This is a genomic window from Bremerella volcania, assembly GCF_007748115.1.
GTDB classification, from domain to species: domain Bacteria; phylum Planctomycetota; class Planctomycetia; order Pirellulales; family Pirellulaceae; genus Bremerella; species Bremerella volcania.
The window spans coordinates 2,823,987-2,939,329 of the sequence record NZ_CP036289.1 but is presented as its reverse complement, the minus strand read 5'-3'; the positions used below and the strand labels follow the sequence as shown (position 1 = coordinate 2,939,329).

At 56.8% G+C, this 115,343-nt stretch carries 92 protein-coding genes and 1 other RNA gene (1 of these 93 only partly in view); 62 read left to right on the top strand and 31 right to left on the bottom strand.

Annotated features, from left to right (window positions below; genetic code table 11):
• Positions 1-341: 341 nt before the first annotated feature.
• From Pan97_RS12045 to Pan97_RS26250, 10 genes are all read left to right on the top strand, one after another.
• A complete protein-coding gene (locus Pan97_RS12045) occupies positions 342-689 on the top strand; it encodes a hypothetical protein (protein ID WP_144972847.1) in 348 nt (115 codons plus the stop codon).
• A gap of 2 nt (positions 690-691) precedes the next feature.
• Positions 692-958, top strand: a complete 267-nt coding sequence (locus Pan97_RS12040) for a hypothetical protein (RefSeq protein ID WP_144972845.1) — start codon at positions 692-694, stop codon at positions 956-958.
• Entirely contained in the window at positions 946-1,347 is a 402-nt protein-coding gene (locus Pan97_RS12035) for a hypothetical protein (protein ID WP_144972843.1), read from the top strand. Before Pan97_RS12040 ends, Pan97_RS12035 begins: the two co-directional genes overlap by 13 nt.
• 1 nt (position 1,348) lies before the next feature.
• Positions 1,349-2,107 carry a C1 family peptidase gene (locus Pan97_RS26260; RefSeq protein WP_165698720.1) on the top strand — a complete coding sequence of 253 codons (759 nt, stop codon included), beginning with the start codon at positions 1,349-1,351 and terminating at the stop codon, positions 2,105-2,107.
• A gap of 35 nt (positions 2,108-2,142) precedes the next feature.
• The gene (locus Pan97_RS26255) at positions 2,143-2,523 is read left to right on the top strand and encodes a thioredoxin family protein (RefSeq protein ID WP_165698719.1); all 381 of its coding nucleotides are present in this window, start codon (positions 2,143-2,145) and stop codon (positions 2,521-2,523) included.
• The gene (locus tag Pan97_RS12025; protein ID WP_144972838.1) at positions 2,510-2,866 is read left to right on the top strand and encodes a hypothetical protein; all 357 of its coding nucleotides are present in this window, start codon (positions 2,510-2,512) and stop codon (positions 2,864-2,866) included. Before Pan97_RS26255 ends, Pan97_RS12025 begins: the two co-directional genes overlap by 14 nt.
• Positions 2,863-3,267, top strand: a complete 405-nt coding sequence (locus tag Pan97_RS12020; protein ID WP_144972836.1) for a hypothetical protein — start codon at positions 2,863-2,865, stop codon at positions 3,265-3,267. The genes Pan97_RS12025 and Pan97_RS12020 overlap by 4 nt, the downstream gene beginning before the upstream one ends.
• A 203-nt stretch (positions 3,268-3,470) precedes the next feature.
• Complete coding sequence (locus Pan97_RS12015) at positions 3,471-3,827, top strand: hypothetical protein (RefSeq protein ID WP_144972834.1); 357 nt, start codon at positions 3,471-3,473, stop codon at positions 3,825-3,827.
• Positions 3,754-5,052, top strand: coding sequence for a terminase large subunit domain-containing protein (locus Pan97_RS12010; protein ID WP_165698718.1), 1,299 nt, complete (start codon positions 3,754-3,756; stop codon positions 5,050-5,052). The genes Pan97_RS12015 and Pan97_RS12010 overlap by 74 nt, the downstream gene beginning before the upstream one ends.
• Positions 5,049-5,204, top strand: coding sequence for a helix-turn-helix domain-containing protein (locus Pan97_RS26250; RefSeq protein WP_165698717.1), 156 nt, complete (start codon positions 5,049-5,051; stop codon positions 5,202-5,204). Before Pan97_RS12010 ends, Pan97_RS26250 begins: the two co-directional genes overlap by 4 nt.
• On the opposite strand, the gene Pan97_RS12000 is transcribed toward Pan97_RS26250, so the two are convergent.
• Positions 5,201-9,022, bottom strand: a complete 3,822-nt coding sequence (locus tag Pan97_RS12000; protein WP_144972828.1) for a CHAT domain-containing tetratricopeptide repeat protein — start codon at positions 9,020-9,022, stop codon at positions 5,201-5,203. The two genes, Pan97_RS26250 and Pan97_RS12000, sit on opposite strands and share 4 nt — an antisense overlap.
• 342 nt (positions 9,023-9,364) lie before the next feature.
• Between Pan97_RS12000 and Pan97_RS11995 the strand changes: the two genes are divergently transcribed.
• From Pan97_RS11995 to Pan97_RS11945, 11 genes are all read left to right on the top strand, one after another.
• Entirely contained in the window at positions 9,365-10,951 is a 1,587-nt protein-coding gene (locus Pan97_RS11995; protein ID WP_144972826.1) for a phage portal protein, read from the top strand.
• Between the two features lie 215 nt (positions 10,952-11,166).
• Positions 11,167-12,249, top strand: coding sequence for a hypothetical protein (locus tag Pan97_RS11990; RefSeq protein WP_144972824.1), 1,083 nt, complete (start codon positions 11,167-11,169; stop codon positions 12,247-12,249).
• Positions 12,250-12,362: 113 nt separating this feature from the next.
• Positions 12,363-13,106: a hypothetical protein gene (locus tag Pan97_RS11985; protein WP_144972822.1), complete on the top strand. Its 744-nt coding sequence runs from the start codon at positions 12,363-12,365 to the stop codon at positions 13,104-13,106.
• Between the two features lie 122 nt (positions 13,107-13,228).
• Entirely contained in the window at positions 13,229-14,464 is a 1,236-nt protein-coding gene (locus tag Pan97_RS11980) for a phage major capsid protein (protein ID WP_144972820.1), read from the top strand.
• 106 nt (positions 14,465-14,570) lie between these two features.
• Positions 14,571-15,023: a hypothetical protein gene (locus Pan97_RS11975; protein WP_144972818.1), complete on the top strand. Its 453-nt coding sequence runs from the start codon at positions 14,571-14,573 to the stop codon at positions 15,021-15,023.
• A gap of 103 nt (positions 15,024-15,126) precedes the next feature.
• Entirely contained in the window at positions 15,127-15,369 is a 243-nt protein-coding gene (locus Pan97_RS11970) for a hypothetical protein (protein WP_144972816.1), read from the top strand.
• Positions 15,366-15,701 carry a hypothetical protein gene (locus Pan97_RS11965; RefSeq protein ID WP_144972814.1) on the top strand — a complete coding sequence of 112 codons (336 nt, stop codon included), beginning with the start codon at positions 15,366-15,368 and terminating at the stop codon, positions 15,699-15,701. Before Pan97_RS11970 ends, Pan97_RS11965 begins: the two co-directional genes overlap by 4 nt.
• Before the next feature lie 9 nt (positions 15,702-15,710).
• Positions 15,711-16,151, top strand: a complete 441-nt coding sequence (locus tag Pan97_RS11960; protein ID WP_144972812.1) for a hypothetical protein — start codon at positions 15,711-15,713, stop codon at positions 16,149-16,151.
• Between the two features lie 12 nt (positions 16,152-16,163).
• Positions 16,164-17,063 carry a phage tail tube protein gene (locus tag Pan97_RS11955; protein ID WP_144972810.1) on the top strand — a complete coding sequence of 300 codons (900 nt, stop codon included), beginning with the start codon at positions 16,164-16,166 and terminating at the stop codon, positions 17,061-17,063.
• A gap of 68 nt (positions 17,064-17,131) precedes the next feature.
• Positions 17,132-17,899 carry a hypothetical protein gene (locus Pan97_RS11950; protein ID WP_144972808.1) on the top strand — a complete coding sequence of 256 codons (768 nt, stop codon included), beginning with the start codon at positions 17,132-17,134 and terminating at the stop codon, positions 17,897-17,899.
• Positions 17,896-18,405, top strand: a complete 510-nt coding sequence (locus tag Pan97_RS11945; RefSeq protein ID WP_144972806.1) for a hypothetical protein — start codon at positions 17,896-17,898, stop codon at positions 18,403-18,405. Before Pan97_RS11950 ends, Pan97_RS11945 begins: the two co-directional genes overlap by 4 nt.
• 22 nt (positions 18,406-18,427) lie before the next feature.
• On the opposite strand, the gene Pan97_RS11940 is transcribed toward Pan97_RS11945, so the two are convergent.
• On the bottom strand, positions 18,428-18,808 hold the full coding sequence (locus Pan97_RS11940; RefSeq protein ID WP_144972804.1) for a hypothetical protein: 381 nt from the start codon (positions 18,806-18,808) through the stop codon (positions 18,428-18,430).
• Positions 18,809-18,847: 39 nt separating this feature from the next.
• Here Pan97_RS11940 and Pan97_RS11935 point away from each other — a divergent pair, with 39 nt between their 5' ends.
• The 5 genes from Pan97_RS11935 (at position 18,848) to Pan97_RS11915 (ending at position 27,667) form a co-directional block, all read left to right on the top strand.
• Positions 18,848-19,570, top strand: a complete 723-nt coding sequence (locus tag Pan97_RS11935) for a hypothetical protein (protein WP_144972802.1) — start codon at positions 18,848-18,850, stop codon at positions 19,568-19,570.
• A 136-nt stretch (positions 19,571-19,706) separates the two neighbouring features.
• Positions 19,707-22,259 carry a beta strand repeat-containing protein gene (locus Pan97_RS11930; protein ID WP_144972800.1) on the top strand — a complete coding sequence of 851 codons (2,553 nt, stop codon included), beginning with the start codon at positions 19,707-19,709 and terminating at the stop codon, positions 22,257-22,259.
• Between the two features lies 1 nt (position 22,260).
• Positions 22,261-23,907: a hypothetical protein gene (locus tag Pan97_RS11925; protein WP_144972798.1), complete on the top strand. Its 1,647-nt coding sequence runs from the start codon at positions 22,261-22,263 to the stop codon at positions 23,905-23,907.
• 1 nt (position 23,908) lies between these two features.
• Entirely contained in the window at positions 23,909-27,064 is a 3,156-nt protein-coding gene (locus Pan97_RS11920) for an autotransporter outer membrane beta-barrel domain-containing protein (protein ID WP_144972796.1), read from the top strand.
• Between the two features lie 3 nt (positions 27,065-27,067).
• Positions 27,068-27,667, top strand: coding sequence for a hypothetical protein (locus Pan97_RS11915; protein WP_144972794.1), 600 nt, complete (start codon positions 27,068-27,070; stop codon positions 27,665-27,667).
• A 227-nt stretch (positions 27,668-27,894) separates the two neighbouring features.
• Here the strand turns inward: Pan97_RS11915 and Pan97_RS11910 are convergent, their stop codons facing one another.
• The 5 genes from Pan97_RS11910 to Pan97_RS11890 form a co-directional block, all read right to left on the bottom strand.
• The gene (locus Pan97_RS11910; protein WP_144972792.1) at positions 27,895-28,713 is read right to left on the bottom strand and encodes a TVP38/TMEM64 family protein; all 819 of its coding nucleotides are present in this window, start codon (positions 28,711-28,713) and stop codon (positions 27,895-27,897) included.
• 240 nt (positions 28,714-28,953) lie between these two features.
• Positions 28,954-29,880 carry an orotidine-5'-phosphate decarboxylase gene (pyrF, locus tag Pan97_RS11905; RefSeq protein ID WP_144972790.1) on the bottom strand — a complete coding sequence of 309 codons (927 nt, stop codon included), beginning with the start codon at positions 29,878-29,880 and terminating at the stop codon, positions 28,954-28,956.
• Between the two features lie 95 nt (positions 29,881-29,975).
• The gene (locus tag Pan97_RS11900; protein ID WP_144972788.1) at positions 29,976-30,188 is read right to left on the bottom strand and encodes a hypothetical protein; all 213 of its coding nucleotides are present in this window, start codon (positions 30,186-30,188) and stop codon (positions 29,976-29,978) included.
• 448 nt (positions 30,189-30,636) lie between these two features.
• Positions 30,637-32,127, bottom strand: a complete 1,491-nt coding sequence (locus Pan97_RS11895) for a sodium:solute symporter family protein (RefSeq protein WP_144972786.1) — start codon at positions 32,125-32,127, stop codon at positions 30,637-30,639.
• A 160-nt stretch (positions 32,128-32,287) separates the two neighbouring features.
• Positions 32,288-32,533 carry a hypothetical protein gene (locus Pan97_RS11890; RefSeq protein ID WP_144972784.1) on the bottom strand — a complete coding sequence of 82 codons (246 nt, stop codon included), beginning with the start codon at positions 32,531-32,533 and terminating at the stop codon, positions 32,288-32,290.
• Positions 32,534-32,776: 243 nt separating this feature from the next.
• Here Pan97_RS11890 and Pan97_RS11885 point away from each other — a divergent pair, with 243 nt between their 5' ends.
• Entirely contained in the window at positions 32,777-35,509 is a 2,733-nt protein-coding gene (locus Pan97_RS11885; protein ID WP_144972782.1) for a WD40 repeat domain-containing protein, read from the top strand.
• Positions 35,510-35,584: 75 nt separating this feature from the next.
• Here the strand turns inward: Pan97_RS11885 and Pan97_RS11880 are convergent, their stop codons facing one another.
• Positions 35,585-37,843 carry a HEAT repeat domain-containing protein gene (locus tag Pan97_RS11880; RefSeq protein WP_144972780.1) on the bottom strand — a complete coding sequence of 753 codons (2,259 nt, stop codon included), beginning with the start codon at positions 37,841-37,843 and terminating at the stop codon, positions 35,585-35,587.
• A gap of 376 nt (positions 37,844-38,219) precedes the next feature.
• On the opposite strand from Pan97_RS11880, the gene Pan97_RS11875 reads away from it, so the two are divergent.
• From Pan97_RS11875 to Pan97_RS11850, 6 genes are all read left to right on the top strand, one after another.
• Positions 38,220-39,137 carry a DUF1559 domain-containing protein gene (locus Pan97_RS11875; RefSeq protein WP_165698716.1) on the top strand — a complete coding sequence of 306 codons (918 nt, stop codon included), beginning with the start codon at positions 38,220-38,222 and terminating at the stop codon, positions 39,135-39,137.
• Positions 39,138-39,212: 75 nt separating this feature from the next.
• Positions 39,213-39,638 carry a transthyretin-like family protein gene (locus Pan97_RS11870; RefSeq protein ID WP_144972776.1) on the top strand — a complete coding sequence of 142 codons (426 nt, stop codon included), beginning with the start codon at positions 39,213-39,215 and terminating at the stop codon, positions 39,636-39,638.
• Between the two features lie 759 nt (positions 39,639-40,397).
• Positions 40,398-41,327 carry a DUF1559 domain-containing protein gene (locus Pan97_RS26825; protein WP_144972774.1) on the top strand — a complete coding sequence of 310 codons (930 nt, stop codon included), beginning with the start codon at positions 40,398-40,400 and terminating at the stop codon, positions 41,325-41,327.
• Positions 41,272-41,409, top strand: a complete 138-nt coding sequence (locus Pan97_RS27155) for an H-X9-DG-CTERM domain-containing protein (RefSeq protein ID WP_391529988.1) — start codon at positions 41,272-41,274, stop codon at positions 41,407-41,409. Before Pan97_RS26825 ends, Pan97_RS27155 begins: the two co-directional genes overlap by 56 nt.
• A gap of 119 nt (positions 41,410-41,528) precedes the next feature.
• A complete protein-coding gene (locus Pan97_RS11855) occupies positions 41,529-42,542 on the top strand; it encodes a DUF1559 domain-containing protein (RefSeq protein ID WP_144972769.1) in 1,014 nt (337 codons plus the stop codon).
• Between the two features lie 71 nt (positions 42,543-42,613).
• Positions 42,614-43,036 (top strand): DUF4198 domain-containing protein, encoded by a 423-nt coding sequence (locus Pan97_RS11850; protein ID WP_144972767.1) that lies wholly within the window; start codon positions 42,614-42,616, stop codon positions 43,034-43,036.
• A 140-nt stretch (positions 43,037-43,176) separates the two neighbouring features.
• On the opposite strand, the gene Pan97_RS11845 is transcribed toward Pan97_RS11850, so the two are convergent.
• The 5 genes from Pan97_RS11845 to rffA form a co-directional block, all read right to left on the bottom strand.
• Entirely contained in the window at positions 43,177-44,640 is a 1,464-nt protein-coding gene (locus Pan97_RS11845) for a DUF1501 domain-containing protein (RefSeq protein WP_144972765.1), read from the bottom strand.
• A gap of 10 nt (positions 44,641-44,650) precedes the next feature.
• A complete protein-coding gene (locus Pan97_RS11840; protein ID WP_196782369.1) occupies positions 44,651-47,425 on the bottom strand; it encodes a PSD1 and planctomycete cytochrome C domain-containing protein in 2,775 nt (924 codons plus the stop codon).
• A gap of 216 nt (positions 47,426-47,641) precedes the next feature.
• Positions 47,642-49,180 (bottom strand): LamG-like jellyroll fold domain-containing protein, encoded by a 1,539-nt coding sequence (locus tag Pan97_RS11835; RefSeq protein WP_165698715.1) that lies wholly within the window; start codon positions 49,178-49,180, stop codon positions 47,642-47,644.
• Complete coding sequence (locus Pan97_RS11830) at positions 49,177-49,728, bottom strand: sigma-70 family RNA polymerase sigma factor (protein WP_241676389.1); 552 nt, start codon at positions 49,726-49,728, stop codon at positions 49,177-49,179. The genes Pan97_RS11835 and Pan97_RS11830 overlap by 4 nt, the downstream gene beginning before the upstream one ends.
• Positions 49,729-49,996: 268 nt before the next feature.
• Complete coding sequence (gene rffA, locus Pan97_RS11825) at positions 49,997-51,172, bottom strand: dTDP-4-amino-4,6-dideoxygalactose transaminase (protein WP_144972761.1); 1,176 nt, start codon at positions 51,170-51,172, stop codon at positions 49,997-49,999.
• A gap of 293 nt (positions 51,173-51,465) precedes the next feature.
• Here rffA and rfbB point away from each other — a divergent pair, with 293 nt between their 5' ends.
• The 3 genes from rfbB (at position 51,466) to Pan97_RS11810 (ending at position 55,441) form a co-directional block, all read left to right on the top strand.
• The gene (gene rfbB / locus Pan97_RS11820; protein WP_315861156.1) at positions 51,466-52,527 is read left to right on the top strand and encodes a dTDP-glucose 4,6-dehydratase; all 1,062 of its coding nucleotides are present in this window, start codon (positions 51,466-51,468) and stop codon (positions 52,525-52,527) included.
• Positions 52,528-52,572: 45 nt separating this feature from the next.
• Positions 52,573-53,454, top strand: coding sequence for a glucose-1-phosphate thymidylyltransferase RfbA (rfbA, locus tag Pan97_RS11815; RefSeq protein WP_144972757.1), 882 nt, complete (start codon positions 52,573-52,575; stop codon positions 53,452-53,454).
• Between the two features lie 178 nt (positions 53,455-53,632).
• Positions 53,633-55,441, top strand: coding sequence for a DUF6044 family protein (locus Pan97_RS11810; protein WP_144972755.1), 1,809 nt, complete (start codon positions 53,633-53,635; stop codon positions 55,439-55,441).
• 52 nt (positions 55,442-55,493) lie between these two features.
• Here the strand turns inward: Pan97_RS11810 and Pan97_RS11805 are convergent, their stop codons facing one another.
• The 6 genes from Pan97_RS11805 to Pan97_RS11780 form a co-directional block, all read right to left on the bottom strand.
• On the bottom strand, positions 55,494-57,029 hold the full coding sequence (locus tag Pan97_RS11805) for an HTTM domain-containing protein (RefSeq protein ID WP_144972753.1): 1,536 nt from the start codon (positions 57,027-57,029) through the stop codon (positions 55,494-55,496).
• Complete coding sequence (locus Pan97_RS11800) at positions 57,019-57,729, bottom strand: WbqC family protein (RefSeq protein ID WP_144972750.1); 711 nt, start codon at positions 57,727-57,729, stop codon at positions 57,019-57,021. The genes Pan97_RS11805 and Pan97_RS11800 overlap by 11 nt, the downstream gene beginning before the upstream one ends.
• The gene (locus tag Pan97_RS11795) at positions 57,726-58,280 is read right to left on the bottom strand and encodes a GNAT family N-acetyltransferase (RefSeq protein WP_165698714.1); all 555 of its coding nucleotides are present in this window, start codon (positions 58,278-58,280) and stop codon (positions 57,726-57,728) included. The genes Pan97_RS11800 and Pan97_RS11795 overlap by 4 nt, the downstream gene beginning before the upstream one ends.
• Positions 58,264-59,277 (bottom strand): glycosyltransferase family 2 protein, encoded by a 1,014-nt coding sequence (locus tag Pan97_RS11790; RefSeq protein WP_144972746.1) that lies wholly within the window; start codon positions 59,275-59,277, stop codon positions 58,264-58,266. The genes Pan97_RS11795 and Pan97_RS11790 overlap by 17 nt, the downstream gene beginning before the upstream one ends.
• 314 nt (positions 59,278-59,591) lie before the next feature.
• Positions 59,592-60,905 (bottom strand): Gfo/Idh/MocA family protein, encoded by a 1,314-nt coding sequence (locus Pan97_RS11785; protein WP_144972744.1) that lies wholly within the window; start codon positions 60,903-60,905, stop codon positions 59,592-59,594.
• Positions 60,906-60,921: 16 nt separating this feature from the next.
• Complete coding sequence (locus Pan97_RS11780) at positions 60,922-61,992, bottom strand: Gfo/Idh/MocA family protein (RefSeq protein ID WP_144972742.1); 1,071 nt, start codon at positions 61,990-61,992, stop codon at positions 60,922-60,924.
• Positions 61,993-62,212: 220 nt separating this feature from the next.
• Between Pan97_RS11780 and Pan97_RS11775 the strand changes: the two genes are divergently transcribed.
• The 12 genes from Pan97_RS11775 (at position 62,213) to Pan97_RS11720 (ending at position 75,565) form a co-directional block, all read left to right on the top strand.
• Complete coding sequence (locus tag Pan97_RS11775; protein WP_144972740.1) at positions 62,213-63,367, top strand: ROK family transcriptional regulator; 1,155 nt, start codon at positions 62,213-62,215, stop codon at positions 63,365-63,367.
• A gap of 36 nt (positions 63,368-63,403) precedes the next feature.
• On the top strand, positions 63,404-64,555 hold the full coding sequence (locus Pan97_RS11770; protein WP_144972738.1) for an LLM class flavin-dependent oxidoreductase: 1,152 nt from the start codon (positions 63,404-63,406) through the stop codon (positions 64,553-64,555).
• Between the two features lie 65 nt (positions 64,556-64,620).
• Positions 64,621-65,898 carry an MFS transporter gene (locus Pan97_RS11765; RefSeq protein WP_144972736.1) on the top strand — a complete coding sequence of 426 codons (1,278 nt, stop codon included), beginning with the start codon at positions 64,621-64,623 and terminating at the stop codon, positions 65,896-65,898.
• 602 nt (positions 65,899-66,500) lie between these two features.
• Positions 66,501-67,229 (top strand): RNA polymerase sigma factor, encoded by a 729-nt coding sequence (locus tag Pan97_RS26815; protein ID WP_144972734.1) that lies wholly within the window; start codon positions 66,501-66,503, stop codon positions 67,227-67,229.
• Between the two features lie 156 nt (positions 67,230-67,385).
• On the top strand, positions 67,386-68,822 hold the full coding sequence (locus tag Pan97_RS11755) for a serine/threonine protein kinase (protein WP_144972732.1): 1,437 nt from the start codon (positions 67,386-67,388) through the stop codon (positions 68,820-68,822).
• A 268-nt stretch (positions 68,823-69,090) separates the two neighbouring features.
• Positions 69,091-69,528: a hypothetical protein gene (locus Pan97_RS11750; protein ID WP_144972730.1), complete on the top strand. Its 438-nt coding sequence runs from the start codon at positions 69,091-69,093 to the stop codon at positions 69,526-69,528.
• Between the two features lie 420 nt (positions 69,529-69,948).
• An RNA gene (gene ffs, locus Pan97_RS11745) (signal recognition particle sRNA small type) lies at positions 69,949-70,044 on the top strand.
• Between the two features lie 418 nt (positions 70,045-70,462).
• The gene (gene dnaX / locus Pan97_RS11740) at positions 70,463-72,235 is read left to right on the top strand and encodes a DNA polymerase III subunit gamma/tau (protein WP_196782368.1); all 1,773 of its coding nucleotides are present in this window, start codon (positions 70,463-70,465) and stop codon (positions 72,233-72,235) included.
• A gap of 130 nt (positions 72,236-72,365) precedes the next feature.
• The gene (locus Pan97_RS11735) at positions 72,366-72,713 is read left to right on the top strand and encodes a YbaB/EbfC family nucleoid-associated protein (protein WP_196782367.1); all 348 of its coding nucleotides are present in this window, start codon (positions 72,366-72,368) and stop codon (positions 72,711-72,713) included.
• A gap of 51 nt (positions 72,714-72,764) precedes the next feature.
• Complete coding sequence (gene recR / locus Pan97_RS11730) at positions 72,765-73,364, top strand: recombination mediator RecR (protein WP_144972726.1); 600 nt, start codon at positions 72,765-72,767, stop codon at positions 73,362-73,364.
• Between the two features lie 113 nt (positions 73,365-73,477).
• A complete protein-coding gene (gene rpoN, locus Pan97_RS11725) occupies positions 73,478-74,956 on the top strand; it encodes an RNA polymerase factor sigma-54 (protein WP_144972724.1) in 1,479 nt (492 codons plus the stop codon).
• A 39-nt stretch (positions 74,957-74,995) separates the two neighbouring features.
• Positions 74,996-75,565 carry a hypothetical protein gene (locus Pan97_RS11720; RefSeq protein ID WP_144972722.1) on the top strand — a complete coding sequence of 190 codons (570 nt, stop codon included), beginning with the start codon at positions 74,996-74,998 and terminating at the stop codon, positions 75,563-75,565.
• A 178-nt stretch (positions 75,566-75,743) separates the two neighbouring features.
• On the opposite strand, the gene Pan97_RS11715 is transcribed toward Pan97_RS11720, so the two are convergent.
• A complete protein-coding gene (locus Pan97_RS11715) occupies positions 75,744-76,643 on the bottom strand; it encodes a hypothetical protein (protein WP_144972720.1) in 900 nt (299 codons plus the stop codon).
• Positions 76,644-77,506: 863 nt separating this feature from the next.
• Here Pan97_RS11715 and Pan97_RS11710 point away from each other — a divergent pair.
• The 3 genes from Pan97_RS11710 (at position 77,507) to Pan97_RS11700 (ending at position 80,653) form a co-directional block, all read left to right on the top strand.
• Positions 77,507-78,646: a hypothetical protein gene (locus Pan97_RS11710; RefSeq protein WP_144972718.1), complete on the top strand. Its 1,140-nt coding sequence runs from the start codon at positions 77,507-77,509 to the stop codon at positions 78,644-78,646.
• Positions 78,647-78,728: 82 nt separating this feature from the next.
• A complete protein-coding gene (locus tag Pan97_RS11705) occupies positions 78,729-79,901 on the top strand; it encodes a transporter (protein WP_144972715.1) in 1,173 nt (390 codons plus the stop codon).
• Between the two features lie 20 nt (positions 79,902-79,921).
• Positions 79,922-80,653, top strand: a complete 732-nt coding sequence (locus tag Pan97_RS11700) for a C39 family peptidase (protein ID WP_144972713.1) — start codon at positions 79,922-79,924, stop codon at positions 80,651-80,653.
• Positions 80,654-80,739: 86 nt separating this feature from the next.
• Here the strand turns inward: Pan97_RS11700 and Pan97_RS11695 are convergent, their stop codons facing one another.
• The gene (locus Pan97_RS11695; RefSeq protein WP_144972711.1) at positions 80,740-81,147 is read right to left on the bottom strand and encodes a hypothetical protein; all 408 of its coding nucleotides are present in this window, start codon (positions 81,145-81,147) and stop codon (positions 80,740-80,742) included.
• Between the two features lie 810 nt (positions 81,148-81,957).
• Here Pan97_RS11695 and Pan97_RS11690 point away from each other — a divergent pair.
• Positions 81,958-83,016 carry a trypsin-like peptidase domain-containing protein gene (locus Pan97_RS11690; RefSeq protein ID WP_144972709.1) on the top strand — a complete coding sequence of 353 codons (1,059 nt, stop codon included), beginning with the start codon at positions 81,958-81,960 and terminating at the stop codon, positions 83,014-83,016.
• A 49-nt stretch (positions 83,017-83,065) separates the two neighbouring features.
• Positions 83,066-85,432, top strand: a complete 2,367-nt coding sequence (locus Pan97_RS11685) for a protein kinase domain-containing protein (RefSeq protein ID WP_144972706.1) — start codon at positions 83,066-83,068, stop codon at positions 85,430-85,432.
• Positions 85,433-85,600: 168 nt separating this feature from the next.
• On the opposite strand, the gene Pan97_RS11680 is transcribed toward Pan97_RS11685, so the two are convergent.
• Complete coding sequence (locus Pan97_RS11680) at positions 85,601-86,434, bottom strand: hypothetical protein (RefSeq protein WP_144972704.1); 834 nt, start codon at positions 86,432-86,434, stop codon at positions 85,601-85,603.
• A gap of 252 nt (positions 86,435-86,686) precedes the next feature.
• Here Pan97_RS11680 and Pan97_RS11675 point away from each other — a divergent pair, with 252 nt between their 5' ends.
• The gene (locus Pan97_RS11675; protein WP_144972702.1) at positions 86,687-87,103 is read left to right on the top strand and encodes a L,D-transpeptidase family protein; all 417 of its coding nucleotides are present in this window, start codon (positions 86,687-86,689) and stop codon (positions 87,101-87,103) included.
• 470 nt (positions 87,104-87,573) lie between these two features.
• On the opposite strand, the gene Pan97_RS11670 is transcribed toward Pan97_RS11675, so the two are convergent.
• The 3 genes from Pan97_RS11670 to Pan97_RS11660 all read right to left on the bottom strand — a co-directional run bounded on the left by Pan97_RS11670 (position 87,574) and on the right by Pan97_RS11660 (position 92,097).
• Positions 87,574-90,381 (bottom strand): heparinase II/III family protein, encoded by a 2,808-nt coding sequence (locus tag Pan97_RS11670; RefSeq protein WP_144972700.1) that lies wholly within the window; start codon positions 90,379-90,381, stop codon positions 87,574-87,576.
• Between the two features lie 136 nt (positions 90,382-90,517).
• A complete protein-coding gene (locus Pan97_RS11665; RefSeq protein ID WP_196782366.1) occupies positions 90,518-91,612 on the bottom strand; it encodes a serine hydrolase domain-containing protein in 1,095 nt (364 codons plus the stop codon).
• A 224-nt stretch (positions 91,613-91,836) separates the two neighbouring features.
• Complete coding sequence (locus Pan97_RS11660; RefSeq protein WP_144972696.1) at positions 91,837-92,097, bottom strand: hypothetical protein; 261 nt, start codon at positions 92,095-92,097, stop codon at positions 91,837-91,839.
• A 152-nt stretch (positions 92,098-92,249) separates the two neighbouring features.
• Here Pan97_RS11660 and Pan97_RS11655 point away from each other — a divergent pair, with 152 nt between their 5' ends.
• Complete coding sequence (locus Pan97_RS11655; RefSeq protein ID WP_144972694.1) at positions 92,250-93,149, top strand: transposase; 900 nt, start codon at positions 92,250-92,252, stop codon at positions 93,147-93,149.
• Positions 93,150-93,291: 142 nt separating this feature from the next.
• Here Pan97_RS11655 and Pan97_RS11650 read toward each other — a convergent pair whose 3' ends face one another.
• Together Pan97_RS11650 and Pan97_RS11645 are read right to left on the bottom strand one after the other, a co-directional pair.
• On the bottom strand, positions 93,292-95,262 hold the full coding sequence (locus tag Pan97_RS11650; RefSeq protein WP_144972692.1) for a SpoIIE family protein phosphatase: 1,971 nt from the start codon (positions 95,260-95,262) through the stop codon (positions 93,292-93,294).
• Between the two features lie 261 nt (positions 95,263-95,523).
• Positions 95,524-97,050 (bottom strand): ATP-binding protein, encoded by a 1,527-nt coding sequence (locus Pan97_RS11645; protein WP_196782365.1) that lies wholly within the window; start codon positions 97,048-97,050, stop codon positions 95,524-95,526.
• 277 nt (positions 97,051-97,327) lie between these two features.
• Between Pan97_RS11645 and acnA the strand changes: the two genes are divergently transcribed.
• From acnA to Pan97_RS11615, 6 genes are all read left to right on the top strand, one after another.
• On the top strand, positions 97,328-100,039 hold the full coding sequence (acnA, locus tag Pan97_RS11640) for an aconitate hydratase AcnA (protein ID WP_144972690.1): 2,712 nt from the start codon (positions 97,328-97,330) through the stop codon (positions 100,037-100,039).
• 499 nt (positions 100,040-100,538) lie between these two features.
• On the top strand, positions 100,539-102,434 hold the full coding sequence (locus Pan97_RS11635) for an FAD-dependent oxidoreductase (RefSeq protein ID WP_144972688.1): 1,896 nt from the start codon (positions 100,539-100,541) through the stop codon (positions 102,432-102,434).
• A gap of 385 nt (positions 102,435-102,819) precedes the next feature.
• Entirely contained in the window at positions 102,820-103,947 is a 1,128-nt protein-coding gene (locus tag Pan97_RS11630; RefSeq protein ID WP_144970136.1) for an ISAs1 family transposase, read from the top strand.
• A gap of 3 nt (positions 103,948-103,950) precedes the next feature.
• Entirely contained in the window at positions 103,951-104,724 is a 774-nt protein-coding gene (locus Pan97_RS11625; RefSeq protein WP_144972685.1) for a hypothetical protein, read from the top strand.
• A gap of 365 nt (positions 104,725-105,089) precedes the next feature.
• Entirely contained in the window at positions 105,090-106,424 is a 1,335-nt protein-coding gene (locus Pan97_RS11620) for a glutamine synthetase family protein (RefSeq protein WP_144972683.1), read from the top strand.
• Positions 106,361-107,548, top strand: coding sequence for an amidohydrolase family protein (locus Pan97_RS11615; protein WP_196782364.1), 1,188 nt, complete (start codon positions 106,361-106,363; stop codon positions 107,546-107,548). The genes Pan97_RS11620 and Pan97_RS11615 overlap by 64 nt, the downstream gene beginning before the upstream one ends.
• Positions 107,549-107,609: 61 nt before the next feature.
• Here Pan97_RS11615 and Pan97_RS11610 read toward each other — a convergent pair whose 3' ends face one another.
• On the bottom strand, positions 107,610-109,484 hold the full coding sequence (locus Pan97_RS11610) for a hypothetical protein (protein WP_144972681.1): 1,875 nt from the start codon (positions 109,482-109,484) through the stop codon (positions 107,610-107,612).
• Positions 109,485-109,714: 230 nt separating this feature from the next.
• The gene (locus Pan97_RS11605) at positions 109,715-111,088 is read right to left on the bottom strand and encodes a sigma-54-dependent transcriptional regulator (protein WP_144972679.1); all 1,374 of its coding nucleotides are present in this window, start codon (positions 111,086-111,088) and stop codon (positions 109,715-109,717) included.
• A 185-nt stretch (positions 111,089-111,273) separates the two neighbouring features.
• On the opposite strand from Pan97_RS11605, the gene Pan97_RS11600 reads away from it, so the two are divergent.
• Positions 111,274-112,641 (top strand): SPFH domain-containing protein, encoded by a 1,368-nt coding sequence (locus Pan97_RS11600; protein WP_144972678.1) that lies wholly within the window; start codon positions 111,274-111,276, stop codon positions 112,639-112,641.
• A 14-nt stretch (positions 112,642-112,655) separates the two neighbouring features.
• Here the strand turns inward: Pan97_RS11600 and Pan97_RS11595 are convergent, their stop codons facing one another.
• Together Pan97_RS11595 and Pan97_RS11590 are read right to left on the bottom strand one after the other, a co-directional pair.
• Positions 112,656-114,074 (bottom strand): DUF1501 domain-containing protein, encoded by a 1,419-nt coding sequence (locus tag Pan97_RS11595; protein ID WP_144972676.1) that lies wholly within the window; start codon positions 114,072-114,074, stop codon positions 112,656-112,658.
• 24 nt (positions 114,075-114,098) lie between these two features.
• Positions 114,099-115,343, bottom strand: the 3' portion of a protein-coding gene (locus Pan97_RS11590; protein WP_144972674.1) for a DUF1553 domain-containing protein. The gene runs 1,188 nt beyond the window's last position; the window shows 1,245 of its 2,433 coding nt (coding positions 1,189-2,433); its start codon lies off the right edge, out of view; its stop codon occupies positions 114,099-114,101.

Here is a 115,343-nt window from a genome sequence, read left to right as displayed (position 1 = left end):
AATCGCCTGTCGATCACGGCCCACAGGCGTTTCGAAGTCTAGTTACAAAATCGATTCTACCCTTGTTTTTCCGCAGTTTTTCAGCCTGACAACAAAACTTGCGCGCGCACTATCCTAACGCACCATCAGGCTGGTATACCTATATCTCACGCGGGGACGCTTCCCCGAAAACGTAACTCTGACGGCCGAATCATGGGCCACCATTTCTACCAAACGCGGCTGCGTTTGTCTTGCTGGTGAGCCTCACGTTCCCTGTTCTGTCACTTCCCCAAATGCAGGGCAGGGGACTTTCTCGGCGGCGTCTTCTTCTTTCCCGAACCACTCGATTTTAGGAGCGAGTCATGGCGCATTTAGCCCAACATGTCGAAGCAATTCGAGAGTCCTACCACAAGGCGATTTCCGACGGCGAATTCACGGCCGTCGAAGGGATGATCCTCGTCGGCAAAATCGGTCAGGCCGTCGAGCACCTGGCCGAAACGTTCGTCGGCGACGACCAGCACTTTGAAATGGAACTGGCCGCAGGCCGCGCGGCCTACGCGCAGTACATCGCCCCGATCGATATCCCCAACGTCCCCAACTTCCTCGAAGGTTGGCTCGACCAAGGAATCCTCGGCGGCCTTGAAGAAGGCGCACGCGCGCTTCGCCAGCGAGCCATCGCCAACAACCCACACCTGGCACCGGAGGCTTAGTCGTGGATTATCAATCCATCATCACCCTTGGCGGCCTTGGCACGTGTAGCGTGCTGCTGCTGGCCGCCAACTGGTCGACGGTGAAGAGTTGGCTACCGCGCGTGTCGCTATTGGCTTCGCGCGCTTCCGCCGACGACGATCCGGCTGCGCTGATCGAAGCGTACCACGTTGCCCGCGACGCGTGCGGCGACAACGCTCAGCTCGCCGAACTTACCAACGAGGTTTTTAAGGATCTCATCTGTCAAAAGGTACTGCGATGCGCGAAGTAATCAACCGCGTGGTGCCGCTGGTGATGGTCGCGCTGATCGTGTGGCACGTCGCCACACGCGGCTTTCCCGCGTTCGACTTGAACGTGTTCGGCCCCGTCGACGGCCCCCGAGCGGTGGTCACTATCACTGAAAGCAGCACGGCCACGCCCCAGCGCGATGCGCTGCTTGCCCAACTGCAAAATGATACCGATTGGGGCACGTCGATCTATCGCGCCTACGAAGCCAACCACGCCGCGGCTGCCACGTTCACCGAAGCTTACCCAGGCGACGGCTTGCACATCGGCACGCTCACCGGCGACGGCAAGCTAGGCGAGATCCTATTCAGCGGCCCACTTCCCCCAACCAAACAGGAAGTCCTTCAACAGTGGAACAAGCACGGCGGCAAGTAACATGAACGTGAAATTCCTCAACCAACCAGGCCGCGGCGATGCGATGGTGCGTGGCAACACGTTTGGCTCGACCTTCGAGCTCTTCGCCAACGAGCAAAACGTCATCCCCCGCAGCCAGTGGGACCAACTACTGGCCGAGCACGACTACGCACTGGCCGAGCGCTACGTGGCCCGCATCAAGCGGCAAACGATCGGTTCGTGCGCATCGCATTCGTCAACCAGCTGTTTGGAGTACCTGCGCAACAAAGCGGTCGGGGCAGGCAACTGTGTACTCCTTTCACCGCTGAGCGTGTTCAAGTTCGTGGGCTCGCGTAGTGGCGGCTCGACGTTGGACGCGAACATGCGGCAGATCAGCCAGGTAGGCGTTCTTCCCCTGGATACCCCAGAGAACCGCGCGGCGTACGGCGATCATGTCTGGCCCGAGAACCAATGGAGCGGCACGTTGCCCAGCGGCTGGGAAGAAACGGCCGCCAGGTTTCGCTTCACTGAATGGAACGAGATCGGTTCATTCGACGAACTTTTCTCGGCACTGCTGCAGTGGAAACCGGTCTATTACGGCCGGGCAGGGCACGCGATCTATGCCGTGCGTCCCATGAAACGAAACGGCCAGTACGTCTTGAAGTATGCCAACAGCTGGGGCACCTGGGGAGACGACGGCTACGGCTACGACACCGAGCGTTACGTCAGCGGCTCGATTCGCTCGTACGGCTGCTACGCCCCGCGCGCGAGTCTACTTCTACCCGAAGACGCGCTTGTTTGAAGCGTAAAACAATCTCATACAAGGATAACCAACGCATGCATCGCATCGCTTTCAATACGTTACTACTGACGTGCATTCTCTCGGGAAGCACCTGGCTCTGCGTCAACCGGACCGATGCCAATCGACCAATCCCATTGCCGGAAACAAACGCACCCGTTTCCATACCGGCTAAACGGCAACCGATCATTTACTTCTTCACGCGTTCCGACTGCGTCTACTGTCGGCCGATGCGCCAGCTAGCCAATCAACTGCATCGGGAAGGGCACACGGTCTACGTGGTGGATGAGTCACGACAAGATCTCGTCCGCCAGTACGGCGTAACAGCCTACCCGACGTTTCTCGTCGTGAACGATCGCACCATCGTTCGCCGCGTGATTGGCTTAACGACGAAGGAGCGTGTCCTTGGCCAGCGATAACACCATGCACAAAACCAGGCATTGGCACACGTTTTCAACCGGTGCCAAATCGCACATCGCCCGGCGCTACTGGCAGTACCGCGCGGACTTTCGCGACCAGGTCGTCAAGGCGGCTCTCAAACATTGGCCCGAAACATTCGCGTCGACCCGGCAGACGGAAATCGTGGAACACATCTTTCGCGATGCCAACTTTCGCAGCGAACTGCGCCTCGGTCCCATTACCTGGTGGCTACTGGGCCTGGCGATCAAGGCGATCCTCAGCGCGCTGGTCGACTACTGGTTTCAAACCGCCAAATCGACCTTGCCTAACCCATTCAAGCGACCCACGGAACCAAGCTCATGAGTATCCAATCCCTCGGCGATCATCTCGCAGGCTACCTGGTAACCACGCTCGTTTACCTGGTGACTCCGATCTTCTCGGCGGCTCTGGCCGTCTTGGCCGTTACCGACAACACCGTGCTGGGAACATTGATCTCGTCGCTCGGTTCCAGCGGCTTGATGGCGTGGCTGATCTACTATTACGTTAAAGTCGAACGTCCTCGGCTCGATAAGCGGCAAGACGTCAAAGACCTCGCGACCCAGCAACACTACGAAGGCATCATCGACCGCATTGAAGCCAACGACAAGGAAAAGAACGACAAGCTCTGCCGTTCACTCAACGAGGTCTCCCTCGCATTGAAGACGCAAGGCCAACAGTTCCAAGAACTGTCCTCCGCCTGCCAACAGCGTACGCCGCGTAGCTAAGAGGATCTTAGCCACAGAGCGCACCGAGGGAAGAGGAAGACACCTGGGCAAAACATAGAATGGCTACCTTCGTCTTTGGCAGATTGCCATCTTGAATCAGCACCGACCCTATTTTTTCTCGGTGCTCTCTGTGTCCTTTGTGACAAATTCCTTTCCCATCCGCGAAACCCGCGGTCCAACGTTACCTCCTGAGGGGCTGCGCCATGATTTGTATCACGAAACCAACTTCACCAAAAAACACGATGCCCAGCTACCAGATTCCTCAAAAGGCTTACGACATGGCGATCAATGTCCCGACGGAAATCGCCAACGATGATGATATCGATCCGAAAGTTCGACTCATGGCCGTCAAGGAAATCCGCGCAACCATCGACCATTCCCACGAGATTGAGCTGATCAACCTCCAACGCAAGGCCCTGGAAAACAGTGGCAAAACCTCCCCGGTGATTGTCGTCGAAGACGAAGCTTTCTTTGAAAACGATGCCCATGCCCAAGCTGACCGAGCGAATGAAGAAGATTCAGGACAACGCCATCCGGGACCGGGAGATCCGTCTGCCTAAACCGCTGCCCCATCAGCGGCAGCTGTTGCTCGATCCGCATCGCCACAAAACGGCCGTCTGCGGACGCCGCTGGGGGAAGACCGGCGCGGGGCTGCCGGCCTGTGTCCGGGGGCACGGCCATCCCCACCCCAAGCACCCACAGCACCTTAAAGGAGCACTCAACGGAGGCAACATCTGGTGGGTCGCCCCGACGTTTGTCATCACGCAGAAGATCGAACGCGACCTGGTCAAGTGCTTCCAGAACTCCGGCTTCGATTACTACAAAACCGATCGCCGCATTGAACTGTGCACCGGTGGCAGCATCACGTTGAAAACGGCCGCCTCGCCGGCCAGCCTGCGCGGCGACGGACTCGACGGCATCGTCTATGACGAAGCCGCGTTCGGCACGGAAAGCTCCTGGAAGGAAGCCCTCCGTCCAGCGATCGCCGACAAAAAAGGTTGGTCACTCTTTCTCACTTCTCCCAACGGACCGAACTGGGTAAAAGACCGCTTCGACCTGGCGCTGGCCGACCCGGCCAACTATCGCTCGTGGCAGTGTCCCTCGTCGCAAAATCCATTGATGACGCCCGAGGAGATGGAAGCCACGCGGCTCGACATCGGCGACCGGGCCTACCAGCAGGAAATCCTCGCGCAGTTCCTTGATACCGAAGGGGCGGAGTTCGCCGGGTATTACTTCCAGATGCCAGGCTTCTGGTTTGATGAGTGGCCGGCCGAAGACGAAATGCTCCTCCGCGTGCTGGCCCTCGATCCCTCGAAGGGAAAGAGCGATAAGTCGGACTACACCGCGCTTGTCGATTGCCGCCTGACCCGCACGGGACATGTCTTTGTCGACGCATGGCTCGAACGTCTCGACCTCAGCCGGATTGCCCAGCGCACGGTCGAAGTCGCGGCCGCCGCCGGGCCGCAAGGGCTGGTGATTGAATCGAACCAGTTTCAAGAGCTGCTCGTGATCATGATTCAGCCGCTGGCCCGCGCACGTGGGATCGACCTGAGGATCTATCCGTGTAACAACGCGGAAAACAAAACGGCTCGCATTCGCAGCGGTCTGACGCCGTACCTATCGCGCGGCGAACTTCACTTCCGAAACCACAGCCGCGGCGCCAAATTGCTGGTCCAGCAGTTGCAACAGTTCCCATGTGGCCAGCACGACGACGGCCCGGACGCTTTAGAACTTGGCTTGCGGCTACTGTCTCACATCGTCAACGGAGGAGGTCCCACGCTTTGAATACACGCACACTCGAACACGCCAAAGTCATGCGCATCGAGCGGCTGCTCCGCGAAGGCTTTTCGATGCGGAAAGTTGCCCGGGTCGTGGGAGCCAGCTTCAATACAATCGCGCGTTACAAACGTTTGCTGCTCGACGAAGAAAAGCACTAGCTCCCCGTCAGCGTCCACGCGGCCCAGTAGAATGGGTGCGCCGTGCCGTAACGTTCGCGACGGCTTTCGATTCGTTTCAGCTGGGCGCTGCGGAGGGCTTCCGCTTTGCTCTTTCCCTCGGCCAGGCCGGCGAAGAAATCGTTCATGATGATCGCCGAGTCGCGGTCGGGGACGCTCCATAAGGTCGAGACAACCCCCTGGGCGCCGGCTAGTTGAAACGCCTGGCGAAGGCCGGCGACCCCTTCGCCGTTACGCACGTCACCAACCCCCGTTTCACAGGCACTCAGCACGACGAGCTCGGTGCCACGCAGATCCATACCGACGATCTCCATCCCGGTAAGCACGCCATCGTCCGCACCGGCGGCCGGTTGATTGCAGCCGGCAAACAGCATCCCGCAGCGGAGCAGGGGGTTCTCGACCGGTTTGCCATCGACCGTTAACAGCGCGGAAGAACGCGAACCATCGGCCAGCATCGCTTGGCGATCGTCCGGTTTCACCTGTTGATCAGGCAAGAAGAAACCATGCGTGCTGAGGACCAGCATGCGCGGCCGTTCGACCCGCTTCACGACGGTTTCCAGGGCGTACTGTCCGAGGTACGAAACCGGTTCGTGCGCCGTGATCGTTTCGAGACTCGGCGAGATGAGTGCGGCTTCGACGCGCGTGTTGGGAAGTGGACGCACCTTTCCAAGAGCCGTCTGCGAAACCACTCCGCGATGGGCATCCCAGTCGAAAGATTCATCACGAAAGAGCGCCTCAACCGCGTCACGTGTCTTATCCGGTGCCAGATCGAACGTAGGATCGGCGAATACAATTGGCTTGGATTGGCTATACTCCGTAGGGCCTTGCACCAACTCACGACCACTGACAACGAATCGCAGTGAATAGTCTTCAATAAGAAAACGATCGTCCTCAGTGGGCAGTGCGTTCCAAGGCAATAACCACAATGCTCCGTCGGGGCTCAGGATGATCCCTTGGGTGTGGGCAGATAGCTTCTCCGCGATCGGCTTCCAGATTTGCTGAGCTATTCGATCAAGCATTTCTGTCAGTTGTTGCTCATTATCAGAACGGTTAACCAGGCTGCGAAGCTGTTCGACCTGCGAGTCAATTTCGACGGCCGGTCCAAGATCGACTAGTTGAACCTCTCCTTCGCCAGACGCCGGGATTAGCCACGCAAGATATCGTTCTACACTCCACCGAGACTCGTCTCGAATTGCTTTAAAGTCGAGGATGGGTATTCTGGCAATGTTGACAAACGTTTGTCCTTTCGGTAAATCGTTGCGGACGTGTTCTAATTCAACCCACTCGGTCGTTCTCATCGAGCCGCCAACGATCTGAGCAACCTGTTGACTTAGCTCGCGTTCGCTCCGAGTAAGAGTGGCCATTGCCCTATGGCGAGCGTCATCTTGATTCAAGCTAGGAGTCGCCATCGTGAGCGTTGCCAGTTCTCGACGCGTCTTGCTAAGCTTCTCAACGGCATTTTTTACCCTCGGATCGTTCGAGTCTCGCTCTAGCAGTTGACGAGCTGCGATTGAATCCGTCGAAAGCCCCTTCCCATTGATTAGCCAGCCTGCTGAGTATTCTACCGCCAACGGTTCATTTCGGTTGACATAGCCCAAAGACAGCGCGCCATGAAATTCGCCGGTCTGCGTGAATATAAACTTCGATTGTGACTCCGAACCTAACGAGGCAAGAACCCCCGTAACAAACTTCAACGAGTCATGCCGTGCTTTGTCTACCGTCGTCAAGGCTTCTTGCCATTCACCTTGGGCCTGTAGCACCATACTCAAGTTGCTTCGCAACGAAGAAGTGTATGGGTGCCCTGTCCCATAAGCATTTTCATGAATTTTCAAAGCTTCGTCATAGTAGGGACGTGCAGCGTCACAATCACCGTACTTGTATATCAGAGCACCTAAATTGCAAAGGGTTGGTGCCGTTGCAAAATGGCCTTCACCGAGCACCTTCTTCTGAATTCTCAAGGCCTGTTCAAGATAGAGCCTCGCGGCAACATACTCACCTTGATGGCTGTAAACAGTGCCGATATTGCTGAACAATACGGCAACGGCAGGGTGCTCGTTTCCCAAGGCCGACAATTGAATTTTCAACACCTTTTCGTAGAAGGACAGTGCGGATGCAAAGTCCCCTTCAGTCTCGCTCAAAAAACCAAGATTATGGAGCGACTCTGCCGTCAAGGTGTGCTGTTCACCGTATACCGATGTCCGAATTGCCAGCGCTTCCTCCAAATGGAGGCGAGCGGCGTCATAATCGCCATGACTAATCCCAAGCATTCCCAAGCTATTGAGCGATAGCGCGACGTCAGGGTGATTTCGCCCGAGTACTTTTTCTCGAATCTCAAGGGCTTTCTTATGAAATGACAATGCGGTGGCAAAGTCGCCGTGGCTGCTATGAAATGCACCTAGTCCATGAAGAGAAAACGCCGTATCAGGATGGTTTTCACCAAGCGACTTTCTTCTTATCGCCAAAGCTCTTACGAGACAATCGCGAGCAGCCGAAAACTCGCCCAGATCGTGATACACAGTGCCCAGATTATTGAGTGATAAAGCCGTATTCGGATGTTCCTCGCCATGAACCTTGATACGTATCTCTAAAGCTTGCTCGAAATAACCCCGAGCAGTCTGCAAGTCCCCCATTAAGCTATGCAGATTGCCAAGATTGTTAATCGAAAATACCGTCTCAGCATGTTCTTCACCTAATATTCTTGACTTAATTGACAATGCTTTTTCATAACAGCGTTCCGCAGCCGCGAAGTCACGCTGAGTGCTATACAAGGTACCCAAGTCGTTCAGCGTAGACGCTGTGACGAGATGTTCTTCACCAAACACTTCACTTTGAATCTTCAATGCTCGCTGATAATACCCTAATGCTTCCTCGTATTTCCCCTGATCTTGGTGAACAGAACCGAGATTTCTTAATGACTTCGCGGTCTCAGCGTGGTTCTCACCCCAAAGCTTTTCACGTATTTTCAATGCCCGCTGATGATATTGCAGTGCTTCCTCGTATTTCCCCTGTTCTTGCAGAGTTATACCAAGATTACTTATCGACATCGCGGTCTCGGCGTGATTCTCGCCAAGGACTTTTTCACGAATTTCCAACGCTTGCTCATGATACATTCGCGAGGCGGCATAATCTCCCTGAGCACTAAGCAGCACTCCTAACTTGCTCAGAAGTGCTATCGTGTCCGGGTGTTCTTCTCCGAGCACTTTTTTTCGTATCTGGAGCGCCCTTTCATAGTTGGATCGGGCGGCCGGCAGGTTGCCTTGCCTCTTGAAACAAAGTCCTAACTGATCCAGGGTTTCCGCGGTATCCGCATGATTGTCTCCATGAACTTTTTCCCGGATTCTGAGTGCCTTCTCGAAGTGAAATTGTGCGGCGGAAAGCTCACCGACGTCCTTTAGCAAACGGCCTAATGAGTTGTGAGACCTGGCCACAACGACATGATCTTCGCCCAGCACATCTCCCATAATGCTTAGGCCTTCTTCCGCATAGCAACGCGCCTCCAGATAGTCGCCTTGACGGTAGGAGATTGCACCTAGAAGGCTGTATGACTTGGCGGTTTCGAGATCTTTTTCGCCAAGTACCGTTTTTCGGATAGCCAATGCCTCCTGCGCAAGCTTACTCGCTTCCTGCAATTCTCCCGCCGAAATCAACTCTTTAACGCGACTATCTAGTCTCGCGGCCCCTTCAAGGTGATGTTCGTCACTACTCTTTTCTTCTTTCGAAGCGTTAGGGGCCTGGGCCACCACCGATGCCTGAAATGACGCCAAGAAGACCACCAAGCAAGTCAAAGTTAATCCACGCACACGAAAATCCTTAATTCTAAGCTACGTGTTCTTATTGCCAGGGTTCTACTAACAAGATGAAAGCGAATCCCGATCATATAACGAACCAATCGAAAACATCTTCCATAAATTCTTCGAAAGCGTGAATTTCGACATCAGAAACTGTGCAAATCGACCTAAATGACGTTCCTTAACCATACTGGTGGCAAACCAATGTCATGGTCAACTGCGGCCAAATGCATACTATTTGCCTGGAACCTGCTTTCACACGATTATCTGTCTTTTCTCTTCACTGTCACTATTTCCTAAATTTTTTCCAGCGCGCACTATCTCACTGAAGCGCTTTGGTGGGAAATTGCTCGCATGACACACGCAAGCAATCATTCAACCGACTACGTGCACGAGGCCAATCAGCTTCGGGCACGTCTGGAGACGCATTTTTTGCGTCAGGAATTAGCGCTGGTCGAGAACGCTTCGCAGTCTCCGCCGCGCGTCATCCAGGAATCGTTTCCTGACCCTGCACCGGTGCGGCAAGGGTTTGCCGAGCTTCCCTTCGGAAGCGCCGGCCCGGTGATGCCGGACATTGCGTCCGACCGCGCCGATGGCGATTTGCGGCCGGTCTTTGGTACCGAGTGGCAACTGGCCGAACTGCGTGGGGCGGCTCGCTGGCTGGCCCACAGTTCGTATGGCACCGGCATTGTCGACGGGCTGACCAGCTACATCGTGCGGACCGGTTTCGACTACCAGACCACGGCCATTCGCGGCCAGAACACGCCGCGGCAATTGGTGGCCGAGGTGCAACGGATCGTCCGCGCCCTGCTGGACGACAACCAGTGGCAGCTCGATTTCGAGCAGCAACTGTGCGCGGCTCAGCATGTCGACGGCGAGATCATTCTGGCACTCGAAGAAGACGCCGGCCAGGTGCGCGTCCGCCGGGCCGAACCGGCCTGGCTCACCGAACCGGCCGACAAAGCATACCTCGAGCGCCGTATCGAAGCCGCCTCGCCACTCAACTGGAAGTACGGCATCGCGACCGACATGCATGACGCAACACGCGTGCGTGGCTACTTCATTCAGTGGAATGCAGACTCGAATGCGTGGCGGTTCTACTCGTCGGGCCGGGTAGTGCATATCAAAAGCAACACCCCGCGGCACGTGAAGCGAGGGCTGACCGACTTTTACCCGGTCGTGTCTGAACTGGCCGATGCCGTCGCGCTCAACCACCGCATGAGCAAAGGAGCCGCGATCCAGGCCTCGATCGCCATGATCATCGAAGCCGCACACGGCTCCGGCGTTGGCCTGGGCATTGGAGATCCGACGCACATTGGCGCAAGTTTGGCACGCCCCAACGGCAGCGGTCAGCAGCTTTCTGCCAGCGGCCGCTATGCCAGCGAACGCCGCAGCGATTGGCACGAAGGGATGGTGATCGACACCAAGGGCAAAAAGTTCCAGGCCGGGCCGATGGGTGGTGCTCAGTCGGATGGCTTCGTCAAAGTGCTGCAAGCCGGGCTTCGCTCGGTGGGAGTTCGCTGGAACATGCCGGAGCATTTGATTTCGGGCGACGCGTCGAACAACAACTACGCGTCGATCCTCGAAGCAGGCAGTCCGTTCGTGTGCCGCATAGAAGCCGAACAGGAAAAGCTGTGCAAAGCGTACGAGCGGATGCTGTGGAGCGTGCTGCGAATCCACTTCGAGACGGGCCGCTTGAACCTGCGTCGATACGGCCTGACGTGGAGTGACCTGCGCAGGTGCGTGAACCTGATCGTCACCGGCACCAGCCCCGTGATCGGCCAGCGCCGCGATTCGTTTGAGGTCGACGCCCAACTCTATGACCGAGGACTCATGTCCGCCGACACGCTCGCCGCGAAGTACGACCTTGATCCCGAAGAGGAACGCGAGAAACGGGAGCGAGCACATCCTGTCCCCTCGCCCCTCGGGGGAGAGAGTTAGGGTGAGGGGCCACGACCAGGTGCGAATCGCCAGGTCAGCATAGGTTCCCAACCGACAGAAAAACGCAAACCCAGACGCGAAACCACACGTCTTACGAAATCCCTCACCCTAGCCCTCTCCCTTCGAGGGAGAGGGGACAGGATTTGGGTTCTCTTCCTGTGAGGGAGAGGGCAACCAACACACATTCATATTCCATACGAAGGAGTTCACACCGCATGAATCATGCGACCACCACCAAGCCGCCGGTGCTTCACGTTGATACTGAAAGAGGCATCATTCACGACGTGAAGATCTGCGGCAATCGATCGAAGAACGGGCGAGTCTATCCGCCGGAAGTCCTGGCCGAGGCCGCTTCGCTGTACGAAGGGGTCACCGTCTATTTGAACCACGGACTCGTCCCTGGCGACGAGCGTGAGATCGACGTTCACTTCGGCAACCTGCAAAACGTTCGCACGCAGAACGGCGAGTTGTTCGCCGACCTGCACTACGTCACCACGCATCCCTTGGCGGCTTCGATCGTCGAGCGTGCCCAGAAGTTCCCCCGCAACTTCGGCCTCTCGCACGATGCTGAAGTCGAAGCGGTGCCAAGTGGCGATGGGCAGCAAGTGCAGCGGATCACAGCGGTCAACAGCGTCGACCTGGTCACGCGACCAGCGACGAGCGACGGACTGTTCGAACAGCAGCAGCTCGGTTCCCCCAAGCGAAAACAGACCTATCGTCACATGCTGAGCGAGTTGCCACTGGCGCACTTCCCCGGCAAGTTTCGCGTGCTGGAAGCCGCCGAATGTGCCGGCGATCCGCTGCTGGATCAACAGGTCGAAATAGCCGAAGAAGCCACCGCGGACGAAGCTTCACTGAAGGATGCTCTGCGACAAATGGTGCTCGCCGCGATGGACGACCCGGAGCTTGATCTGCGAGCGGGCCTGGCCGAATTGGAACGCATCGTCAAACAGCAGCAGCAACTGCTCGACCTCCCTCAGGAAGAGTCGCAAGGGGTCGACCTGGAAGACGAAGTCGTGTCCGAATCGTGGAACAGACACAGCCGCTCGATGCACGATCAACTGATCGACTCGGTCTGCCAAGAACTGCACATCACGCCCAACGATTCCCTTCGTCGTATGCTTCGTCCCTTGAAGCGGCGCGAAGCGATGCTTGAGTACCTCGACGGAGGCGAAGTCACCGGCGTGCTCGAAAGCAGCACCCACCCCATCCACGCCGCCGTGTGCGACGAAGTGGACGAGTACGAACCGCCCCAGGACGACCGCGACTTCCTGGCCCGGCTGAAATTGCCAAGCTAACCATTTCCTGTCCCCTCTCCACCGTCCTCGGGGGAGAGGGGACAGGACTTGGGGTCTCCCTTCGGGGGCTGGATTCAACTAACACAATTACCTTCACACGAAACGAGAAACCCATGACCAAGTACACAACTCCCGCTAACTCCGCGATGAACTCCTGGCGTCACGTTGCCGAGTTCTTCACGCACTTTGTTGGTCTGCCCAACGAACTGGACGTGACCAAAACCAACGCCAGCGGCGCGCTGACCATCGCCGATGCGGCGGGTGGCGGCTACGGCCGGTTGACCACCGGAGCCACCACGCCGGCCGATAACAACGGCGTGTTCCTCGCCACGCAAGGCGAAATCTTCAAGTTCGACGCCCGGCATGGCTTCGTCCTACGATCGCAGCTCAAGTTCACGCCCACCGGCGGCAACACCGACAACGTGTTGGCGATCGGCGTGCAGAACGCTCCGACCGAAGACAACTTCCTGGCCGATGACGGTGCCGGACCGCGTGCCGACTACTGGGGCGCCAGCATCTACAAGGTCGACGGCGGAACGACCTGGATCTGTGAAGTCTCGGCCGGTACGACGCAGCAGGCGCTCGATACCGAGATTACCGTCGACGGCAGCGAAACCACCTTCGAGATCGAGTACATCCCCGCCGAAGGAGACGCCAGCTACGGCCAGGTCGTCTTCCGCATCCATGGCGAAATTGTTCGTCGGCCTGACACGTTTGCCCGCGAGCCGTTCACTCCGGAAGTCAGCCTGGCTGGGGCCACCGAAATGAAAGGTTTGGTCGGTCACAAGACAGGCGCGGCCTCCGAGCTGATCGTCGACATCAACGCCTTGGGCTGGGCAATCAGCCTATCGAACTAACGGATTCACGCACCATCACATCCTCGTCCCCTCTCCACCCTCTTCGGGGGAGAGGGGCAGGAGATTCGTGAACCACGAACCTATTCAAACAATTCACCACAACACGTTTAGAAAGAAAACACATGCTATCACTCAACGGACTTTTAAACTGGCAGACCTTCGGCCGCGAGTACGCCGCTGCCGAGCGCGACCGCAGGCGGAACGCGCGGCGACAAGGCGTCCACGAATCCCACACAACCAACCGTGCCGAACGCGACCTCTGCACGGCGATCATCAAGGGGGAGGTCACCGAGTCGCAGTATTCGATTCGCCGCGCCTTCTGTGCGTTGGTATCCAATGGACACGAGATCGTCCATAGTTGGGACGGCTCGATGCCCGGACGTCCAACCGGCGTAAACCTGGTTCGCGAAAGCATCAACACCAGCGCGTTCGCTAACATCAACCAGACCTTCATGCACAAGAAGCTGATGGATCACTTCACGCGGCCAGAGATGATCGCGCGGCACCTGGTGACCATCGAGCCGACCGGCGACAAGTGGGAACGCCTGCCAGGCGTCGGCCAGTTGGGTGACGGTGCTCAGCAAGTTCACGAAGGGGACAGCTACCCCCGCGTGAGCTTGAGTGAAGACTGGATCGAAACGCAACCGACCGAGAAGCGCGGCTTCATCGTTGAGGTCACCAAAGAGGCGATCTACTTCGACAAGACCGGCGAAGTCCTACGCATGGCCGACCACGGCAGCGAGTGGCTGGCGGTCAACTGGGAGAAACGCATTCTCGATACGGTCTTCGGCCTGGTCGATCGCTATCACCGCAAGGGACGCGGCATTCAAGCGACCTACGGCAACAACAGCGGCGATCACAACTGGAACAATCTGCAGGTCAACCCGCTAGTCGATTACGAGTCGATCGAGGCCGCCGATCTGTTGTTCGAGGACATGGTCGATCCCGACACGGGTGAACCGATCATCGTCGGCACGCGGCAACTGGTCGTGCCAGGGGCGCTGTATCACACGGCGTTGTCGATCGTCAACGCGACTCAGGTGCAGCAGCACAGCCAGCCAATCACCGACGTTGGCTACCAGGCCAGCCGCAGCTACGACAACCCATACCGCGGCATGCTCGCGCCGATCACCAGCCCGTACGTGAGGGCCCGCACGTCATCCAGCAGCAGTTGGTTCTACGGCGACTTCCAGAAAGCGTTCAAGTACATGCAGAACTGGGCCCCCGAAACGGTCACCGCTCCGGCTGGCAACGAAGATGACTTCGAGCGTGACGTCGCCTTCAAAGCCAAGAGCAGCGAAATGGGCCAGGTCGCCGTCGTCGAGCCCCGCTGCGTGCAGAAGAACACGGCTGCGTAATCGCCCTAACGAAACGTGTACCACCCATTCCTAGTTCCCTCTCCACCGTCCTCGGGGGAGAGGGGACAACAGTTTTGATTACTCCGTATCAACGCAAGATATCACCATGACCCAAAACGAAATCCAAGATACGAATGACAATGACCTCGAAGTTCTGTACGCCGAGCTTACGGCCCGCGAAGCCGAGATCATGCAGCGTGAAAAGGCGCTGCAAGAAAAGGAAGCCGCATTACTGGCTTTCCCAGCGCCGACCATGCCTGCAATCGGACTGAACGAAACCGACCTCGATCTTTCCACAGCGCCAGAAGAAGCCAAGCGCGGCATCGATCCCCAAGCCAGTCCAGCCCAACGCAAGGCCTACGGCAAGTGGCTCCGCGAAAGCCATCCTGGCCGCACGCCGCTGAAGAGCTTTCACGTCACGCTGAAAAAGAAGAACACGGACGAGCGGACATTCACCCTGGCGGCCGTGGACGAATCGGACGCCCGCCGGCAAGCTTACCAACAAGCAGGCATCGCGCAGCGAACCGAAGGTTACAACGCGCTCGTTCAACGAGCCTAATCATTTCTGGTCCCCTCGCCCCTTTGGCGAGAAGGGACCAGAGTTGAATGCTCTCCCTTCGAAGCATAGCTGACAAGATTTGCTTACACACAAAGGAACTCTTATGACTAAATCGCAACAGGAAGTCATTGCCGACCTGCTCGCGCGGCGCGATGCCGTGCTGGCTCAGTTGGCCGGGCTGAGTTCAACCAGCGTTGGGGCATTACCCAACACAACCGGCACCGGTGACCATGTCGACCACACCGGTTTGCGGCAAAGTCTTTACCGCGAGTTGGCCGAGATCGATCAGTTGCTTGAGCGAATCGCCGGCCCGCACGAAGCCATTTCGCGGGGGAGACTCACATGACCCTCGTGCAAATGTATGAACTCTACAAGAACGGCTACGCCGCGCATGCCGACATCGGCGAAGTAACCTATCAGGACTCAACTGAGACGATCGCCAACGTAAAAGCGCGCAAGTGCGCGCCGCGCGACGACGAACTTGCCAGCGTCGGCGCGCACGTCGGCCTGCAAACTACGCTGGCCACGTTCGTGCTGTGGGACGTTTCGCTCGACGATACTGAGCCCAAACCAGGTGGCAAGATCACCTGGCCAGGCAGCGGCACTTGGACGATCGTTAGCCTCCGGCGAGAACACTTCGACACCCAGTGGCGCTGCCTGTGCCGCCAAGACAAATAAGGAGCCCACATGCCAGCCACTTGGGAAACCCTTTGGGACGCCGTGGTCAGCCAGATCGATGGATTAGAGCTGGATGGCCTGAGCGCTGCCAACATCCGCCAGCAGCCGCTTGCCTTCAATCCGGCCGACAACGAACTGACCGCCGGGGCGATCGTTTGCCCGGTCACCGAGACCGAAGGAAACAACGGCACCAATCAAAGCAGCGACATCGGCTACGGCTTTCAAGTCACGCTGCTGAAGGTCAGCAATTCGGCGCTCAACAAAACGGCACAGCAGACGCTGCTGCCGTGGCGAGAAGCGATTCGCCAGCACTTTCATCATCAATCCCCAATGACCGCGCACGGCTGCTACCTGTGCACGGTCGAACCCGCTCCGGTCGTCTTGCCGGATGCCTGGAAACATCAACTCGACGCCTCGGCCCTGATTGTTCGGTGCTGGGTTTTGGAATAAGGAAGCAAGCACATGCAAGCGATGGGACATGCCACTCAGCTAGGTCTGGGACCGCAACATGCAACCAGCCTCGCCACGCGGCAATTTGAATTTCAATCGTGCACACTCAACCGCCATCAGAACCTCATCCGCGCCAGTGGCATCCGCGGGCAGCGCGCGCCGTTGGGTGACTACACGCAGCAGGGAACCTCCTCGGTCAGCGGCAGCATTCTTCTTTTGCCACGCCCCGACGATCTCGACTTCCTTTTGCCGTACATCCTGGGCGGAGCGGAAGCGGCCGACGTGTTCGACCTGGCCGAGTCGCTTCCAGAGCTGCTTGCCACGGTCGACAAAGACGTGCTCGTCGAGACGTACCGAGGGCTCAAAGTCGCCCAGGCCGTCTTTCGCAGCAAGCAGGGCCAGCCCCTTACCTTGGAACTGCAGCTCGAAGGGAAAACGAAAGACAGTTCAGCCGCCGCCGGGACGTTTCCTTCGATCGGCACCACCCTCTCGGAGAAGCTGCCCTACGTGCACCATCACGCGACTTGGACGTTCGATGAAACGGATATCGAAATCAACGACCTGGTGCTGACGATCGATAACGGCCTGGAACTCGACCACTACAACAACAGCCAATCGCGAACGCGTATTCCCGAAGGGGAACAAACGATCACGCTGGCCTTCACTACGCCGCACAACGCCGACTTCGATGATCACCTCCGCGAGATCGCCGCCGCTGGGGTGAGCGCCGCGGAGCTTGTTTTCGACAACGGTACCGACAGCCTGACGATCGACTTTGGCCTGCTGCTCAAGCCAGAAACCCCGGTCGATATTCGCGGCAAAAAATCGATCCGCCCGCAAGTGACGCTGCAAGCGTACGGGGACAAGGCGAATGCCCGCCCAATGATCAAGTTCACCAACACGAACGCGTAATCTTGTCCCCTCTCCCCGGCAGACGGTCGAGAGGGGACCAAGGCTATCACATAACCAAAGTCGAACCCATGAACCACCTCCTTTTCAACGACGACGGCTACACGCACGAGGCCTGTATCACTGCGGAACCTGGTATTCACGACGCGTTGACATTCACCTACCGGCCCATGACCCAGGAGGAGTGTGACCTGGTCTCCCAGGCAATCGCTCGACAGACCAGCGGTGCATCAGCAACCCGACTGCTTGCTCAGACCATCGCCGTGCACGTGACTTCGTGGAGCATGCCACGCGAGATCTCTACAGACGAGATCAAGCAGCTTGTACCGAGCCTGTTCGACAAGTTGTACGCCACGATCGCCGGCAAACGTCCTTCCGATCCGCTACCCGATACGGGCCAAGTGCCGGAAGCATACCGCGAAGGGGTCGACCTCACCAATCTGATCGAAGGCGTAGCACTTCTGCTGCTGCACCCAGGCCCCGCTTCGATTGACTGCGACCAATGCGCCGCGTGGATCTACGATCTCGAAACCGGTCAACGGCAAACCGTCCGCACCGGACCCGACCGACGTGAAGTCCCCCAGCCACGACCGGCCGGCGTACCCACCCCGTGCGCTTCGTGCCCCAAACAGAATCCCACCAACGCGCGGAGACTTAAGCTGTCTACCAAGAACCGGCAGACTTACGAACTATGGCGACGTGCCAAAGCGACACACTTCCACTGCGTCCCGAATCACCTAAAGCGCGACCCGATCGTGGCCCGCAATTTCGCCCACCTGGATGACGTTGCCAAGCAGGTCCAGCGGTTGCAGCGATCCACGGCAGGAGAACCATCATGACCAATCCCGACCAGCAGCGTCTGAAAGAGTTGCAAGCATTAACCCAAACGTCGCACCAGCCTACGCCGCTGATCAACCAAGTGCTAAGCAGCACGCAAGGGCGTTTCACACCGGATCACGCAGTTGACGAACCTAGCGACGATTTCTCTAGCGTCTTGCCAGAAAGTGATCAACCGACGATGCAACAAGAAGTCAGCGCGATGCCTAGGAATCGAACAGGCACCAGGCTACTGCCGACTTTCCCGACGGTATCGCCACCGAGTAGTAAGCAATCAGATGAAATTGCGAGTCGAGTGCAGCAGTCAGTCAGCACCACCCTACAACTTCGCGACCAGCGCGAGTTCAAGCTCACCCTCGAAGAAGACACTTCACGCGATGATGCCCTAGTAGAGCGCCTGGCCGAGCAAACGGTTTCGATCGTTCAGCAGCGCGACGAAATGCTCTACCAACGCGTGATGCAAGCGATCGAGCAGCGTTTGGCGCAGGGGAGACACTTTTTCACCTAAGCAGGAGTGATGCCGCAGGCAATCAGTCTTCCTGCAAAGTCTTGATCCAAAGAGCCTTTTCAGCGTCGCTCATTTTAGAACCGTCTTGGTTGCCACGCTGCTTATTCGATGACGAATTGATGTTGGCTAGTATCACCCAGAAAACCATCACTACAAAGAACACAGTCATTGCAATACCGAAGAGCAGTGCATTACTACTTGCCTTCTTAGACGACTCCAATTCACGGTGCGACTGCTGATGATAGTGCTCGTAAAGCTCCGACTTGGCTTGTTTGATTTCATCGGGCGGAATGATTCTTACGTCGAACATTGAGGGATCAAATCGCTCGATCACCTCCTCCTCCGACGACGCTTCGACATCGATGTGCTGAACGATGCCCGTCGCGCGGCCAATGATACGCACGAAATATTTCACCACAACCCTCTCACCCAAGGTAAGACGATGTACTTAAGAAAAGGGGAGTATACGCACCCCATTGGCGAGCCGCAAATTGCCATCAGCAAGCGGCCCATTTTCAGTGGCGGCGGCGTGCCGGTCGCGCACGCGGTGACGTGGGCGATTCAAGGGATGCTATTGGGGAGCGGCCAGGCCGATTTGGATGCCCAGATCGAAGCGTTGACGGCCGCCTACGCGCGGCAGAACGAAGACGTCGTGCTGCTGCTTTCCGACGGCGTGACCGAGTCGCAGCATACGCTCAAAGTGCGTGATACTCGCGGCGGAGTTTACGTGACCGGGGGACCTGACTTCCCGAAAGGAGATGGGGCTGAATACGCCACGCGGCGCTCGTTCGCCGTGCAGATCTCGGCGGAAGTACCGGTGGAAGGAGCCCTCGCCGCGGTGATGAACTTTGCCGAAACGCTCAGCACCTCTGGCGGCGGTCCTCGCTACACCCACGTCGAAACGGCCCTGGGCTTTCCGATCAAACAGAAGTTACGTCAGGCAACTACCTACATGGCCACGCAGTCAGGCACAGCCACCGGCTACGCAATGTACCCCAGCGTACCGCCACCACTGTTTGGTGAATGGAACCTGGCCCAGGCTCCACGCATCACCCGCCGTTCTCCCCAGTGGATCGGCAACAGCACCCGCAACTTCACCGTCAGCTGGCAGTACCAATTCGAATCAGCCGGCCCACTTCTGGGCCTACCGCACGTTGCCCCGTGATCACTCCCTTCTTCAAAAAATCTCTGCGCGCGCACTATCTCACTGAAGCGCTTTCGTGGGAAAGTCAGTTCATCATCGAACGAACGCTTCGGTCTGATTCGCCTCACGATCACTAACACCAATTCAGGAATACCTTATGGCTATTTGTATCTGGCGCGGCGACGCGCAGGGCGTGGCCCAGGTCGACAAGGTTACCGTCGACAACGTCGAAGTCGGCGACATCTTTACGCTCACGATCAATCGCAAGACGGTCTCGTACACCGCAACCGCCGGCACACCGGCAAACGTCTACCAGGGATTATCCGCGGCGATCGCCACGGCGGCGATTGCCGAGTTCCCGACAGCCGCCTCCATCGCGGCTACCGACAGCCTGGCGGCGCACCTGCGTCTGACCGGGCCGACCGATGGCACGCCTTTCACCATCACCGGCTCGACCACCAACGGCGGTAACGCCGAAGTAGACGTGGATGTGGTGCAATCTGGAGGCAACGGCGTGAACATGATTCAGCAGGTCAACTTGCCGGCAGGCCTGACCGGTGGAACGTTCACCCTCAGCTTCGAAGGGCAAACAACCGGCAATCTTACGTTCAACGAATCGGCTGTCGACATCGAGTCAGCGCTCGAAGCCTTGTCCAACGTCGGCAGCGGGGACGTCGCCGTGAGCGGCCCCGACGGCGGGCCGTGGCTGATTGAGTTCACCGGTACGCTGGCCGCAAGCACGCAAACGTTACTAACTGGTAGCGGTGCGAACCTGGCAGGTCAATCGGTCAGCGTTACGACCACCACCGCGGGACAGCCTGGGGACAACCATCGGCTGACGATCACCGGCACCCAGGCCCTCAGCGAAAGCGTTCCAATCGGGTTCTATCTTATTCCCAACGAGCCCGACGCCACGGCTTCGGGAACGGTCTCGTCCAATCATACCGATGCCCAGTGGCTGAGCCTGCTGGCACACGTTTATGGGCTTTCCAACAGCGCTTCGCTGTCGATGGTTCGTACCACTTCCACCACCGCGACGACGCGCACCTTTACGATTGAAGTAGAGATCGTCGCCGAGAAAGGGGGCCAAGTCGTACTTGCCCCGACGGTAACCCGTTCGTCCTCGTCGTCGTACGATCTTGCTGCCGTAGTCAGCAGAACCATCGTCAGTACCGGCGGCAACTCGGCCAACGAAGTGCAGGTCGTCGCGCTGCCTGGCAATCCCTCCGGCGGGACCTTCACGCTGAGCTTTCAAGGACAAACGACCAGCAACCTCACCCATGACGAGTCGGCAGCGGACGTTGAAGCGGCGCTCGAAGCGCTGTCGAACATTGGCAGCGGGAATGTCTCGGTCACCGGCGACGACGGAGGACCATGGACGATCGTGTTCACTGGTGGCCTGGCCAGCACCGACGTTGCGCAGATAACTGCCAGTGGTGCGAATCTGACCGGCGGCACGGTGACCATCAGCACCATTCAAACCGCTGTCCCCAATCAAAACGAGCAAGTCCTACTGACCATGTCGGCCAGCGTCACCAGCGGCACCTTCACGATCAACTACGACAGCAGCGATTCGACCGACGTTGCCTACAACGCGACTTCTGCCGCAGTCAAAGCGGCTCTCGAGTCGACAGGCAGCATCGACAGCGGCGACATGAACGTCAGCGGTCCGGCCGGTGGCCCGTGGCTGATCGAGTTCACCGGAAATCTCGCCGGACAGAACGTCACCACGATCACGACCAACGGCACGAACCTCGTCGGCGCCGGTACGCAGTCCCTCACGATCACGTCCCTTACGACACCAACCGGCTCGGGCTACTGGAACAACGCCAGCAACTGGTCGACCAGCAGCGTCCCGGTTAACGGCGACACGGCGATCCTGGAAGCGAGCAACCGTGCGGTGCTTTACGGTTTGGATCAATCTTCGGTGACGCTGGCCGAGCTGATCGTTCGCGCAAGCTTCGTCGGCACGATCGGTCTTCCGCGCGTGAATCAGGCCGGCTACCTCGAATACCGCGACACTCATCTGAAAATCGGGGCAAGCAGCGTTCGCATCGGCGAAGGGGTCGGCAACGGCAGCGAGCGAATTCATCTCGATCTGGGAAGCGTGCAAACCGACGTGACCGTGGCCGATAGCGCGACGCCCACCGGGCTGGGTGAGCACGCGGTGAATCTGCTCGGCACGCATGCCGCGAATGTTCTTCGAGTGTATCGTGGTAGCGTTTCATCGGCACCGTATGCCGGGCAGTCGGCGGTGTGGGCAACGCTGCAAGTCGGTTTCGCCGATGACCCGACCGGCGACGTCGAACTGCTGCTGGGAGACGACGTAACGCTGGGCAGTGTGGCCATTCATGGCGGCCTGGCCACATGTCTGGGCAAAAGCGGCAGCGCCATCACGTCGCTGTTGGTAACCGCCGGAAACGTCACGCTGGGCGGCACCGATGGTCTTTCTCAGCTCAACGTCGAAGGGGGAAACGTCTTCTACCGCACGACCGGCACGCTCGGCGGCAACACGGTTGTCGGCGGAAGTGGCACGCTCAGCTTCGAAGGCGATCTCCGCGGCAAGACGGTCATCAATGCGATTACCTGTCGAGGAGACACTGCCAATGTGCTCGATCCGCAAGGGGTGGTCGCCGACTTGACCGTGCAGTATCAATCGACGTCTCGCTTCCCGGAACTGGGCGCCAACTTCACCGCAGCGAGGTCCTAACATGGCGAGTCAACCGATTTTCACCTACCCCGGAATCAACGATTACCTCTCGGCCAGTTATACGCTGTCGCACGGCACGCAGCCGGGCAAATTGCACGTGCGCTGCGTCGCGGGTACCGTAAGTCCCGCGACGCAGGGAACGGCCCGTTTCGTCGATCCAGGCACCGGCGTCACCGTCCAGTTGCCGGACTGTCGAATTGATTCCGCCCACATCGAGCTGACCTCCGGTGGCGACCAGATAGTGCGATTTGAAATCCTCGATCAGCGGTGGCAGTGGCGGCTGGGGAGGATCTCCGGCCAGTACAATCTGCGAACCGAAGACCCCACGCAGATCGTGCCGGGCACCGAGAAGTCTCCGCGCACGCTGGCACAGCTGTGCCTGGCGGCGATGGGCGTTCAGCACGCCGACCTTTCCCGCATGCCGAACGAGGCCAGGCCGTTCATTGATTGGGACATTGATAGCCCGGCGTCGGCCTTGGCGGCGCTTGCCGAAACGGTCGGCTGCACCGTGGTGCTGAAGACCAACGGCCGCGTCTCGATCGAGCCGGTCGGCCAAGGCAAAACACTGCCGATCAATCCCTTCCTGCTACAGGCAGGCAGCGGTTACGATCCGCCGGAACTGCCGATGGGTATCGAACTGGTCGCGGGACCGACGAAGTACCAGGTCGACTTCGAGCTGGAAGCAGTCGGCGAAGACATCGACGGCGAGATCAAACCGATCGACCAGCTCAGCTACAAACCGAAGCAAGGCTGGGCGTTTGAAAACCCCTGGACCGACAACGTCGATCCGCGTTACCAAGAACTTTCGCAGCAGTCGATCTTCAAGATGTACCGCATCAAGGTGCCGGACTATCTGCCAGGCGTGCTGAAGAAACACGGCAACCGCCTGAAGAGCATCGATGAAGTCTTGCCGCTGCTGCCGCACCAGATCGACGACGACCTGCTGCCGGATAACACCCGCAAACGTCGCACGCCGTGGGTCTACGGAACGTTTGCCAAGGGAGAGCTTGCCGCCCTGCGCCGATCGACGCAGCCTCCCGACGCCAATCTGGACAAGCATCCCGAGCAGCGCTACGAGCGATCGTTCACCGTGGATCATCGTCGCGGCATCGTTCGCTTCGCCGAACCAGTGTTCGACTACATCGACCACCCAGCTATGCAACTGCGTAAACCAGCTGAGCTGCGGTTGCGGATCGCCGTTCATTGGCGCCGTGATCAAACCCGGGCACTCGAGCACTGGAGCACGCTGCGAGGCCGGATGTCTTCTCGAGACTATCCGCTGGTCGTTCACCGCAGCGACATCGCGCTCGAGGTGAAGCACGACGAGAAGACGTCGCGCGTGTGTAACAATCACGACCAGGTCGCGAAGCAGGCCCGCTTCTATCTCGATCAAACGATCGCACAGCTGCGCCCCGCGCCGATTGCCAGCGCCCAATACGTTGGTCTGCAGCCGATCGAGCCGGACGGAGCGATTCGGCAGGTTTCGTGGCGGATTGAAACGGACGGGCCGATGGCCTCGAAGACGACCGCCTCGCTCAACTCCGAGCAGCTTCTGCTCGACGCCAGTTACGAAGAGAAGCGATTGCTCGAAAGGGTACGCCAGAACCTGCATTGGCAGCAACAAAACCAACAGGCAAGGGGAGTATGACATGGAGAGCCCTAGTCGGCCCACCGACGCCCAGCGCTGGCTGCGGTTTACAAACGTAGGCGCCGAAACCATTCCGCCGTTTGCCATCGTCGGTCCGCAGCACGATCAAAACGAAACGTACGACGCAATCGAGAGTAACAACGACGTCGACTTCGCGCTGCGTCTGGGAAGACCGCACGCCACGCAGCATGGCCACGATGCTTCGTTGTTTTACATCAACGGCTACCAAGATATTCGCCCCAGCAGCCGGGGACGCTGCACGCAAACCGGCATGATGCAGGCCCTCATCGGCTATCCAAACAACAGCCCACCGGCCTGGGGCGACGGATTGTCGATCGACGCTTCGCAAACGAAAACACCCTTTTACCTGGTGCCTGGCAGCGGCGGGTACAAGTTCATCGACTTCGACGGCTGCCCGAAAACGACGTTCCGAGATTCGACGCGAACGGACTATCAGTTCCAAATCGGATGGATCGTTCCGGCTTCCCAAAGCATGGTGCTAGACGGTGCGATCATCAAAGACAGCTCGACGCTGACGACGCTTCCTGCAGGAGGCATTCTCACCTTCAGTGGTCGCGATAATCCCGAGCTTGTCTCGTTCGGGCTCAGTCGAAGTCGATCCTATTCGAGCGAGGTCGAAAGCCTGCAAGCCCGCGGTTTCCATTGCATCCACACCACCGGCCATTACTTGCTGAGCTTCACGGCCCGCGTTCGGTCGACCGATTCGGACATCAACACGAACATTGCCAGTAACTTATTGTTGACCTGTCGTACTAACCGCGTTGGCAATACGCAAGAGTTCAAGACGGCCGACCAGGTCGAAGCGTTGGCGGCGGCCGGCGATCTGGATGAAGAGAGTGCCGACTACATCTTCCATAAGCTACGAGTTGCGGCGGAAGACCAGCCAGCGGATACAAATCTGGTCGAAGGGGAAACGGTCGAAGTCCATCGGCACTGGCAGACCGTCAGCGGTTCAACCGTGCTGGAGTTGACCGAAGGGGAACTGCTGTTCATCTATAACCCGACCGGCTACGAGATCGAAGTGTCGAGCATGTCTGGGACGCTGGTACTGTTATCGGGCGCTGGCCATGGTTCGATTTCGTCGTCTTCTGCATCTTCCAGCAGCAGTGATGAGGCCGGCAATACCAACGCCACGCAGCTAGGGGGCAGAATATCAACGGTTGAAGTCGCCGTCGGAACGTTGGAATCCGATCTGGGAACGCTCGAAGCAACGGCAACGAGTCAGGCAGCCACTATCACTTCGCACACGGCAACACTGGCTTCGCACACAACCAGCATCGCGACGAACGCGTCCGGAATCACCACCAACGCGTCGGCCATTGCGGACCATGAAACGCGAGTCTCCGATCTTGAAACGTTCGAGACTTCGGCCACGACTGCTATTGCGGGGAACGCTTCGAACATCTCGACCAACACCACCGACATCGCCACCAACGCGAGTGTCATTGGCAATCTCGAAGCTTTCCAGGCAACCGCGACGACAAGCATTGCAGCCAATGCCAGTGACATCGCTAGTCTTCAAACCTTTCAAACCACGACGGAAGCGATTTTTGCCGCCGCCATCGCGGATGACACGTACACGACGGCCGCGGGCGACGAGATCACCACGGCGAATGGAGTCGTGACGGGCTTCACCCAAGGGGCGGTTACGCTTCCGGGAACGGCCGGAACGAACACTTACTTCCTGCAAACCAATGGTGCCGGTGGAACGGCCTGGGCGAAGGTGGTCCACCAGAATTGGAGCGAGAACGATTCCGGGCATCTTGTCCCCGATACCAGCAACATTCGCGACATCGGTACGACGTCGCTCAAGCCCCACAGTCTGCACCTGGCCGGCGATGCCCATATTGACGGCCTGGTCGAAGCGACCGGCCTGACCCTAAGCGCGACTACGAGTCTGGGCGACGTCATCGCCGAACTGAAGGGGTGGGGACTGATCGTTCGCATCGACTCTGGCGATACCGAGCATGATGTGAATGTTTCGTCCGGGTATGGATTCTCGGGCGGAAGCACGCAGCGCAAACTGCTGGCACTGTTCACGGCTAGCACCAACAGCGGCATGACCAAGCGGTTGGATGCGTCGTGGTCGGCAGGTCACGGCAATGGGGGCATGGCGACCGGCACTGTTGCAGCCAACGCCACGTACTACATTCACCTGATTGAGAACGATTCAACGGGCGTCTGCGACGTGATGTTCGACACGAGCGGGGCGGCTACGAATATTCCCTCGGGCTATACGCGATACTGCCCCGTCGGTCGCGTGCGAACCGATGCCAGTTCCCATATCCGCTATGTGCAAAGCCATGAATCAGCCCTCGGGGGGGCGTACGTCGATACCCAACCAACCGACGGCGAATATTTGAAGTACGATGCCGCAACGGGCCGCTATGTCACAGATATACCCAGCGGCGGCAGCTCGCTGACGACGGTCGAAATCGACCAGACTAACAGTCCCTACGCGTCATCGGCAGGCGAGCGGGTGAACTGCACGATTACGTCCAACACCGAAGTCGACCTGCCTGCTTCCCCTGGCGATGGCGACACGGTGCTGGTACGGCTGCATTCCACTTCCAGCGGGGCGACCGTCACGATTGATCCTGGGGCGGAAGCATTGATCGGGGAAGACACGCTGTACATTGGCAATATAACCAAGCAGCTGCACGACGAGATCGAGTTCCAATTCGACGGCACGCGCTGGCTGGCCACGGCCAGAACATATGGCCACTTCGACCGCATGACCCTTTCCGCCGACATGACGGCCAACACGGCCGGCACGCCAACACTCATTCCGCATGATCAATCGGACCCCGATCAATTGGGCGATCTGCGAGTCGGTTCGAAGGACGTCATCAAGCGGGCCAACTTCTATGAAATCACGGTGCAGTCGAGTCCACGCAACAACCTGAGCGATCAGACCTACTACGAAACGTTCGGTTACGTGAACGGCACCAAACAAGTCGTCGGCGGCGATACCAGCAGCGGCATGACCAATAGCTTGAACGCGTTCGGCACGCGGCGGATGTGGTTGGAAGTGGGGGACGAAGTCACTCAGTACATGATGTGCGGTCAGGCCAACAAAGGAGCCTGGGCTGGCAGTGCAGGGTACACATCGATCACCGTGAGGGAGGTTAAGTAAGGAATGGGAATTCTTATCATTCGCAACAGTAGCCCGTCGTTCGTCCTGTCGGCACCAGACCCACTACCTGACTATTGGGAGTCGGCCACAATTCTGGACGACATGCTTGATAACTTCCTGGATGCCTTGGACGTGTACGACATTTCAGGTGCATTGCGCTCGTATATCGAGACGTACGGCCAGATGCGAGCCGACGCACTGATCACGGCACGCGTGAAAGACATCGAAGCTGGCAGCGGCACCGCGAACGTCGACAAAGCAGTGAAACGGCAAGAGGTGGAGACCAAGTACGCTGAGGCCATCGCGGCGGGGTACGGCACAGGCCTGGGGTTCTCGCTCAAGCTTGGGGAACAAGATCAGCGGGTACTGTTCGATTACCAGCAACGACTTCTGCGGCAACTCAGCCAACCCTCTCCGCAAGTTGCGCTGGCCGACGTCAAAGTAGTCAAAGGAACCGACGACACCTGGCACTTGGCCACCGTCGAGCAAATCATCGTCGCCATCGACGGCGGAGCAGGGCACGTCGAAAGTCTGAATGGAGCGTATGCCGGTTACGAAGCAATGTTGGCGGCGGGGGTGGTGGATTTTGTGGTGGCGTTTTAGCAGCGGTGAACACCGGATGAGACAATCCAGGCGTCATGCCGAGCACTGCTCGTTGCATTCTCCTTAGAGCCTGTTTCAAAGCCTTATTTCGGCTGCGATTGTCATCTCGAACGCTGCTGCTTTGTCGGCCTGCATCGACGAATCTAGTGGATTCGCCTGCTTCGGCCTCCTTGCATCAGGCATTCGACCTAACAATCTCGCACTAGAAAACGGTTTTGAAACCGGCTCTAGTCACACCAGGCCCTCTGGCCGGAATGTTCCGAATCAGACTCGTCACGCGTTTTGTAATAATTCAATCCCAGGCGAATCAAAAGCGGTACGATCCCCATCGCGGCGATGCCCAGCATCAGTTGCCATGAGAGGACCGAAGAGATCCCTTCGTCCGCGATCGTGTGTAGGCTCGGCAGGGCACCACCAATCCAGACGAAGATGATCAGTACGGGGAGCATGCTGAGTTGGCTAACCCAGAAGAACGTCCGCAGGCTGATCGGCGAGAGCCCCATCACCAGGTTCACCAGGACAAAGGGGATTTGTGGTATCAATCGCGAAATGAAGAGATAGAACGCGGCACTGTCTTCCAACTGCGTTTGAAACTTTTCCATCGTGCTTCCCAGCCATTGTTCCATACGCTCGCGGAAGAAATAGCGGCTGGTCATGAAAGTCAGCGAGGCCCCCAGACTCGAACCCACGCTGGACAAAATCAGCGCAGGGATGAAGTCGAAGAACCAGCCCACGACAATCGTCATTAACGCGGCCAGTGGTAGACCGATGGCGAAACCGATCGTGTACAGCACGAACACGATACCATACAGCAGGTAAGGGTGATTCGACTGAAACGCCCGTAGTTCCCCTTCCTGGCTGGCCAGATAATCGAGCGAAAAACAATCGGAACATTGCCAGATGGCAATGAATGCCAGCAGCGCGACGCCAGCGATCCAAGCCGCGCGTAGCGCCCAGGTCTTGAGCCACGGATTGGAATCAATTTGTCGCGGCGATGGTAGTTGTTCGCGTGCTTCTGCGTCGAGTTGGTTGGAGACCGTATCCATGCGTTTGCCTTGAGGGTTAGGGCCTTTTGCCCGGGAATAACCCCTATACAGCAATCGCCATGCCGGTTTTTTAGAAAGAGGATTCCGCTACTGTTGGATGACCCCATTCGGCGGCGCACGTCGCGGAAACCATAACGTCGCCGTGGCTGACCTCGTCGAATCCTCGTCTGTAGACTACTTGAAACGAATAATCCTTGGTCAGTGCGTCTTCGTAGCGTGCCAGGGCGAAAAAATAGGCTCCTACCCTTTCAGCTTCCCAGCCGAAGTCTCGGCCTGGAGGTCGGCGATCATCTCGAGCGTGGCGTCCTCCACGGCTCGTTGCCATTGGGTTGGCTCGTACTTCGAGGCGAACGGTTCGCGCGAGTAGGCGAAGATGATGCCGCGGCTGTTGTTCACGATCGCCCCGAGGCCTACGTCATTGAACCCGCCGGCGACGTCTTTCGCTCCGCCCCCCTGACTGCCGTAACCGGGGACCAGGAACCAGGTGCTGGGCATCGCTTCACGCAGTTCGGTTAGCTGATCGGGATAGGTAGCTCCGACGACCGCGCCCACGGCGCCCAGGCCGCACGCGCCGATCGTTTGCTTGGCCAGCGATTCGACATACGCGCCGACGTGGCGATAGATCGGCTGGCCGTCGACGACCAGGTCTTGCAGCATCTTGCCGCCGGGGTTGGAGGTTTTCACCAGGCAGAAGAGGCCGGCATCATTCGCCGTGGCGGTTTCGACAAACGGAGTCAGGCTGTCGTCACCCAGGTAAGGGCTGATCGTCAAGCAGTCGGCTTGCCACGGGCTGCTGGCGCCGAGCATCCCCTTCGCGTAGGCCGTCGCGGTCGAGCCGATGTCGTTTCGCTTGGCATCGAGAATGACCAGCAGGCCTTTCTCGCGGGCGTACTGAATCACTTCGGCCAGTACGATCATGCCGGCCGGGCCCAGCTCTTCGAAGAAGGCGGACTGCGGTTTGACGGCCGGGACGTGCTCGCACACGGCGTCGATCACATCGCGACAGAAGACCAGGTACAGACCAGCTCTGACCTTCGGATCGTGCGTGCCGCGATGTTCGCCCAACAGGTTCTGCGGCAACGATTCAAAGCGAGGGTCCAAGCCTACCACCACTGGGGCTGCCGTGCGAACGATCCCATCGCGAAGACGATCCGAGAAATTGGCCATTTCCTACACCCTTTCGTTTTCAAAACCAATCCAGAATTAAGAGGTTAAACCGGATAGCCGAATCACGAAAGGGACCCTCCGCAGGCTTTGTCACGTCAGGCCATCTCGGTCTGGGGCGTACAGTTGCAAATGATGGCCCGGACAGGCGGACTTTTTTCCTTTTCATTGGGCTGATTAAACCCCTGGGCGTAGCTTTTGGCGACACGCTCGGAAATCCCTGAGATAAGAACATGTGCGCTTTCCTGGCCTGGTTTTCCTTCCACGACAATCACCATCCACCGATCTGGTGACGCTTGAGTGCTGATCATTACGAGTGCCTTCACTAGCGGTTTCGCAAGTTGCATCAAAACGAGTGGGCATCCATGCCCCGCGCGGCATCCCCGCCGCGGTCCTTCGAGTCGCCGCTAGAAAAAGCACGACTCTGTGAACGAGCGCGCAGCTTTCCCCCACTTCGACGTTAAACCGTCACGAAGCAAGCCACGCTTTGCCTATTTAAGAGAGAACTAGGCACCGTCCACGGTCTCGATGCAAACCGGCCGACCCCCAGATCGGACTTGGAAAACTTTTCGTTTCACGTAAGACCTAGTGTACAAGAATAGTGTACATACGTCCACCATCCAGGCTATCTTGTGCCAGCATTTTTAGCCGGGCACAACGCGGACACGGTTGGTCGAAACGAGGGACACTGGCAACCACACTTGGCGCGAATAGACAACGATTTTTAGGTCTTCGAGTTCATTGACTTAACCAGACACCTTATCCGTGTTCATCCGTGGTTGCTCCCTCTTCTCGCGCCTCAGAGCCGGCGGATTGAAAACGCGTTCGCCACGGCCACTGCACGCAGAAGTAGGCGACCAGCGCACAGGCCGTCGCACTCAACGAGATCGGCAACTGCATGGCTGCAAGCGGTCGAGTCAACGGCAAAAACGTTTCCCACCCCAAGGCGAAGTGCACCGCCCAGATGCCGGTGCCCACCAGCATGCTGACTATGGCTGCCGTGCTATTACATGGCGAAGTGTACAGGCCCACGATCAGCGGGACGAACAGCCCGACCATCGTCAGCAGATAGGCTTCTTCCAACAATGCGTAGGCACTCTCGCCGGCATACGAAAGCAGCAGGCTGCATACGGCCACCATGAGGATCGCGATGCGATTGCTCCTGAGCGTGTCGGCCCAACCCAGCCGTGGAAAGACGTTCTGCGCCATCACGCTCGCTGGCGAAAGGATGGCGCTATCGATCGTAGAGAGAATCGCCGAAAGCAGCGCGACGAGAAAGATCACCGCCACCACCGGATGCAGAAACGCGTGAGCGAGTGCCGGCAGGATCTTCGTCTCCATATCCTCAGGAAACAAGATGTTGCCGGCCAGTGCCAAGAGAAGCGGGATCGCTCCGAAGAGGAGATACAAAACGCCAGCGACCAGGCAGGCCCACTTCGCCGTGCGCTCGGAGTTGGCGGCGAATACCCGCTGCATCAAGTCCTGCCCCGGCAAGTTTCCCAGCGCACCGATCGCGAACACGCCGATCCAACCAGCCAGGCTGGCCGCGCTATCTGCGGGAATGATGGTCCACATTTCAGGATCGGTCTCTTCACGAACGCGGGTGAGCCCTACGAGCATATTGCCTTGGCCCAGCTCGAACAGGACGACGCCTCCCAGCACCAGCAAGCCCACCAGCACGAGCGAGATCTGTACCGCATCGGTAAGCGTCACCGACCACATGCCCCCCATCAACGTGTAGCCGGTGCCCACGATCGCCACGATCAAAATGCCCCAGATTAGTGGGATGCCAAAGAACAACAGCAGTACTTCCGCCAAGGCCGTAAACTGCGCGGCAATCCAACCGAAGTAGCTCGGAATGAGGATCAGCGACGAGATCATTTCCGCCGAAGAGCCAAACTTGCGGCGAAAGAAGTCGGGCACCGTGAGCAATTGCATTCGCCACATCGGGCCAGCAACGAACAGCCCGGCGATCAAAAGACAAAAGCCGGCCCCAAAGGGATCGAGCGCGGCGCGCGTGAGGCCGTCGCTTCGTACTTCGTCGGCCGCCGTCAGCATGGTGCCTGCCCCGAACCACGTTGCCAGCAGCGTCATCCAGGCAAACGACAGCGGCAGCTTACGGCCGGCCACGAGGAAGTCTTCGGCATTATGCACCTTCCTTTGGGCAATCACGCCAATCACGTACATGCCCACCAGATAAAGAACCATCGTAACGGCCAGCAGCCACCTAAGCGACGACTCAATTTCCATCGACGGAAAGCCCTTATTGCGGCGAAGAACGACTTTCCTGCGACCGGCAGGATCGGCGGACGAGCTTTCAATGTATCGAAGTTAGGCCGCGTGCAAATATGGCCGCGGTTTCTTCCCGGAAGATTTGCCACAGTGGACACAGAGAACGCCGAGACTTCCCTTAACGCATCACCTGCATGGCAACGAACACCACGGTAAACAAAGCGAAGAAAGTCAGGCCCATGCATACTTTCTGCGGAAGCAGAAACTTCTGGCCTTGGTTGTGCAGGAAGAGCCCAACGCCTCCAATAGCACCACAAGCAAGCGCGATGGCGAGTAGAAATACGTTAAGCAGGAAAGTGGCCATGGGTTCAGCGTCAAGAATCTGAAGATAGAAGGAGAGGCTCTCAAACCACATCGGGCCCATGGTAATTATCCCGTGCGCGTTACTCAATGGCTAAACTTGGTTTTTCCATATACGTTTTATGCTTACTATCCCGTGATCATAACGTCATAGACAAAAATAATAGGCATTCAAATCATTGACTTACCCTAACACGCCGGGTTAAATACACGCGCGTTTCTTCCCTCGCAAGCGACAACGGCAGCGAGAACACTCCTTCCTCCATCGCAAACCTCTATTCTGGCGGCGCTGACGTCAGTCTTTCTCATGGATTCCTTCATTCGCTTTGCCTGTGGTCAATGCGGTAAGAAGCTAAAAGCTCCTATCCAATCGGCCGGTGTTTCGACCAAATGCCCCAAGTGCGGAACTCCCTGCAAGGTGCCTGACGCAGCAGAAATTCCGCCGAGCCCGGAGCCTCAGGCTCCGCCTCCGGTGCCTCCGCCAGCGGATCCGATCAACAGCGAATCGCCTTCTTCCAATCTGCCGTTGTGGATTGGCGGAGGTGTCGTCGCTGCTGTGTTGGCGCTCGCGACAGTTGTTCTCGTAGCCATGAACATGGGATCAGGCGAAGGGGAAAATCCGCCGGGCCAGCAGATTTCCAACTTGGCGGGTACCGATACCCCAGCAAATCCTCAAGCCCTCAATCAGAGTTCGAGCGATTCACCATCGGCGCAGCAATCGAATATAACGCGGCCGCCGCGTTATGGTGGAAGCTACGCGCTGACGGCCGGCGGCTTGCCGATGCAACCAATCCCATTGGAAGCGGGACAGGCTCCACCCAAGAATCTTATTGGTGTTCTCGGCGATGGCAGGTTTCGCCATGGGAACGTCGTGCGGAAGGTCGTGGCAAGTCCCGATGGAACGCAGGTGCTCACAGTAGCTGGCAATCCCGAGACCTTACACATGTGGGACGCGAAGTCTGGTCATATTCAATATATTCTGCCGGGAATCAGGTCAGGCAATCGTTTCCGCTCCGCCGCGTTCTCGCCTGATGGCACGAAGTTGGCAACTTATGGTGACTATCAAGACATCTCCGATTCGGCGGTGCGAGTTCACGACTCGTCTACCGGAGAATTGCTCGCCGAAAGATCCGGCTTAGGGCGAATCGGAAGTGGTATCAAATCGGTCTCATTCTCGCCTGACGGCAACTTTGTCCTGGTCGATGAAAAACATCTATTTGACACTGCGACATTGAAAGACAGTACACTCACAACGACGTACCTACCTGAACGCTCTTCTTCAAGATCCACGACTCCATTTTATCACGTCCAGTTTTCGCCCGATGGCAAGACGGCCTTTCTCAAGATCGGCAGCGACAAAGTGGTGTGGGTTGAAGTCGGTAGCGGCAGCGAGATTCTTCGTTTTGAAGACAGAAGCTGCAGGCTTTCGATCGACGGTAACTTCCTCAGCGTTGAAAAGGGTGACGAGCTTCACATTTTTGACTCAAACGGAAAACTACACGGCAAGACCGAGCGCCGTTCGAACCAAACCGTCATCGACGATGCCTGGATCTATAACGAGGAAACCGGTTTAGTTGCCGGCGTGGAACTCATCAACTACGAAACCGGGGCAAAGCAGTACATCATTGAGCCTCGGCGCGTTGGCACTCTCCACTCACTGCATCTTCAACGCTTCAACCAACTTTTGCTATTCCCCAGCGCTGAACTCGATCAGATGAGTGTATACGATTTGCGAAATCGCAAGCTGATCGCCTCCTTCCCGAGCACGATGGTTTGGCGGGATCCGGTTGTATCCGCCGACCATCAATGGTTTGGCCACTTTCTGGCTAAGGAAGGAATCGTCAACTTAGACAACGCGGAAAACAGTGGCGGAGGCTATCAGCTATCGATCAATCACGGGACCGAGACTCGGGTCCCTGTTTTTGCATTGGATATCAGCACTAACGCGAATGCCGCATTCGCAGCCATCGGAACGGAACTGGTCAAGTGGGATCTCTCCTCGGGTTCAAAACTGATTCGCGAGGATGACTTCATTCGAGAGCCAGGCGCATTGTCGATTGCACCCAACCTGAGGTATCTCGCCTGTGCCATGGAAACTTATGATAAGACGAACGGAACGTTCGTCGTTTGGGACTTGGCAGATGCTACCTCACGCAACATTGCCATCGACCGGACCGAGAAGGTTTCGGGAATCGCGTTCTCGCCAGACGGACAGAACTTTTTTGCCTCTGAGCAAGATGCAAGTCGCTTGATCGAAGTGGCCGGCGAGCGCGAACGGTATCAGGCGACCAGGTCTGGTAACCGCATGTCGTACTTCTCGATGAATGGAACGCATATTTTCACGCCTGATCGGACTTTGGATGCTACCAATGGCGATGTGATTCATGATTTGGATCAGCCACGTCTGAAGTCTCTCTGGGCGTATTCTCCCGAACATGAGGTTGCCGTCCTGTCGGGCGAAGTCGGGTGTTGCGTCATCTATGACCCTAAAACGAACCGTGTCCTTTCGGCGTTTAAAGCCCACTACGGTCCGATGGGCTTCTTAACGGGTCCTGATCAACTCGCGATCTGGAATCGAAAGGAGGGCGCGGTCGAACTGATTTCACTCGTCGATTCGCGAAATGGCCTTGTCGTTAAAGGTGCCGAAATCAATGACAATACGATGACCCCACTGATCGCTTACGGTGATCATTTCCGTCCAGGCAATAATAGCGGCAGCGGATTTTCTGGCCAAAGCCCTCAGGAAATTCTTGAGCGTCAAAAGAAGATGAAATTCCCCGAAGCGCAGTCGCAGAAGGTCATGCTCCAGGGGATGGATGAAGGCTATACCGGGTCGGCACCTCACTTCATCGGCGGCAACCGAGTCGCCGTCGGAAGTGGCAATTCGCTTAAAGTATGGAATGCCCGAACGGGAGAAGTCCTACTCGAAACGCAAATCGGTTCCGATATTACGGCCATGGCCAGTTCCATGGACGGGCGTTATATCGCGGTCTCAACGCCAGTAGGCCAAATACTCATCTTCGACGTCGATGCCAACTAAGCGAGTAACGACGGCCAATCCTACAAAGCCAAGGAATGCCTCGCTCATGCAGGCATCACGATGGCATCGGCAAAATTACCCCAGTTCGTCCGGCAGACCTTCCTTCGCCAGTTCCTCTTCTCCATCAGAAAACAGACGCAGATAAGTCGCGCGGTGTCCCTGGTAGCTTTCGGCGAACATCTGTCGGTCGGAAAGATACTCGCTTTCCTGGAAGTCGGTGCGGTTTTGCTTCAGGCAATCGATCAGCAGGTCGCTGGCGGCTTTCGTTTCGCCGCGCTGGTGCCAGATTTCGGCCAGCATGCTCATCGTTTCGCTGCGGTAGTAACTATCCATGCCGTCGCGAATGTTCAGGAAGAACGGTTCGGCGACATCATATTGGCCGGCCAGGTAGGCGGCACTGCCAAGTCTTCCGTAACCAAGGTTGTGCTGCCAGTGGGGTTCGAAGACCTCGATCGTAGCCGCGATCTCCGCTTCGTGGTTCTGCGATTTCAAGGCATCGACGTACGCGTCGAAACTTACCCCCAGAATGCCGAACGAATCGAACGCTTCCTCTTGCACCGTTTCGCTGGCGTGCTGGGCAGCGGTAAGCAGGCGCTGGTACGCTTGGATAATGGCCTCGTGGCGATCGACCTTTTTGGTTTCGACCAACAAATCGATGTAGCGCTCGAAATGGCTGGCGAGCAGGCTGTGGTTGCCGAGCAGCTTCTTTTGATGGGGGCAGCCAGCATCGACCGCGTCGTCGAGCAACTTCTCGTAGGCGGCCAGGTACTCCTCCGGCGATCGACTCGGCGTCTCTTCCACCAGGAAGCTCTTTCGATCAGGCTGATCGTTGAAGCCCAATAATTGCCGGCCGACGTGGATCTTCAAGATCACACTTTCGTGAACATCGCTTGGCTGCTCGGCCTGCGGGAACCAGGTACTGCGCGCGCCATCGAGCACCACCCATCCTTCCGCGCCGGCCAGCCTAGCTGTTGCCAACGCGACAAACCGGGCAGGGATGTTGAGCTTCGGTGAGATCTCGGCGACCTGCGTGATGGTCGGGGACTCAAGCGGATCACCGGTCCACTGGGCGAGCATCCCGGCGTACTCGTTCGGATCGGTCACTTCCTGTTCGTCAATCAGTTCGGCGTGTTCCATTTCCCAATAGCAGTGGATCGCGTAGACGTCCTCCGGCGGCCGTTGATTCATCTTGTACAAGAAGAAACACCATGTCACGCTGCCGACCAGACCACAGTCGATGTCGTCTTCTTCGAGACCGGTATCATCGCGCAAGACGTAACGAATCAACCACATCGGCCGGCGTTTCCCCTCAGGCGGCCAGTTGAGTTGCCGGTGATCGACGATCTCGAGTGAATCAGGGGCCTGACCGAGTTCGTTCGGATGCGATAACCAACTTGAGAACTCCGCTTTGGCCTGAAACGATTCCTCCTGGGCTTCGCTCGGAATCAAGTCGGCGCGCTCGAGTTCTTCCAGGTAGCGCTGGGCGGTGTCGCTGTGGTTAACGTCCAGGCAGAACCTGGCTAGTACTTCCAACCCGCTTTCGCGCCCCAGTTCTCCGGCAGCCCAGCCAGCCTCCATCTGCACGCCAGGGTCGGGGTGATCCATGGCCAACGCCAATAGCTCGTCGCGGGGCGGATTGCTGATAAACGGCAGTGCGGCCGTCGCACTGTGGGCGTAGCTAAACTTTTCGGGATCGGGATCCTCCAACCACTGCCTGAGCATCCGCGTACCGGCCGACGAATCAAACGGATGCTGGTCGAATGCACCATTGATAGCGGCGCCGTTAGCACTATCCAGCAGGCCGATCGCCACAAATCCGGTTGGCAGCGGGTCGCTGAGGGCCTGCAACACAAACTCGCGCTGCGGGTGTTCTTCGGAAAACGTCGACAGGATGACATGCCACATGAAGGCTTCCGGCTTGAGCGACATCCGCGCCGCCTCGACCACCTTCTGGGCACCCTCGAAGGAGCCGTACATGGCCAGGATTTTCAGAACGTACAGCAGGTCGTCGACCTCCTCGTTGCTGGCGTCATCGACCATCGCGTCGAAGATGCGGATCAACTCTGGCAGGCCTTCTTCATAAAGCTGCTCGAAGGCGGGGCACTGCCGTCCGTCAACGTCCTGAAACAGCCCAGTCAGTTCGTGCAGCGGGGTAGAAAAGTGCTTGGTGCTGTAGGAGCGATCGCCCGGCAGCGTGCTGAGCGCCTCGCAGATGGCCTCGGCGTCCCTTTTGGAACTAATCACATAGTCATCGAGGCCGCGGAGCTCTTCCACCAAATCTCCGCCTGGTTTGAGGCCTCGTTTGAGGGCGCGTCGCAAAGGACTACTGAACACGGGGGCTTGCTCCTGAGATGTCTATCGTGCCTATCTTCGCAGGGAGAGTTGTCGCCGTTCGGCTACAGGCTTCCGCCCTGATTGGCGGCATTTTGCCAGAATAGAAGGAAGTTCGCCATCGCGGGTAGGGTAGCCGACCGGGGCGTTTTTCCTGCCGGATAATGTTGTCCCGGCAAACGTGCATGAATTCGGTAGAGGTCGCTCTTCTCTAACCTGCGTAGCAGAAGAGGCCCCTTCGATGAATGCCCTGAAACCCCGCGCAAAATGATAAGGATTCTATTGCAGATTGAATGATATCCCGATATTATCGTAACCTGAGGGGGTTACCCTTTTTTCTCTTCTAATATTAATTCTTTTCTTCATGCGAGGTTTTCCCATGCGAAAACAAGGCTTTACGCTGGTCGAATTGCTCGTCGTCATCGCAATTATTGGGGTGCTGATCGCCCTGCTGCTGCCTGCGGTGCAGCAAGCTCGCGAGGCTGCCCGGCGGATGCAGTGTACCAACAACATGAAACAAATTGCGATTGGCATGCACAACTATCACGACACATTCAAGTCGTTTCCGTGCGGCGCTTTGGCATTGTCCAGCCATCAGAGCAACGCCGAGAACGATGGCGTCTGGTACCGAGGAATGCACGGCTGGCCGGCGCTGATTTTAGACTTCGTGGAAGCGGCAAATCTGTCGACAAGGATCGACACCAGCAAGTTGGCGTGGACAAGCGAAAGAGCGGACAATTGGTTCGACGAATATGGCTCTCACGGAAATACGGACAATCAGTACGCGGCTCAAAACATGCCGGCAACGTTCGTCTGTCCAAGCGCGGCCCGGCGCGGTCCCGAGAATGAGTTCAAGGACTACGCGATGAATGCGGGGAACTCTGGTAGCAGTTGCTGTCCCGAACGCGCTCTGCGATTCAACGGTATCGGGTATAAGAACAGCCACGTCAGCTTTAAGGATATCACCGACGGCTCGACCAATACGTTCCTGCTACTGGAGCAGAAACACAACAACGATGTCCAAGAACTCAAAGACCAAGGGGCTTCTTCGAATCCATTCTTCTGGGTGAACCATAACTCCGAAGGCCTCGCCATAGCCAATCAAGGCGGCACCAGCTTTCCTCCCAATGTCATCATTGACAACCTGTCGTGTCGTACATCTCGTAGCGATCACCCAGGGGGTCTCTTGGCGGCCATGTGTGACGGCAGCGTGACCTTCATTCCAGAGACGATTGCCCGTGATCCTTGGCGAGCACTGCACACGCGCAACGGTGACGAGGTGGTAACGCTTCCTTAATCGTCCGCTTCACGAGTCTTGGGCATTTGCCCAAGAGCTTATCGTTGGCATCTGCTATTGGAGTTCGCATCCGATATGAAGTCTACCTACGCGCATTCGTTGACGTTACTGCTGATCGCCGTGCCCATGGCTCTCGCTTTCACGGCCTGCGGCGGCAACGATTCGGGCTTGTATCAAGTCAAAGGTCGGCTCACCCACGATGGTGAGCCGATCCCGCAGATGAAGATCATTTTCGTCCCTGAAGATACCGGCATCCATCCAGAAAGCTACGCCACCACCGACACCGAAGGGCGGTTTGAAATGAAGGTGGTCAGTACACCCGGCGTGGCGCCCGGTAAGCATACCGTTTTCGTTCAAGATCCTGCAGCCGTTCAAGGGGGCAAGACCAGCACCGACAAAGCCTATCTGGCCGTGCTGAAGAAATACGGGGACGAAGAATCTTCCCCGTTCACCATAACCATTGAAGAAGACCTGCCCGATTTGGAGTTAAAGCTCGACTGATCACCTCAGTCTAGAAACCTGGAAAAGCGACTTAGGCAGGGCTTTGTCCCAGCCTAAATTCGTTAGGGCAGAGGCTGAATCACAAATCAAGCAGGGGACGGGCATAGCGTCTCAGTCGTTCCACAGAGCCCACGAATGAGTACCCACTCGATTCCTCTTCCGCTTGTTCGGGTGCTCTGCTGCGCGGTGGTGGGCTTCTGCCGTTGGATTGGCATCGATCTGGCAAAGTTCCATGGCCGCGATCGTTAGTTTTGAGGCTGTAAAGTAGCCCCTAGAAATGACTTTTCAGGGAGCCGCCTCAAGAAAATTGTTTTTTTTCTCGTTTACTGCGTAAAAACGAGTGCTTTTCTTGGAAATCATTCTGGGGCTTCGTGAAGTCCCACACCAAGGATCTTTTGGCGAGTCGTTTTCTCAATGAAACAGACCCAATCTGGGAGAGTTTCATTTGATGGCAGCTTTGCCCTTTGACGCTTATCCAAGCACTCATCCAAATATTTGAACGATTAATGCGAAGTTCCCACATAGGCAAACGTCGCAATTCATCACGCTAGATGGAGATATCCCAGGCAATATAGGGAAATATCGGCCTTCTTGGATCTGTTGTTGATGTCGGATCGCGCACAAAACTCGACTGATTTCACATAGACATTAGAAAAATAACTAATAAATTCGTGGCATACGGTTTACCCGGGAAATCATTTTCGATTTTCCGAGATTCCGCGGTCTTATCCATTTCCTTTTCTAATCGGGAGACATCTCATGCGCATTCGGAATGACCGAACTCGCGGGTTCACGCTCGTCGAATTGTTGGTGGTCATCGCCATCATTGGCGTGTTGATTGCCTTATTATTGCCTGCTGTACAGCAAGCACGTGAAGCAGCGCGACGCATGTCGTGCTCGAACAATCTGAAACAAGTCGGGATTGGCTTGCACAACTATCACGATACGTTTGGAGCTTTTCCCTACGGAGTTCGGATAGGTCCATCCAATACGTTTGGGCCTTCTTTTTGGGGAGGCATGTTGCCATTCATCGAACAGGGACCACTTTTTGACCAATTGGATTTCACCATTTCCAATTGCGGGTGGAGTGGCAACAGCGGCGTACTCACCGGCCATGCCCCAGAAACGCTTGTGTGTCCCTCTTTTGCTGGAGATGTCGATACGATTCCACAGAATCCATCCTGGGATTCGGCGACCACTTACATTGGTATCGCCGGGGCGGTCATCAACAACTCAAACTACACTGAATCGCGTACTGCCACCGGGTTCGACTGTTGTTCACACTCCGGCGGACACAACAACGGCGCGACTGCGGCAGGCGGAATGCTGATTGCCAATAAGGTCTTGCGATTCCGCGATGCGACCGATGGTACCAGTAACACGCTTGTGATTGGTGAATTGGGAGGCCGAATGTATACGGCCAATTCCAGCTCGTACGCTAACATTCCTGGCTCCAATGTCTTGATGACCGCCAGCGGCATTTACCATGGCTGGCTGATGGGAACCAATGGAGGCGGAACACCAACCACGCAGCGCGCGTTTAATCTCACGACCATTCGCTATTCGCTACGCCCCCAACACGAAAAACTTCGATCTCGATGGGATCAATGGCAACTACGGTCCCAACAATCCGCTGCTTTCCGATCATCCGGGAGGGGTAATGAGCGTGTTTGCCGATGGCCATGTTGATTTCATCTCAGAAACCATCGACCTCGACATCTTGAAGTATCAAGCAACTCGCGACGATGGCCAGGTGATTCCTGGCGCATAGTCCTTTTCTTTTTGGAACAACGACTCTGATCGTCGCCGGCCAGCTTGCCTGCCGCCGGCGATCGCCATTTGTGCTTCGTTTCCTTATTGCTCATTCATGCTTTCTTCAAGGAACGTGGTATGTCTACCCAAAAGACCGATGGCGGTTTCACGCTCGTGGAGCTTTTGGTCGTCATCGCGATTATTGGCGTGTTGATCGCCCTTTTGCTGCCGGCCGTGCAACAAGCACGGGAAGCTGCACGCAGGATGTCATGCTCCAATAATCTCAAACAGATTGGTATCGCACTTCATAACTATCACGATACGCATAGGAAGTTTCCGCTTGGCGGATGGCGATCGACGGCAGCAACCTCAAGTCCGTTTGGTACATCATGGTGGGGAGGACTACTGCCGTTCATCGAACAAGCAGCTCTCTACGATCAAATCAACTTCGAGGCTGATCGAGCTGGCTGGACCGGAAACTCTTCCGTCCTGGTGGGAACTGCCTCGGACGTGATGGTCTGCCCCTCGTTTCCTGGCGAGACTTCAGGATGGAACAATCGAAGTTGGGATTCGGCGGCGACCTATATCGGGATCGCCGGGGCGGTGATCAACAACACGAATTTCACCGAATCGCGCACGAATACCGGTTTCGGGTGTTGTTCCCATTCCGGAGGTACCAACGATGGCATCATTGCCGCAGGGGGAATGATCTTTCCCAATCAATCGGTTGGCTTTCGCGATGTAACCGACGGTTCCAGCAACACACTGGCTGTCGGCGAGTGTGGCGGTCGGATGTTTACCGGGAACTCCGCTTCCCTGGCGAATATTTCAGGACCAACGGTTTTGGTAACTGCCGGGGGACAGCATGGTTGGTTAATGGGCTCGGAGGGAACGGGAACTCCTCCTGGGTATTCGAATCATCGCGCATTCAACATCACGACCGTTCGCTACGCCCCGAACGAGAAGAACTATGACTTGAATGGCATCAGCACCAACTATGGCGCCAACAATCCGTTGATCTCCGAGCACCCGGGCGGCGTCATGGCCGTCTTCGTCGATGGACATGTCGAGTTCATCGCGGAAACGATTGAACTCGACATTCTCAAATATCAAGCAACGCGAGATGACAGCCAAGTGATTTCGCGGAATTAACGTTCATGGTCTTATCCATTATTATCTCAACTCCCGTGCATCAGCGGGAGCAATTAAGAGGGAACAACAACGTGAAACGAATCAGCGCAACCATCCTATTGCTGGTACTCGTAGTTATGGGATGTGAAGAAGCCAAGCCAGGCTTGAAGGGAGTGCAGGGCAAAGTCACCGTCGACGGTCAGCCTGCTCCTGAAGGTACTCAGGTTAGTTTCAACCTGGTGGGTGGGAGCTACACGTTTACGACGCGTACCGATGCCGCCGGTGGCTATGCGTATCTGCCACCCCCTCAGGCACCTCTCGAACAAGGTGAATATGAGGTAGCCATCTTACCGCCCCCAAGCCAGACAACCGTGGACGAGACAGGCCTATCGGTTGAAGTGAAAACCAAAGGTGCTTCTAAGAGTTACGGGAAGTTCTCTGATCCCAAAATGAGCGGTATCAAGACGACACTCGGTGGTGACGTCATCACGCTTGATATTTCCGTCGAAACGTAGTCGCTTGAATCACAGCAATAACAAAACAAGATCCGGCCAGCGCTTTCTGGTCGGATCTTGTTTTGGAGTTATCGTGCAAGCTTCCGCGAGGCCGCACGACTGGCGTCGGTTTTAAATGATCACGGCCTTGCGCAACCGATCTATCCCAGGATCTCCCGAATGACGTGTCCCTCGACATTCGTTAGACGCCGATCGATCCCATTGTGGCGGATGGTAAGCCGCTCGTGATCCAATCCGAGCAAGTGCAAGATCGTGGCATTCAGGTCGTAGAGAGGGTGCACGTTCTCGACCGCCACTTTTCCAAGCTCATCCGTGGCCCCATGGCTAATGCCTGGCTTGACCCCGGCTCCCGTCATCCAGGATGTAAATCCGTCAGGATTATGATCACGCCCTTGTGATCCCTTTTGGAACATGGGCATCCGGCCGAACTCGGTACACCAGACGACCAGCGTGTCCTCGAGCAACCCGCGTTGCTTCAAGTCACGAATGAGTCCCGCCGCTGGTTGATCGAGAATATGGGCATGCTTGTCGTATTGCTGCTTTAATTTGTTGTGCCCGTCCCAGTTCAACTCGCCTCCACTTGCATAGGCACCGTTGAATAGCTGCACGAATCTTACGCCTCGCTCGACGAGGCGCCGGGCCAGAATGCAGTTTCTGGCAAACGCGGCTTTGGTCTTATCGGGCGAGTCGGCTCCGTACAGCTTCAAGACGTGCTCTGGCTCGCTTTCCAGGTTCATCACGTTGGGCACGCTCAGTTGCATCCGTGCGGCCAACTCGTAGCTGGCGATTCGCGCGGCCAGTTTGGAATCGTGGGGGTTCTCCTCCAAGTGACGTTGATTCATCCGAGAGAGAAACTGGCGCGTCGCGTCATCTTCTTCCGGGGAAATGTCGTAAGGCTTTAAGTGACGAATCGGCCTGGTAGCGCTGATTGTGGTGCCTTGAAACGCGGCGGGAAGAAAACCGGGACCCCAGTTATTGGAACCGTTCTGAGGAACTCCGCGAGGATCTGGAATGGCGACGTAGGCCGGCAACTCTTGCGTTTCGCAGCCCAGAGCATAGGTAACCCAGGCACCCAAGCTTGGAAAACCGTCCAGCACGGATCCCGTCGACAGGAAGTTCTCAGCCGGTCCATGGGTGTTGCTCTTACTCGTCAACGAGTGAACGAAGGCAATGTCGTCCGTTAATTCCGCCAAGTGGGGCAACATGTCCGAGACCATCTTGCCAGTTTCCCCGCGGGGGCGAAATTTGTATTGTGGCCGGGCCAGGTTTCCGGCCGGGCCTTGAAAGGTGACCGCTGGACCATTCTCCATCGGCTTGCCATCCCTCTTTTCGAGTTCAGGCTTGTAGTCCCATGTATCCAGATGGCTCACGCCACCGGCACAGAAGATGACGATCACATTTTTAGCGGCCCCGGGAAAGTGCGATGATCGAGCCTGATACGGACGCGAGGGATCGATCGATTGGGTATCCGCCGCGAGCAGGCCATCTTGTCCCAGCAAACTGGACACCGCGATGGCTCCCAGGCCGCTGGCGGCATCCATAAGGAATCGGCGTCGATCGAACCAATGGATCTTAGGCTCGTCTTGAGGGTGTGGTCGTAACATTCCAAGTCTTTCAGCGGACATACAAGAATTCGTTGCTGTTGAACAAGACGCGACAAAGCGAGGCAAGTCCATGTTGATTAACCAGCAAGCTCGCTTCCTCGCGCTCTTGCGGCGTGGGGGGACGCAGTAACACAAGCTGGTAGACCGCCTCGATCTGTTGAGCCGTCTCGGCGTGTTGAGCTTTTAGGCGGCCGGCCAGGGTGCGTGACTGCTCGATCATGAATCGGCTATTGAACAAGTTCAGTGCCTGAATCGACGTGGTCGATTCCCGGCGGTAAGGTGTGCTTTGACCGTAATCGGGGCAGTCAAACGCTCCGAAGACAGGGTCACGCTCGCGACGTACGCGATGCGAATAGATCATTCGACGAAGACCATCCTTGTCGAACGATTCAATGGGCGAGAATCCCGATAGCCCGCCACGTTTGTCGAAGAGGCTAAAACCAGGCCCCCCCATTTCTAGATTGAGATTCCCGTTCAGCGCCAGAATCGAATCACGAATCACTTCCCCCATCAATCGCTGGGGCGGATACCGCCAGAGCAATCGGTTGTCGGTATCGACCTCGGCCGCCGCCGGATTGAACGAACTGGACTGCCGATACGTCGAGGACAGGACGATTAATCGGTGCATGTGCTTCAGCGACCAGCCACTGCGAATAAATTCCGCACTGAGCCAGTCCAGCAATTCGGGATGCGAAGGGGGTACACCGTTATGCCCGAAGTCATTGGATGTTTCGACCAGCCCCAACCCGAAGTGCCCTTGCCAGATTCGATTGACCATCACACGCGCCGTCAAGGGATTGGTTGGAGAAACAATCCAATCGGCCAGGGCGATGCGGCGTTGTTTTTCAGTTGCATCTTGCGGGAGCGTCGTATTGCCCAAAAAGTTGGGCACGGCCGGTGATACCCGCTGTTTGGGCATTTCCGGACTTCCTCGCCCTAAGACACGGATCTCATCCGGTTCACGAAACGTACCAGCGAAGACGGAACGAGTATCTTCCAGTTGGCTCAGTTTCTGCACCAACATGGTTCTTTCTTGAAGGAGTTCGCGTACTTGAGCCTGCTCACTCTCGACGACCGAATCCACATCAAGCGGAGAGTGACTGTTCTTGTTCGGATCGAAAGGAATTCGATTGGCCGAGTTGGCAACGCTCTTCCAAGCCCCATTCTCGTCCCGAACTTCAATGACGTACTCCATGGCAAGCCGATCGGAAAACTTCCCGAGACGATCACGTCCCCAGACGACCTGTTCGATCAACTGAGGTTGCTCGAACTCTACCGTGACCCAACCTCCTCCGACTTCGTTCGACATCCAGCTGCTGGAATTACCATATTGCCCGTCATTGATCAGGCGCAGTTCATGGCGATTGGGCGAGACGTTGTTACCCGACGAAGAGAGTTTTGCGCCATGTTCGGCCAAGGCGACGTTAACCCCCTCGACGTTGAAGACCTCCAATTCGTCGATACAGGGTTCGTAGCGATTGGTCGCTTTCACTTGAAAGCGGACTTGCTGCGTACGAACCGGCGTAAAGCGATCGATATTCTCGTACGAGTTGACCATTGGACGGGACGACGCAGAATCGGCCAGCGGGGCCGCGCGAGCCAACAGCAATGACAGCTCGCTTCGACGTTGGTTCCAACGTTTGCGTTGATCGAGCTGCATGTCTCCCAGGGGAATTTCAAACTCTCGGTCCCGGTATTCAACCCCGGATACGAATGCCTGCATCTCGTAGTAGTCCTGCTGCGAGATAGGATCGAATTTATGATTGTGGCACCGGGCGCAGTGAATCGTCATCCCCAGAAAGGACGTCCCGATGTTGGTCACGATTTCATCGATAGAGTCCTGCCGAGCCAATCGCATGGAAGCTTCGTCCTTACCGATTTGTCCCGGCAAGAGAACCGACGCGGTGACGAGAAACCCGGTTGCCGCGTCGGCGTTTAGCGCATCGCCGGCAAGTTGTTCGCGAATGAACTGGTCGTAGGGGACGTCTTGATTGAGAGCTTCGATCACATAGTCGCGATACGGCCACGCGTTGGGGCGTTCCGTGTTGACCTCAAAGCCATGCGTGTCGGCGTATCGCACGACGTCCAGCCAGTGCTGCGCCCACCGTTCACCATAACGTGGCGAATCGAGCAAACGCTCGACCACACGTTGATAGGCTTGGGCACTATCGTCGTTCTGGAATGCTTCCCACTGCTGCTGCGTCGGGGGAAGACCAGTCAGGTCGAAAGTAACCCGCCGCAGCCAATCGGCGCGTGAGGCGGCCTCGGAGGGGGCAAGATCCTGGGCTTCCAGCTCAGCGAGAATAAAGTGATCGATGGCATTGAATGGCCAATCGGTACGTGTTACCTGGGGAAGTGCCGCACGCTCGATGGAGCGAAAGGACCAGTGGTCGCTTGGATCTGCCAACTTGACTTGGTCGACCCCTTCCGGCCATACGGCACCTTGCTGGATCCAGCGGTGAAGCGTGGCGACCTCTTCCGAGGTGGGCAATGGCCCCTCGGGAGGCATCTGCAAATCCGCATTCTCGTCGGCGATGAACTGCCACAAAGGGCTCTCCTCCGGCTTGCCAGCCTGAATGGATTCGCCGTAGAGTTCACCCCCTTTCATCGCTTCCGAACGAACGTCCAGTCGCAGGCCGCTCTTACGAACGTCGCCTGAGTGACACTCGTAACAGTACTTCTGCAGAATTGGGCGGACGTCGCGAACGAAGTCGACTTCTTCGCCCAAAGTGGAATCGCTTCCCAAGCAGGTAAGGATGATTGCCAGGACAAACCAACGCATCATGAAATCTCGCAGGGGTAATCCAAAAACATGTTCGCTCACCTTAGAGTTTCCGTACCAGCGTCGATTTTAACGCTGATGACGACAGGTATCATCGGGTGAAAGCAACCCAAGGGATGACGCAGGGGCATGCTTAAGCGCCTTAGTGGACATCGAATACCCAAACCAAGATGTTTCGACATGACACTCAAACTGGCGTATTCAGATTGGCAAGAGCCCCTAGCGATAGGGATTGCCAGCGGCGAACAGATGTTCCATTTCGGCATCGGACATCGTACGACCAAGAATCAACATTTCGTCAATGCGGCCGCTTAGGGTCCGGTCGTTTGTATTCCAATTGCCGATCTGGGCCGGGCCCAACCGGGCAGGAAATGCCTGAGAAAGCCGGGATTCGCTGTCGAATTGGCCATTGAAATAAAAACGGACCGTCTTTTTATCGGCATCGTATACGGCGGCCAGGTGAACCCAGCGACCTTGTTCCGGCAGAACGCTTGTTTGCGAATCGGGAAAACCCTCATTTGGGCGTTCGTCCGGAGCAAGCTTGTTATCGCGGAGGGCTAATCGCATGGTCGTCAATCTCGTAACCATCCAGTGAACCTGCCCCTTCTTGGTGTCTTCCCAGCCATCGGTATGAAGCAGTGAGTGATACGGTTCGCCCAGGTGATCTAAACGAACCCACGCGGCCAGCGTCAACTGCGACCATAAGCGTTCTCCACCCACATCCAGTTTCATGTGATCGCCCACGTTGACGAACTCAGCTGCCTGCGATCCTGGCCAACGTCCTTGCACGCTACGATATTTCCCCGGCTGCTTTTGCCCGTCCTCGAAATCAAGCAGCGCGATGAGATTGGGGTCGTCCCGCAACTCTTGCAAGGCCAACTGGGAACGCTTGGGCTGACCGGCTTGAAGGGCCGCACTGAGCGAATCCACTTCGCCTGGCTGAATAAAAGCGCCCGACCGAAAACTACTGGGGGTTCCTACGGCAGATTGAAGCCGAAAAGCCTGACTATCGCGAAGATTCTGCAAATTGCCTCCTTCGATCGATTGGGCGACGACTTCCCCTTGAAAAACATGGATCTCGGCCTCGCCCGCCTCCGGCATATCGACGCCAAACTTGGTTCCCAGGTCGATCGCCTGGCCGGTGGGAGTAATCACCGTAAAACCATGGGCCTCCAGAGGAACATCGGCAGCCAAGCGGCCATGTTTGAGTTGCAGTCGCTGAGCGGATTCAAAGTAAAACAAAGCGGGCGCTTCAATGACGATCCGCGTGCCACGCCGGGTGACCAATTGAACTGTCCCAGTCTGGATGAAATGAGATTCCGCGCCTAACGTCATTCCGGCGGACAGCCCTTGGGCACCCGCGGCATATTCCACGATCGCAAACTCGGGGCTCTCGGCAAACCACGTCAGCATCCCGACGACCACCAACAAGCTGGCCGCGATCAGGAGAATCAAACTCCCCCAAGCGCGGTTACCACTCTTGGCTATCGTGGATGCACTGACTTGTTGCTGCTGTGGCTCAAGCTCAGTCCGCGGACAGCTTTCCTCATGATAAGCAGCTTCGGCCTCGACCGTTTCCCGCGGTATTTCTTTGGTCGTTTCCATCAGCGCTGAGTCGAGATTCAACATCTCTCGAAAAGCACGCCGAGCCGCGGGATCGCTCCGAAGTTGCTCGTTTAGCTGGAGGAACTGCTCGGGAGTCGCCCGACCTTCCAGGTAGTCTTGAACGTTTTGTTGAAATTTCTGATCGTTGCTCATGGGTTCGCCTCGCTGGCGAGTTGACGTTGCACGCATTCCAACAGCATCTGCCGCATCCGGTAAAGCCATTGGTAAAACCCGGCTGTCGAGCGCCCGCTTTCGGCCGCTACTTCTTGGATTTTCATGTCTGGACGATATGCATTCGCCATTAACGAGCGTTGGTGGCTGGGAAGTTTTTCAAAACAAGACCGAAAAGCCAGTCGTTGCATTTCGAGATAGGAGTCTTCCTCGACCGACTCATCGGCGATCAGGGCAACGACGTCACTGTCAAGCACCAAGCGACTGCGACCATTGTCGCGTATCCAGGAGAGCACCTTGTACCGGGCGAAACCAAAGGCCCAAGACCGAAAATTGCCCCCTTCGTGAAACTCGTCGAACTTCTCCCACAGGACCATCGCGACTTCCTGCAGGATGTCGTCGCAATCGCTGCGCGAAGGAATCAATCGGCGCACGTAAGCCCGAATCGCCTCTTCATGGCAAGCAAATTCGGAGACAAAGCGTGCATTTCGACTGGTTTCGCTCATCAGCATGTCGGAGGCTCTCCACATGTTATTTCCAGAGCGGACAACGATTTAACGGACTTTTCGTGCCCGATTCAGAAAAACGGATAAAAGCACGGATTGCAATCATCGCGTCCAAGTTTTTTTGAGAGAAAACGTTCGGTAGATACCGCCAAATGCGGTTGCAGCGTGTAAAGAAGATCCTTGCAACACCCAGTGCAAACGCATGGGAATGGATGCACCCTGAGCATTTGAACCCCGACTCGTGAGGGTGCCGTGACAGCCCCGATTCGACGAGAATGCTACTTATCGTGGGTCAGATTGAGGATGATAGGGGGGGACCGGCTGTTTCCGCCGGTTCTCTTTGCAAACACGCGGCAAGGTGGTCGACCACGTATTGCTGTTCGTCTTCGGTCAGCTCAACGAACATGGGCAAGCGGAGTAGCCGTCCACTTGCGTCTTCGGTAATCGGAAGATCGGCAACTATCGGCTGCACCTGCATGCCCATGGGGGAATTATGCAGCGGTATGTAATGAAACGCAGCCCCGATTCCTACGTTCTTCAGACGCTTCAGCAGATCGTCCCGAATCGAACGGCTGGGCAGAAGGATGTAAAACAAATGATGGTTGCTTTCGCAATCCTCGGGAACTTGTCCAACTTCAATCAGCCCTCGCTCGACGTACGGAGCAAGCATGCGGCGATAGTTGCAGGCTATCTCGTAACGCCGTTCGGCAATGAAATCCAACGACTGAAACTGACCATACAGAAACGCCGAAGACAACTCGCTTGGGACATAGGAAGACCCCACATCCACCCAAGTATATTTGTCGACCTGACCTTGAAAGAACTTCTGTCGGTTAGTTCCCTTGTCTCGCAGGATCTCGGCGCGATCCTCAAACCGCAGGTCATTGATGCAAAGGGCTCCACCTTCACCGCAAACGTAATTCTTCGTGTCGTGGAAGCTGTAACACCCCAGGTGCCCGATCGACCCCAGAGCCCGCCCCTTGTAATAGGCATGAACGGCCTGGGCCGCGTCCTCAATTACAATCAATTGATGCCGTTGAGCGATCTCCATCAGCTGATCCATTTCACAGCTCACGCCCCCATAGTGAACGGCCACGATCGCTTTGGTTCTGTCCGTGACGAGCGCCTCGACCTTGGTCTCGTCCAAGTTCAGCGTGTCAGGCCGGATATCGGCAAAGACAGGTATCGCACCTTCGCGTACGAAAGCGTTCGCGGTCGATACGAACGTAAACGAGGGCATAATCACCTCGTCCCCTGGCTCAAATTCGCAAAGGATCGCCGCCATCTCCAGGGCAGCCGTACACGAAGGGGTCAGCAACACGCGCGGGATACCAAACCGCTCTTGCAGAAACTGGCAGCACAGTCGGGTGTACTTACCGTCTCCCGAGATCTCACCAGAGGTCAAAAGCTCTGTCAGGTTGGCTTGCTCGCTGCCGGAAACGTACGGTTTGTTAAGAGGAATATTCATAAACACGAACCAGGGGGTTCCAGGCGGAGCCAAGTTCCCGGCGCATCAATTCAAGGAAGAATTATACCGGCGAATAGGGAGCACACACTAAACTAATTAGCTTATCAGCCCAGGGGCGAAGCCACGTTAAGACTGACTTAAGAATCTCAAAAACGACCAAATTGACGCCCTAAATCGGCCAGTCACTCCCGGCAGCCTCACGAAAGCTTCATAAATGTCTCATCAAAACCATTTAACAGTTTGCCTAGCGTAGACGATTCTCGATGTACTTGCGTAGGTGTCCATAAGAGGTGATGTCGGTGCAGACCTATCTCGTGACAGGCGGAGCCGGCTTCATCGGCAGCTGTTTCGTTCGGATGTTGCTTTCCCAGCATGATGTGTTCGTGGTCAATCTAGACCGCTTAACCTATGCTGGCAACTTGGACTCCCTGGGGCCATTTCTGGACAGCGAACGCCACGAGTTCGTACGCGGTGACATTCGCGACGCGGAACTCATTACCGCGCTACTCGAGGAACACCAGCCCGATGCGGTCGTCAATTTTGCCGCGGAATCCCACGTCGATCGCTCTATCGACGGCCCCGCCGAATTCGTGTCGACCAACGTCGTGGGGACCTTTCAATTGTTGGATGCCGTAAGAGGCCACTGGGCAAAACGGTCTCCTCAATCGCGCGATCCATTCCGCTTTCTGCACGTGTCGACCGATGAGGTGTATGGGTCGCTGGGGGATACCGGGCAATTCACCGAGTCGTCTCCGTACGCTCCCAACTCACCGTATGCTGCCTCCAAAGCCGCATCCGACCACTTTGTGCGGGCTTACTATCATACGTATGGATTGCCGGTTCTCACGACGAACTGCTCGAACAATTATGGTCCGTATCAGTTTCCCGAGAAGCTGATCCCTCTCATGATTCTCAACGCGAAGGAGGGGAAACCGCTACCGGTGTATGGCAGTGGGCAGAACGTCCGAGATTGGCTCTTTGTCGAAGACCATTGCCAGGCCATTCAAACGGTGCTCGATCGGGGAACGCCTGGCGAGGTATACAACATCGGCGGCAATGCCGAGCGTACCAATCTGCAAGTGGTTGAAACGATTTGCGATATCGTCGGGCGGTTGTGTCCCGACCTGCCATATAACCCGCGCGACCTGATCACCTTCGTTCAAGATCGCCCTGGCCACGATCTCCGCTACGCCATCGACGCTGGCAAGATTCGTCAAGAGCTGGGATGGCAACCGACCCAAGACTTCGCCTCGGGATTAGAGAACACCGTCCGCTGGTATTTGGAAAACTGCGAGTGGGTGGATCGCGTCACGAGCGGCAAGTATCAGCGCGAAAGATTAGGCACCACAGGTTAGTCTCGCAACTCTGCCCAAGATACTGGTCAACGAAAGCAGCGAATCATGCAAAGCACGCAACACTTTCGCAAAGGCATCATTCTGGCCGGAGGAGTTGGCACTCGGCTGTACCCAATCACGCGCGCCGTCAGCAAGCAGCTGCTGCCTGTGTACGACAAGCCGATGATTTACTATCCCCTGTCAACGCTCATGCTGGCGGGAATTCGTGAAATCCTGCTCATCTCGACGCCGCAAGATATTGGCCAGTTCGAGCGGCTACTGGGAGACGGCAATGAATTCGGAATCCATATCCAGTACCGCGTGCAGCCTGAGCCGGGTGGACTTGCCCAAGCGTTCCTCATTGGACGCGAATTCATCAGAGACGATAATGTCGCTCTGGTTCTGGGAGACAATATTTTCTACGGGCAAGGTTTCCACCAAATGCTGATGCAGGCCGCCACCTACGAGACCGGGGCCACCATCTTCGGCTATCCGGTGCGCGACCCCGAGCGATTCGGCATCGTCGAGTTCGACGAGGCAGGCAAAGCCATTTCCATTGAAGAGAAGCCGGCCAAGCCCAAATCCAAGTTCGCCGTGCCTGGTCTCTATTTTTATGACAACGATGTGGTCGAAATCGCCCACCAACTGAAGCCCTCGCCACGGGGTGAACTGGAAATTACCGACGTCAACATGGAATATCTGCGACGCGAGAAGCTGCGTGTCATCCAGTTCTCGCGAGGGTTTGCCTGGCTCGATACCGGCACGCATGACTCACTGATCCAGGCAGGGCATTTCGTCGAAACGATTGAAAAGCGGCAAGGTCTGAAGATCTCGTGTCTTGAGGAGATCGCGTTCCGAAAAGGATTCATTTCCGAGCAGCAACTCACCGAACTCGCATCGAAAGTCAACAACGAGTACGGTGAGTACCTGTTGAGCCTGCTGTCGTAAAACACCAGACCTTGAACTTGACCTGACCATTCACTTGATCAAGTTACCTCTCGGAAGTTAAGTCGCTTCTGCACATGCCAACCCAACACTCTCCCGATTCGCATGCAAGACAACTGGCTTTAGTTCCTATCGGCAACCGAAGCAATGCTATGTGGGCGATGGTAAGCGAAAGCGTGTCATGAAGTCTCTCTTGGCAAATTTACATTCACTCAGTCCTCATGCCTTGCCGGCAATCCTGGGGATCTGCGCCGTCGCTGGTTTCATGCTGCCATTGATGATCTGGGGGGAACACTCGCGACTATGCGTGCAGGACGTCCTGGATCAAAGCCCCATTCAGCAACATCGTGCGATGCATCAGGAGAATCCTCTTTGGTTATCAGGCAAGCCTGATCCGACGTTGCTCAAAGGTGCGGCACCCGCCGCCGCCGGCCCGGAACTGCGCGGCGAGTTTTGGGCCTACTATTTTTTGAAGCCATTCAATGCGTACCTTCTCAATCAGTGGCTATCTCGTCTGGTGGCTTTCTTTGGCATGTACTTGCTGATTCACTGCTTGCTGCGCGAGCACGCGTGGGGGGTAGTGATCGCCACGACGGTGGCCATGCTGTTCGCGTGTCTCAATTTCTATCCCCCGACCCCTTTTACCGTACCGGTGTTGCCTTGGATGGCGGTTAGTCTCTTGATGATCTACCAGCGTCAACCGAGCTATTGGCCGTGGCTCGTTTTGTTGGTCGCTCCCTTGCTGGGATCGTTTCTCCTGGCTCCGGCCTTCCTACTGGGAATGGTGTGGCTGGTCTGGTTCTTTCTGGCCATCACCGGCCGTTGGCATTGGCGTTTGCTAGGCGCCCTTTCGCTTTCCACCGTGGCAAACGTTGTTTGCAGCTTCGCTCTGGCAGCGCGAGGTTTCTCGGAAAACTATGTTTCGCACCGAACCTTATGGGTTCCCATGTTTACCGGCAAAACGGCTTTCGATTGCTGCAAAACGACGGCGGCGAACTTTGTTTTAGGGAACGCTCACGTCCATACGCATCACTATCTGCTCTTACCGCTGCTGCTGATCGTCACAACTGGCATTGTTTTGGTCGCTCTGCGCCGAAAAGAGTGGCCCGGTTCGCCTGCGGCGTCGACCGGCGGCTATCTGTCTCAACCGGCGCTCATGTTGCCGATCGTCATTTTCCTGTGCGCCCTGTGCAGCTTTGCCTATGGCTTCTGGCAATATCCGGAATTTCAGCGAATCTGGTTTTCCATTCCCAAGTTTGGAATGATCAACGTCAGTCGGTTTCACTGGCTGCATCCGGTGCTATGGTACCTGGCGATCGCCTATTGCCTGGCCTACTTGCTTGACCTGCCCTGGCTGCGACAACGATCCCATTGGTGTTGGCTACTTATCGGCGTGGTATTCTGCGGGCAAGCGATGGTGATCTTGGCGAATAGGGAATCGGCTCTCGCGTATCGAGCGGGAACGCCCAGCTATGCCCAGTTCTTCGCGACGAAACAGTTCGACGCCATTCGAGATACGATCGGCATGGAACCAGCGGAGTATTACGTCGCCTCGCTGGGCATGCATCCTTCGGTGGCCGTGTACAACGGTTTCTACTGCTTGGACGGCTATCAATCGGACCATGCGCTCGACTACCATCTCGCGTTTCGCGAAATCATCGCAGGCGAACTCGATCAGAGCGAGGAGCTACGAAAGTACTTTGATCAATGGGGAGGCCGATGTTACCTGTTTTCTTCCGAGCTTGGTAAAGACTTCGTCTACACGGCCGACAGAGAACAATCGATTGCCAAGTTAAGAATCGACCCCGAGAAATTCCGCGAAATGGGAGGGCGTTATATTCTCTCGGCCGTTGAAATCCGAGATCCGGCTGCCAGCAACTTGAATCTCATCCAAGAGTTTCCTGCGTCCGAGTATGACTCGGCCTGGACGATCTACCTTTATCGCGTAGACGGTGACCAGACACGGTCGAAGGTAAGTAACTCAAACTAAGCCTCGAACGCGTACCAATAGGAATCTCTCGTGGCGCTGGCCTGCATCCGGCTTATTGCGAAGGCGGATCTTCCGTAACCAACCGCTCGACGTCTTCAATTCGTCCTTCGAAGGAGTCCCCGTTCCATCGGAACTGACCCACAGGCTGCCAGGGCTTGGCGAGTTGCTTTCTGAGAAAATCCTTCTCCCACCCATTGGCCGTATCGACATGCTTTGCGAAGACCTCGAAGTGCCCCGAAGCGAGGTCAACGTCGTTCTTGCTGGCCCAGAAGAAACACACTCTCTCGAGGTTCGCTTGCAATTGATCGGGAACGATCGTCGGCCCAACGCAACGAAAGCAGTCGTAGACCCACATTCGACCGCTGGAATACCACGACACCTGACCGCTGTCTCGTTGAATGGGAACAGGCATCACGTTGCCTGAGGAATCGTCGACGAATACGACCCGCACCACGTGATTATACTCGGAAAAGTGACGGTCCATGAAAACGGGATGCAGCGTGATCCCGGTGAAGGCTCTGGCGTAGTAGCGAAAACCGTCCAGGCGGTCTTGAAGTTGAGACAGGGATCCAGCGTCGAGCCCCAGCGGCTTTTGCAGCGCCTGAGGGTTCGTCCGACACAGCAATTGCATGACAAAAGCCACCATCATGACGCAAGCCAGTCCCCAGACCGTCCTTCGCTGGTGAATTCCCAAAGAGCTTGGGAGTTTTGATTCTGCGGCCTCATCGGCTGCCGTGCGCGGGACTTCTTGCGCTGCGGCGTCGGAAAGGGTCGGGATCCAAAACAGGACCCTCTTGATCCAGCTCTCCGGGAGCAAAACGAGGTAGCACGAAACCACTGCCAACGCGAAAAAAGGAATCGGAAACGCCAACAGAATCCCTAAGTGGAAAGCGATTCCCAACAGCATCAGAGCAGGCTGGATCGGGCGAAACCACATGATCAAAAGGAACAGTGATTCGAAGATGAGAACGGTATAGCTTAGCAACTTGACGAGCCATTCGCGATTCAAGATCGGCGTTAAGTCGACGAACGTGGCCGCCGGATGCGATGCCGGCTGCCACATTCCCAGCCCCGCCAACCACATATCGGAGCGCCATTTAAAAATCGCCGAATCGAAATAGACAAGTCCAATCGCAAGAAACACGAGCGTCAGGTTCCAGGCATAGGGAACCTGAATGGGTTCTCTCGGGGCGGAAGAGCCCGATCGGGCCGCAAGGCACGAATCAACGCTCAATCGCAATCCGATCGGGGCGAACACCATATAGATGGCGGCCGTGATGTAGATGTAGTCGATGTGGTATTCGAAAATGGTAAAGTTGCTTAGAACGGAAACGCAGCACACGTAATTGACCACGGCGGCGTATTTGGTAAACAGCCCAATCGTCAGACAGACTGCGGCCACGATCCAGAACATCAGGATGAACGAAGGATGAAACTGAGCGCTCGAATCGCTCCCCAAGGGACGAAAAATCAGTTCCTGGAAATACCACAAGTGAAGAATTTCCGCGGTCAGGACGGAACCGAAAGCAATGCGAAAGAGCCCCAAGGAGAGACCGCTGGTCGTATCGTGGATGAAACTACGCATCATGACACACTTTCGTCGTCGAATCTCGATGCTCCCAGATGTAGGGACCAACGTCGCGTCCCACCATGAATATCAGGTCAAGGATCGACAAGGCTTGCTCGTTATGTCCATGAAGTTGGGGATAGTCGGGATAGTCGTAGCTCATGTATTCCAGACTGATGCCCGCGGCCTCCAGCTTCCCTTCTTCCAAATAATCTTTGGCGGCCGGCCCCGAGATGTAATGCGTCGCGCCGATCGCCGTGAGGATCTCGACCAGGCGGTCTGTTTTCGTTCCGTTGCTTTCAATCGCCGACGACCTGATGAACCGCGTATTGAGCCCCAGCCAATCACTGATCGCAGTCGTCGTCGCGATGGTAAAGTCTGCCAGGCGAGGAGCAGGCTCTTCGTAGAACGGCAACAGAAGTTCGGAAACCTCGGCGAAATGCGGGGCTTTCGAGTACGAGTTCTCAAAAGACCGCCAATGTTTCTTCTGCCAATGGACCTTTTCGTCGATCTCGACGTCTTGAATGAGCGGAAACCCTTTGACCTTGGCGGGGATCGTTAGCCACATTGGGCCATTGGGTCCTAAGATCCGATTTCGATTCCGCCAACCATTCTTGTCATACTGTACATCGTCGTAATAGACGAACAGATCCGCCTTTTGAATTTGGTGAAAGTAGCCTCGCCACGGAATGTAGGAAGGCTGCAAGATGACGCATTTCATAGTGAGAACTTCACTTCTTCCCCATGCCGAGACCGAAACTCATCGGCCGTGATTCCCATGCGCAGCGCATCAATTCTGCGGCCATTCAGGAGAAATTCCCCCTTCAGAATTCCCTCTAAACGGAACCCGCAGCGAATATAAGATGCAATGGCTGCCGCGTTTTCGCAGTGCACCGTCAACCAAACCTTGACCAGGCCCAGACGTTCAAATGCGAACATCAACGCCAGCTTCATGGCCTGAGAGCCAATCCCTTTGCCCCGCATCTCGGGGTCGCCGATATAAATATGGACGCGAGCGATCTGAAGATAAGAATCAATCTGATCGAGAACGACGTTCCCCACGTGAACATCTCGAAAGTGAATCGCCTGGGGCGAGATCGTCGAATCGTTCTGGGCGCGCTCGATCCACTGGCGTGTGCTATCCAGGGTTGGCGTCTTTCGCAGGCCGATATTGTCGCCGACGTCTCGATCGGTCATCCAGGCAAGCATCGACTCTGCCGCTGAAGCTTCCAAGGGGCGGAGACAGATCGAAGAATCAATTCGAGACTTCACACGAATCATCCTTTACGTTCGACCTGCCGGCAGTCGTTTCTCGAATCAGGTAAAGCGGCTGCTGCATGCTGCAATCGAAGATACGGCCAATGTATTCGCCGAGTATTCCCAGCGCAAAAAGTTGAACGCCGCCAAAAATGGAAATGACCGACGCAAGAAAGGGAAAGCCTGGAATACTTCCAAACAGAAGGAAGGAAACGGCGACGTAGATCAAAACCAGAAAGCCGAACAAGCTGAAGCTGAATCCGGTGATCGTCGCAAAACGTAGCGGTGCCGTGCTGTAGCCGGTGAACAGCGTGAGTGCGTGATTGAACAACTTAAGCACGCTGTAGTTCGAGCGACCGAACTTTCGTTTGTCATGCTGAACTTCCACCGCGCCAAACTTGTTGGTGCCCCATGACAGTAATACGTCAAACTGCAAGTTGGGGCTGTGAAAGTCGGCGAATGCGTTTCGAAGTTCGGTGCGAATGACGCGGAAAGCGCTGATGTGCCGTGCCGCGTTCAATCCGAGGGCGGAAGAGACCGCTAACTTGCCCAGCAGGGATGCGGCGTTTCTTAAGGGGGAATGGGCCAGGTTGGCTGGCGTTCCGTACACGACGTCCAAGTCATCCGTTAGGCCCTGAAGAAGCAAGGGAATCGCTTCCGGCGGATGCTGCAAATCGTCGTCCATCGTCACGCAAACGGGGAACCGGGCCGTTCGAACCCCGCACACCAGGGCGTTGTGTTGTCCATAGTTGCGAGAAAGGGAGAGTCCCAGGATGTTTTCGTTGTGCTGCGTTAATTCCTGGATCACCTGCCAGCTTCCATCTCGACTTCCATCGTTCACCAAGATGATTTCATATGGCAGGGCAATCTTGTCAAACAGACGATCCAACCGCTCGCACAGCTCTTGCAGCGAGTCCTGGCTGTTGTAAACCGGAACCACAACGGAAATCCCATCGCGGAACCGATCGCTTACTTGTTCTTCTGCCGACAAATCGTTTTCTGTTGATTCCATGGGCTCTCAAGACTTCGGAAGCAATCAATACGAAGGATTTAGGCTTCAATTGGTCATCGCGAGTCTCCACACGAGATGGAGCGCGTACTGCCTCGCCTGGCCGCATCAACACATTACAAGCCAAGCGTACCGACCGAATTAGCTAGTCTATCAACTCGCGCTCGGAAGAAGATGAAGACTGAATCAAGAATCTCTAATCGCGGCGGATGGCCCATTCAAAGTGCCAGGCGGCGAAAGAAAGCCTCGCGAAATCTTCATACTGGGATCACAAATCCCTAACCCTTACCGATGCACCACCGGAGTCAATGCGTCCGTTAACCCCAGGGAGAACGATATTCGTTCTTAAGCAGCAGCTGCATGGCGGCTTCATCACCGACCATCGTTTCGGCCATAGGGTCCCACTTCAGTGGTCTGCCCAGAGTATGGGAGACGTATCCAAGATGCCCTGGCGTGATCGAACGGTGCGTCGTCTCCGCAGGCGAAATGCATGCTTTGCGACTCTTGATGCCGTCGAGAAAGTTCCGCATATGGTTGTCCGACAGGTAAACCTTTTTGGGGCCAGCGTCGAAATCTTTTGCGGCCCACGCCTGGTTGGAGGCTAGTAGCTTTCCGCGAGTTACGTAGACCCAGCCATCATCACCGCGGAACAGGGCACCATTCTTATGCTGGGAACTGATCGAGGTTTTGACGCCGGATGCGTATTCACATCGGATTTCATACTGCACCGGCGTGTCGTAGACGTCGGTCTCTGGGAAAGTCCAGCCAACGGCTTCTACCCTGGTTGGACCCGAATTGTCGCCATCCATTGCCCAGTGGGCGATGTCGTTGTGGTGCCCGATCCAGTCCATGAGCACGCCCCCTCCGAACGCCCGGTGTCCGCGCCACCAGCGATGATGTCGCGCCCGCATGTATGGCAGCTTAGGGGCCGGCCCGCACCACATTTCGTAATCCAGGCTTTCTGGAGGCTGACGCACCGTCGGATCGCCTTGCGGCTTTTCGTAGCCGGGGCTCAAGCCTACCTCAATCTCACGCAGGTTCCCAAGGTGCCCATTGCGAACGATCTCCACCGCCTGTCGGAATTCGGGAGAGCTTCGCTGCTGACTGCCGGTTTGAAAAATCACATCGTGCTTGTGCGCTGCCCGGTAAACGCTTTGTCCTTCCGCAAACGTGTGCGTGACCGGTTTCTCGCAGTAGACGTCCTTTCCGTTGGCGATCGCGTCGAGCGTAATCAACGCGTGCCAATGATCTGGCGTGGCAACGACCACCGCGTCAATGTCGCTGGCCGCGGTGACCTCCCGGAAGTCCTTGGTCGTTCGCAGGCCCCTGGTCGTCGGGTCCTTCTTTTGGACATACTCCGAAGTGGGCTCCAAACCAAACGCTTTTCCTTTTCCCCAAGGCTGATCGCGATAATGAATGGTATCGACGTCGCAAAGCATGGTGATTTGAGCGTCGGACGCGCGCAGCAAATCGTCGATCAAGTTCAACCCGCGAGATCCTAGCCCGATGACGCCGATACTCAGCCGATCACTCGGGGCCGTGCGTCCTTGTCCCAGGGAAGTGGCGGATAGGATAGCGGGTGCTGCCCAAGCAGCAAGTACCGACTTCAAGACTTGGCGACGTGTCGGCATGGGGTTGTCCTCCGTTCTAGTTTATCGGTCGGTTTCCGACCCTCTTCGCGAACTCATCAATCTGCACGATCCTGCCGCTGTCGACCGATTCCTGCGCGGCCAGGCAAAGCATTACCGACCAGCGACCATCTTCCGCGTTACACGCCAGGGGGCGATCGTTTTTCAGGACGTCGACGAGCATCGCAATTTGATCCTCGAGTTCAAACAGTTCGCCGGTAATCTTTTCCACGGGAATGTCTTCGACTGCTTCGCCGTTGAATCCCCGCAAAGAAAAGGTTGGATGCCGCGTCCGGTCGAGCGATCCGCTCCAGGAAGCCCACAGGGCCCCTTTGGTTCCCGTGACTTTCACGGTTTGATGGTGCTCGAAAGCGCTCAGCGTCTGGGATACGACCGCGTAAGCGCCGCCGCCAAAGTTTACTAGCGCGCTGAAGTTGTCTTGCAGCTCCGGATGATCCACCTGCCGAGAGTTGGCTAATGCCACCACGCTCTGCGGCTCGCCATTTCCGCCCAGGTACCACCGAGCAAGGTCGAAAAAGTGGATGGGCTCTTCCAGTATCCAGTTCCCGACGCGCTCGATATCGTAGCGCCATCCGTCCGAGCCTTGGCGATAGGGATTTCGCGACAGTTCGACTAGTGCGTACTGGGGAGTCCCCACATAGCCGTCATCGATCAGCGACTTCACCTTTCCCCAGAGGGACGACAACCTGAATTCATGCCCGATGGCAAGGTGCAGGTTCTTTTCTTGGGCGAGCCGCAAAAGATCGTCACACTGAGCGAGGGACGTTCCCATCGGTTTCTCAAGAAGCAAGTGACAGCCGGCAGCGAGAACCGCCATTCCGATTTCGTGGTGCAAATGGCTCGGCACGACCACATCCACGAGGTCGAGATCGACCGTCTCGAGCATCTGCCGATAATCGGTAAACACCACCGCGTCTGGGTAAGCATCCTTCGCGGCAGCGGCCGATGCTTCACTGCGCGCGGCGATGGCGGCCAGTTCAACTCCCGCCGTTTGCCGGATGGCATTCGCATGATGCTTTCCCCAAGCACCAAACCCGATCAACCCAAAACGTAGTCCGCCGTCCGACATGCAGTTCAGTCTCGCTTAGTCGTTCTCGAAGTTTGCGCACCTGGTGCGCAAGCACAGATTGGCAGCTTGCAACTCCCGGAGCAAGCATATTATTTCGATTTCGCACAAATTAGCTTAAAAAGCTATCACAGCGGATGCAACGACTTGTGCACCACTTTATTCGTTTTAGAATTAAATCCGATTTGACCGCCCAGTCGATCCTTTTCGAGCGAGCGTTTTCTTGGTTTCACGAATTGATACGGACGTTCTCCGACAGATTCAAACAGGCTCGGCCCGGTCGCGAGCCCAACTCGCCAAGCGTCTGGAAGTTTCCCCTTCGACCATGGGCAATCATGTCGATGATTTGCTAGAGCGGGGTTTGCTACGCGAATGCGTCGCCGAGACGTCCACTTCCGGCAGGCCCCCCAAGGTACTGGAACTCAATCCGGAAGCAGGCCAGTTTGTCGGGATCGACCTGGATGCCCGCGAGATTTTCGCCGCGTGCGTCGACTTCGCCCAGCGACGCCTGCGGGACCGCGTGCTGACGATCCAGAGGAAAGATCGGGCGGAAGACGTATTGCGAAAGATCGAGTCGGCGATCGAGGACGTTCTCGACGAGCACCGACCACTTTTGGGAATTGGAATCGCCTCGCCGGGGGCCATCGATATCTCGTCCGGAACCTCTTTGCACTACCAGTACATTCGCGACTGGAAGAACATTCCGCTTGCTAGGCGGTTCGGCGAGAGGTTCGGCGTGCCGATCCAAGTCGAGAATAACGTCCGTACGATGGCCTTGGCCGAACAGGCTTTTGGCAAGGCCAAACATCTCGACTCGGCGATTTGCGTCGGCAACCGCACCGGAATCAGCGCGGGGATCTTGATCCATGGCGAGTTGTTTCGCGGGCCCGACGGACTGGCAGGCGAGATCGGCAACTGGCCGGTTCAGTTCAGCAAGGGGAAGGGCACGACGCTCGAAAAGGCCGCTTCGCTGCGAAGCCTGCTGATGAAACTTGCCAAGCGAATCCGAGAAGGGGAGCCAACCTCGTTGAAACTGTATCGCAATCGAGTGACTTGGGAAGGACTCGTCGAAGCGATCGAACGCGACGATCGGCTGGTTCTCAAGGTTTTGTCCGAGGCGGCCGAAACGCTGGGGAAAACACTGGTACAAATGTCGCTGCTGCTCAATCCGAAACGAATCATCGTTTGCGGACCACTCGCCGAAATCGAAGACGCCTTCATGACGCCGCTCCAGGAATCACTCAAAGAACACTTTCCCCAGGTGAATGCGTCGCTGCCGGATGTGTGCGGATCGGAGCTTGGTCCGTTCGTTGGCGCCTTGGGGGCAGGTGCCATGGCCGCCAGGCATTGGACGCTTGACCGAGAAGTTTTTCCGTAACCGCTGGACGCCAGCCTCATAACCTTGGAAAACAAGATGAGCCATCCCACCATTCGTACCCAGCAACGTCAATGCGAAGTCGCGTGGTTTTCCGCTCTCTGCGGCGACGATTACGAGTACCTTGGTGTTCCCGACGGCAAGCTTCGTTCCTCGTACCAGCACTGCGGCGAGATCGTCCGACAAGCCGACGCGCTCGGATATCAGAACATCTTGCTCCCCTCCGGCTGGATCGTCGGGCAGGATGCCCTCGCGTTCGCGTCCGCCATGGCTCCGCAGACGAAGCAGATCAATCAACTGGTCGCGCTGCGCATGGGGGAAGTCTGGCCGCCAATGCTGGCCCGCGCGCTGGCAACGGTTGACCACATCGCCCAAGGAAGACTTTGCATCAACATCATTTCATCCGACATGCCGGGGCAGAAGGAAGACGGTAAAGTCCGCTACGGTCGCTCAAGCGAAATCATTCAGATCCTGCAGGGGCTCTGGAGCACCAAGGGACCGTTCAAGTGGGAAGGGGAGTACTACCAGATCGACCTGCCTGATACGGACAGCGCTCAACCCTATCAACAAAATGGCGGGCCGCTGATGTACTTCGGCGGTTTCTCGCCGCCGGCTCAGGACCTGTGCGCCAAGCACTGCGACGTCTTCCTGATGTGGCCTGATACCGAAGCAGGACTTGCCGAAACGATCGAAACGATGAGCCAAAAGGCAGCCGACTATCAACGCACCATCGACTTTGGCTTCCGTGCCCATGTCATCGTTCGCGAGACGGAAGCCGAAGCACGGGCCGCCGCCGAGCGCCTGATCAGCAAACTCGATCTGGAAAAGGGAAACGAAATCAAGCATCGCTCGATGGATGCCCAAAGCGTCGGCGTATTGCGACAGGACGAGCTGCGAGCCAAGAGTGACAGCCTGTACCTGGAAGACCATCTCTGGGGCGGAATCGGGCTGGCTCGCAGCGGTTGTGGAAGCGCGATCGTCGGTGACCCGGACCAAGTCCTTGCCAAGCTGAATCGTTACATGGATATGGGAATCCGTGCTTTCATCCTCAGTGGCTACCCGCACCTGGATGAATGCCAACTGTTCGCCAAGTACGTCCTGCCCAAACTTCCGACCTGCTATTTGAATCGAGTTCAAAACCGCCTGGTGCCAGATCCAGTCACACCGCTGACGACCGGCATACGCGTTTGAAAGCAGCGACAAGCCGTAGCCCATCGATCACCTCTCATCAAACCTGCCCGTAGAAATCACCAACCATGTCAGAAAAACAAACCGCCTGGTATTCCAATGTCACGCGTTACCAGTGGCTGGTCCTTGTGGTGGCATCGCTCGGCTGGATGTTCGATGCATTCGAAGGGCAGATTTATAACCTGACCCGAGGCGACATGCTTCCCGATGTGCTGGGTACCGATCTTGAAGATCCGCTGGTACGCATCTGGGGGGAACGATTCCTGGGAATCTTTCTGGTCGGCGGAACCTTCGGCGGGCTGCTCTTCAGCTCGTTGGCCGATCGCTGGGGAAGAAACCCCGTCATGGCCCTGACCATCTTGTTCTATTCCGTGTTCTCCGGGTTGACGGCCTTCGCCGGCGAGATCTGGCAGGTGGGCGCGCTCCGTTTTCTGGTGGCGATGGGAGTCGGCGGAGAATGGGCCGTTGGCGCCGCCCTGGTCGCGGAAGTATTCCCCAAGGAAGCACGCGAGCGCGCCGGAGGTATCTTTCATGCAACCAGCGTCGGAGGCCTCTGGCTGGCGGCGGCAGCCGGCTTGCTGGTCGGAAGCGAGTGGCGCTACGCCTACCTGATCGGCGTGCTGCCGGCGCTGCTGGTGCTGTGGGTTCGCATGTGCATCAAGGAACCCGAATCGTGGCAAGCGGCCCGCGAAACCAAAGCGAAACGCATGGGCAGCTTTCTCGAACTGCTGGGTACGCCTCGCTGGCGGTTTCATGCGGTCATGGGGGCACTGCTGGCGATGGTCGGCCTGGCCACGTTTTGGGGCGTCGTCGTGGCGGGTCAAGACATCGCGGCCGACTTCCTCAAGCGTGCCGGCGATGAGAACTGGTCAAGCAAATCGAAGATTGCCTTCGGCTTCATTCAAACCGCCGGAGCAGGCCTCGGCATGCTGGCCTTCGGTCCATTGAGCGCGCGGCTCGGATGCCGCAAGACATTCACGCTGATGCACCTCGCCGCGTTCGTGCTGACTCCCATAGTCTGCTGGGCGCCGTCCTACGTGGGAAGCTACGGGCTGTTGCTGTTCCTGCTCCCACTGTTCGCCTTCTTCGCCCAAGGCATTCACGCAGGCTACGCCGTCTACTTCCCCACGTTGTTCCCAACGCATCTTCGCGCAACCGGTTCCGGGTTCTGCTTCAACGTCGGAAGACTACTCGCCGCGCCGGTGCTGATTTGGCTCAGTGCATGGTTGAAAGCGGAATTCGATCTCCGCACCGCCGTCAGCTTTCTAGGCTGCTTCTTCCTGCTGGGACTCTGCTTCCTCCTGTTCCTGCCAGAGACCCACGACCAAGACCTTCCGACAGATTAGCCCAAAGCCCCATTCAACCGGCACGCAGCGCCGCGGTCACTTGGCCGACGCGATCGCTATCGGCAAGTGCCGAAACGTCACAGAAAACTCATGCCGTCGTCACAAGAGAATACGCTCGTAAATAAACTGTCGCAACGTCGTGAAGTATTCGGTCGGCGTGATCCAGCCGAACAGAAACGGACAGAGAAACAGAATGATGAGAAGCAGGGGAACAATCCGTTCGAAGCGAAGCCATGGGTTCATAGCGCAAGTATAGCAGCGTAGGCAAAACGAAGGCTAACCCAAATGCCGGTAAGGTGGCACCGACGAGATTCGTTTCTCGTGTGCCACTGGCCGCCGGCCAGTGCAATGCGGGCTCTATCCCCGATCATTTGTCGCTGGAATACCAAGGGAGCAAATCACGCGGGATCAAGCTTCGACCGTGACCTGCCACTATGGTAGCTTATGGCCTGAACGAAATGCCAGGAACTTGAGGCTCATAACCAAAGAAGAACGGCATCTGCCCTATCAACATTGGATGAACCCAAAGACACCTTTAGCTATAATCGCTCCCAGGATCCGAGAGTCCGCTCATTCTTCAACCTGTCCTGGCCGGCCCTACCATGCCAAAAAAAAGTAAAGATTCGCTGCACAACCGTTCGTCGTTTCCAACGACGAATTGGAGCGATATCGGCATGCTGAGCCAAGACGATTTCTCTATTGCAATCGGTGTGATCTGTGAAAAATACTGGTACCCGGTGTATGCGTTCATTCGGCGTCGTTGTTCAGATCCTTACCAAGCCGAAGATTTGACGCAGGCTTTTTTTGAGAAAGTCCTTGCCAGGCGGATGTTTCGGGCGGCCGACCCGGACAAGGGTCGATTTCGTTCGTACGTTTTAGCATCAGTGCGGAATTTTATGGCCAGCCACTTTGCGGCCGCGAGTTCACAGCGTCAGGGTGGAGGGCAACGGGCGTTGCCAATCGACATGCTTGTTGCCGAAGACTTGTATTGCCGAAACCGAACTACCACTTCTAGCCCGGAAGAAGAGTTCGATCGCGCGTGGGCAATCACCCTGCTAGAAACGGCGATCGATCGGTTGAGAGATGAATACGCCCAGAAGCAGCAGTTGCAGCGATTCGAACTCCTCATGCCGATTCTTCAATCGTGTCCTCTGGATTACGCTGCGATCTCGAATGCCCTGGAAATCGACGCGGCTGCGGCGAGGAAAGCTGCGTCCCGTTTTCGCCAACGCTACGGCCAACTGCTACGTGAGGAAATCTCGAGCACACTCTCAGAAACGGACGACATTGAAGAGGAGATTTGCTGGATTATTGGCCGATTTGCTCGATAAATGTCGATCCATCGGGGCTGGCACTAAAGGGGGATGGGGCTGTTTTCATCTTGATTAATGCAGCTCTTTCATTTCCAGGCAGAATCTTGGTCACAACTCGGATAAAACCCGGTATCTAATAGGGGAACACCTACCAAACATCACGGAAATCAACCGATGACCTCGACCGCCATCTGCCAAACTTGTGGCACGCCTCTTTCAACTGGGGCCCAATTTTCATTCTGTCCTCAATGTCTCGCTCGCGAAGCCCAAGCACAGCCCCAGGTAGAATTCGAGAAAACGACGACGGAATCGGCCTCGTCTTCTCACTTCACCCCACCCAGTGCCGAAGAACTGAATCAACTGCTGCCTGGTATCGAAATCATCAAGTTGATCGGACATGGCGGGATGGGAGCCGTCTATCTTGGTCGCCAAATCGTCCTCGATCGGAAGGTGGCCGTCAAAATCCTTCCGCCTGTGATTCAGTTAGCTAGTCGGCTTGAAGAGAGGTTTCAGCGCGAAGCACAAACCTTAGCCAAGCTGCACCATCCCAACATCGTCTCCGTGTTCGACTTCGGCCAGGTCGAAAAGGTTTGTTACCTCGTCATGGAATACGTCGACGGGGTCACCTTGCGGGACATGATCGCCTCAAGATCGATTTCCCCGGACGATGCACTTCAGATGATTCCCGTCATTTGCGATGCCTTGCAGTTCGCACATAGCCGAGGAGTCGTTCATCGTGACATCAAGCCAGAAAATATTCTCGTCGATCGTGACGGCCAGGTAAAAATTGCTGACTTCGGCTTGGCAAAGATCATGAATCATGATGCGTCGACCGCAAGTGAGATCGACTTCACCAAGACGCAACAAGTCATGGGCACGTTCAAATACATGGCCCCAGAGCAAATGGCTAAGAGCAAGTCGGTCGACCATCGAGCCGACATTTACTCGTTGGGCGTGGTATTTTACGAATTGCTCACCGGCGAAGCGCCGACAGGCTGGTTCCAGCCGCCGTCGAAAAAAGTTGCGGTAGATGTACGTCTGGATGAAGTCGTGCTGCGGACGCTTGAATCGGAACCGGAACGGCGATATCAACAAGCCAGCGAGATCAAGACGGCGATCGAGAGCCTGAGGGACTCGCCTCAAGCCGTCCCCAGCGAGGATAATAAAGACTCAACGCCGATGCGTTTGCACAAGCTGCTTGACGTGACCGAGTCGTACTATCGCCGTCTGCATAGCGTGACAACAATCCTTGGCTTTAGCGTTCTCCCCTTGGCAACCTTCTTGCTCTACTGGAACGTGTCACTTTGGGCGGGGCACGTCGGACTAGTAGCTTCCATTGCGATGATTGGCTATTCGATTCGAATCAAACGTCACCAGGTTTATGAAGCGACCTACAAGGGGCACACGATTCGTCTGGATAATAGCCGCATGTTTGCCGAGAGACTCTATTTGGACGATGGTCTTGTCCGCATTGGCGGCTTCGGATCGAAGATGGAGTTCCGATTCCCGATCAAGGCCGGCGAGGGACTTGGTGACGAAGTCATTGTCTGGCTCGACGCCGGGTTCTCGTCGATTCGCTGCCGAATCGAAGTCGAGTCTAAATCGTCATGACAAAGTACCGTCTCCAATGTCGAGACCGGCGTGCTACCATCGGGCTGGATGGCACAAGCGAACGGAAGCCTTCCGTGTGCCAATGGCCTCCGGCCAGTGGCACACTAAGGGCCAATCATTCGCCAGTGCCGGCCGGCCAAGGTCTTCAAAGAATTTCGCCGAAATGGACGCCAAAAAACTGGGACAGTGAAGCGAAATAGCCCTTCCGATTTCATTGCCCCAGCTCTTTTTCCTTGCAGTCAAACGATCCGGATTGGAGACCTTCAAGATGAGTTCTACGCTTGAGTCAATTACTGACGAACTGACTTCGATTATTGCGAAGACACTGAATGCGTATCATTCGGTGCCGGGCGAATCGATCAAGATTGTGGCGTTGGATTTTCATCCGTGGAACGGATTTCTTGCACTGGCAATACTTACGGAATCAGAGGTTGCAACGGACCCGTTGCTAGATGATCTAACCGAAATGGCAGCATGGAAGCACTATGACTTTGGAGCGAATCTTGACGACTGGGATGTGAATTCCATCTTGACAGAAATGAAGGCCATCTACGACGAAATCCAAGATGCGCAATTGCTATTTCAATGCTGTGCATCGGCAATGGCATCGGCGTCGGTTCAGCAGGCACTAAGCAGATATAGTCTCGCAGACGGCTTCCGTATCAGTGTCGCTAATCCCGACGACAACGTGGAATACTTCACTTGACGATTTCCAAGTGATTTTCCAATGCCTCCGTGTGAGCTTGCTTGGTCAGGCTTCCGCCTCATCATCTTCGCTGGTTCAGGCGGCTTGTATGGCAACCAGCTTGCCGGTTGAGCAAGCTTCCACGGCTTGAACACCGGTACGCCTGACGGCGGCTGCCTGGGCCTGTTGCTCAAGCTCCTATTCACCGCTAAATCTCTCTGTAACAGGTTCGCTGGAGGCATTCCCTTGTGCTCGCCGCTTTGGAAAGATGATCGATAGATTTGTTTGGATCAGACAGGCTGACTAGGGATTCGATCCATGATGTGTTGAATAACTGTCCCCTCCAAAAATTCCGCCTGCAACCTTATCGAGCCACACCCAACACCCCCTTTGACAAGAGAACACCTACCCGGTAGCATAACTCGTTTTCCCTGACTGTCTTAGAGCGACCCTCGCAAGGGGAAATCTAGCAACCTGGTCAGGCCTTAACTGGAGCAGCCACACCTGGAGGACTCTTGTGCGAGGGTCACTCCAAGATAGTTGGGGAAAGAACGAATAACTCAAAAGACTGCTTTCGAGCAATCCCCGCGATGGGAAGTTTGGTTATCTGGTCAGGCCTTAACTGGAGCAGCCAAAACTTTGCAACCTTTGTGCGGGGGTTCCTCCAGGGCAGTCTTTTTTGTTGCTCATTTCTGTGTGCCACTGGCATCCTGCCAGTGTCTTTGCAACTGAATAGCGTAGCAAATGGTACTTGTTTCGCACTCACCCAGAGGCCAGTGGCACACAGCAACAGATGATTTCCCCACCTATGCCGTGCCGTTGGGACGGTTGATTTGCCGCCAGTTGTGCGTCAAACTGCATCGTTGCCCTAGAGTTCGGGCGATCGTTGATCTGACGAGACCGAGGTCTTCGGCTCGGCGTCTCGCGTAAAGTCCTTAGCCGGTTGAGAGGGATCGTGGCTGAGCAAAATAGTTCTCCCGACTACCTGGTCGTTGCCAGGCGTTACCGGCCCCAGTCGTTCGGCGAATTGGTCGGCCAGCAGCGTGTTGCCACGGCGCTAGGCAATGCCATTTCGCGAAACAGGGTAGGGCACGCCTACCTGTTCACCGGGGCTCGCGGGGTTGGCAAGACGTCGTCGGCGCGAATCTTCGCCAAGGCGCTTAACTGCGTGAAGGGCCCGACCGCCACGCCATGCAACCAGTGCGAGATCTGCGAGAGCGTGACCGCCGGCGAAGACGTCGACGTGCTCGAAATCGACGGTGCATCGAACCGCGGCATCGAGGAAATCCGCCAGCTGCGGGCCAACATCAACGTCCGCCCAAGCCGTGCCCGCTTCAAGATTTACATCATCGACGAAGTGCACATGTTCACCAAGGAAGCGTTCAACGCGCTGCTGAAAACCTTGGAAGAACCGCCAGACCACGCCAAGTTCATCTTCTGCACAACCGACCCCGAGCGGATTCCGATCACCGTTCTGTCGCGCTGCCAACGGTTCGATTTCGGCGGCATTCTGCCGGAAGACATCGTCGGGCGGCTGCGGCACATTGTGGATACCGAACAGGTACCGGCCGATGACGAAGCGCTCAAGCTGATTGCCCGCCGGGCGAACGGCTCGATGCGCGATAGCCAGTCGCTGCTGGAACAGATCCTGGCGTTCGGCGATTCAGAGATTACCGTCGAATCGGTCCATCGCCTGTTGGGCACCGCCGACAATCAGCAGATCGTCGACCTGGCTGGACAGGTCCTTTCGTCCGACGCGGCCGGCGCACTACAAACGGTGCACGCGGTCTTTACCGAAGGGGTCGACCCAGGCCAACTGCTCGAGCAGCTGCTGCGACTATTCCGCGACCTGATGGTGCTCGGCTCTGGCGGTTCGGCGGATCTGTTGCAATCGATCTCACCTGGGGCAGTCGATGAGGCGAAAGCCCTGGCCACGCAGGCTGGCGTCGCGAAGCTATTGGCCGCGGTTCAATGCCTGGACGAGACCTTGGTTCGCCTGCACCGTAGCACGTACGGTCAGGTTCTGGCCGAAGCGGCCGTGATTCGCATTTGCCAACTGGACGATCTGGAAAGCCTCGGTTCTTTGATCGCGACGCTGAAAGAAGGTGGCCTCCCTGCGAAGTCGGCCCCAGCTACCGTCCGACCGGCGGCGCCGCAAAAAAAAACGATTGAACGCCCCGTAGAACCGCCGCCGGTACCCGATACGATCCCGATGCGCGTGGCGGAACCAGCGGCACCGGCCGTGGCCGTCGAGCCACCAGCGGGGCCGGCTCCGCAGGTTGATAAGGCCCCCCCAGAGGCCCCCAAACTGGTGATTACCGAGAAAAATGCCTTCTCGATCTGGAAAAAGATTGTGGAAGATTTGCCCGGCCTTATCGGTGATTACGCGCGTCAGGGGCACGCAGTAGCAATTTCTGGGCCAAATCGGCTAGTCGTTGATTTTTTCTCGACGTATAATTCGGCTGTCGAAGCTTTACAACGGCCCAGAAGCCAGGAAGTGCTGGAAAAGGCCTTCCGTGAGATGTGCGGAGACAGTTACGCGATCGATTTTCGGGTATTGGAAGACCCCAATGCCGGTCGAAAAGCCGAACCGCATATGTCTCCCGAGCGATCGGCTCAAGAGGGTCGTCTGAAAGCTCGACTACTGGCCGAGCAGGAACCGTTCGTCCAAAAGGCGATGGATCTGTTCGATGCGGAAGTGACCGGGGTCCGCGATTCGGAAGCCTGATCAAATTTCTGCAGAACTTGGCACGCTTTTCGCACGTACGTGAAGTTTCGGCCGATGGCTGAGCTAAACTTTGCGCGGTAGTCATGCCGTGGGCATGCACAAAAGTGTTTCACTGAGAAGGAGGACATCCGTGTTCAAGAACCTTGGCAATATCGCCAGCATGATGCAGCAGGCCCAGCAAGTGGGTCAGGATATGAAAGCCATGCAGGAAGAACTTCGCAACAAGCGTGTGAAGGGCACCGCCGGTGCCGGCCTGGTCGAAGCGATCTGCACGGGACACGGCCAATTGGTCAGCATTACCATCGACCCGAAACTGATCGCCGATGGCGATAAGGACCTGATTGAGGAACTCATTCCTCAGGCCGTCAACGACGCCCAGGCCAAAGGCAAAGAGCTGCACCAAGAGATGATGCAATCAGTTACCAGTGGACTGAACGTACCTGGCCTGGACCAGGCCCTGGCCCAGTTCGGTCAATAAGGTTTGCTTTCGGAAAGCGAACACAACAACAAACAAGAAGGAGCGGGGTGAATGGCGCAGCTGACTGAATCGGTGGTTCGATTGATCGACCAGCTTTCCAAGCTGCCTGGCATCGGCCGGAAAAGTGCCGAGCGCGTTGCCTATCACCTCCTTCGCGTGAACAAAGAAGAAGCCCTCGGCCTGGCAGACGCGATCCGCGACGTGAAAGAAAACGTCCGCTACTGCAGCCGATGCTTCAACCTGTCGGAAGGGGACCTGTGCAGCATCTGCAAAGATCCTCAGCGCGACGCTTCGATCCTGTGCGTGGTTGAACAACCACGCGACTTGATCGCGCTCGAGCAGTCCGGCGTGTTCCCAGGCCTCTACCATGTCCTCTTGGGGCGGATCGCTCCGCTGGAAGGCATCGGCCCGGACCAATTAACGATTGATGCCTTGGTCTCGCGCGTCTCCCAAGGAGACATTCGCGAAGTGATCATGGCCACCAATCCTACCACCGAAGGAGACGGCACGGCGCTGCACATTTCCAGCCTGCTGGCCGAATTCCCGGTCAAGTTAACTCGTTTGGCTAGAGGCGTTACCGCCGGTAGCGTTCTCGAGTTCGCCAACAAGGAAGTGCTTGCCGACGCCATGACAGGCCGGCAATCGCTTTAACCACAACTCGGGTGAGTTCGCTCAACAATCGAACCCACCCAACTTCGCTGAAAGCTGACGACCGCAGTCTTCTCTTCCAGCAACCACTTCCCAACAGCTACGGAATCATTCCCATGAGAATGTCCTTCGGTCTCGAGCAGAAGATGGTCCAGAAGCAAGTTCTGGCCCCACGGATGATTCAATCCATGGAAATTCTGCAACTGCCCGTTCTCGCCCTGCAAGAGAAGATCGAGCAGGAAATGAACGAAAATCCAATGCTCGAAGTTCAAGAGCAAGAAGCAAGCGACTCGGAAGACTCCTCCCAAGACGAATACGATTCGCGTAGCGATTCCGAAGAAGAATTCGTTGTCGAAGATGGCAAGGACAACGCCGACGACTTCGAACGCCTGTTGGAAATGGACCAGCAGTATCCCGATACCTTCGACGAGCGCCCGCAACGTTCTTCCGGCCAGATGGAAGAAGACGCCGAGCGCCGCATGGACGCTCTGGCCAACGTTCAATCGCGTCCTGAAACGCTGCAAGACCATCTCGATCATCAACTCTACGAACTGACCATCGAACCGCTGGTTCGCGAATGGGCCGAGCGAATCATTTCGGCCCTCGACAGCAACGGCTACCTCACCACCAACCTGGAAGACCTGCTGCCGGCCGATGCCGACGACGAACTGAAGGACACCGCTCAGGAAGCTCTGCACGTCGTTCAGTCGCTCGATCCAGCTGGCGTCGGGGCGCGCGATCTGCGTGAGTGTTTGCTGCTGCAAATCGATCCGTCGCGGATGTTCTACGACGAACTTCGCACGCTGATCATGAACCACCTGGAAGACCTCCGCGACAATCGTCTTCCTCAAATCCAAAAGGCGACCGGCTTCTCGATCGAACGCATTCAGGCCGCCTGGAGCGAACTGCGCCGCTTGGACCCCAAACCAGGCTCGATCTACAACGACTCGCACGTCGCGAACGTCATTCCCGACCTGATCCTCGACATCGACGAGGATGGCCGCTACGTCGTGCAGGCCGAAGATCGCGACATCCCTCAGCTGCGGATCAGCAACTACTATCGCGAACGTCTTTCCAGCCCGACCGCCACGCGGGAAGAGAAAGAGTTCATCAAGCGAAAGCTGAACGCCGCCCAGTGGCTGATCGACGCCATCATCCAGCGCCAGAATACCCTCAGCCGTGTCGCCCAGGCAATCGTCGATTATCAAAAGGACTTCATCGACAACGGCCCGGAACATATCACGCCGCTGAAGATGCAACAGATCGCCGACCAGGTCGGCGTGCACGTGACGACCGTCAGCCGGGCCGTCGACGACAAGTACATCCAAACCCCGCGAGGCATCTTCCCACTCAAAGCGTTCTTCGCCGGTGGTACGGTGAACGAAGCTGGCGAGGAAGTGACCTGGGATCAAATTCGTCTGCGGCTGCAGGAAGTCATTGACAACGAAGACAAAGCCAAACCGCTGTCGGACGACGACCTGGTCAAAAAGCTCAAAGACGACGGCCTCAACGTTGCCCGCCGTACGGTGACCAAGTACCGCAAGAAAATGGGCATCCCCAGCTCGCGCCAACGACGCGACTGGTCGAAGAAGTAAGACGTTACCACTTCGCGGGAAATGTGAGGATCGTCTCGCATGTCACTGGAGCCTGATATTTCGGAACGAATTCAATCGGAGTTCACCCCCGAAGATCAGGCTCACGTTTTAAATATGCTCAAGCAGTCACGGCACACCGGCCGCGTTGCCCGCTGCATTGTCTTCGCTGCGCAAGGATCGCTCGACAAGCTCTCATCCATGATCGAGTTGGCCAACCTCGACCCGCGCGACGCGATCATGGCCGGCGAGTATGACGCAAACCGGGATCGGCTGCGCGACCTGGGCAGTTCGTTTCTGATCGATTCGCCTGAGAAGTTCTGGATCTCTCAGGTCGCGAACCAAACAGCTCAGCGAAATTTCTCTTTGATCGAAATCAAACAACAACGAGTCCCCGCCAGCGCGGACGATCCAGCGACCAGCATCCTCGTTCGCACGGCCATCTTCCAGGGGCCACACGACCGTTTGACCATCGAAAACAAAAACCGAACCTGGCGAATCGTGGGGGAAGAAACGCGACTAAAACGTTTCTTCATGGATCGAGTCTTTCACCACGAGAAAGAGTTCATCGAAAACCTAGGCAGCTACCTCACCGTTCGCCCAAACGCATAAAGCACTAACGCATAATGCGATCAGCGCGCACGCTTCCGCCCCCTCTCCCCCGAGGGGAGAGGGCCAGGGTGAGGGGTTATCCCCGCCGGCCTGAAAGCGCATGCGCGGCCGACGTTCGCGATAAGCTCGGAACGAATCTTGCGCAGTTTCTTACGCCGCCCCCTTGGGGCTATCACAATCAAGGCGGCCCGCGTTCGTTAGCCGTTTCGACTTGTCGTGTTTCGTTGTTGGACGCCATGCTCGCGTCCTCGTGGGCATGCTTTTCCTGCTTTTCGATCGCACGAAGCACGCGTTTGCGTCGTGTGGGCGTGATGATCTGCTTGGTTTCGGCTCGGGAGACTACTTGGGGCGGCGTTTCGCTTGGCGGTTGCTCTTCGCTCGAAGCCGCTTTCACCGGTGCGTTGAGTTCCTCTTCCAGCGCATCGATCTCGGCCTGTTTCGCGGTGATCTCCTCGATCAACTGCAGGTTGAGCTTTTTCATGCGGTAGAACATCCACGCGTACAGCCGTGCGGCTTCGTACGTGAGGGGTTCGCGCAGCGGTTGCCGTAGCCGGTAACGCTTTCGTTCCTCGTAACGCGTCACGGCGTCGCGCTCGCGCGGTTCTCGATTTTCGCCTGAATCACTTCGCGAACGTTTGGGCGTTAGGCCGTTGGGGACCAGGGGAGGATCGATTTCGGGGAACTCGTAGGCGTTGATTTCCGGATCGATTTCGACCACGATGCTGTCGGCCCGGTAGTGCGGTCGATCGGGGTCGAACGCTTCAACAGGCGGCTCGTCGCGGGAAACGTCCTTCCTCATCGCGGCCTGAAACGCGGCTTCTTCTTGGGCTTCTTGCCGCCGAATGATTTCGTTGAGCGTGGCCGATTGCGGCCGAGGCGTTCGTTTCGGAGGGGCCATCTTCGGCGGCCAGAATTTCTTGGAAGTCGACTCGTTGGCAGGCTCTTCCTGCAAGACCATCAACACTTCTCCGCAGCAAGGGCAGAGAAGCCGGTTCCCATCGCGCACGGCAACCTGCGGAGCGTGCGCGGATGCGTTCGCTCCATGTTTTTCAGGTTGTGGTGCGTGTTGATGGGACATGACGTTTGAGTGTGTTGAAGGTGTTAGGGACGAGAAAAACGAATGGTGAACGTTTGGTATCACCCTTGGATTCGAGTTCTTCCGAGCCCCAACGGGGCGGCAGAATCATGAATGACACATAGGTTCTGTCGCCCTTTCAGGGCTTGGTTTTTTCTGATCACCTACCAGGGGCTAACGCCCCTGGCTATTCTCTGTCGCCCCGTTGGGGCTGAGAGGGCGTGCCCACGCGGATGCGGGCTTGGCACCCGGAAGCAAGATAGCTTCATCGGGTGTACGTGCAATTTAGAGGACTAGCGCTTCAGTGAGATAGTGCGCGCGGGAAAAATTTTTTTGACCACGGATTACGCGGATATCACGGATGGGAATGAATCGAGAACGGGTACCAACGTCGCACTGCCGGGGGCGGCAGTGGCACCCACATACCATTTCTCTTCTATCCGTGTTTATCCGTGTCATCCGTGGTTGGTCTTCTCTTTTTGCATTTGAGAAGTTGGTACCCGGTTTGCCCTTCACCCTGGCTCTCTTCCCTTCGGGGCCGGGGCTTGTGCTTTCGTCGTTCGTAAACAATCAGCCCCACCAGCTGGCCCTTCGGGGTTGTTCTGCCTGTACCGAAAGGTGGGGTTGGTTGCGTGGCAGCGGTTGTCGGTGCGATCGACATTCTGTTGATCGCTGCCCCCTCAAAAGCACGATGCCTGAGAACATGATTCTACGCGTTATGCCCGCTAGCACTTTCACGACGCTAGCACCGCATAGACGGAACGAATCGGCTGGTCCGTGTAAAAGCCCGAGCCAGTTAACGAAGCATTACCTTTTGAGCATGGAAAAGCTCACCGGTTGTGGCGGTGGCTGAAAGGAATTCAGAAATGAAATTGCGTCACACGCTCGTTGCGATGTTTGCCTGGTTCACGGCGACGTCCGCACTGTATGCCCAAACGGATAACATCTTCCGACCGGTTTATCTTGCTCAAGACCCGGTGATGGCACCGATGTCGTTCGAGAAGCTCGACAACCTGACCAACGCCGAGCATTACCCGGCTACCGCCGGCAGTGCGGCATGCGGCCCGGCTTGCGGTTACTGCCGCGCCGGCTGGCGGATGGGCGTGGAAGCCACGTTCCTGGCCCCGATGGGAGGCAACCAGGCCAGTTGGACCTTCGTCAACACAACGACTTCCATCACCGATAGCTTTTCGACCGATGCCCACGGCATTGACGGAATCGTGCCGGCACCGCGCCTGTGGGTTGGCTACGTCTGCGACAACGGCTGGGGCGTGCAGTTTCGCTACTGGGAACTGAACACCAGCTCGAACTACGCGGATCCTTACTTCCTGACCGGCGACACGTTCGGCTTCGCCTCCGGCACGAACCTTGAAATGTTCGCTCTCGACCTGGAACTGGTCAAAGAGTTTTGCATCGGCGACTGGCACATGGTCGGCACGTTCGGCTATCGACACGCTCAGCGCGATTTGAACGAAACGATTGGATTCAACGGCAACATTGCCCGGCCAGGCGGCTTGGGTGGCGGCAACGACATCTTCGCTGGTACCGCTTCGGGCATTTCCAACTTTGAAGGAGACGGCCTGACGTTCTCGCTGTCGGGCTACCGCTGTGCGGACTGCTGCTGTGGACTGCAGTGGTTCTGGAACGCTCGCGGCTCGGTCCTGTTTGGCGACACCTACGCCGGTGCTTTGACGCACGCTCAAATGATCAGCCCAGGCGGCGACGCCAACCAAACCAACGGCGGCTTTGCTGGCGACAGCGATACGATGTTCATCGCCGAGTTCCAGGTAGGTGCCCAGTGGAGCACGCCACTGAAGTGCATGGGTGGCCGCTTCTTCGCTCGCGGGGCCTTTGAATATCAGCACTGGGGTGAGCTGGGAGCAGCGGCCGGTGCCACTTCGACCGTGGGTGAAATCAATGTCGGCGAGTTGACCATGAACGCGTTGGCTCCGTCCGATTCGCTCGACCTGGTCGGTTTCGCCATCTCGACGGGAATCGTTTGGTAACGCGGCACATTAGGCACACATAAGGTTCCCTAGCATGGAAGTTTCAAAGCCTGCAAAGCTCGCTTCCCGAAGGATCGACACGATGATGCGAACACACCTGACACGCCCTCGGCACAACTGGCTGGCCCATTGCCTTCGCTCGGCATTGATCGCCGGGGCAGCCGTGTTCATCGGGCAGGCCTCGACCGCCAGCGCGCAGTGGGACTACGGCTCGTCCAATAGCTTCCGCATCGACGAACCCCTGTTCGTCGCGTCCGACTTCGAGGACGACTCGCTCGTTTGGCGCTACGGCACCAATTCGATCATGCCGGTATCGGCGCTGCAGGAAGAGCCTGGTGCGTTACCGCCGCCTCTTCCGCTGATTCCAGAAAATGGCAAGGTCGAACTGGTCGAGCCGCCGGTCAGCCAAGATCAGGAATATGGCGAGCCGCTGGAAGACTTCAACGTTCAGTTTCTACGTACCGCCAGCGTCCTTTTGGATCCCGGCCAATGGCAGATGGACGTCGGGCTGGTTTACGCCAAAGCCGACTACGATTTCCCGATCACCCTGAGCCCTTCCGGCGTTGGCCGGGCCGACCTCAAGCGTCGCTCGCTGTTCGTGCCGTTCGCGCTGCGATACGGTCTGACCGATCGCATTCAACTTTCCGGCAGCCTGCCGATCGGCTGGGCGCATCAAGAGTATTCGTCGCTGGGTCTGTTCGATCAGAACACCGACAGCGGCGGCATCGGCGACCTGGAACTGGGCGTGAACCTGTTATGCCGCGAAGGGTGCTACGGCTATTCGCCGGACGTCATCCTCAGCTTTGGATTGACCGCCCCAACCGGTGATGCCGAATACGCCGTCAACGGGCTGACCCAGGCCACGCTGGCCAACGGCGTGTGGGCTCCGTCGGTTCAACTGCTGATGATTCAGCGTTATGATCCGATCATTTACTTTTACGGCCTCGGCTACCGCTATCAGGCCAAGCGTGAATTCAACGACCGCGACGTCTTCTACGGTCACCAGTTCACGTACAACTTCGGCGTTGGTTTCGCGGTGAACGATCGCATCACGCTGAGTACCGCCTTCCTGGGGCTTTATCAAACCGAAACCCAGCTCGATGGCCTGGGCGTGCCTGGCTCGATGCGGGAACTGATGCGACTTCGTTTCGCCGCGACCACGTATCGCTGCGGTCGAATCGTCGAACCGTTTGCTGAAATCGGCATGTCCGATGACGCGGCGGATGCCGTAGTCGGTATCGTCTGGACGTTGTAATCATCGCTGGAGAAACTCCTTTGAGTTACCCAAGGATCCAATCGCTGATCGTACCGGTTATCGCCGTTGGCGTCGTCATGACGCTGGCCGCAGCCGCCTCGGCCCAGACCCGGTATCAGTATGGGCCGCCGGTTCGCACGGCGGACAACAACGTTCAGGCCTACGCCCGGACGTGGACGGCGATCCGCGATCAGAACATCGTCAAGCAGCAGCGCGACTACTCGTGCGGCGCCGCCGCGCTGGCCACCATTTGCCGTTACTACTGGGGCGACCCCGTCACCGAGAACCAGGTGCTCGACGTCATCGAAAAACAACTGACGCGGGAAGAGCTACAGGAACGCTTTCAAAACGGGCTGGCTATTTCCGACCTGCGACTGACGGCGGTGAAGCTCGGGTACCTTTCGACCATTGGCCGCTTGAGCATGTCGGAACTGGCCGACGTGAAGGTCCCATTGATCGTGGCGATTCGCCTGGAAGAAACGAACCACTTTGTCGTACTTCGCGACATGGCCAACGGCTGGGTGTTTCTCGCGGACCCGGCACGCGGCAATCTGCGGATCCCGCAATTCGAGTTCGAACGAATCTGGATCGAGAACGCGGTGCTGGTGGTGGCCAAGCAGGGGAAGACGAAGTCGGATGTGTCACAATTGGGAGTGCGACACGAAGAGATGGCCCGCGGCTGGCTCGACGATCAGATCATCCGAACCTTCCCCGAAAAACCGTTCCGACTGCCGTTCCCCGCGTACCCTTAGTCTTGGCGGGAACATCAAGAAATAGAAAACGGCCGCGTCGAGATACTCCGACGCGGCCGTTTTTTGTTTGGCTGTTGGCCAGTCGCTTAGCGACCAGCGAAGGCCCACGAGCTACCCGTGGCATAGGTGCCCAGGCTAATCGTGTTGCTGTAAACTGGAATGTTGAACGGGCCGGTGACGGTTTGGTTGTAGATAATACCGGTCTGGCTGCTGTTGCCACCAGCGGCGAAGTCGATGCCTGGACCGAAGTCGCCAGCACCGTAAACGGTGGTCTGCGAGCTACCCAGGAAACGGGACGTGCCAAAACCGAAGGCAATCGCGAAGGTACCACGTACGTTCTTGCCTTCTTCGTCGCTCATGACGCTCAGACCCGACAGGCCCATCGAGGCCAGGGTGGCTTGATCGACGTTACCGTTTGGTTCGGCGGCACCAGCGTCCGAAACCAAAGCGAAAGAAGTGAGAGCAACCGCCAACAGACATGCCAAAGCTTTCATCGTGTTTCTCCATCGAAACAAAAATTTGAGACAGATTCAGGCACGGCCCCACCGCTTGAGGCCCCCCCTGAGTGACTGAAAAAGTGCTGCATTAGTCCCGATTGTAGTTACGGGTATAGATATCTCGATGGGATAAAATAGAGGAATTACCCAGATTTTGGGGATTAAAGAGAGGTTAACGGCGGGGGAAGATAGCACCGCGTACCGATGCATAATGCCACCTGAAGATTCGTGGCATGTTGTTACGGGCACACAACTTAGTGCCCGCTGGTTCAGGACTGGAGTGAAGAAATCAGTCGCTGAAACCGGCAGTCCATGTGACTGCGTTGAGTCCTAGAGTAATTGCCAGCTGGCACATCTCAAGGGTTGGTGGAAGAAAAGTTGGCTTGGTCAGAGTCAGAATGCCATCGGCTGCTGGCGACACCTCTGTGTGCCACTAGCTTGCGACCGGCCAGTGCATTGCGGTCTCCACCGCTAATCAATTGTCTCCTGAACCACCGCGCCGTTAGTTGATAAGAAATAGTATCTGACGAAACGTCGAAAACGACAGCAAGTGCAAGTGGGATTGGCCCTAGAGCCGAAGTCTGCTTGCCAAATGATAGCCGTTTAGAGTTGTCAGAGCAGTGTGGCATACAGAGGTTTTCGTCCTCCCAAGTGACGCTCTTCCCGTCTCCTCATTGATTATGCTATGTCGCGCCAATAGTCCCCTGTATAACTCTTGCTGCCTCCTCATAACGTTCTTAGTAAAGGTCATCTGCGGGCCCTCAATCCGAATGCACCAATAGCTCTAAACATGAAAGCAGAGGGTTAATGCAACTTGCAAATCAAAAGCAAACGCTCGTGGATGCATTGATGGATGCATTCCGACGCCCTGCCGAACTGGAAATGGTGGTCTCGAACGCTGACTTAGGAACACGCTTCGTCAACTTTCTTGCGGCTCCCGGAACGACCTACGACCAAGCGGTCTTCAATCTTGTTGACTGGGTGGAGTCTAGAAACCTGGTGATACGATTCCTTCAGGCCGCCATACAGGCAAACAGCGGGAATCCTAAACTTCAGGCTTTCTACAGACAGTTCCTAGATTTATCAGATCGCTACAACCTACTTTCTCCAAATCTTGCCATTGAATCAGCTGAGGCTATTGTCCTACCGAACGTTACGATTGAACAAGTGGGGCAATGGTTAGATCGCATGAATACGATGCGCAGGGCGATTTGTAGAATCGAACCCCAGCCGGAATCTCAGTCGATCGAAGGATACGGTACTGGTTTTCTGGTGGCCCCAAACATCGTGATGACCTGTTTTCATGTCGTGAGTTCCTTTTGGAGCGATCCCTCGCGAGCAAACAACGTAAGGATCCGCTTCGACTACGAACGCGGTCTCGACGGCTCTATCAGTCGAGGAACGGAAGTCGCCTTATTGACAACACCCGCTCATGTCGAAGCCCCATTTCCCTGGCAATGTTTTTCAAGTCCAACGTCGAAACTCGACATTGCACTCCTTCGACTGTCGTCTCTGGTTGAATCAAAAGAGTTGGAAGGAACGCCACGCGAGCCCCTGAAACTAGTGCCAAGGCAATTTCGCTCCGGAGACCCGATTCTGATTCTTCAGCATCCTATGGGAACGACGCAGGGCCTTGCATTTGGTGCTGTGAACCAGGTCAGTTCAGAGACTCAAGTTCTTTATGATGTCAACACGCAGCCAGGTTCATCGGGGTCTCCGTGCCTCACTCAGGACCTCAAGGTGACAGGCATTCACCGCTGTCATGCCGGTATTGCCAATGGAGGAGTGCCTTTCACGGCTGTTTTGCCCGACCTGCAGATGAACTTGCCAGAGGCTACCTCTCTAGGATTATTAGGAAATACTTAACCAACGATATTGTCGTGTGGACTTCTGATTCGATCGTGACGGAAACCCAATGACCGATAAGTTGCTTTTTGATCGTCTGATGGCGACAGTCAGGACAAAGTCTGAACTGGAAAGACTCGTGGGTTTGTACCTGGACGAAAGACTTGCTTCCATCACGAACGGGGACAATCTAGCGGACGACATATTTCGCCTGATCGACTGGGGCGAGGCGAAGGGACGATTAGCCGATATCCATAAAATGGCAGCGGCGGCGCAGCAACATGCGAACAAAGACGACTTCTTGGGGCGTATGCCTACATCGGAACTTGCGGTTGAACTGGAAGGCTCGGAAGAGGAACTTGTTTCGCGTCACAAAGAATGGATCGAGGCGAGGAAGCAAGCTGAGTACCGCAAACACGATCTTCACGGTCGTACCCTCGCAGGGAGGTTTCTGGTCAATAAGTTCATCGGTGCCGGTGGTGTCGGGAGCGTTTGGAGTGCATACGATACGGCTCGACGAAAGATGGCGGCGATCAAGACGCTCCACTACCATATTTCGTCCGTAATCATGAAGGATCGCTTCTTTCGTGGAGCACGCGTGATGTCCAACCTCAATCACGCGAACATTGTCAAGATTTTGGAGCCCTTTGGTTCCGAAGATGACCTAAGTTTTTTTGCGATGGAATTAATAGACGGACCCAACTTCGAGTCATCGGTCCGTCAACAACTTATCTCAGCGGAAGATGCGATGGTGGGGATCATACGCGTCTCCAAGGCGCTACATTACGCACATTCGCTGGGTTATGTACACCGTGACGTCAAACCTGCCAACATCCTCATCGACGAGGCCACGAAGGAATTCAAACTTACCGACTTCGACCTTGTCAAGTGCGACGATTCAGCGGGTTTCACACTAACGGGCGGGCTCGGAACGTGGGTTTACTCGGCGCCCGAGGCGAAAGTTGCCGGACGAGATGCCGACTTGCGAGCTGATATCTTTTCACTCGGCATGACAGCGGTATTCGTGATTCTGGGAAAAGAACCACCGCCATTGGCTGCTTATGATCCGGCCGCATTTCTCGAAACCCTCCCTTGCAGCGAGGCCGTCCGAAGCGTACTCGAGAAGAGCCTTGAATTAAGCGCAGACTTACGTTTTTCGACGGCCGAGGAGTTTGCCGAGGCTCTTGAGATCGCTCTCTCCGACAAAGAAGCGCCAGGCGTCAACGTTGAAGCGAAGCAAGCGCTCAATCGTCTTCCGAAGAACGCTCTGTTGACTCTCATCAATATTGAATCACAGCTGGAGGCAAACGATTTCAACATCTCCGAGAGCCTAGCTCACATGAAAGCAGCCTTTTGGGAAATCGGCAAAACACTCGTCGTAATTAACGCGTACGTGTGGGACGCAAAGGGAGAGTTGACTCGTTCTGCGAGCACGGAAGAACGAGAAAGTGACATTCCGATTGACGATACCGTTCAACGTCGAGTACGCGATGAGGGAGAAGTACTGTTAACATCGCCCAATACGGCCAGTTCGCTTTTCGACGGACGCATCCTCTATCTTCCGATCGCAGAGTCCTTCGGATTCTCACATGGGCTAGTTCAAATATACAAGGTGACTCTCCAGAGGTTTAAGCCCTCGGAGGTTGCCGTCGCCCAACGCCTATGTAAGGCATTGGTAAATCGTGCTGTCGCCAGTTCATCCATCCAACTAGCGAGAGATCGAAGTCTAGCCGCTCAGACCAGGGATGTCATGCTTGCATCCACATTTCCGACAATACTGGGATACGATATTGCTTGTATTCAAGTAAAAGCGGGAGTCTATTTAGGGGAGTACTGCGAGGGAATTCCGTTGCCGTCCGGCGAAAGCCTCTTCGTCATTGCGGAAGCATTAAGACATTATTCTTCAAGTCTCGCGGAACTAGCATTCCTCCGTGGTTTCGTCACATCGTTTCATCGTGAAAACGTAGATCTGGCGGCAGAATTAGCTGAATTCAACAATCGATTTACTAAGATAACGGACGAGGATAGATTTCTGGTGGTCCTATTCATGTTGATTGATCCCAAACTCGGCAAGGTGACAATAGCAAATGCTGGTCATGGCCCGCCGTTTCTTCAGCGGCCAAATCAAAGAGCTTCTCCTGTTGGTGAAGAGGGAATAGGCTTGCCTTTAGGAATTGTGGAGGACATGGAATATGATCTGACTGAAGTCATGATGCAGTTGGGAGACAAGTTGATCTTGATCTCGGATGGGGTTAACGAGGCAATGAACTCAGCTGGTGATATGTACGGTTACGATCGACTTTTCGATAGACTGAGTCACCTGGAGGGAAGTTCCCAAAGCATTTGCGAGGGAATTTTATCGGACATAAACAAGTTCCGTGCCGGTGCTGAACTCTATGACGACATAACCATTGTCGTGCTTCAAAGAGAATCTTAATTGGGTTTTGCAGAGCCAAGAGAGCGAGGGGCAGCTTTCCTACCAGGGCTCTCGCCCCTGGCGATTATCTGCCGCCCTTTCAGGGCTTCGGATGTGGCTGCATAGCACTTTTGACCGGTGATAACTCTGCGTGCCACCCAACCGGTCGCTAGAGGCCGCGGCCTCACGCTAACACCAACGCACCGGGTTACCCGTCTCGACCGATGCCTGAAAGATCTTCCGCAGCGCCGTCACGATGAAATCGAAGTCGGTTACCGGCCAGGGGCGCTGCTCGACGTGTAGCTCTTCCGGGTACTCAAACCGATGCTGTCCCTGGTCGTTTGTCCAGTTGCCATCTTCCCACGGGATGGCCTTTCCGGCGATGGCCAGGCGGGACGCGTAGATCTCTCCGGTATCGAGGTTCTTCCAGCAGATCGTATCGCTGTCGCCGGTGATCTTTTCGCCATCTTGGCGGTACTGCCGGAAATGGGTTGCTCGAAACAAGTCTTCGCCGGATTCGCGTGCGACGGCAAAGAACTCGAACTCGCTCAGGCCTGCGTCGAATCCCAGGCTGCCGGCCAGGACCACGATTCCATCATAGGCCGCGACGTACTCCCACAAAACTTCGCCGGTGCGGGAATCGACCAGGACCGTCTTGATGCCCACGACTCCCTGCGAGACGAAATGGTCCAACTCAGGCAGTGCCTGAGCGCACTTCGCGGAATCCATCAGCCCGCCGTTGCCATTGGGAAGCTGATCCTGCAGCACCGGGAAGAACTCCCAGCCGATTTCACCCAATGCTTCTTGAAACTGGCGGTAACCTCCCCAGTTGCTGATGCGCTCGTCCCCGTATTCCATCTGCTCGTGCGCGCAGCAGTCCTGTTGCCACTGGTAAAGCTGGTGCCAGTTGTCGTCCGAGTCATGCCCCGGCTTTAGGTGCAAGTAACCTTCTTCGTCGATCTCCAACCAATCGCGCGGAAAGGGAGGGGACGTCGTCTTGCCGTCTCGAAAACAATTACACATTACGGTCGCATCGAGGCCCATTGGTTCCCCCTTTCTCCTAGTTCCATTAAAAGCACTCGCCACAACCAGCGGCAAGCCACTTGGAGAATAGACGCGGTTTGCTCGACAAAGTTCACCTCGCGGTGTGGCACCCAGTCGGAACGAGACGTTTCCGACTCGTCCGCACTAAGATGTGCGCAATCATTGTTGATTTGGTTCCAAGACCAATGTCTAATATGCGCGATTATAACTGCGATATGCGTAAGCATATCCATGACTCCGCATCACATTTTGGGGGATGAATTGATGGCGAGTGCAAACATCACGTTGAACGCGCGAAAGAATTGTCCGCGGGCTCCTCACCAAGGCTGTTGGGGAAGTACGGCCTTTGGCTTTTTGAAATTCGGCAGTCACACGGTACCGGTAACCGCCAGCGGTAATCGGTCGTACAACATGGACGTCACCCTGAAAGCGAGCGATTGTTACCTGAACAAGCGATCGACGGAATTCAATGTGGATATGCCCTATGCCGTCGGGCCGATCGAATGGAAGACGGGCGTCTACGTGCACCAATACCCCATGATGTGCTCGGCGGGTTGCATTCACTTGAACCCAGGCGACGCCCGTGCGTTTCACGATTGGGTCAAACAAAACGCGCCCGTACGACTGATCGTGAAAAGCACGTTTTAGAAAGGGAAGACCGGGTTGAGACGATTACTGGCAACATCAATCGTCACGAAGCTTAGGCCGAATTCTGCCTGACCTAGCTCGCTATACCAATCCAAACCACAGCAACTACGCCACCTTCAGCCAGTCGATGCTGCAATACGAACAGCAACTCGAACGATCGTTAACGGCCGTGGCTGAAGAGTTGGGATTGAAGGGCGACTGACTCAGCAACCGGCCACTCGACCACGCGCCAGGGTGCCATGACCTCGTCTGCACGGGCATGGCTTGGAGGTTCAAACTCTGTTGTCGAACGCGTACCTGTTTGTCAATCAACGAGAAACCAGTGGAATCCAGAGTTTTTGTCCTTCGTCAGTGCGCCCCTCCTAAATAACAAGATGACAGAAACGTCAATAGGTAGCGTTTCCGAAATTCAAGGCAACTAAGAACTTGAACCGAAGAAATAAGTTGCACGTTAAGACGGCAAATGCCCATCACTGTGGTGCCGGTACCGTAAATCGATCGATAATGTCACTATCGATATCGAGTGAAACCGCTCCAACGTCGCCCAACAATTCAATCTCCTCGAATTTGCCTGCCTCAAGATCGTCTAAGGAGCGGCGATAAACAAGATCGCTCGTCCCATCGGGTCGAAAGCAGCGCAGTATCAAGGAGTTTGAGTCATCTCGTACTAGCTCCACTCGATCAACGCACCACCGCTGATCGGGGCCGGCCGGCACCAGTACCCATGCACGTGTCGTAGTGCCGGTTGCTTTCCATTTGAAAGTCGGAGTCCACATCGGCGCGTGAGCTTCTCCGACGACATGCCAGCCTTGAATGTGGGGCTCGGTCTGACCATGAATGAGTTCAACATCAAGTCCCTCTGTGACCACGGGCATGACGCGGAGCGCTGCACCGGCATCCCAGCACTGAACAATCTTTGACACTTCGTCTACTAGGCTGGCGTGGTTTCGTCGGCTATGAAACAGCGCCTCGTACTGATGCTCTTTCTGATCGGCTGGCTGGACTGTATCGAACACAACCCAGTACGAAGTCTCAGGCGGCTTGGCTCCCTTGATGAAGATTACCTGCCGGGTTTGCTTTCCTTCCACATGTTGACCCGGCGGAAACCAGCCATGGGAATGAAACCCTTCGGCGTAGTCGTAACGCTCGGTCGTCATCCAACGCCGTTGCTCGGGAACATGTCCGTCGATCTCATATCTCGGGTAGGTTCGAGCTTGGACGCCTCCATCGACAAGTATGGTGTTGTAGCCCCGAGTCGATCCTGTATAGGCTGCGAAGGGGCCGCCTGAGTAGGAGCCGCGTCCGCCGCTGGCAAGAAGCTGTTGTCCGCCGTAGTCGACATAGATGTTGAGCTTATCCTCTTTGCCGTGACTAGCACCGACGGGGCCTGCATCCATGAAAAGATAGCGATGGTTGGGGCCCCAACCGGTCCTCATCACGAAGTGGCCGGCGTTTGGAAAATAGATAGAGCGATAATCAGGTGCGTTCCCTTCTTCTCCTTTCGTCGCCATCCACAAAAAGTCGTTCCGATGCGGAAAGAGCTTGTAAGCGCGGCTCATGTGATCATCGATCATGCCCCAAGAACTGTCATTCAGATCAATCTGACCCTGGTTCGGTCGGGAAAGCGCGATGGGATGTCGGTACGCGAGTTCGAGGGTGTCCAGAAATTGCTGCGGAACTTCTCGCCCCACGCGACGGTACAGAGCAATCATGTTCTCCATCGCCATGAGCGAAGCCCAATTGTAGCCTGTGCTGAGGCTGACATGACTCCCATCTTCGTGGAACTGAACCTTGAGCACCTCTTGCCAACGCCGCACAGCCTCCTCCTCCCAACGCTTTGACTCTTTGAACTCGGGAAGCATCAAGGCCGTCTGCAACATGGCGACACAGATGTGGGCTCCGCCATCATCATGAGCGGCAAAGCTGCTGGGGTTCATAATCAGTCGGCACTGGCGAATGAAACCCAGAAGCATGTGATAGTGCGCTTGGTCCGAAAAATCTGGCGATTTGCGAAACTCATCGTAGGCAGGCCACCAGGTCATTTCACAACGACGGCCAATGTTGCTCGTATTGAGATAGCCCAACTTGAACGTCGTTCCGTCCATCCAGTTCAGTTTGCCAATGTCGGGATTGCGAGGATGTAGAAATGGCTCGCGAGCGACCCAGTCTTGTACCTCGCGCGAGAAGCGCTGAGCGTACCGCTTGTCTTGGGTTTCGGAATATGCCTTGGCCAAAGATACCCAGTGAAAATGCCGCGTGAGGTGCCCGCTGCAGAGGTCCCAGCGGATCGTGCCATCGGCATCGACAAAATGCTGCGTGTTGCCTGCGCCGTCAACGTAAGTTTTCGAGAAAGTATGAAATGGACCCAGCGTGCCGTAGCGATCTTCGAGGACGGCGTCGGCAACTTCTCGATAGTTGGTGCCGCAATACTCTGGCTTGAACCCTGGCCCTAAGGGCGTCTCACGAGTCCGCAGGTGTTCCAGCAGCAATTGTCCGGCTTGGTTTCGATCACCGCGGTGAATGGCTTCAGCAACTTGCTTCAACGCCGGATGGTTCAAATCAAGCGCATCCAACACGATGTCCCGCGCCGATATTTGAGTAAACGAATCTAAGTCATCGACCGCCCTAACGGTTAGTTGGCGGAAGGTTGCTGTGTTCTGACGAGATTCGTTCCCGCCTGTTATGGCATAGAATCCAATATGGCCAGGGCTTAGTTTCCGTTTCAGTTTAAACTCATAGACAGGGCGATCAAAGTACTCGAAGTAGAAACGCAATCGCGATCCATCGTCTTCCCGGGAACACAAAACCCGTAACTTGTAGTCACCCGGGTGCGGCGTGAATTCCCACGGTTTCTGATATTGGCGATTGTCAACCCAACCAGGAGGCTTGGGCGACGGTTCACGACGCGGTTCGTTGATGCCGTCAATCCAGATATCCCAAAACCCGCGTCGATCCCCCTCCCTCAACTCGAATCGAATACTTTTCGAATGAGTCAGTGGATCATCCTCTGATGAATCAAGACCGATTGCAAAGCCGGCGATGCACTGAAGGTCACCTTCGGGCATCGCCGTTGCATCAATACGGACATCCACCGCAAAGGTCTCAAGATCTCGAAACTTCTGTCGAAATACCAATCCCTGCTGCTTAGTCGGGGAGGCTGCGACGGTGGTCAAGCTAGTCTCTGCCCAACTGCTGGGAGTCTCAGCACAAGTAACCCCTTCTGCCCAAGGCTCAAACAGCAGAATGAGAAAGACAGCGAAAACAGGATGAACATTCACGACAGACTACTTCTGACAACGTGCTTCTTATCAAGGAAACCGAACAAGCCGACATTCTAGCTTGGCAGAATGCTCTGTACCATTTTTCAAGCGCTCGGCTCGGTGACATTGGCGACCGGTGACGCCACTTCACCGATTAACCTCGCGCGGCGATCGGCGCCGAGGCCAGTTGCCGGGGGTGAGGGTCTACCGCGCGTGCTGGCAGGGAAGTCAGCACGACGCAGATCGTCTCGGTGGCGGGATCGGCCCAGGCCAGCGTTCCGGTTGAGCCGGTATGGCCGAACGTTTCGTCCGAACAGCCGTCGCCCCCAAGCTGAGGGCCAACGTCAAACCCAATGCCGCGTGGCTTGAGCCCGGCGGGGTTTTGATTGGTTCGCACCAGTCTGGCGGTCTCTGGCTTGAGCACCGTACCCCTTTCGAAGAGATACTCCGACAAGAACTTCGCCACGTCGGGCGCCGAACAATGGGTCGTTCCCCAAGGGGCACCCAGCTTGCGCCAGTAGAGACTGTTCCAGTCCCAACTCTTGGCCGTTGGATCGCCGCTGCCTGCTTCCGGCGCGGCGAATTCGGTTTGAGCTGGTACCATGTCGTCGAGCGAGAACCGCCCGAGCCCTTGGGCCGAGCGTTCCATTTTCAGCGGCCTGAAAACGGTCTCTTCGACGAGCGAAAGAATATCCTTCCCGCTAAGTTTCTCGGCAATGTGGGTCGCCAGCAGAATGCCCATGCTCGAATATTGGTAGCGGGTGCCAGGCGCAAACGAAAGGGGCGCTTGCTGCGCATGCTCGACGAACTTCGTAAGTTTTGCATGGCTGCGGCGCAGCTCGGCGTTGTTGGCCAATTGATCTGGCAGGCCGGAGGTGTGCGTCAAGACATGACGCAGCGTGACGTTTTCTCTACCCTCGCCGGTGAACTTCGGCAGGTACTTGCTGAGCTTATCGCTGAGTTGAAACTCATTTTGATCGTACAGTCGCATCAGCGCGGTGACGCAAATCGGCTTCGATATCGAGCCGAGCAGGAACATGGAATCGTTCGTCGTCGAAGCGCCATAAGCGCGCGTCACGGCGCTACCCTTTTGCAAAACATGCAGCGTCGCCGACTTTACTTGACCGCTGGCCGTTGCCTGTTGCAATACCTTGTCGGCTTCCTCCCAACCATTGGGCTGGTCCGCTGCGCAGACTTTCGCACTCAATCCCACAGCTAAGCTCCATTGAAGAAAATGACGACGGTTCACGAGGCAGGCTCTCTTGAAAGGTAGTAGTAGAGACCGAAAGGGGGAGGAGAGGGGATAGGCTCGTTCTACCATCTGAATGATCACGCCGCAATTTAGTGCAGCGCTGTTCGAGAAAACAGACTCTAGCCGCCACAAAGAATTACGCCTAATGGTGCTGACCCAATTCTTTGGTGGACTTGCGTCTTCTACAGAGCCGTCCTGATGCCTTTTCTCTTCTATTCTCGTTATTCACTGTCGTCATCCATTACTTCAATAGGTCCCATTAACTTTTCAAAACGAGCAAAATCCTCTTCCCTCAATTCTGTCGACTCATCTTTAGCTTGAATCCACTGCTCCCACTTTTCATAATCATCGCCGAAATCCTGGCCCGTATGAAACTTCAGAAGCTCATAGGCTCTATGTACCGGACGGTATGTTCTATGATTTGGTGGAATTTCACCTTTTAAATTCTTTAGTAATCCGTCTAATAGCTTCAAGCGAGGCATAGTACACACGTCCATACTTTTTCTTAAAAACGATTAACCAACCTATTGCGTATTTCAAACCTTCGGTGAAGAAAAGGGGACGCGGGTGGCTCTGTAGAAAACTACAGAAATAGTTTGACCCGCTAGCGGAGTTTCTAACGTAGCAGCTCTTGATGAGCGTTACGAGTAAATCTCCGTTGGATGTCTTGGTTACCGCTTGGGCCGTCGCTGAGCGAGCGTTGCCAGCGTATCGCCATGTGAACAGTCCGAAGAAGTTCACGCAGCATCAACTGTTTGCTTGCCTGGTGCTGAAGAACTTTCAGCGGCTTGATTATCGCGGCATCACCGAACAGCTTTTCGACTGTCCATCGCTGACCGAAGCGATCGAACTCGACTACATTCCCCACTACAAGCCGCTGCAGAAAGCAGCCCAACGATTGCTGGCCTGCGAAGAAGTTCAGTCGCTGCTAGACGAGACGGTGGCGATGCAGATGGGGCGTCGCAAGCGGGTGCCGGATGCGGCGATCGATTCGACCGGGCTTGAAGCAACGTGTGCCAGCGCTTACTTCGTGCGACGCCGGAAAACGAAGGACAGCCCTTGGAAAACAGTCGTTTATCAGCGATACCCCAAGCTCAGTCTGGTGAGCGATGTCCGCACGCACTTCATTCTCGCGTATCGCGTCGGCAACGGACCGCGGCCTGATGTGGACGAGTTCCAAGGGCTGATTGATCAGGCATCCAAACGAGTTCGCCTGCATCGCATCTTGGCCGACGCTGGCTACGACAGCGAACCGAATCACCAGTTCGCACGCGACAAGTTTCGCTTGCGAACCATCATACCGGCCAAGCACGGTCGCCCAACCGACAAGCCAGCCAGCGGCCGATATCGCAGACTGATGCAACTCCGCTTCGATGCCAACACGTACCGCCAACGAAGCCAAGTCGAAACCGTGATGAGCATGATCAAACGCCGCCAAGGCAACTTCGTCCGAGGCAAAACGGATCATGCCCGTCACAAAGAATTACAGCTGATGGTGCTGACCCACAATGTTATGATTCTCTGGTGGGCTTGAGTTTTCTGCAGAGCCGGACGGGGGTCACTTATGTCTTTCGATAGACACCCCAAACGCATCTTTCCAATACCCTAGTTCCAGGGGCTTGCACCCCTGGCTATTACCTGCCGCCTTTTTGGGGCTTCGGCTGCGCCGGACAACCCTACATAACCTTCGCCACAACGAACGTCAGATCATCATCCTGCGAGCCAGCACCACGATAACCGACCAATGCCTGGCGGATGATTTGGCTGATTTCTTCGGCGGTCTTATCCGCGTTGGCGCGGACCAGTTCTTCCAGCCGCTGTTTGCCGAACTGCTCGCCGGCTTCGTTCATCGTTTCTTCCAGGCCGTCGGTCGTGGCCAGGATGACGGTGCCGGGGTGGATGTTGGGCTGCCAGTACTCGGCATACTTTTCCCCTTCCATCAGCCCCAGCGGCAGTCCGCCGCCGTCGAGTACCGGGAACGTGTCTGTTTGGGGTGAATACACGATCGGTGGCCCGTGGCCGGCCGATGCCCAGCGGATGGTGTCCTTTTGGGCGGAAAGGGTGATCAGCAGCATCGTCATGAAACGCTCGCCGTTGGTATCGACCACCAGCATATCATTCAAGTGATTCAGGAAATCGGCCAGCGAGCCTGGCACCGCACAGCGGCTGCGCAAGATGCCGCGGGCAGTCGCCATCAACAGCGCCGCCGCCACGCCATGTCCCATCACGTCGCCGATGACCAGCACGGCCGTATCTTCGTCGGTGCCGCCGACGTCGAGAAAGTCGTAATAGTCGCCGCCGGTCTCGTCGCAGTAAGTGCTGTGGCCGGCGATGTCGAGCCCCTGAATCTGGGGCGACTCGGAAGGGAGCAGATTCCGCTGCACTTCCATGGCCAGCGAAAGGGACTTCTGCATGCGCAGGCGGTCTTGCAGCCCCTCGGCCATCTTGTTGATCTCGGCGGCCAGGTGCATGTACTCCGGGGCATGCTGAACGTCGAGCCGCGTCTCCAAATCGCCTTGGCCGATCCGCCGGACCGATTCCCCGATACTGGTCAGCGGCTGGACGAGCCAATGCGCGGCGAACAGCCCCAGCCCGACCGCCAACAAAACCGCTACCAGGCTGGTCATCCAGCTGCGGGCAAACTCGGCTTCGATGTCCCCCACAAAGTCTTGCTCCGGCACGATGGTCAGCAGTTGCCAATCGAGCCCGACTTCGTGGCCGACCGGCGACTGTTGCAAGTAATAGCTTTCGCCATCGCTTTTAATGAGGGAACGCGTCTCCCCGTTTAAACGATGGGACTTCAAGTATCGAGCAACGGCCGTGATCTTCGGATTATCCGACCCGGTCGTCGGCAGTTGGCTGCCTATGCTGGAAACCATTTCCGTCCTATCGGAAGTGGCCAGCAGTTTGCCATCCGACGAAAAGATGAACGCCATGCCGGTCTTGCCGATCTTCAGCTTGCCGAGGTAGCTGGAAAGATCGTTCAGCGAATAATCGGCATCGACGATCCCCAGCAGCGTGCGATCGGCATGATAGACGGGAATCCCGTAAGAGATGCCCAGCGTCGTTTCGGAGCCGCTGCCGCCGCCGACCCACACGTACGGATCGCTCCAGGAAGGCCGCTTCGCGTCGCGCGGCGTTTGAAACCAGGGGCGTGTTTCCAGGCGGAATTCAAACGAGTTACGCGTGTCGTGCAAGACTTCGCCGTCGCTGTTGAGCTTCCACTCTTCCATCATCTCGGACGACGAGTCGTCCTTGATCGCCCAATAGGTGCTGCCGTCGGCATAGCGGCTGACCCATACCGATCGCCCATCGGCGCTTCCCCATGATATCGCGCTGAGCATGTCGAACGTCCTCGACTCGTGCACGAAGGTCGGCCTCCAGGCAGCAAGATCGTCCGGCGGAAGGGCCTTGGTCAAAACCAGGTGCTTGTTGACCTGGCATACCTGGACCGGAATGGAAAGGACGTCGGCGATCTTTTCGGCCGTCGTACGGTGGATCTCGTCGATGCTTTGCTCGGCCAGCTGCGTAACGGCCTTCTGCGATTGCCGATTCCACGTCAGCGACAACCACACCCCCACAATCAGCACCGGAATACCAAACAACAGCGGAGCGAGAACTCGGATAGGAAGACGTGTAACAGACAAGATCACTATTCCATCTGATGAAGATGAGCACCGAACCGGCCTTCATCATAACGCATCAAAAACGCCAAAGCGCCCCAGGCGGAAAAAGCGATGAAAAGAAGGTGGGACGGATGGCACGGATAAAGGGCAGCGACTCGCTCCATCCCTAGGCCACCCCGATTTGTTGGGCGATTCGAGGGAAACGTCGTTCAGGAAACCTTCACCCTAGCCCTCTCCCTGCGAGGGAGAGGGGACAGGAATGGTGACTCTCCCATCTCCCCCCTACATCACCGCAAAGTAGTTATCGACGGCGTCGTCGAAGTACTCTTTGGTCAGCTCCAGCGGAGCGTTTTCGTATAGGCACATGTTGCGGACCTGCATCAGAAGGTCGCGCGGTTGGCAACAGCGGAAGGGGCGATTGACCTTTTTGTAGTGCGTTTCGATCAGGTAGTCGATCGCCGGCTCGTTGACCGTGAAGCCCATCAGCGGGCACATGATGTCGAACAACTGGCGGAACTCTTGTTCGGTCGGGTCGATCACTTCAATCTTGTACGGAATACGACGCAGAAACGCATCGTCGCACAGGTCGCGCGGTTCGAGGTTGGTCGAGAAGACGATCAACTGGTCGAAGGGCACCTGAATCTTCTTACCGCCCCGCATGTTCAGGAAGTCGTAACGCTTTTCCAGCGGCACGATCCAGCGGTTGAGTAGTTCGTCGGTGCTCATTCGCTGACGGCCAAAGTCGTCGATCACCAGCGTGCCGCAGTTGCTTTTCAGCTGCAGGGGAGCCTCGCTCACGCCGGTCGCTTGAATCGTGCTGATTTCCAGATTGTCCATGGTAAGTTCACCACCGACGATGATCGTGGGGCGTTTGATCCGCACCCAGCGGCGATCGATGCGGTGCTGCTGCATGATGCCGGGTCCATCTTCCAGCGGCACTTCGTCGTGCACCGCTGGATCGAAGACGCGGAGAATCTCGCCGTCGATGCCGATCGCGCGCGGAACCCAGATGTACTTGCCAAAGGCCCGCGTGACCCGTTCGGCGATACTCGTTTTACCGTTACCCGGCGCGCCGAAGAGAAACAGACCGCGGCCGCTGTTGATCGCCGGACCGAGCCGACGGAACATGGCCTTATTGATCAACAGATCTTCAAAAGCCCTTTCTAACGCTTGGACGCTGGGGGACTGACCTTCCAGCGACTGAGCGCGGACGCTGGCCACGTAATCGCGCAGCGCGACTGGCGCGGCTCCGTAATAAGTGCAGTGTTCGTTGTAACGCCGAGCCCGCTCCCGCCCGAGATCGGTCAGGTAGTAAACGTAGTCGCCGGCTTGTGCCGTGTCCTTGTAAACGACCAACTGGTCGTACTTCATCTTCCGCAGCGCCTCGTCCATCAGCAGAAACGGAATGCATAGCTGGGCGGCAATCTCGCGGCCGGAGGCCTCGCCGGCGGTGAGCAGATACTTCAAGCACAGCGCCTCGACGTCGGTTCCGGTCAGATGCGCCTCGCGGAGCGATTCTGGCTCGCGCGGATAGAACGGCATGTCGCCGTCCTCTTGCGTATGGATCGTCGGCTCGAGCGTCGCTTCGGCAGCACGGGCCGTCTCGGCAAACGCCCCTTCGTCGTCCGAGCCGCGGCTGGTCATGCTGTTGATGCGCGAGATCATCTCTTCCAGCGACTTGTCGCCCGAAGCTTGCGAGTCTTCCTCCGGCGAAATGGCCTCGATCAATTGCCAGGGATCGACGTCCCCAGATTCTGCCGCATCGTTACCTGCCAGTTGGGACAACAAATCTTTAAGGGGTTCGGACATAGGTGGTTTCTTCGTCGCGCGTGCACTGCCAGAGAGGTGAGAAAAGACGTTCCGAGGAAAGCCTAGGTCACGCATGGGAAGAATCAACTCGCTTGCGCGTCAAGGTCCACCCAGGCGTCATAACCCTCCCTACGGCTACCGTTTTGCCGCAGATCGGTGCTCAAAGCCCCCCAAAACGCCACAAGGTTCCCTGGAAGACAACTCCCGTCCATTTAGTTAAAATTGCGAGCATCTACCGATCTGCCTCAATAGATTCGCTTTAGAAAGAACGAGTACGATGACCGCAAAGTTCGATCCGTTCGGCGCTCGCGACGTGTTTTCCACCTCGGAAGGGGACCTGGGGATCTACCGCATTGGCAAGCTTCAGGAAGCTGGCCTGGGAGATATCGACAAGCTTCCTTTTTCGATCCGCGTCCTTCTGGAATCCGTGCTGCGAAACTGCGACGGCTACATCGTCTCGGAAGACGACGTCAAGACGCTGGCTGGTTGGAAAGCCGAAAGCCCAACCCCGAGCGAAGTCCCGTTCATGCCGGCCCGCGTGGTCCTGCAGGACTTCACCGGCGTGCCATGCGTGGTCGACCTGGCCGCCATGCGAAGCGCCATGCAGCGTCTCGGGGGAGATCCTGCCAAAATCAATCCGTTGATTCCGGTCGACCTGGTGATCGATCACTCGGTGCAGGTCGATGCGTTCGGTACCGCACAGGCCCTCGACCAGAACGTGGCCCTCGAATTCAAACGCAACAAGGAACGCTACGAGTTCCTTCGCTGGGGTCAGAAGTCGCTCAAGAACTTCCAAGCCATTCCACCGAACGTGGGCATCGTGCACCAGGTGAACCTCGAGTACCTGGCCAAGGGCGTCTTCGTTCGTGAGGACGAAAAAGGCAAGGTCTGCCTGCCTGACTCACTGGTCGGTACCGACAGTCACACCACCATGATCAACGGCCTGGGCGTTGTAGGCTGGGGCGTGGGTGGTATCGAAGCCGAAGCGGTCATGCTGGGTCAACCGATCTACATGCTTACGCCGCAAGTGGTTGGCTTTGAACTGACCGGCAAGCTCGGCCCTGGCGTCACCGCGACCGACATGGTGCTGACCATCACCCAGATCCTGCGCAAGGAAGGGGTCGTTGGTAAGTTCGTCGAATTCTTCGGTCCTGGCGTCTCGCACATGAGCCTGGCCGACCGAGCCACCATCGCCAACATGGCTCCGGAATATGGTGCCACGATGGGCTTCTTCCCGGTCGATGCTGAAACGCTGAACTACATGCGTCGCACCGGCCGTACCGATGCCGAAGTCGAACGCGTGGAACGTTACACCAAGGAACAAGGCCTGTTCCGCACCGACGACATGAAGCCGAGCTACACGTCGCTGGTTCGGTTGGACCTTTCGACCGTCGAGCCATCGTTGGCTGGGCCGAAGCGTCCCCAAGACCGCGTGCCGCTGGCCAGCATGCAGTCGGAATTCAAGAAGTCGCTGGTCGCCTCCCCCAACGAACGCGGCTTCGGCCTGGGCGACGCCGACATGGCCCGCACGGCAACGGTCGAAGACCACGGCCTCGAAACCGAGATCGGCCACGGTGCCGTCGTGATCGCCGCGATCACCAGCTGCACCAATACCAGCAACCCCAGCGTGATGCTGGCCGCTGGCCTGCTGGCCAAGAAGGCGGTCGAAAAGGGACTGAGCGTCAAACCGTACGTGAAGACCAGCCTCGCGCCCGGTTCGCGCGTGGTGACCGACTACCTGAACAAAGCCGAACTGATGGATGACCTCGAAAAGCTCGGCTTCAACCTGGTCGGCTATGGCTGCACCACGTGCATCGGCAACAGCGGTCCGCTGCCAGAACCGGTTGCCGCCGCCGTCACCCAAGGCTCGCTGGTCGCTTCCGCCGTTCTCAGCGGTAACCGTAACTTCGAGGGCCGCGTCAATCCGCACGTGAAAGCGAACTACCTGGCCAGCCCGCCACTGGTGGTCGCTTACGCACTTGCCGGGACCGTCGACATCGATCTCGACAACGACCCGATCGGCACCAATGCCGCCGGGGAAGAGGTCTACCTGAAGGACATCTGGCCGACCAACGAAGAGATTGCCGAAACGGTCGAAAAGTCGATCACGCCTGAGATGTTCCGCGAGCGCTACAACAGTGCATACGAGTCGAACCCAAACTGGAATGCGATCAGCGTGCCAGATTCGGAACTGTACACGTGGGACGCCGACAGCACCTACATTCAAGAGCCACCTTTCCTGGACGACGTGAAGGAAACGGTCGCCCCAATCCAGTCGATCACCGGCGCTCGCGTGTTGGCGCTCTTGGGGGACTCGGTCACGACCGACCATATCTCGCCTGCGGGCGCGATCGCCAAGGACAGCCCCGCTGGTAAGTACCTGATGGAACACGGCGTCGAGCCGGTCGACTTCAACAGTTACGGCTCGCGTCGGGGGAACGACCGCGTCATGCACCGCGGTACGTTCGCCAACATTCGTATCCGCAACCGCCTGACGCCTGAAAAGGAAGGGGGTTGGACGAAGTGCTTCAAGACCGGCGAAACGATGACCATCTTCGACGCCGCCGAGATCTACAAGCAGGATGACACGCCGCTGGTGGTGATCGCCGGTAAGGAATACGGCACCGGTAGCTCGCGCGACTGGGCCGCCAAGGGGACGTTCATGCTGGGTGTGAAAGCGGTCATCGCTTCCAGCTTCGAGCGTATCCACCGCAGCAACCTGATCGGCATGGGCGTGCTTCCGCTGGAATTCCCGAATGACTCCTCGTGGGAATCGCTCGGCCTGACAGGCGAAGAGACTTACGACATCTATCTGCCGGAAGACCTCAAGCCGCTGCAAAAGGTCACCGTCTCGGCCAAGAGCGCCGACGGCGAAGTCACTACCTTCGACGCCACGGTCCGCATCGACACGCCGGTCGAACTCGACTACTACCGCAACGGCGGCATCCTCCAAACGGTTCTGCTGAAGCTGTTGAAGGAATCGAAGTAGGGCCGCAGGGTGCGAGCAGCGAAACGAATCGCATCAAATACGCCCGAGTCATTTCAACTCCTAAGGCCCGGAGGGCCAGCCGAATGTAGCCATTGGGCGCTAAGCCCCTGGTTCACGTGACGAAAATCCAATAAGCCCTGGAAGGGTGACCGAAAGCTCCCGTGCCTTTCTTCGGTCGCCCTTCCAGGGCTTACGCTTTTCTTGTTCATTAGGCCCCAGGGCAAGCTCATTCAATCCATGGATACCGCACTTGGTGCGATACGCTTCGCTGCTCGGACCTTGCCAATCCTCATCCGTGACCATCCGTGTAATCCGTGGTTAGATTCTCTTCTCTCCGTGTTCTCTGTGCCCTCGTTGGCAATTCCCTTCTTCCGCTTCCTGCTGGAAAACACGTCCGCCGAAGATTATGGTGATACAAAACCCATCCCCAGGTCTTAGCTGCCTGATCGTGATCAAACGATTCCCCCACGGCAGTTTTCCTTCTGTCAGAGGAAACCTCATGCGACGTATTGCCCTTGGTCTTGCCGTTCTGTTTGCGCTGACCACTTGCGCGACCTCTCAGGCAGAGACGATCGAAACGGACGTGTGCGTTTACACCGCTACCCCGTCTGGCATCCTGGCGGCGATCGCGGTCAAGAAGGGCGGCAAGGACGTGGTGATCGTCGAGCCGAGCCGCTGGGTGGGCGGCATGCTAGGGGCAGGGCTCAAGCCGATGCAGGACTGCCCGAACTACAACGCCACCGGCGGCATGACCAAGCCGCTGCTGAAGAGCCTGGGGCATGGGCCTGGCATTCCGGAAGACATGGTAATCGTCCCCGCCATTCGCCGCGATTTTCAGCGACTCTTGGACGAGCATGAAATCAAGGTCATCCACGAGCATCGCGTGAGCACGTGCCGCACGATCGATGCGGCGATCCAATCCGCCTCGTTCGATCTGGCACCGTTCGACGAGTTGGGCTGCCCTCCGGTCGAAGCGACCACTAAGGGTAATCTGCAGGTGAACGCCAAGATCTTCATCGACGCCAGCTACGAAGGGGATCTCCTCGCGGCGGCTGGCTGTTCGTATCGCACCGGCCGCGAGTCGGCCGAGCAGTTCGACGAACAGGCCGCCGGCGTGCGCGAGCCGGTGGTGAAGACCCCGATCGACCCGTACGTGACGCCTGGCGATCCGAGCAGCGGTCTCTTAAATCTGCTTCAAGCCGATCACGGCAAACCGGTGGGATCGGCCGACGAGTACACCCAGGCCTACAATTACCGCTATTACACGACCAGCGACCCCGAGCATCGCCTGCCGATTGACGCCCCGGAAGGTTACTCGGCCCAAGACTACGAACTGGTCGGCCGGTACGTCGAGTACCTGACCGAAACGATCGAAGATCAAGAAACCCTTCGCAAGAAGCTGATCGGGATCTGCCCCGGCTGGAAGAACTCGGGCGAATGGAATTACCAGCGCGATTCGCTGATCACCATGGCCCCGCTCGGGATCAGCCAGGACTACGCCAGCGGCGACGCCGCTACCAAGGCCCGCGTCTGGAAGGCGCATCAGAACTATCTGCGTGGCCTTTACGAGTTCATGCGCACCGACCCGCGCGTCCCCGAGTGGTATCGCCAGGAAGTGGGGCAGTTGGGTCTCGATGGTCGTTATCACGAAGAAACGAATGGCTGGCCGCATCAACTGTACATTCGCGTCTCACGCCGCCTGGATGCCGATGACACGATCACCGCACACGACGTTTACAACCGCACGCAGGCTGACGTGCCGGTCGGCCTGGCGCAGTACGGCATCGATACCTACCCGTCGCGGCGGATCGTGATCGAGGAAGAGGGCCAGACGCTGGTCGCCAACGAAGGGAACATGTTCGTCGGCGGCAACAAGGGCCCGACCAACGTTCCGTACGCGGTCCCTTACGCGGCCATCGTCCCGAAGCAGGCCGAGTGCACTAACCTGCTGGTCCCCGTCTGCTTTTCGGCCAGCCACTTGGGCTACGCATCGGCACGCATGGAGCCGGTCTTCATGATCTGCGGCGAGTCCGCCGGCATCGCTGCCGCACAGGCCATCGAAGAAGATGTCGCCGTCCAACAAATCAACAAGCCCAAGTACCTGGCCCAACTTCAAAGAGCAGGGCAGAAGCTCACTTGGGACCCGGCCGTCGACACTCCGACCGGCCCCTCGTCGAACCAACTCGACTACGCCCACCTCTTGAAGGAGTGCGACGAGAACGAAGACGAACGAATCAGCCAGACCGAATGGAACGCCGGCAAGAAAGGGTGGGAGTTCCTCTTCCTGTTCATCGACCAGGACAAGGATGGTCAGATTGATGAAAAGGAATATGATCAGTTCCAGCAGTATAAGAAGCAGCACCCGGATTGGGCCGAACGGATTCGGAAGTCTTAGGGCTTGCCTCTATTATTCATTTGCGTTTGAATTCGTGAACTCACAGAACTATCAATTGACTGGGTTTAGGCCGCGAATTTTGCGGGATACATGCGTTGGGCAGTAATTTTCTATCCACAAGTCATTCCAACAACTCGACACGAAAGTCCCTATGGCAACGTACGCTAAATTCGAGACCCTTTCGCTCAAGGGGCACGCCGAACTGAACGAAAGATGGGTGCAAGACCGCATCGCTGAAGATCCTTCAATCCTCGGTCTTGGTGACCTCGTACTCCACGGCGATTGCGCCATGATGGGTTATCTGCGACACTGAGGCAATGGCGGTCAGGCGATTTTGTGACGGAGGTTGTCGCGGCCTGATCCGGTGTTCTCAGGTGCCTTTCTCATGTCGTCACGTTCGCCTGTTTCCCTTCAAGAGTGCTTTGCCGATCTGACCGATCCGCGGACTCGCAAGGTGACTTATCCGTTAACGAATATCGTGACCATCGCGCTGTGTGCGGTGATGAGTGGGGCGGATGATTTTGTGGCTATCGCCGACTGGGCCGAGATGAAGAAGGAGTGGCTGGGTAAGTTCCTTGATTTGAGTTCCGGCATCCCTTCGCACGATCGCTTTAATGCGATCTTGGCTTCGCTGAATCCGGCTGAGTTTGAGAAGTGTTTGCTGACTTGGATCACCGCCTTACACGAAATCACCGACGGGCAGATCATCGCGATTGACGGCAAGACGCTGCGGCGGAGTTTCGACAAGGCCAGCAGCAAGGCGGCCATTCACATGGTCAGTGCCTGGGCGACTGCCAATCATGTGAGTCTCGGCCAGGTAGTAACCGACGCGAAGAGCAACGAGATCACCGCCATTCCCAAACTGCTTGAAATCGTCGAGGTTTCCGGCAGTTTAGTGACGATTGACGCTCAAGGTTGCCAACAGGACATCGCTCAGAAGATCGTCGACCAGGGAGCCGATTATTGCCTGGCCGTGAAGCGCAATCAGCCGACCCTCCACGATTCGATCGAAGATTTTTTTGTCGCGCAGCAGGAAAGCAATTTCAAGCGAGCCAAAGTACACCGTCACGAAACGCACGAGAAAGGGCATGGTCGCGAGGAGTCGCGTTCCTATTATATCTGCCCTGTGAACGACGAGATCATCACACGAGATCGTTGGTCGAACTTGAGGGCGATCGGGATGACGATCAATATCGTGAAGCAAGGCGGGAACGAGACGAGCGAGGTGCGATACTATATCCTGAGCAAGTACCTTTCCGGCAAGCGTTTCGCCGAGGCCGTTCGCGGTCATTGGGGCATTGAAAACAGCCTGCACTGGCAACTGGACGTGACGTTCGGTGAAGATCAATCTCGCATCCGCAAAGGGCACGCCGACGCCAACTTTAGCCTGCTACGAAGGACGAGCCTGAGCCTGCTGAAGAACAACAAGACAGCCAAGGTCGGCGTGAAGAACAAACGATTAAAATGCGGCTGGGGCGATGACTACCGCATGGAAGTCCTGCTGGGACGGTGAGTTATGGTGCAATCGCCGTGCCTCGTACTCAAAGACAAAGAACGTATTCAGCCGCGCGCTGGCCGTCTTGATCTGCTGCTGCAAGATGCCGAAACAAGCCATCGCTACGAGGTCGAGGTCCAGCTTGGTGGAACAGACGAAAGCCACATTATTCGCACGATCGAATATTGGGACATCGAACGGAAACGCTATCCGCAATACGAGCATACTGCGGTTATCGTGGCCGAAAACATCACCGCCCGCTTTCTTAATGTCATTGGTTTATTCAATGGCATGATCCCGCTTGTCGCCATTCAAATGAACGCGCTCAAGTTCAACGATCATGTTGGACTCGTCTTCACTAAGGTACTCGACCAAATGACACTTGGTCTCGTTGATGAAGACGAAGATGTTCAAGAAACAACGGATCGTTCTTATTGGGTAAATCGCGGCTCGCAAAAGACAATTGAAATGTGCGATCAACTACTAGAAACCGTGAAATCACTCGATGCTGAACTCGAATTGAAATACAACAAGTTCTATATTGGCCTCGCCAAAAACGGCCAACCATGCAACTTCGTGGTCTTCCGCCCCAAGAAGAGTTTTCTTCGGATTGAACCTCGACTTGCCAAATCAGATGAAACTCAGGAACAACTTGAAACTGCTGGGCTTGACGTCATGGATTACGATGATCGCTGGGGACGTTATCGCATTCGGCTAACCCCTGGCGACCTCAAGAAACAAACTGAAGTCATTACTGAAGTACTGACACAAGCCTTCAATGGTGCGAACAATTAAGGCAGGAATACGTATCTTAAGGTTCTCTGAAAATCTCCGCCAATCTCTGAGCCATTAGAACATCGGCTCGCCGCTATTGAGTAGTGATTTGATGCTGACGCAACCTTACAGACCCGCCGGCTTCCAGGGGCGTGCTTTCCTCATGAGCTTATCATACCCGGTCTTGCGTCCTCCTTATCCTGAACCGGCCGAATGGAGCGTTCCCCTTACACGTATAGCACCACGCCCATGTGATTCTACCGGAGGCCGTTGGCATCAGGCTTGGAACTGAGCAAGCGGAAGATATCGTCACATCTGTCTGTCGCGATAATCACCCGGTATGATGCAGGCAACTCGCTACGACTCCCAAACAGATTGAGGTGCATATGGAAGGCGATTTCCTCAATAGCCTGGACGATGACATTCGCTTCGTCCGTGTTCTCTGGACCGATAACGCCAACGTCATCCGCGGCAAGGCGATCCATCGGCGCGGCTTGGCGAACTATGTCGAGCACGGCGTGGGCATCACGGCGGCCGCGCAGGCCATGCCGGCCATGTACGACGCGGTCATTCCGGAAAGTGGCCTGGGGCCGATTGGCGAGATCCGGCTGGTGCCTGACTTCGCTACGCTCACGCCGCTACCCTATGCCCCTGGTCACGCGCGGGTCATGGGTGACCTTGTGCTTAACGGCGAGCCCTGGCCGCTGTGCCCGCGCGGGTTTCTGAAGCGGATCGCCGAGGATGCGGCACGCGAAGGTTTCGAGGTGATGGCCGGCTTCGAGAACGAGTTCTTCCTCTTGCGGCCAACGCCTGATGGGGGCGTCGCTCCGGCGGATGACACCGTGTTCGCGGCCACGCTGGCGATGGATCTGGCCCGCGAGGTGATCGATGACATCGTCGAGGCGCTGCTGGACCAGAGTATTCTCGTCGAGATGTATTACCCAGAGTCGGGGCCAGGGCAGCACGAGCTTTCAGCGACCTGGACGACGCTGACGGAGGCAGCCGACTGGCAGGTCGTCTTCCGCGAGACGGTTCACGCGATCGCCGCGCGGCACGGCCTCAAGGCGAGTTTCTTGCCGAAGGTCTACGCGGACAAAGCAGGCTGCGGTTGCCACCTTCACCTGAGCCTCTGGCGTGACGGCAAGAACCTATTGCCCGACCCGGACGGTCCTGGCGAACTGTCGGACACGGCTCTCTCGTTTATTGCCGGGGTGCTGGAGCACCTGCCGGCACTCGCGGCGGTGGTCGCGCCGAGCCCGAATTCCTATCGCCGGCTTCAGCCTCATTTCTGGAGTGGGGCGTATCGCTGTTGGGGACTGGACAACCGCGAGGCCGCCGTGCGCGTGCCGAGTAGTCCCACCGGCAGCGGATCGACCCATTTCGAACTGAAAACCGTGGATGCGACGGCCAACCCATACCTGGCGGCCGGTTGCGTCGTCGCGGCGGGGCTCGATGGGATCCGGCGGCAGTTGAAGCCGCCGCCGGCGGTGCAGGTCGATCCCGGCTCGCTGTCCGACGCAGAGCGGGCTGAGCACCACATCGATGCGTTACCGGCAAATCTTGGCGATGCGATTGGGTGCCTGTCTCGCGACAAAGTGTTGATCGAGGCCCTCGGGCCAGGCTTGGCGAAGTCGTTTCTGGCGGTGCGGCAAGCAGAGTGGGAGGCGATGAAGGACTACCAACTCGACGACGAAGTTCGCCTGCTTCTGGAGCGGTATTGATGGACCTGACGGCGATCCCGGCTCTTGACCAGCACGCCCACAACCTCCTTAAGCCTGAGGTGGCGTGCCGAAAGCCGTTCCGGGCAGCCTTCACTGAAGGTTACGATCCCGACGTCATCGCCCACCATGCCCAGCACACGCTCTTCTTCCGCCGTAGCATGCGCGAGATCGCCCAACTGATCGGCTGCGAACCCAACGAAGCAGCCGTTTTAGCCCGGCGGGAAGAGTTGGGGTTAGAGCAGTTGACGACGAAGTGCTTTGAGGCGGCGAACCTGGAGGGAGTCCTGATCGACGACGGATTGCTGCCCGACGAGATCCTGCCGCTGGATTGGCACCGAACGTTCGTGCCGGTCCATCGCCTGCTTCGCCTGGAAACCCTGGCAGAAGAGCTCGTCGGCGATGCCGAGTCGTTCGATGACTTCCTCGCCCGGTTCCGGGCAGCCATCGACCCACCGCCTGCGGAAGTGGTGGGCCTGAAGAGCATCGTTGCCTACCGCAGCGGACTCGACGTTCGCCCGACCTCCTTCGACGACGCGCGGGCGAAGTTCGCTGCCTGGAAGGGGACCGGTCCGTCCCGTCATCCTCGACTGGTCGACAAGACGCTCCTCGACTTTTTATTGTTGCAGGCGTTGGAAGTCGCCGCCCGCCACAGGTTGCCGATCCAGCTGCACACAGGCTTCGGCGATCCCGATCTCGATCTGCGACTGGCTAACCCGCTGCACTTGCGTCCGCTGCTGGAGGACCGCCGATACCGCGGCGCGCCGGTCGTGCTCCTGCATGCGTCGTACCCCTTCACGCGCGAGGCAGGCTTCCTCGCTTCGGTCTACCCCCATGTCTACCTTGACGTGGGCCTGGCGGTGCCGCTGCTGAGCGTGTCAGGCATGGAGCGTGCCATGCGGGAACTGCTGGAACTGGCTCCGCAGAGCAAGCTGATGTACTCGTCGGATGCCCACTTTATTCCGGAGCTATATTTTCTCGCGGCAAAGTGGGGAAGAACCGTACTCGCGAAGGTCCTCGACGAGGCGGTTCGCGACACCGATCTCACCGCGGCGGAAGCAGATAAGGCAGCCGAAGCCGTGCTACGCGGCAACGCCCTAACTTTGTATCGCCTGGACGACTGTTGAGGGCGTGTCATCTTTCAGCATTACTATTGATAACGCAGTGCCGCGGATTATCTTGCTGGCTCTAGAATTCGACCTGGATCGACGCCCGCTTACCGCTGTCGACGACAACCTTCCCGTCGTAGACCACTTTCGACCGCTTACGCGTTTCCTTCACATGCACGACGACGGTATGCTCGCCCGGGTCGGCTTCGACCTGCATCTGGCGTTCCACGTTGTCCCAATCGGTACGCTTTCCATCGACGATAACCCAGGCAGTCCCCTCGAACCGAGGCTTTGTCAGGGCCGCGAACCCACCCCGTTTATAGATTGCGATCGAGCCCGGCTTGTTGCTGGGTGGGTTCTTTGGATCGATCATCGAAAACTTATGCCCCTCGCTGCTGGCATCGTTGGCATACACGTTCACCTCGACATGCATGACGGACGGCTCCGACAAGACGATCTTTTGAAGCTCAACCTCCTCGTTCGGTTTCCAAACGGGAATGAAGACGATCTGAGCGTGACCATACTTCTTGAGCTTCTCGGAGCTGGTGAAACCCCAGCTCAGATCCAGCACCACGTCGGTCAACTTCTGTCCGCTCACATTTCGCAACTTCGACGTACTTGAGTCAGCACGCCATATCGAGATCAAACACTTGTCCGACTTCTTACCCGCGGCTCGCTTTCCTTCTTCGCGTACGATCTTGTACCCGTCGATCAAGATATTCTGATAGAGATGATCGAGATTATTGGTGATGCCATCGCCGGCAAACAGATCCGACCACGAATTCGTGTTCCGCAGCCCCTTCACGTACTCGCGGATTTCGTCATCGCTCTTGCGTGCCAGTTCGGCCAGCCGTTGACCTTCCCGCTGGGCGTCATAGTCGGGCTCGTTGCCACTGGCGAACACACTTCGCGTGCTGCCATCGGAATCGGTGTAGGTACTCTTCACCGAACCGTATTCCAGCGTCTGCCGCGAAAGCCGATCTGCCCGGGCTAACAAGTCTCGGCGAACAGCCTGGACGTCGATATTCTGGTCGGCCTTGATGCGATCGAGCATTTTGTTGGCGTATTGCTGCAGTTCGGGGTTGGGATAGGCGGCAGCTGCCTGAGCGGCCTGCATTCGCGCTTTGCCGTCGGGTCGAAACATATCGCGCCCCGGCATCTTGTACATCGCCGAGACCGCCGCGGCCAACTGGGCGAATTGCATCGAACGAGGCGTGTAGCCAGACTCCGGACCGGGAACCAGTGGATTCTTCACCGGCGCCGGCTTGGGCTCCGACTTCTTCGCCAAGGCGCGCTGAGCCGCGCGACGAGCTTCCTCCGCCTCCGCTTTCGCACGCATTTCCTTATGCTCCTGCAAGGCCTTTTGGAAACTCTCTTCTTTGGTCAGCGGCTTCGCCACGGCAACCAGAACCTTGTTGGGTTGCGGGTGGGGGACACCCACGTGAAGGAAGCCTGGGAAGACGAAATGTTCCTTGTGCGAAGCGCCCCGCATCGAAAGAGGGCGAGGCTGTTTCTTGTGAGGCCGGTACGAACCGAGATCACCACCGAAGCCCTCGAACTGAACGTTCTGCTTGGGCTTGGTCATCTGAAAGGTGAGCAGCAGCTTTCCGGAAATGATCTCGGCCTTGACCAGTTTCACCGCCTCGCTGGTCGTGATCTTGCGGGACCCAAAATCGATTTGGTGATCTTGGAAATATGGCAACACTTGCTGCGTCACTTCCCCCGCCTTGGTGAACTTGCCCCAGTCAAACCGTGGACCCTCAGGCTTACTGGCACGGTCCGTTACGACAGGCTTCTCAGCGACAGGCTGCACCTGCTGAGGTTTGTCCTGAGCGGCATCTTTCGCCGCGGGACTTCCACAACCCAACAGCAAAACCGTGACCAACAAAGCGAGCGTGCTTTCCCGCTGGTAACACCTGAGAGTCGTACGCATCCAAGATTCTGTCTGGTTCATCGAGCTTCTCCGGTACGTCGCTTTACGGACAAGGGGAAGACCCGACCGAATCTCCCCCACATCACAGTGCGTAAACCGACAGTGCGTCTCGCCAAAATTATAAGAAATTCTTTTGGGGCAAAGCGACCGTATTCGTTCTACGGAAACGGCCCTAGAGGGTTACTTGGCCAATGGAAAAACAAACCAAATAGCAAGCGATGGACTTGGAATTCGATCGGCAGCGCCCCCAATCATGACTCCGATTCTTCCCCCAGGTACTTCGCGTAGTAATAACGAAACTGGTGATAACTCAGCCCCAGTTGCCGGGCCGCGGCGGCCTGGTTGTTGCCGCACTGGTTCATCGCTTCGCTGAGCATCAAGCGGCAGAAGTTGTCCAACCGCTGCTTGAAGCCGGTCCCGGCGATATCCGCCGGGCCGTTGGAAAGCATGCCGATGTCTTCCGGCGTGATCTCGTCGGTCGTGTCGCGATAGGCGGCCCGCTCGATGATGTTCTTCAGCTCGCGGACATTGCCGGGAAATCGATACCGCCGCAAAACGTTGATTGCCGACTTCGAGAGCTGCTTGCCAGCGAAGCGGGGAATCTCCTGGGCGAACTGATCGAGGAAGTGTTGCGCGAGGACCTCAATGTCTCCCTCGCGGTCCCGCAGCGTCGGCACCTCGATCACCTCGAACGCCAGCCGATCATAAAGATCGCTCAGGAATTCTCCTTCTCGAATCCGCTGCCGTAAGTCGACATTCGTCGCGGCGATGATCCGAGCCGACGTTCGCAGTTCCGTATGGCCACCCACACGATTATAGGTGCCGTACTCGACCACGCGCAAAATCTTCCGCTGAAACGGCAACGACATATGGCCGATCTCGTCCAAAAACAGGGTGCCACCATGGGCAAGACCGAACTTGCCGTCGCGGGTTTCGTCGGCGCCGGTGAAAGCTCCCTTTTCGTGACCGAACAGTTCACTCTCGAGCAGGGCCGTCGTGAACGCCGCGCAGTTGACCGTCACCATCGGCCGGGCATGTTCGTCCTGGGCCTGGTGAATCGCCCGGGCAATGACCTCCTTGCCGGTACCGCGCTCGCCGACGATCAACACGGGCCGCGGCACCTGAGCCACCAGCTGCACGCGCTCGACGATCGCGTGGATTTGCGGCGAGTTGCCGATGATCTGCCCGCGAAACTGAAGAACCTTTTGCAGCTGCGTGTTCTGGGCATCGAGCGACCGCGCTTCGTGCAGCACTTCCAGCAGATAGCCCATCTTCCCCAGCAGCGTCGCGACCCGAGCCGCCAGCTGCGGACCGCGAACGAGAAAGTCGTTCGCTCCCATGGCAATCGCCGAGGCGGCCGTTTCGACGCTCCCCTGATCGGCGGCAATCACCACGAGCGTCGTCGGATCTAACTGACGCATCGCCCCGATCAATGGGGAACTCGCCTGCGGGCCGTGAATGATAAACAAGCTGTCGTCGGCCCCGCCGCGCACCTCGCCAAGCAGATGCTTCTCTTCATGGACGACACGCACCTCGGACTTAGGCGCAGCGTCACGAAACGCCGAACGTAAGTCGTCCAGTGCGTCTTGATCCAAACCGTAGATTGTCAGCCGCGAGAATTGCATCGCCTCATGCTACTTCTGAATGTGAGACTTTTCACTACATCTAGTGAAAAGTCTCACCTGGATGGACACCCGAGTTTTTACATAACCATCTGCCACCATTGCACTTATACATATTCCGACTTTTTCGGTACGACCAATGCGAAAGGGGACCCGGAACTACCCCTTAACCTCTTTGGAGAGCCTCGATGAAACGTGATTTTACTTGGAGTGAGTTGCTCTGCTGGCGGCTGATTGGTCTGGTATGTCTGGTGGGATTCGCCGTAGAGGTCGACCTTCTCATCGAACATTACCTGTGGCCGATCGCCGCCAATGAGTTGGCCGTGCGGCAGATGGAGTCGCCTGCGTGGTCGCAAGCGCTGCAAACGCTGACCGCGCTGCACGCGTCCCTTCCCATGACTTTGTTGAGCCTGGTGTTGATGTCCGCCGTGGTCCTGATTGGCCCGCTGCTATGGGCTCGCCACGAAGCGCCCACCCCGTCTCAAGCAGCCGGCAGGTCGAGAAGCTCGAAGCGAAGCCTGTTGGCGTTGGCCGGTGTGTTTGTGCTTGTGGCGACGTCGACTGGATGCCGTCCGTTCGATACGCCTGAATTCGAGGAGATCGACACCTCGGAAACAGGCTTCCTGATTCCGCTGGAAGGCGCCACCGACAAGCAGGTTGCCTTCGAGTCGGAAAGCTACCTGGCCGAACGGAAGGTGGCTGCCAAGCGCGTTCAGGTCCCCCATCGCTGGGTTCAGACCGGCCGCATGTACAACATGGGCCAGTGGATGGACACGGTCCGCCTGATCAAGGTCGATCGGTCCCCCGTGACGCGTGAGTGGACTGCCGACTCTTCCAGCGGTACCAAGACCGCCAACGAAGCGATCTGGATCGAAAGCAAAGACTCGGTCGGCTTTTCGGTTGGCTTCAACTGCACGGCGTTCATTGAAGAAGACGACACCGCTCGCTTTCTGTACATGTATCGCAGCCGGTCGTTGGCCGACATGATGGACTCGGAAGTGCGTGCCCGTATTCAGTCGGTGGCCGCCGAGACGGCCGCCAAGTACGACCTGGACGAACTCCGTTCGCGCAAGCAGGAAATGGTCGACGACGTACGTAAGGACGTGATCGCGTTCTTCAAAGAGCGCGGCATCACCGTCACGACGATCGGCATGTTCGGCGGCTTCACCTACCAGAACCCCAAGATTCAGGAAGCGATCGACGAAACGTTCGTGGCGCAGCAGAAAAAGGTGATCAACATGGCCCTCTTCGATGCCCAGCAGAAGGAGAATGAACGCATCGAACTGGAGGCCGAAGGGCAGGCCAATATGGCCCGTACGATCGCTGAAGGTGAAGCCGATGCGATCATGAAAATCGCCCAGGCAACTCGCGAGGCCCAATCCGATCCGCTGTTCGTACAGCTCAAGCAGTTTGAAGTCGAACGTGACCGGATCGAGAAATGGAACGGCGAGTACCCGAGCTATCTGCTGCAGATGGATTCCGGCAGCCAATCGCCGAGCCTGATGCTGCAATTGCCGGCCCAAACGGCCAGCGTCCTGGGTCCACCAAGCAACTAACCGGCATGACTCGATCAGGCCAGAATCTCACGGTGAACAAGTCCGTGGACATCCGTTAAACGAAAATCACGACCGGCGTGACGATAGGTCAGTCGCTCGTGATCGAGCCCCAACAGGTGCAGCAAAGTCGCGTGCAGATCATGCACGTGCATTTTGTTTTCTTGGGCATAGTAGCCGTACTGATCGGTCGCCCCGTGGCGATAGCCGGCCTTCACGCCGCCGCCGGCCATCCACATGGTGAACCCTTCGGGGTTGTGATCGCGGCCATTGGCTCCACTTCCCTGACAGGTAGGCGTTCGCCCGAACTCGCCGCCCCACAGCACGAGCGTATCTTCCAGCAGCCCCCGACGCTTCAAGTCCGCCAAAAGCGCCCCGATCGGACGATCGACCTCGGCGGCATTCTTCGTGTGGCCTGCTTTCAGATCGCCATGCTGATCCCACTGCACCTTCGTATCGCTGTGGGTAACCTGGATGAACCGCACGCCCCGTTCAGCGAAACGCCGGGCCAGCAGGCACTGCCGTCCGAAGTCCTGCGTCACCGGATCGTTGAGCCCGTACATCTCGAGCGTGTCAGCCGTTTCCTGCGAAAGATCTTGCGCCTCGGGCATTTTCGACTGCATCCGATACGCCAGTTCAAACGACTGAATCCTGGCTTCCAGCGACAGCTCACTCTGCGCGTGGGCCATATGCTCGCGGTTCATCGCGTTCATCAGATCGAGCTGGACTCGCTGCACGTCCCTGGTCCACCGCGGATTGTCGATGTACTTGACGCTGGCCGCCGTCGATGGCTGCGACGCCACCCCCAGCGGGATGCCTTGATACTCGGCCGGCAAGAATGCAGAGCCCCAATTCTTCGCGCCGCCGTGGGCAAACGTGGGACAAATGGTCACGAACCCTGGCAGGTTGTCGTTCTCGCTCCCCAGGCCATAGTTCACCCACGCTCCCATGCTGGGGCGAATGAAGTTGTCGCTACCGGTGTGCAGCTTCAAGAGCGCCCCGCCGTGCGACGGATTGGTTCCGTGCACCGAATGCAGAAAGCACATTTCATCGACGTGCTGCGCGACGTGGGGGAAAAGCTCGCTCACGTACATGCCGCTCTCGCCATACTGGCGAAACTTCCACGGCGACGCGAGCAAATTGCCCGTCGGTGCGAACTGCACCCGCGGCTTGTCGAAGGGCAGGGGCTTGCCGTCATCCTTTTGCAGTTGCGGCTTGTAGTCGAACGTATCGACGTGCGACGGCCCCCCCTTCATGAACAGAAAAATGACCCGCTTGGCCCGGGCAGGGAAGTGGGCCAGTTCCGCTGCCGGAGCCCCCATCGCTTGCCGAGCATCTTCTTGCAACAGCGCCGACAAGGCCAGGTAGCCGAAGCCGACCGCCGAGTTCTTCAGCAAACAGCGGCGGGTCATCGTCGATGTCGATTGGTCGTTCATCGTGCCTCTCATTTCCAGGCAATGCTATTGCACGTACATAAATTCGTTTGAGGCCAGCACGCACTGACACGCCGCGGCCCATGCCTGCTGCTTCGCTTGGCCAGCATCCATCTGCCCCTGCAGGGCAACTTCCAACTGGTCGACCGTAGAAAGCAGCCGCGTCACCTCGCGATCGTGCGGCCGCCGTGAAAGGGTCAGCTGATACAACAGGTCGACCCGCATGCGATCATCGCCAGGCACCTGCTTGTGCAGCCGATCGGCAAGCGCTTCGGCGGCATCCAAAAACAAGGGACTGTTAAGCGTGAACAGGGCCTGGGGAGCCACCGTCGAGGTCGCGCGGTCTCCCTGCGTAGTGTCGGCCGTGGCGAAATCGAACAGGGCGAACTCGTCGTAAAGATTGTTCCGAATCACCGGCAAGTAGATCGAACGCCGCTTTGAGTCATAGCTCGTGTCGTCCTTCGACGTGTGATCGAACACCAGCTTCCACTTGTCGACCGTCAGCATGCTGGTTCCCTGCGTCGGATCGAGTTGCCCACTGACCTGCAGCAGCGAATCGCGCAGGGCTTCGGCTTCCAGTCGCTGCACGTTGGCCCGCCAATAGCCGTGATTCTCGGGATCGATCGCCGCGTTATCCGCATTCACGCGGCTGCTTCGCTGATAGGTATCACTGAGCATGATCTGGCGGTGCAGCTTCTTCAGCGACCAACCATCGGCCACGAACTGAGCGGCCAACCAGTCGAGCAGTTGCGGATGCGTCGGCGCTTCGCCCAGCTTGCCGAAGTTATCGGTCGAAGGGACCAGACCCGTACCAAAGTGCCACCGCCAGACGCGATTGACGGCCACGCGGGCCGTCAGCGGGTTGTCCGCATGAACCAACCACTGGGCCAGTTGCAGGCGACCACTTTCGCCGTCGCCAATCGTCAGCGGCTCACTACGCTGAAGGACAACCGGCACGCCGCGTGCTACCTGCTGCCCCAAGATCAAGTGACTCCCGCGGACGTGGATTCGTACGCTCTGAGGCGTTCCTTCTTGAACCGCCATCGCGGTTGGCAACTCGGATGCCTGCTCGGTCAACGCGGCGATCTCTTGACGAAGCGCGGTCAGCTGCGTGCGAATCTCTTCCGGATACGCTTCTTCCTGACTGTCGGGATGTGTCTGCTTAGCTTCTTTGACTAACTTGTCGAGTTGGGCCAGCTTTTCCTTCTTTGTCTCGTCAAGCTTTGCCTTGCGCTCGATTTCCTCGGCGGTCGCCAACACCTTCTCGTTGTA

Bases quoted from the DNA above. Each gene is read 5' to 3' on its own strand.
- pyrF (WP_144972790.1), bottom strand. From the start codon at position 29,880: ATGGCCAATTTCTCGGATCGTCTTCGCGATGGGATCGTTCGCACGGCA.
- Pan97_RS11630 (WP_144970136.1), top strand. From the start codon at position 102,820: ATGTCGTCACGTTCGCCTGTTTCCCTTCAAGAGTGCTTTGCCGATCTG.
- Pan97_RS11610 (WP_144972681.1), bottom strand. From the start codon at position 109,484: ATGAACCAGACAGAATCTTGGATGCGTACGACTCTCAGGTGTTACCAG.
- Pan97_RS11755 (WP_144972732.1), top strand. From the start codon at position 67,386: ATGACCTCGACCGCCATCTGCCAAACTTGTGGCACGCCTCTTTCAACT.
- Pan97_RS12020 (WP_144972836.1), top strand. From the start codon at position 2,863: ATGAGTATCCAATCCCTCGGCGATCATCTCGCAGGCTACCTGGTAACC.
- Pan97_RS11835 (WP_165698715.1), bottom strand. From the start codon at position 49,180: ATGAGCAACGATCAGAAATTTCAACAAAACGTTCAAGACTACCTGGAA.
- Pan97_RS11890 (WP_144972784.1), bottom strand. From the start codon at position 32,533: ATGGGCCCGATGTGGTTTGAGAGCCTCTCCTTCTATCTTCAGATTCTT.
- Pan97_RS11680 (WP_144972704.1), bottom strand. From the start codon at position 86,434: ATGTGTAATTGTTTTCGAGACGGCAAGACGACGTCCCCTCCCTTTCCG.
- Pan97_RS12035 (WP_144972843.1), top strand. From the start codon at position 946: ATGCGCGAAGTAATCAACCGCGTGGTGCCGCTGGTGATGGTCGCGCTG.
- Pan97_RS11985 (WP_144972822.1), top strand. From the start codon at position 12,363: ATGACCAAGTACACAACTCCCGCTAACTCCGCGATGAACTCCTGGCGT.
- rpoN (WP_144972724.1), top strand. From the start codon at position 73,478: ATGAGAATGTCCTTCGGTCTCGAGCAGAAGATGGTCCAGAAGCAAGTT.
- Pan97_RS12010 (WP_165698718.1), top strand. From the start codon at position 3,754: ATGCCCAAGCTGACCGAGCGAATGAAGAAGATTCAGGACAACGCCATC.
- Pan97_RS11840 (WP_196782369.1), bottom strand. From the start codon at position 47,425: ATGATGCGTTGGTTTGTCCTGGCAATCATCCTTACCTGCTTGGGAAGC.
- Pan97_RS11810 (WP_144972755.1), top strand. From the start codon at position 53,633: ATGAAGTCTCTCTTGGCAAATTTACATTCACTCAGTCCTCATGCCTTG.
- Pan97_RS11805 (WP_144972753.1), bottom strand. From the start codon at position 57,029: ATGATGCGTAGTTTCATCCACGATACGACCAGCGGTCTCTCCTTGGGG.
- Pan97_RS11875 (WP_165698716.1), top strand. From the start codon at position 38,220: ATGCGAAAACAAGGCTTTACGCTGGTCGAATTGCTCGTCGTCATCGCA.
- Pan97_RS11605 (WP_144972679.1), bottom strand. From the start codon at position 111,088: ATGCAATTCTCGCGGCTGACAATCTACGGTTTGGATCAAGACGCACTG.
- recR (WP_144972726.1), top strand. From the start codon at position 72,765: ATGGCGCAGCTGACTGAATCGGTGGTTCGATTGATCGACCAGCTTTCC.
- Pan97_RS11790 (WP_144972746.1), bottom strand. From the start codon at position 59,277: ATGGAATCAACAGAAAACGATTTGTCGGCAGAAGAACAAGTAAGCGAT.
- Pan97_RS11830 (WP_241676389.1), bottom strand. From the start codon at position 49,728: ATGTGGAGAGCCTCCGACATGCTGATGAGCGAAACCAGTCGAAATGCA.
- Pan97_RS11800 (WP_144972750.1), bottom strand. From the start codon at position 57,729: ATGAAATGCGTCATCTTGCAGCCTTCCTACATTCCGTGGCGAGGCTAC.
- Pan97_RS26260 (WP_165698720.1), top strand. From the start codon at position 1,349: ATGAACGTGAAATTCCTCAACCAACCAGGCCGCGGCGATGCGATGGTG.
- Pan97_RS11895 (WP_144972786.1), bottom strand. From the start codon at position 32,127: ATGGAAATTGAGTCGTCGCTTAGGTGGCTGCTGGCCGTTACGATGGTT.
- rffA (WP_144972761.1), bottom strand. From the start codon at position 51,172: ATGAATATTCCTCTTAACAAACCGTACGTTTCCGGCAGCGAGCAAGCC.
- Pan97_RS11770 (WP_144972738.1), top strand. From the start codon at position 63,404: ATGAGCCATCCCACCATTCGTACCCAGCAACGTCAATGCGAAGTCGCG.
- Pan97_RS11845 (WP_144972765.1), bottom strand. From the start codon at position 44,640: ATGTTACGACCACACCCTCAAGACGAGCCTAAGATCCATTGGTTCGAT.
- Pan97_RS11915 (WP_144972794.1), top strand. From the start codon at position 27,068: ATGGGAATTCTTATCATTCGCAACAGTAGCCCGTCGTTCGTCCTGTCG.
- Pan97_RS12045 (WP_144972847.1), top strand. From the start codon at position 342: ATGGCGCATTTAGCCCAACATGTCGAAGCAATTCGAGAGTCCTACCAC.
- Pan97_RS11765 (WP_144972736.1), top strand. From the start codon at position 64,621: ATGTCAGAAAAACAAACCGCCTGGTATTCCAATGTCACGCGTTACCAG.
- Pan97_RS11780 (WP_144972742.1), bottom strand. From the start codon at position 61,992: ATGTCGGACGGCGGACTACGTTTTGGGTTGATCGGGTTTGGTGCTTGG.
- rfbA (WP_144972757.1), top strand. From the start codon at position 52,573: ATGCAAAGCACGCAACACTTTCGCAAAGGCATCATTCTGGCCGGAGGA.
- Pan97_RS26825 (WP_144972774.1), top strand. From the start codon at position 40,398: ATGCGCATTCGGAATGACCGAACTCGCGGGTTCACGCTCGTCGAATTG.
- Pan97_RS11960 (WP_144972812.1), top strand. From the start codon at position 15,711: ATGCCAGCCACTTGGGAAACCCTTTGGGACGCCGTGGTCAGCCAGATC.
- Pan97_RS11900 (WP_144972788.1), bottom strand. From the start codon at position 30,188: ATGATCAGCACTCAAGCGTCACCAGATCGGTGGATGGTGATTGTCGTG.
- Pan97_RS11695 (WP_144972711.1), bottom strand. From the start codon at position 81,147: ATGAAAGCTTTGGCATGTCTGTTGGCGGTTGCTCTCACTTCTTTCGCT.
- Pan97_RS11975 (WP_144972818.1), top strand. From the start codon at position 14,571: ATGACCCAAAACGAAATCCAAGATACGAATGACAATGACCTCGAAGTT.
- Pan97_RS11595 (WP_144972676.1), bottom strand. From the start codon at position 114,074: ATGAACGACCAATCGACATCGACGATGACCCGCCGCTGTTTGCTGAAG.
- Pan97_RS11935 (WP_144972802.1), top strand. From the start codon at position 18,848: ATGTACTTAAGAAAAGGGGAGTATACGCACCCCATTGGCGAGCCGCAA.
- Pan97_RS11995 (WP_144972826.1), top strand. From the start codon at position 9,365: ATGACACACGCAAGCAATCATTCAACCGACTACGTGCACGAGGCCAAT.
- Pan97_RS11635 (WP_144972688.1), top strand. From the start codon at position 100,539: ATGCGACGTATTGCCCTTGGTCTTGCCGTTCTGTTTGCGCTGACCACT.
- Pan97_RS11645 (WP_196782365.1), bottom strand. From the start codon at position 97,050: ATGTCCGAACCCCTTAAAGATTTGTTGTCCCAACTGGCAGGTAACGAT.
- Pan97_RS26255 (WP_165698719.1), top strand. From the start codon at position 2,143: ATGCATCGCATCGCTTTCAATACGTTACTACTGACGTGCATTCTCTCG.
- Pan97_RS11970 (WP_144972816.1), top strand. From the start codon at position 15,127: ATGACTAAATCGCAACAGGAAGTCATTGCCGACCTGCTCGCGCGGCGC.
- Pan97_RS11965 (WP_144972814.1), top strand. From the start codon at position 15,366: ATGACCCTCGTGCAAATGTATGAACTCTACAAGAACGGCTACGCCGCG.
- Pan97_RS11720 (WP_144972722.1), top strand. From the start codon at position 74,996: ATGTCACTGGAGCCTGATATTTCGGAACGAATTCAATCGGAGTTCACC.
- Pan97_RS11950 (WP_144972808.1), top strand. From the start codon at position 17,132: ATGAACCACCTCCTTTTCAACGACGACGGCTACACGCACGAGGCCTGT.
- Pan97_RS11945 (WP_144972806.1), top strand. From the start codon at position 17,896: ATGACCAATCCCGACCAGCAGCGTCTGAAAGAGTTGCAAGCATTAACC.
- Pan97_RS11930 (WP_144972800.1), top strand. From the start codon at position 19,707: ATGGCTATTTGTATCTGGCGCGGCGACGCGCAGGGCGTGGCCCAGGTC.
- Pan97_RS11955 (WP_144972810.1), top strand. From the start codon at position 16,164: ATGCAAGCGATGGGACATGCCACTCAGCTAGGTCTGGGACCGCAACAT.
- Pan97_RS11675 (WP_144972702.1), top strand. From the start codon at position 86,687: ATGACTCCGCATCACATTTTGGGGGATGAATTGATGGCGAGTGCAAAC.
- Pan97_RS11600 (WP_144972678.1), top strand. From the start codon at position 111,274: ATGAAACGTGATTTTACTTGGAGTGAGTTGCTCTGCTGGCGGCTGATT.
- Pan97_RS12015 (WP_144972834.1), top strand. From the start codon at position 3,471: ATGATTTGTATCACGAAACCAACTTCACCAAAAAACACGATGCCCAGC.
- Pan97_RS11625 (WP_144972685.1), top strand. From the start codon at position 103,951: ATGGTGCAATCGCCGTGCCTCGTACTCAAAGACAAAGAACGTATTCAG.
- Pan97_RS11710 (WP_144972718.1), top strand. From the start codon at position 77,507: ATGAAATTGCGTCACACGCTCGTTGCGATGTTTGCCTGGTTCACGGCG.
- Pan97_RS11655 (WP_144972694.1), top strand. From the start codon at position 92,250: ATGAGCGTTACGAGTAAATCTCCGTTGGATGTCTTGGTTACCGCTTGG.
- Pan97_RS11870 (WP_144972776.1), top strand. From the start codon at position 39,213: ATGAAGTCTACCTACGCGCATTCGTTGACGTTACTGCTGATCGCCGTG.
- Pan97_RS11925 (WP_144972798.1), top strand. From the start codon at position 22,261: ATGGCGAGTCAACCGATTTTCACCTACCCCGGAATCAACGATTACCTC.
- Pan97_RS11980 (WP_144972820.1), top strand. From the start codon at position 13,229: ATGCTATCACTCAACGGACTTTTAAACTGGCAGACCTTCGGCCGCGAG.
- Pan97_RS11990 (WP_144972824.1), top strand. From the start codon at position 11,167: ATGAATCATGCGACCACCACCAAGCCGCCGGTGCTTCACGTTGATACT.
- Pan97_RS11715 (WP_144972720.1), bottom strand. From the start codon at position 76,643: ATGTCCCATCAACACGCACCACAACCTGAAAAACATGGAGCGAACGCA.
- rfbB (WP_315861156.1), top strand. From the start codon at position 51,466: ATGTCGGTGCAGACCTATCTCGTGACAGGCGGAGCCGGCTTCATCGGC.
- Pan97_RS11660 (WP_144972696.1), bottom strand. From the start codon at position 92,097: ATGCCTCGCTTGAAGCTATTAGACGGATTACTAAAGAATTTAAAAGGT.
- acnA (WP_144972690.1), top strand. From the start codon at position 97,328: ATGACCGCAAAGTTCGATCCGTTCGGCGCTCGCGACGTGTTTTCCACC.
- Pan97_RS11750 (WP_144972730.1), top strand. From the start codon at position 69,091: ATGAGTTCTACGCTTGAGTCAATTACTGACGAACTGACTTCGATTATT.
- Pan97_RS11685 (WP_144972706.1), top strand. From the start codon at position 83,066: ATGACCGATAAGTTGCTTTTTGATCGTCTGATGGCGACAGTCAGGACA.
- Pan97_RS11885 (WP_144972782.1), top strand. From the start codon at position 32,777: ATGGATTCCTTCATTCGCTTTGCCTGTGGTCAATGCGGTAAGAAGCTA.
- Pan97_RS11920 (WP_144972796.1), top strand. From the start codon at position 23,909: ATGGAGAGCCCTAGTCGGCCCACCGACGCCCAGCGCTGGCTGCGGTTT.
- Pan97_RS11910 (WP_144972792.1), bottom strand. From the start codon at position 28,713: ATGGATACGGTCTCCAACCAACTCGACGCAGAAGCACGCGAACAACTA.
- Pan97_RS11620 (WP_144972683.1), top strand. From the start codon at position 105,090: ATGGAAGGCGATTTCCTCAATAGCCTGGACGATGACATTCGCTTCGTC.
- Pan97_RS11855 (WP_144972769.1), top strand. From the start codon at position 41,529: ATGTCTACCCAAAAGACCGATGGCGGTTTCACGCTCGTGGAGCTTTTG.
- Pan97_RS11690 (WP_144972709.1), top strand. From the start codon at position 81,958: ATGCAACTTGCAAATCAAAAGCAAACGCTCGTGGATGCATTGATGGAT.
- Pan97_RS11705 (WP_144972715.1), top strand. From the start codon at position 78,729: ATGATGCGAACACACCTGACACGCCCTCGGCACAACTGGCTGGCCCAT.
- Pan97_RS11785 (WP_144972744.1), bottom strand. From the start codon at position 60,905: ATGCCGACACGTCGCCAAGTCTTGAAGTCGGTACTTGCTGCTTGGGCA.
- Pan97_RS26815 (WP_144972734.1), top strand. From the start codon at position 66,501: ATGCCAAAAAAAAGTAAAGATTCGCTGCACAACCGTTCGTCGTTTCCA.